This window comes from Monashia sp. HAY1-11D (genome assembly GCF_056868035.1).
Genome location: NZ_CP200320.1, coordinates 2,446,367 through 2,560,611, shown reverse-complemented (window position 1 = coordinate 2,560,611; position 114,245 = coordinate 2,446,367). Strand labels below are relative to the sequence as shown.

The window sequence follows — 114,245 nt, the reverse complement described above, 5'->3', positions numbered from 1 at the left end:
GGCCCTCGTCGGCATGGTGGTCATCAGCGGAGCCGTGTTCGCCGTTCTCGACGCACCGCCCCTGCCCGGCGTCCTGCGCGTCGCCCCGGTCGTCCTCGTCCAGGCGACGGCCCCGTTCGTCGCGACGGGCCCGATCGCGGTCGAGCCGTGGCAGCACACGTGGAGCCTCACGGTGGAGTGGGTCTTCTACCTCGCGTGGCCCGTGCTCCTCCTCGCCGCCCGCCGTCGGGTCGACGAGTCCCGGCTCCGCGCGCTCGTCCTCGTCACGGCCGGGGTCCTGTACCTCGCCTCGCTCGCGCTGTCGCCCCGCACCTTCTACTTCCTCGCCCCGGCCAACTGGTCGGCCATGCTGTTCGGTGCCGGTCTCGCGCTCCACCACGCCGTGCCCGGACGCCGCGAGGACGCGGGCCGTGAGCCGCTCGTCGTCGCCCTCGGTGTCGCACTCCTCGTCGTGGCGACGCTCCTGCCCAGCTCGCTGAACGGGCACGTCGTCTACCGCTACAGCGTGTTCCCGGCCGCGGTCGTCGTCGCGTTCGTCGTCATCGACCACCGACGTGACCGCGCCGGAGTCGCCATCCGCCTCCTGGGCTCCCGCGCGCTGTCCGGCGTCGGCGTCTCCAGCTACAGCCTCTACCTCTGGCACCTGCCGGTCGTGTGGGCGGTTCGGGTGGCGTGGCCCGACGCGCCCCCGCTGCTCGTGTGCGCGACCGCGCTCCTCGTCCTCGTGCCGGTCGTCGCGGCCAGCTACGTGCTGCTCGAACGGCCGTGGCTCGTCGGCTCCGGCACGCGCTACCCTCTGGTCATGCGTTCGACCAACCGCGCGTGGTGGCTGCCCAGCTGAGGCGGCCTGGCGAACCAACCCACCAAGAGCCGCCCACGGGCGGCTCTTGCCATGTGCCAGAAGGCGCACCGCGCCGGAGTGCGGCTCGTGGGCTCCCACCCCAAGGAGCACCGATGTCCACCACCACGACCAGTACCGCCGGAACCACCACGTCCCCGTCGACGCCCGTCAGCTCAGCTGAGGACGCGACGTACACGACCGCCCGCGAGCGCAGCCGCATCCTCGACGCCCTCATCGACGATCACGCGTCGAGCGACCCGACGCGCTTCCGCATGCTGACCGGCGACCGGCCCACGGGCCCCGTTGCACATCGGCCACTACCTTTCGAGCCTGCGCAACCGGGTCCGCCTGCAGGACAAGGGAGTCGAGACATTCGTCGTCATCGCCGACTACCAGGTCATCACGGACCGGGACTCCGTCGGTGCGATCGGCGACAACGTCCACGGCCTGGTCCTCGACTACCTGGCGGCCGGCCTCGACCCCGAGCGGACGACGATCTTCACGCACAGCGCCGTGCCGGCCCTCAACCAGCTGATGCTGCCCTTCCTGTCGCTCGTCACCGACGCCGAGCTGCGGCGCAACCCGACCGTCAAGGACGAGCTGACCCTGTCGGACGGCCGCCCGCTGTCGGGGCTGCTGCTCACCTACCCGGTGCACCAGGCTGCGGACATCCTCTTCTGCCACAGCCGGATCGTGCCGGTCGGCCGCGACCAGCTGCCCCACCTCGAGCAGACCCGCGCCATCGCCCGACGCTTCAACGCCCGGTACGCCGGCGGCCAGCCGGTCTTCGCCGAGCCGGACGCGCTGCTGTCCGACGTGCCGCTGCTGCTCGGCACCGATGGCGCGAAGATGAGCAAGAGCAGGGGCAACGTCGTCAACCTGCGGGACTCGGCCGACGAGACCGCCGCGCGGATCCGGGCGGCCCGCACCGACTCCGAACGCCGGATCACCTACGACCCCGGCCGACGGCCGGCTGTCGCGAACCTGCTGACCATTGCCGGGCTGTTCCTCGGTCAGTCGCCCGAGTCGGTGGCCGAGGGCATCGGTGACGGCGGGGCGGTGCGGCTCAAGGCGGTCGTCACCGACGCCGTCAACGAGTCGCTCGCGCAGCACCGGGCCCGACGCGTCGAGCTCGAACGGGACCCCGGCCACATCGCTGCCGTGCTGCGGGATGGCAACGCCCGCGCCGATGCCGTGGCCGAACGCACCCTGGCCACGGTGCGTGCCGTCATGGGGATGGCCTACTGACGCGCACCAGCCCACCCACCAGCGCGCCACGGCGCACTTCTCGATGCTCGGACCCGCGCAGCCCCCGAGCCAACCGCGCCCTGGCGCAGTTTTCCACGCCCGGGTCGGCTCAACCGGCCAACCGACGCGACAACCGCGCCGTGGCGCACTTTTCGCGTCCAGGCCGGCCCCCCGACGCGACAACCGCGCCCTGGCGCGCTTTTCGGTGCTCCACCGACGGTGTGCTGCCCGGAGACCGACGATGCCGGCGCGCTCGAGACGCCAGTGGTCAGTCGGAGCCGTGCGGCTCCTCGTGCATCGTGTCGATGGCGATCCGGTCGTCGACCGGCGTCGCGCCTTCCGCGCCGGGGTAGAGCCTGAATCCGGGCTTCTCGCGGTGCTCGAACGAGCGGTAGAACGCCTGCGCGTCGTCGGTGACGAGATCCAGGCGTCGGGTGCCCGACGCCGCGAAGACCGCCTCGACGAGCCTGCGCCCCGTGCCACGGCGTCGGTGCGAGGCTGCGACGCCGAGCTGGGCGAGGTAGGACTGCACGACGCCGTCACCGAAGGCCTGTGCGAACCCGACGACCCGCTCCCCGCGCTCAGGCACCCCCTCACCGGCCGGCTCCACCGCGACGAAGGCCACGACCCCGGGCGCGGTGCAGGCACGGACCGCCACGTCCGGGTCGGAGAACGAGGGCCAACCGAGCTCACGGCACAGCCGGGCCACGCCCTCGGCATCGGCCGGTCGGAACGGACGTACGTCGGTCACCGAACCACTCTGCCCCAGCGCGGTCCCACAGGTGTGACCCCGGACGCCACCTCATCCGACGGTGCGACCGCTCGTCGGGCGTCGGCAACCGCTCGCCGTGCTACTCGTCGGTAGCGATGAGACCCCCGTCACCTGGGCCTTGCTGGGCGAACTAGCCTGCGTTTGAGTTGTGCTCGACCGTCGATGTCCGCGCGCCAGCGCCCGCAGGAGTCGTCGCGACCGCACCACCGTCGATGCGAAAGGGTGACACCGTGAGCGACAAGCCGCTCGAGAACCTCGTCCACGAGGGACTGACCTTCCCACCCCCGGCCGAGTTCGCCGCGCAGGCCAACGGCACCGCCGACCTCTACGAGAAGGCGGCCGCCGACCACGAGGGGTTCTGGGCCGAGCAGGCCCGCACGTACCTCACGTGGAGCAAGCCCTTCACGCAGTCCCTCGACTGGAGCAACCCGCCGTTCGCGAAGTGGTTCGCCGACGGCGAGCTCAACGCCTGCGTCAACGCCGTCGACCGTCACGTCGAGGCCGGGCGTGGCGACAGGGTCGCGATCCACTTCGTCGGCGAGCCGGACGGCGACACACGGGACATCACCTACGCCGACCTCCACGCGGAGGTGCAGCGGGCCGCGAACGCGCTCGCCGACCTCGGTGTCGGCAAGGGCGACACGGTCGCGATCTACCTGCCGATGATCCCCGAGGCCGCGGTCGCGATGCTCGCGTGCGCCCGTCTCGGCGCGCCGCACTCGGTCGTCTTCGGCGGCTTCTCCGCGGAGGCGCTGCACTCGCGCATCGACGACGCCAGGGCCAAGGTCGTCATCACCGCCGACGGTGGCTACCGCCGCGGCGCACCGTCGGCCCTCAAGCCGGCCGTCGACGCCGCGCTCGACCACGGCGACACGTCGGTCCAGAAGGTGCTCGTCGTGCGGCGCACCGGCCAGGACACCGCCTGGACCGAGGGCCGCGACCTGTGGTGGCACGAGGCGCTCGAGCAGGCCGCCCCGACCCACGAGGCACAGGCGTTCGAGGCGGAGCACCCGCTCTTCATCCTCTACACGTCGGGCACCACCGGGAAGCCGAAGGGCATCTTCCACACGACCGGCGGCTACCTGACCCAGACGGCGTACACCAACGCCGTCGTCCACGACGTCCACCCCGACACCGACGTCTACTGGTGCACCGCCGACATCGGCTGGGTCACCGGCCACTCCTACATCGTCTACGGGCCGCTGACGAACGGCGCCACGCAGGTCATTTACGAGGGCACGCCCGACACGCCGCACCAGGGCCGCTGGTGGGAGATCATCCAGACCTACAAGGTGACCGTCCTCTACACGGCCCCGACGGCGGTGCGCACCTTCATGAAGTGGGGCACCGACATCCCGGCGAAGTTCGACATGAGCTCCCTGCGCCTGCTCGGCTCGGTCGGCGAGCCGATCAACCCCGAGGCCTGGCTCTGGTACCACAAGCACATCGGCGGGGGCCGCGCCCCCATCGTCGACACATGGTGGCAGACCGAGACGGGCGCGATCATGATCAGCCCGCTGCCCGGTGTCACGACGCTGGAGCCGGGCTCCGCGCAGAAGCCGATCCCGGGCGTCAGCGCCGAGATCCTCGACGACGAGGGCCAGCCGTTCACCACGCCCGAGCAGGTCGGCTACCTCGTGCTCACCAAGCCGTGGCCCTCGATGCTCCGCGGGATCTGGGGTGACCCGGAACGGTACAAGGAGACGTACTGGTCGCGGTTCGGCGAGAAGTACTACTTCGCCGGCGACGGCGCGAAGTACGACGCGGACGGCAACATCTGGCTGCTCGGCCGTGTCGACGACGTCATGAACGTCTCGGGGCACCGCCTGTCCACCGCCGAGATCGAGTCGGCGCTCGTGTCGCACCCCAAGGTCGCCGAGGCGGCCGTCGTCGGGGCCAACGACGACACCACCGGCCAGGCCGTCTGCGCGTTCGTCATCCTGCGCCAGGAGGCCATCGAGGAGGCCGACGAGCCGGGTGAGGGCACCGACCTCGTCAAGGAGTTGCGCAACCACGTGGCCAAGGAGATCGGCCCCATCGCCAAGCCGCGCTCGATCATGATCGTCAGCGAGCTGCCCAAGACGCGGTCCGGCAAGATCATGCGCCGCCTGCTGCGCGACGTCGCCGAGGGACGCGAGGTCGGCGACGTGACGACGCTCGCCGACAGCTCGGTCATGGACCTCATCAAGACGGGGATGTCCGAGGGAGGCTCCTCCGCCTGACCGCTCCCGCCGCGTCCTCGGCGGCCCTTGGCATCGGCTCGACGCCGCGCGTCCCGCGCACCCGTGGGGCGGGCGGCGTCGTCATCCCCCCGCCCCACGGTCGGCGGCGTCGCCGACGAGGCTGTGCATGGCCCCCGGCGGCGCAGCCCGTCCGTGGTTGACTCGGGCCATGAGCAGCGTGGAGCAGGAGCCGCACACCTGGGTCGTCGCGTCGATCGCCGGCGTGCCGACGGCGGACCCGAAGCCCCGGCTGTCCCTCAGCGAGGACGGCCTGCTCACCGGGACCACCGGCGTCAACCGCATCGTGGGCACGTACGTCGCGGAGAACGAGCTCATCAAGGTCGAGGGCACCGGCATGACGCGGAAGGCCGGCCCACCCGAGGCGATGGAGCAGGAGCGCCGTTTCCTGCGCGCCCTCGAGGGCTGGCAGGCCTTCCACATCGGCGGGGGACGCCTCGAGATCGGCCCCGCCGATGGCGGCATCGTCTGCGTCCTCACCGAACCGGGTCCGCCTGCACGGTGACTCGGGCTGCGTTCCCGCCCCCACCTTCGGGCGCGGCGGACGGCCGCCCACCCCATCCAGCCCATGGCGCGGCCCATGGCCCGCATTCACGGACGCCATGCACCTGGAGATGGTGACGGTTGAGGCTGCCCGCGGAGCGAGCGCGATTCGGACCGAGGTCCGGATGCGTGGTATTCGTTGAAGCGTGAAGCAGCTTCGTGTCGTCGTGTCCAGCACCCGTCCCGGCCGCATTGGCCCCGTCGTCGCCGAGTGGGTCGCCGCGCAGGCGCCCGCGGACGAGTGGCAGCCCGAGCTCGTCGACCTGTCGACCCTGCCCTTCTTCGACGAGGAGGACATGCCGAAGAACGGCAACTACGCCAAGCCGCACACCAAGGCCTGGGCCAAGCAGGTCTTCGAGGCCGACGCCGTCCTCATCGTCACTCCGCAGTACAACCGCAGCTTCCCGGCGCCGATCAAGAACGCCGTCGACTACCTGTTCGCCGAGTGGCACGCCAAGCCCGTCGCGCTCGTCGGCTACGGCTGGACCGGTGCGACCGACGCCACCGCCGACCTGACCAAGGTCCTCGGCCACGTCAAGGCCGACGTCGTCGGGTCGACCGGGCTCGTCTTCACCCAGGACGTCTCACCCACGGGCGAGCTCACCGTCACGGACGAGCGCCGCGCCGAGCTCGCCGAGCTCATCGCGACCCTCGCCGCGCGGGTCGATGCCACCACGGACGTGGACGCCTCCCTCAGCGCCTGACGCCGCGGCGTCCCTCACCCGTGGCGAGGCGGCGTGCCGCGCCGCGAGGCCGAGACGCCGCCCCGCGAGGCGGCGTCTCGGCGCAAGCGCGGGATCGCGGCGAGGAGGATGAGCACGCCGCTCGACCACAGCGGCATCGTCACGGCCATCGCGACCGCGAGCCAGGCGGGCCTGGACCGGCGGGCGGCCCACGCCGTGAAGACCACCGCGACGGGCAGCCGCACGAGAAGCGGCGGGTAGAAGGCCTGCGTCGGCGGCGTCGGCGCGTCGGTGAGGAACCGGGCCCATCGCGCCCAGAGGTCGGGGGCGGCCAGGTACGAGGCGAGGACGACCGCCGCGGTCACGCCGACGCTCACGGCGAGCGCGCGCCACTCGCGGCGCACGGCGAACCACACCGGACCCAGGCCCGGCGTCACCTTCGTCAGCAGGGGGAAGGCCCACGCCCACGCGCCCCGACGCCGCAGCCCGAGCACACAGGCCACCGCGAGGAACGCCTCGATGTTGCCGATGACGAGGGCCGGCGGCACGACGTAGAGCAGGGTGAGCCAGCGCCAGCGCCCCGGCAGCGGCCACAGGAGCCACGTCAGCGCCGCGGTGAGCAGACCGGACCAGACGGCGAGGAAGACCGCCCACGGCAGGAGCGTCAGCGGCCAGGCGAGCTGCGCGAAGGCCGGAGAGTAGTTGAACGCGTCCGGCGTGCCCGGCGGGACGCCGTAGGGCGACACCCGCCAGACGACCCAGTAGGCGTGGGCCGAGTCGGTGCCGAAGGTTCCGAGCCGGCTCAGGGCCAGCACCCACAGCGCCGCGGGGAGGCTGACCCACAGGGCCAGCCGGACGACGCGGCCGAGGTCCATCCTTCGCACGTCGGTGCCCGGACCGGTTGCCGGCGCCGTGGACGGGTCGTCCACCGAGTCGGTTCGCTCGGCCGCCGAGCCGGTGCCGGGAGCGGTCATCGTGGCGCCCGCAGGAGCACGTAGCCGTCGGCGCGCGCCGCCTCCGACCAGCCGGCATCGGCGAGGCGTCCGACGACGGGAGCGTCGTCCGCGACCAGCGCTGCGCCGCAGCGCAGCTGGGCCGGGTAGGCGTCCCACCCGTCGGCCGCGGAGACGAAGCGGTGGTAGGCCCGGATGCGCTCGGCGGTGCGCAGCTCGACGCGGGTGTCCATCGTGGGCCGCAGCGTCGGGTGGGCCCACTCGAGCCAGCCACCGAGGGTCTCGTCGCTGCACACGACGGTGCCCGCGGGGAGGGCCGACAGGGGCCTGTCGAGCCCGGGTGCGCCGAGAGCCGGGCGGGCCGCGACGGATGGCGCGAGGACGGCCGTGAGCAGGAGCGCGAGCCCGGGCAGGACCGCCGTCGCGGCGCGCTCGCGCCGGGTCGGCACCGCGTCGGGCAGGGGCAGGAGTGACTGCAGGGCCGCGGCGGCCAGCGGCGCGATGACGACCGCAGCCAGCGCCACGGTGCGCGCGTGCGCGAGGGCAAGGTAGAGGGCCACCGCGACGAGAAGTGCCGCCGTCCAACGCTGCTCGCGCCGACGCAGCATCGTGACGACAACCGGCACCACGAGGGCGATCGTCGCCCAGAGCCCCGGGTCGGCCAGGGACGTCGCCTGCCACTCGCTGACGAACGGAGCCACGTCGGCCACCTGGAACGGTGAGGCGAACAGCCGCGGCCCGACCGGCGTGACGGCCGCCGCGGCCACCGACAGCACGGGCACCAGGAGCAGGCGCGCGACCTCCCGACGGCGAGGATGGAGTCGCCCGTCGAGCAGACCGCCGAGCAGGACGAGCAGCCCGAGGCCCGGACCGACGAACCACATCCCGTGCGAGCACGCCCACAGCCAGGTGACGGGGACGAGCCACCAGCGGGCGCGGCCGTCGACCAGCGTGCGCAGCCACGCGTCCACCGTCAGCGCGGCGAGCCCGAACGTCACCAGCTGCGGACGCGGCGACAGGCTGCCGCTCATCGCGACGAACGCGACGGCGAGGACGAGCGCCGTCACCAACGCCGACGACGCGCGCCGGCAGGCGACCCACAGGCACACCCCGACGAGGACCGTGCCGAGGCAGAGCAGCCACGCGACACCCGGGAGCCCGACGGCCGCGTCGGCGCCGTGCAGGAGCACCTCGGGCAACCACTGGTTGAGGATCCACGGCCGCTCCGCGCCGGCGCCGAACGGATCGTCGAGGACGAACTGCCCTGTCTGCAGGAGGTGCTCACCGGCCCGAAGGTGCCAGAACGTGTCCGGGTCGCGGACCGGCCCGAGCGCCTTGACGGCGAACAGCGCCAGCACCGCGCCGGGAAGCAGCCAACCCAGCCGGGCCACCGGCGACACGCGTCGGCGACCGGAGTCGGTGCTCCGCTCCAGCCGTCGGGCCTCCGGCGAGACGACCACGGTCCCGGTCAGCCGAAGGCGCTGGCCATGCGGATCGCACCGGGGCCGATGATGACGATGAACAATGCCGGCAGGATGCACGTCATGAGGGGGAAGAGGATCTTGATGGTGACCTTCTGGGCCTTCTCCTCGGCCTTCTGCCTGCGGACCAGTCGCATGTTCGCGGTCTGCTCGCGCAGCACCCCGGCGATGGGAAGTCCGAGCCGGTCGGCCTGCACGAGGGCCGTCACGAAGTTCTTCACCTCGGGCAGCGTGACGCGGTCGCCCATGGCCGAGAACGCCTCGCCACGCGACTTGCCGATCTGGATCTCGGAGATGACGCGGGCGAACTCCCCCGAGATCGGGCCCTCGACGTTGCGCGCCACTTGGAGGAGCGCCGCGTCGAAGCCCTGACCGGCCTCCACGCAGACGGTCAGCATGTCGAGCGCGTCGGCCAGGCTCTTGCCGGTCTGCTCCTGGCGGCGCATGCCGGCGTTGTAGAGCAGGAGGTCGGGCACGAAGAAGAACACGGCGCCGAGAAGGAGGCCGTACACGACGCTGGTGAGCTGGAAGTTCCCGTACACGACGCCGAGCACGACACCGAGCAGCAGGCAGACGCCCTTGGCACCCATGATCCGCTCGACGGTCCACGGGGACGGGTTGCCGGCGCGGTCGAGCAGCAACGTGTAGCGGTCCTCGGTTCCCTTGGGCGACAAGGCCACCGCCAAGGCCTTGGTGCGGTCGAACACGGGTGTGACGAGGCGGTCCTTGGCTCCCAGGTCGGCCGTGACGACGGACCGGCTCGTGACGCTGCTCTCGATGAGCATGAGGGACTTGGCCACGCCCCGTGGCTCGCTCGTGCCGAAGGACATCGACAGGACGGCGACCATGAGCCCGATGCCGACGAGGGCTGCCGCGATGTAGATGGGGTCCACGTTCATCTCACACCTCGATGTTGACGACGTTGCGCATCCACACGACGCCGACACCGAGGGCGACGAGCCCACCGACGCTCATGAAGAGCCCGAGGGTCGTGGTCCACAGGAGGCTGACGTACTCGTAGTTGACGTTCATCATGTAGAAGAAGATGAGGATCGGCAGCGCGATGAGGATGTAGGCGGACAGGCGCCCCTCCGCGGAGAGCGTCTTCACCTGGCGGTAGAGGGACTCGCGCTCGCGCAGCGTGTTGGCCGTCGTGCGGAGGGTGTCGGCCAAGTTGCCGCCGACCTCGCGCTGGATGCGGATCGCCATGACGGTCCAGTGCATCGAGTCGCTGTCCATGCGGTTGGCCACGCGCTCCAGCGCGTCGGACAGGTCGGTGCCGATGCGCGTCTCGGCGAGGGCTCGGCTGAACTCCTTGCCGCTCGGCTCGGCGGCGTCGCGAGCGACGGCCTCGAGGGCCTGCGGCAGGCCGAAGCCGCTGCGGAGGCTGGTCGAGACGAGGAGCAGGATCCCGGGCAGCTGCGCCTCGAACTTCGTCGCGCGACGACTGGCCGCGAACCGGAGGAAGGCCGGCATCCCGATGAGGCCGAGGACGGCCCCGAGCAGCAGACCGACGAGCTTGGCCTCGCCGGCGAAGAAAATCCCGACGGCGGCTCCGACGATGACCGCCACGATGCGCAGGATGAGCCACTCCCCCGCGCGGAACGGCAGGTCGGCCTTCTCGATGAGCGCCATGGTCTTGCTCGTCGACTTGCGGTCCTTCATGACGCGGTCGCCGATGTCGAGCAGCTGCGCCGCGATGGTGCTCTGGGTGGCCTTCGTCTCCTGCGGCGACAGCGGCAGTCCGGTGCCCACGACGTAGGTCTCGATCGCTGCGACGCGCCTTTCGCGCTTGGTCTGGAACGTCGGCGTCAGGGCGGCACCGACCCCGACGAGCATGGCCAGGGCGAGAAGGGCCGCGGCGATGAGGGGAGTGCGCTCCGCGGTGTTCGCCGGGACGAGGCCGGCGAGCACCCCCGAGGCCGCGGGCGGCGACGCGCCGGCGGTCGGGGTCGGGGTCGGCGTGGCCGGCGCTGCAGCGCTACCGAAGGTCACCTGCTGGGTGAACGAGAACGGCGTCGTACCGGCAGTGCCCTTGACCGTGTAGGCGTGGCGTCCGGTCATGGCGCTCGGTACCCGGACCGACAGCTGCACCTGGCGGTTGAGCGCCTGGGCCGAGGTCTGGAACGCCGAGGTGACGGCGGCGGCGTTGTCCGCCGCTGCGACCGAGCCACCGTTGGTCGAGGCCAGCCGCTGAAGAGCCGCGCTCGCCGTCGCCTCCTGGGTCTTGAAGCGCACGACGTCGACACGGACGCCGGCCTGCCGCAGCTTCGTGATGGTGTTGGCGAGCGCCCTCGCGGGGTCCTTGGCCATGGTGTCGGCGCCGTCGCTGAGCAGGACGATGCTGCGGTCACCGGTGGTGCCGAGGGCCGTCACGGCGTCCTGCACGCCCTCGTACAGGCTGGTGTCGCCACGGGAGTCCAGCCCGTCGACGACCCGGAGAGCCGCGGCCCGGTCGAGGGTCGGCGGCAGGTCGACGCCCGCGGTGTTCGCGAACGACGCGACCCCCACCTTGACGTCCGCGGGAACCGTGCGCAGGTAGACGGCCGAGGCCTTGCGCACGGTCAGCATGCCGGCCACGCCCATCGAACCGCTCGTGTCGATGACGAGCATCGCCTTACGGTCGCGCTTGGGCGCCTGCTTGACGGTCACGGGGTACTCGGTGCCGTCGATGGTCACCTTGAGGCTGGCCGGGTCGACCTGGACGTCGGACTTGCTCCGGATCGTCAGGACCCCGGTCATGGTGGCGGCGCCGGCGGACGTCGTCCCGGTGACGTTGCTCAGCCCGACGGTGACGGGGTCATCGGCGTGCGCGGTCGTGGGCAGGACGAGCAGCCCGGCCGTCGCGGCGGCCAGGACGAGCGCGAGTCGGCGACGGACGCTGCTCACAGCCCGGTCCGTGCGAACAGGGAAATCGGCAGCTCGACACCGACGTCGGCGAGGTCCTGCGCGAACTTCGGGCGGATGCCGGTGGGCTGGAGCGTGCCGAGGAAGCGGCCGTTCTCGTCGCGACCCGCGCCGTAGTTGAAGGTGAAGATGTCCTGCAGCGTGATGACGTCGGACTCCATGCCGACCACCTCGGAGATCGCGGTGATCTTGCGCGAGCCGTCCTTGAGACGGGACTGCTGGACGATGAGGTCGACGGCGCCGGCGACCTGCTCGCGGATGGCGCGAACCGGCAGCTCGACGCCGGCCATGAGCACCATCGTCTCGAGACGGGCCAGGCTGTCGCGCGGGCTGTTGGCGTGGACGGTCGTGATCGAGCCGTCGTGGCCGGTGTTCATGGCCTGCAGCATGTCGAGCGCGGCGCCGTCACGGATCTCACCGACGATGATGCGGTCGGGGCGCATACGCAGGCAGTTCTTGACGAGCTCGCGGATCGAGATCTGGCCGCGGCCCTCGATGTTGGCCGGGCGAGCCTCGAGACGCAGCACGTGGTCCTGCTGCAGCTGGAGCTCGGCGGCGTCCTCGATGGTGACGATGCGCTCGTCGTGCGGCAGGAACGAGCTGATGACGTTGAGCGTCGTCGTCTTTCCGGAGCCGGTACCACCGCTGATGATGATGTTGCGGCGGCCGCGGACACACGCCTCGAGGAAGTCGCGGACCATCGGCGTGAACGTGCCGAACGAGATGAGGTCGCGGTCGTTGAACGGGTCGGCGGCGAACTTGCGGATCGTCAGCATGGAGCCGTCGAGGGCGATCGGCGGCACGACGGCGTTGACACGCGAGCCGTCGGGCAGACGGGCGTCGACCATCGGGCTCGACTCGTCGACGCGGCGGCCGACGCGTCCGACGATCTTGTCGATGGTGCGGCGCAGGTGACCCTCGTCGGAGAACCGGGCCTCGACGGGGAACAGCTTGCCGTCGCGCTCGATGTAGATGTCGTCGGGGCCGTTGACCATGATCTCGCTGACCTCCGCGTCGCGGAGGTAGGGCTCGAGGGGCCCGTGGCCGAGGATGTCGTCGCTGACGTCCTGCGCGATGCGCGTCCGGTCGGAGTGCGACAGCGGCGTCTGCTCCGAGTCGATGACGTCCTGGAGGGTCTGCCGCACCTGCGCGGCGAGCTCGCTCTCGGCCAGGTGCGGGTCGTACAGGCGCGGGCCGAGCGACTCGACGAGCGCCGCGTGGACACGCTCCTTGACCGTCGCGAAGGGGTCGGCGTTGCGACGCCGGCCCGCGGCGTCGCTGCCGCGGTGCTGGCCGTTGATGCCGGGCTCGGCGACCTGGGTCGCCGCGCGCGCCCGGTCGAGGCGGTCTGCCAGGTTGCTCATCGCTTGCTCCTCAGGAGTCCGAAGCTGCTGCGCTTCGCACCGTTCTGCATGTCCTCGCCGAAGCGGCGTCGGATCTCGTTGTCGGCGAGGTCGCGGATCGCCATGGACACCGGGTTGCGCGGCTCGTCGAGGACGAGCGCGACACCGCGGTTGACCGACGCCGGGACCGTGAGGCTGTTCGGCACGTTGGCCGAGATCGGGGTCTTGAGCGCGACCTCGACGTCGTCGGGCTTGAGCCCCACCTTGGCGTCGGAGCGGTTGAGCACGATCGTCCGGGACTCCTTGGAGGCGCCGAGCGTGTCGAGGGTGTTGATCGCGATGCGCAGGTTCTTCACGGCGGGGATGTCGAGCGTCGCGATGAGGACGGTCAGGTCGCTGACGTCGAAGGCGGCCAGCACGTGCTCGGTGAAGGACGGCGGCGTGTCGACGAGGACGTAGTCGTAGAGGCTGCGGGCGTCGCGGAGCAGCTCGACGATGACGTGCGAGGGCACCCGGTCGGCATCGGCCGGGTCCGCGGGGGCCGCGATGACGTCGAGACCGCTCTCGGGGTGCGTGGTGACGACCGACGCGATGCCGGCCTCGTCGAGGTGGCCGGCCATCGCGACGACGTCGCGGACCGAGCCGCGCGGCTGCAGCTGGAGGCTGATCGCGACGTCGCCGAACATGAGGTCGAGGTCGACGAGCAGCGTCTTGGCTCCCGTGGAGGCCAGGTAGGTGGCCAGGTTGGTCGACATCGTCGTCTTGCCGACACCGCCCTTGGCGGAGAAGACGGTGATGACCTTGCCCTCGCGGCCGCCCCCCATCGCGCTGTGACCGGACAGCTGCTGCGTCAGCGCCGTCGAGCGGCGGACCGCGTCGGCCAGCGCCGTCTGGTCGTCGGCCTGGACGACCTCCCGGACGCCGCTGCGCAGGGCCTGCGCGAGGGCCGTCACGTCGAGGCGGTGGCGGAGCAGGATGACGCCGAGCTCGGGTCGGTCGATGCGCTCGCGCTCGGCCAGCTCGCAGGCGAGGTCGAGGTCGATGTCCGGGCCGATGATGACGAGCGCGTGGTTGCGGTCCTCCTCCAGGGCCCGGCTCACGCGAGGTCCCGACGTGAGCAGGAGCGCGTCGGCTCCGATGGCGAACCGGTACGTGTCGACAGCGTTCGGGTCGAAGTCCCAGAGGATCGTCATTGCGAAGTCACCGCATCTCTCAACTGGAGGTCCGTGACCTCCTGCTTCGGGTCGATCTGGACGTCAGAGCCTCGAAGAGCAGCGTAGAGCGTTCGGTTCTGGATTCCGTGGATGAGCAGTGGGGCGTCCGTCGGCTTGACCGCGACCGTCACGAGGAAGCCGCCGGCAGCCCCCTGAGCCGTCGGTGACTGGCCTTCCGGCACGGGCTGGGCCGCCGCGCCCGCGAGGGGCGCGTCACCCATGGCGATCACCTGCACGTCACCCATGAGGAGGCTGGTGCCCTTGACCTGGTTCTCGTTGAGGATCTTGGCCTCGGGCGTGTCACTGAGGTCCTTGATCTGGTAGCTCTGGTAGATCGCGATGTGCGAGCCGGGTGTGACGAACTTGCCGACGCGTGCCGGGTCGGACAGGGACAGCGACACCGCGAGCATCCCGCTCGGCACCTCGATGGCCTTTGTGCCGGCCGGCTGGGTGCTGAACCGGGCCGCGAGCAGGTACTCGCCGGCCTGGATGTCGTTGACGGCGAGGAGCGCGTTGTTGTCGGCGTTGACCTCCTGGAGGGCGCCGACCGGCACGGCCTTGGCCGGGACGCTCGTCTGGGCGATGAGGCCGGTGCGTTGCGCGTCCTTGAGGGTCGTGCCCGCCGGGATGAGCTTCTGCGCGACCCACACCGGGGCCGGCGCCTGCTCGGCGATGGCACGCTCGTCGGCGCTGCGCGCGTACATGATGACCAGCGCGCCGCCACCCACGGCCAGCACGACGGCCACGAGGATGGCGAGAATGCGACGGTTCATGAAGGGCTCCCCCCGACTAGCTGTGATGCGTTGAGACGTTCGTGGTGCCGTCAGCCCGCGGGCAGGACGACGTAGGCTCCGAAGTTGTTGCCCGACGTGGGCGGCACGATGGTGCCGGCCCGGTCGAGAGTCCCGGTGACGTACCACCCGGACAGGCACCGGTCACCGCCGGTGCACGGGACGGTCCCGCTGAGCAGGCTCGCGGCCTCCTGGGAACCACCGACCTTGTAGCCGGTGAGGTAGAACTTCGACCACCCGACGACGTGGTAGTAGGAGTTCGAGCCGCCACCGCTGGCCCCGGTGCAGTCCGGGTAGCCGGAGATGCCGCCCGTCGGCAGCGACCCCGCCTTGACGAGGCAGTCGAAGATCGGCAGCTCGACGACGGTGCCGCGCAGGGCCGCGACGGCGTCGTAGCAGCCGCTCGGCGGCGAGCTGCCGGCGTCGATCTGGGCCCAGTCGTTGATGCTGACGTTCGCCTGGCAGTTGCCGGCGCTGTCGACGACGTAGCCGAAGCCGCCGGCGGTGTCCTTGCCGTTGATCGCGCAGGGGGCCACCGTCGTGCTCTTGAGCATGATGGTGATCTCGGCGCTGCTGGCCGGCCACGGGGTCTGTCCCGCCGACGAGCCGTACCCGGGCCACGGCGAGCCGGGCGGAGTCTGGTAGACCGTGCCGCTGCTCGTGTTCCGCTTCCACTCGCACTCGGACACGACGATGGGCACCTTGGCGGTGTACTGACCGGGCGATCCCCAGGCCGAGCGCGCACAGGCGTAGACGGTGCTGCCCGAGCTGTTCGTCAGGGCGCGGGCGAAGGGGGTGAGGACCGTGGTGCCGCTCGAGGTCTCGGTCCGCGTCTTGGTCTCGACGTACGGGATGCCGGAGACGAGCCAGCCCGGCTTGGGCGTGCACTTGGTCAGGCTCGTGGCGTCCGGGGTCTCGCAAGCCGTCGTGATGCTCGTGACCGCGGAGGCACACACGCTGGACACCGAGGACAACCCGTCCTTGGCGTTCGCGTTGGCCAGCGGCTTGACCGCGGTGGCGGCGTTGGCGTCGCTGCAGGCCGCGTTGTTCGTCGCGCACATCTGCGCCAGAGCCATGGCGGAGGCGTCCGCGCCGTTCTGCAGCTGGCGTCGCTCCGACATGATGGAGCCGATGTCGACGCTGATGGCCAGCGAGCCCATGATGACGCCGGTGGCGACGAGGATGCTGACGATGACCGCCACGGCACCCGCGTCGTGACGCTGACGAAGACGACGGTTCACCCTCCGCATCGCATGACTCCTGTCGCAGCCACGGGGCCGGACAGGCCCCAGTTCCCCCGACGAGGCGAATCGCCGGACCCATGATGATCCAGTTGAACGTCGCCGTCACCGTCACCGACGCGTTGGCGGTGGAGCCGGCGGAACACGTCACGACGCCCGGGACGGCGAGGCCGGGCACGCCGACCGCCGCAGCGGATGCACGCTGGGTGATGGCCGTCATGTCGGTCGCCGCGGGGTTGGGCAGCACGACCGCTGCGCGCACGCCTTCACGGCTGGCGTTCGTCACCTGGATCTGGGTGAAGAAGTAGCGGCCGAAGTCGACGATCCCGGCGATGACGAGAAACAGCACGGGAAGGACGATCGCGAGCTCCACGGCGGCCGCGCCGCGCTCACCTCTGGCCATGCCAGACCGCCCTCCCCGTGCCGGATTTTGCGCTTTGTGTCGTCCACGGCCCCCCGGCGTGGACGTCGTGCTCAGACTTGCGCCGCGACGTTGTTGAACGTCGTCGACAGGTTGTTGCCCAGCAGCGAGACCGCTGCGATGATCACGACGGCGATCAGGGCAACCATGAGGCCGTACTCGACGGCCGTCGCTCCCCGGTCCCCGTTGAGACGGGCCTGGATCCTGGATGCGAGCTTGGTCATGTAATGCGCTCCTCGAACGTTGCGGATGAGTGCCAGACGTCATGCTGGTGCGTGGCAGCCCGTCTCCCGACGAACGAGCCGTGGTCGGGCGCCGGCCGGGTTCGGTCGGCGCCCATCACCAGGTCAGACCTGGGTCGCGACGTTGTTGAAGGTCGTCGACAGCTTGTTCCCCAGAAGCGACACGGCCGCGATGATCACGACGGCGATGAGGGCGACCATGAGGCCGTACTCGACGGCGGTCGCGCCCTTCTCGCGGTCCATGGCCCGGCTGATACCCGTCTGGAGCTTGGCAGCAAGCTTCGTCATTGTTCATTCCTCCCAGTGGTGCAGGGCCACCCGATGTGCCCCCCGCTGAACAGAGATTAGGTGGGCGTTGACGCCCTGTCCTGAAAATGCTTGAAGTTCCCATCACCAACCCAAAGAGGTGTCAACCGGACGCGCCGGGTGGCAGGGTTTGAGCTGCTGAGCGGGACGCCGGCCGCCAGCGCGCCGTGACGCCGGACGAGGAACGGAGCACCGATGTCGGGGGACACGCCTCCCACGCACGACCGCTCCCGGCTGCGCGTCAGCGGAGCACCTGTGCGGGCCGCGGACCTCGCGTGCGCGGCCGTCTTCGTCCTGCTCGTCGCGGGAGTCGCGGCGGTGGCGACCACCGGCTCCGACGCCTTCTGGCCCGTGGCGCTCGGGGACCGCATCCGTGCGTCGGGATCGGTGCCCGAGGGCGTGCCGTTCGCCGCTGCGCCGACCTCGGGATGGGTGAACACGACGGCCCTCGGCCAGCTCGTTCTCTCGGTCGTCGGTAGCGCAGGAACGCTGGGTCTCCTTGCGGCACAGGTGGTTTCGGTGGCGGTTACTCTCGGCCTGGTGGCTTGGGACGCGCTGCGCCGCGGTGCGCCGGCCGCGCGCACCGCCCTCGTCCTGACCGTGCTGGCCATCGGTGCGGCGACCTCGTTGCTCGTCGCACGCGTCCAACTCCTGTCGCTGGTCCCCTTCGCACTGCTGCTCGTGCTGCTGCGGTCCGAGCACGACCGCCCTTCTCGCCGGCTGTGGTTGGTGGTGCCGCTGCTCGCGCTGTGGGGCAACCTGCACGGAGCCGTCCTCGTCGGTGTCGCGGTCACCGGCTGCCATCTGCTGTTCTCGCGGCTGAGGCGCGACCCTGTCGAGGCGGTGCTCGTGGGAATCGGGTCGCTGGTCGCCGCGTGCGCCAACCCGGGGCTGTGGCGGGCCCCGCAGTACTACCTCGGGGTGCTGGGCGGTGAGGCGACCTCCGACGCGTCGGGCATGTGGGGCCGCCCGGACCCGGCCAACCCCTTCGACCTCGCGATGGTCGTCGCGGCCATCGTGCTCGGCGCCATGGCGTACCGGCGCCGGCGACCGGCGTGGGAGTACGTCGCCGTGGCCGGCCTCGCGGCCGGGACGGTCATCGCCTCGCGCAACGCCGTCTGGCTGCTGCTCTTCCTCGCCGGCTCCGCGGCGGCCTCATCCGCCTCGCGGATCGAGCCGGGCCCTGCGGCCGAGCCCGGGCGGGGGCCGCTCCCCCGGCGGGCCGGCGCGAGCGGCGTCGGCGTCGGCTCGGCCGTCGTGGTACTCGTCGGAGTCCTCGTCGCCTCGGCGATCCTCGCCGTCCGGGCGCCCGGCCTGCACCGGCACGACCTCGACGTCGCCGCGGCCGCACGTGCAGCGGCGGGACGCGTCGTCCTGGCTCCCGAACCGCTGTCCGAGGAGCTGGCGGCCGCCGGCGCGACCGTCTGGGTCAGCAACCCGCTCGATGCCTTCGGCTCAGGAGACCAGGCCGCCTACCTGGCCTTCCTTCGCGCCGACGCCACCGGCGCCACCCGGGCGCTCGAGCAGGCCGACGTCGTCATCGCCTTGGACGGCTCATCCCAAGCCCTGCTCGCGCTGGCACACGGATACCGAGCTACGACGCGCGTCGGCCCCTACGAGGTCCTCGCCCAGCCCTAGACCGGCCTTCAGCTCACGGCTGTCGACGGTGACGTCTCGACGCCGAGGGTGCCCCGCCGCAACCAGGCCCTTCTGATCCAACGCTCCATGGGCGCCTCGATGGTCTCGTGCAGCACCACCGCTGCTGCGACGCTGACCACGATCACGGAAGCGATGGTCAAGCCGGCATCCCAGCCACTCGCCACAAGGAGCGGGTCGCGCAGGATCGACAGCACCGGTCCGTGGACGAGGTACAGCGCGAAGGACCACCGGCCCATGCGGACCCAGGCTCTGGAAGCCAGGGCGACCGGCCTGCCGTCCAGGTCACGAGCAGCGCAGGCACAGATCAAGACAGCGAAGGGTGCCGCCAGGATCGCACTGAAGAGCCATTGCCGATCCGTACCCGTCAACGTCTCGTGCTGCAACCACCAGAGCATGGCGTAGGCGGCGCCGAGCATGCCGACGAGCCCGCCCACGCCCGGGCGGGGTCGCCATCCCTGCCGCATCGCGACGCACGAGAGCATCCCCATGAGGAAGTCGGACAGCCGAACCATGGGCAGGTGGAAGAAGTACGAGCCGACCCCGGTCGTCGACGCCGTGAACGCAGCGACGGCGACCATCGACGACGCCAACACACCCGCCTGCAGCAGTGGGCGGCGCACGGCGGCAACCGCCACGACCGCCAGCGGGAACAGGGCGTAGAAGAAGGCTTCGCAGGACAACGACCACGACGCTCCGACGAGCGAGTAGGCCACGGACTGCTGGGGCCACCAGGCGTGAACCAGAGAGGCGTTTGCCACTGTCGAGGGAATCGAAGGCGCCGCCTGGTCGATGAGGAGCATGACCACGACCATCACGAGATGGAGCGGGTAGACCCTCGCCAGACGCTTCACATAGAACTCGCCCATGGTTTGGGCGCCATTCCACGAGTACGTGAGCACGAAGCCGCTCAAGACGAAGAAGAACGTGACGCCGACATAGCCCAGCTCGGCCGGCCACAGCGACGGTAGGTCAGGCCTGAGCACGGCCACATGGTGCAGCAGCACCAGCAGCGCGGCGACAGATCGAAGCCCGGTCAGGCTCTCGAGGTGCACGTCTCCCCCTCGGCGACGACATTGCGACGGATGTTCACAGGTGGACACGAGGTCACGGCAGACCACTGCCCGGGGCAGCGGCTCGTCTGGACACCCGCGTGGTCTGAAAGCTCCCCTCGGGCTGCGGCGGATGGGTCAGCGCGTCATCAGGGGCCGGGGCGCAGGTCCTCGGTGAAGACGACGAGGATGTTGCCCGCGTACCAGTACTGCCCCACCAGCAGACAGGCGACTGCAACTGCCACCACGATGATCGCGATCTTGGTGGGTCTGCGCGGAGTCCCGAGCAGAAGGACGGGCAGGGTGGGGACGAGCAGCAGGTAGCGGAAGACGGCGGGCAGCAGCGGCGTGAACCAGAACAGGTACAGCGGGTAGGCCAACGACCATGCCCGCAGCTCGGGCCCCCACACCCGACCGCGCGATGTGAACAGGTTCAGGCCGAGGAGCACGACGAAGGCGACGAGCAGCAGCATCCCCGGCAGCCCGAACAGCTGGTGCAGGTCCCGGAACCAGCCTTGGAACGTGCCCCGTTGGTTCAGGCTGCGCTTCGTGCCTGCCTCCCAGCCGATGAACAGGGAAGCCACGAGCATCCAGAGCACTGTCCCGACGGCACTGGCCCCAGCCACGAGAGCGAGCCCGAGAGCGCCGCGCCGGTCGGCCCGCCAGAAGGGGCCGTCGGTGCGCCACCGGGCCCACGCATGCGCGAGCACTACGAGAAGGAGCGGCAGCGTGACGATGCGGGTGAAGGCCAGGAGCACCACGCACAGGGCTGCCCACCAGTAGCGGCGGTCCGCGAGGAGGTTGAGCGTCGCCATGAGCAGGAGCATCGCCAACGACTCGCTGTAGGCCACCTGCAGGAGCGGCGCGCTGACGAAGAAGCTCGACAGGACGACAGTGACCGTTGCAAGGAAGTGCCCGGCGTGACGCCGCACGAGGCGGTACATGAGAACCATGGCTGCAGCGCCTGCAAGAACGCTCACGACCGTCGCAGCCCACGTGAAGGACAGGCCGGTGACGGACATGAGGCCGCGAACGATCGCCGGGTAACCCGGAGGGAACGCCCAAGCCCAGAGCGCGTCACGTTCCCCGGCAGATCCGGGCGCGGGGACCTCGTAGCCGAGCGTGGCGATGCGCCAGTACCACTGCCCGTCCCAGTTGGCCACCACTCCCGCGTAGCCCGGCGCTGCAGGCGTGGGGTCGAAGACGTGGTAGTCCTGACGGGTCAGCGTCAACGCCACCTGTCGGCGCGAGGCCAGGGCGATGAAGACCGTGTCGACGATCCGCGAGGCGGCGAACACCAGGAGCGGCACGAGGTACCACCGGGTCGGTCTGCCCACGGCCGCGTCGGCGGCCGTCGGCGACGTCTTCCTGCTCACCTCTACGGACATCTCTCCCCGTTCGTGTCGTTTGGGCCCCCGAAACAATCGCATCGACTCGGGGCTCCGGGGTGCCGTTTGGCGAAACCGGGGTGATCGTTTCCGGGGACCGGCCGACGCGGCGGCGGGCTAGAGTCGGGGGCCGGTAGCCCGTGTCCGGTCGAAGGGACTCCCACGTGACGGCAACCTCGGTCATCGTCATCGTCTTCGGTGCGGAGCCCGGCCTCGACGAGTGCCTGTCCTCGGTGGTGAGGCAGCTGGGCAGCGGTGACGAGCTCGTCGTCGTCGACAACGGAGCGGAACGACTCGACGAGCGGCTGGCCCCCTACGGGGATGCCGTTCGCCTCGTCCGTCCGGGCGGGAACCTCGGTTTCGCCGGAGGCGCCGACGCCGGTGCTGAGGCAGCACGCAGCTCCGTTCTCGTCTTCGTCAACTCGGACCTGCGTGTGCGCGACGGGGCACTGGATGAGCTGTGTTCCACGGTGGCCTCCGACCCCTCCGTGATGGCCACGGGGTGCCTGCGCCTGGCGTCGGACCCGACACGGATCAACTCTGCGGGCAACCCCGTCCACTTCACCGGCCTGGCTTGGGCCGGTGCCTTCGGTGAGCCCGCCGACGAGCACGCCTCACCGCGGCCCGCTGCGTCGGCGAGCGGTGGGTTCATGGCCGTGCACCGTTCTCGCTGGGATGCCCTCGGCGGCTTCAACGCCGACTACTTCATGTACCACGAAGACGTCGAGCTCAGCCTGCGCCACTGGATGACCGGTGGTCGCATCGTCTTCGTCCCCGCAGCTGTCGCGGACCACGACTACGAGTTCGGTCGGAATGCCCGCAAGATGTTCCACCTCGAGCGAAACCGCCTCATGACCGTTGCCACGGTCTATCCGTCCACCGTCCTGCGGCGGGTCCTGCCGGTCCTCGTGCCCTTCGAGGCGGCGCTCGTGGTCCTCGCAATCACCCAGGGCTGGGGTGCGCAGAAGCTCCAGTCGTACTGGTGGCTCCTGCGCCACGCTGGCAGGGTCCGGCGTCGCCGGCGAGCCGTCCAGCGGACCTTCTCCGAGGGGGAAGAGCGGCTGACGAGCCTGCTCTCCTCGAGCATCGACCCAGCCGGCTTCGGCGCCGTACCGGGGCTGTCGCTCCTCAACACGCTGCTCACGGCGTACTGGCGCCTGGTCCGGTAGGTGGCAGAGCGGGCTGGAGGGCCGGTTGGCAAATTCGCCATTCCCCTGACAGGGCTGCGGCGCTGGGTCAGCATGCTGACTACGGGGCCGATCAGCCCTGATCGTCACGCTGGGGATGGCTCGTGGACTCACGCTTTGACACCGGTACTGCACCGGTCGACCGCAAGGTCCTCGTCGTCATGCCCGCGTACAACGAGGAGCTGTCACTCCCCGCCGTTCTCGCCGACGTTCGTGCCGCCCTTCCCGACGCCGACATCCTCGTCGTGGATGACGGGTCGACCGACAGGACCGCGCGCGTGGCCAGTGACCTCGCCGCCGTGGCTCGGCTGCCGTTCAACGTGGGGGTCGGGGGCGCGATGCGCACCGGCTTCCGCTACGCCGCCGAGCGCGGTTACGACGTCGTCGTGCAGATCGACGCCGATGGCCAGCACGACGCGTTCCAGGCGCCACGGCTCATCGCCGCGCTGACCGCAGCTGACGTCGTCGTCGGCACGCGCTTCGGCAATGGTGACGACGCGGAGTGGGTCGCCGGGCATCGTCGCGTCGCGATGACGATGTTGGCACGGACGGTGTCCGGACTGGTGCGTACGCGCGTCACGGACTCGACGTCCGGGTTCCGGGCCCACTCACGCCGGTCGATCCGCCTGTTCGCCGAGCACTACCCGACCGAGTACCTCGGCGACACCGTCGAGTCGCTGGTCATCGCCCACCGGGCCGGGCTTGCCATCGCCGAGACCCCGGTGCTCATGCGCGCTCGGTCTCACGGCGCCCCGAGCCAGGGCACGGCGTCCTCCATCCGCTACATCGCGAGGGTGCTCGCCTCCACCTACCTCGCGTGCATCAGGACGTGGCCCGTGTCCGGCGAGGTCGCGGCGTGACCGGCGGCTTCTGGCTGGCCGCGGCGGGCGCGGCGGTTCTCGTCGGTGCGATCGTCGAGATGGTCCGGCGCCGCTACATCCGCGGCAAGTTCGCGATCACGTGGCTCGTTGTTGCTGGCCTGACCGTGCTCGTCGCGGTCGCCCCGGGCCTGCTCGACCTGCTCGCCGCCGCGACCGGGGTGACCATTCCCCTCAACCTGTTGTTCTTCGTGGGATTCGTCGGCCTGTCGCTGATCGTCATCCAGCTGACAGCGGAGCACAGCCGCCTCGAGCGACGTGTCTCCACCCTCGCCGAACAGGTCGCCCTCCTGCGGGCGGACCAGGCGAGCGCGCGGCGGTCAACGCCGGCAGACCGACCCTGAGGAACGCCGGACCGCCGCTGGGTCCTGACACCTCGGGGCCGGAGGCCGTCCCGCGGTCGTCCCGCACGTCGAGCCGACGAGTCAAGCCGTGGCGCGAACGCAGAACTCGTTGTAGGTGAACCACGTCCCGAAGCGTCGCGGGAGCGGGAAGCTGAAGTCGCTGACGTCACGCAGACCGACCGTGGCGAGCAGGCGCGACAGTGCCCGGGCGTCGGCGAACCAGACGTGTGTCGGGTCGCTCGCGAAGCCACGCTCCTGCGGACAGACCACGAAGACCTTGCCCCCCGGCTTGAGGTAGGGCAGGTAGGACCTGAGAAGCGCCTCGGCCTCGGTCTCGCTCATGTGCTCGAGAACGTGGGCCACGAGAAGTGAGTCGAACGTCCCCCGCAGGCCGGCAGCGGCCTCTTCGAGCTCGGCCACCGTCCGCGCGTCGAGGCCCTGCGACCGCGCAGTCCGCACTGCCGTCGTGTTGTGGTCCACGCCGACGGACCCCGCCTCGAGATGCTGCAGGTTCCGGCCGATCCCGCAGCCGACGTCGAGCGTCCGCCCGAGCTTCTGCCGCTTGAGGTTGAGGACGTACGGCAGCTGGACCGGCAGGACCCGCTTCCACCATCGACCCTGGGCGCTGACCAGTCGTGCGGCGTACGCCGGGTCACTCGTGTCCACGCGGGGCCGACCTCCTGAACGAGAAGCGGCTGTGGCCCAGCCAGCTGTAGCAGGCGCTCACGACGATGAGACAACCCTGGGACAGCACCACGGGTAGGTGGAGTGTCTCCACGGCGAAGGTCAGCAGGGCCGCGTTCACACCCAGGTTGGTCAGGTGCACGAGCTCAAAGCGCCACAGGTCGTGGAGCACCTGCCCGCGCACCCCGAAGACCAGCCGCCGATGGCTCGCGAAACCGATGAGGACCGTCACCACGTGGGTCGCGACGACCGCCCACAGGTAGTCCCACCGTCCGGTGAACAGGTGCTGGAAGAGGACGAAGACGCCGAACGCCATGAGGGCGTTCGCCCCACCGTTGAGCAGGAACCGGACCCGCTTGTCCTCGAGCAGAGCACGCACCAGTCCGAGTGGGCCACCGATACCCGGGCGCGCGGGTGCGGAGGCGAGCGCGACGTCTGTCTGCGCCATGCGTCTCCCTCCCGAAGCGCGGACCGGCGGTCCTTGTCCGACTACGACAGGATGCAACACCGACGGTCGTTGCCGGAGCGGAACGGTCAAAGCCGACGCGATGGGCTGGGTCCAGAAATGTCGTGGGGGCAGGCGAGGAACAACTACGGTGCTCGTGGACCCACGGTGATCGGAGCAGCGTGACGGCGAAGACGAATGCGCACCAGCGGTCGCGCGGCCGCGCACAGGTTGCCCTGCTACTCGTCGGGTACACCGCCCTTCGAGCGCTCAACCTGGTCGAGATCTGGATCGCCTCGCACAGCCAGGCGGCGAGCGGGCCGCCGACCCCCATGGGCAGTCCGACCCAGTACTTCGTCCACACCGCGACCCCCGCGTCACCCGGGCTCCTCGGCGTCCTGACGAACTGGGACGGGCAGTGGTACGAGCGCATCGCGGTCGACGGCTATCCGTCGGGCGTCGACGTGCGTTCCCCGAACGACGCGTGGGCGTGGGCCTTTCCTCCGGCCTTCCCCATCGCGACACGTGCCGTGATGGCGGCTACCGGCACACACTTCGTGGCGTCTGCGGTGACGCTCAACCTTGTACTCGGCGCGATCGCGACCCTGCTGGTCTTCCACCTCTTCCGAAGGGTGGTTGGTGACTCGACCGCCGTGCTGGCAGCCCTGCTCGTCAACGCCTTCCCGTCGGCGCCCATCTTCATGCTCGCGTTCAGCGAGCCGATGGCGCTGGCCCTTCTCCTCGGCGTCCTGCTGGCCGTCGTGCGCCACCGCCACTGGCTGACGATCCCGTTGGTGGCCGCCCTTGCCCTGACGCGCCCCGTGGCCGCACCCCTCGCGGCCGTCATGGTGCTGCACTGGTGGACGCACCGGCGTTCCACCTACGGACGCGAGGGCACCCGCGCGCGTGTCGCGATCGGGGCCGCCACCGTGCTTTGCGTCGCCTCCCCCTGGCTCTGGGGTTTCCTCTCCTCCGCCCTCGGGGCGCCATCGACGCCGACCTCAGGTGCCGACCGGACGGCATCGATCGTCCGGGCGTTCGACTTCGGGTGGTTCGGCGCCATCGAGCGAGCCGCGGGTCCTGTCGTCCTGGCGCTGTTCGTCGCGCTCGTGACCTCTACCCTCGCGCTCACCGCGATGAGCGCGCGACGGCTCGGCCTGCCCGGCGAGCTCATCGCCTGGGGCGTGTCCTACATCGCCTTCGTCCTGCTCGTGACGCCCCTGCACCCGGCGATGCTGCGCTATCTGCTGCTGGCTGCACCCTTCCTGGTCGCACTGCCGCTGCGCCTGGTCGAGCTCCCGCGCCCTGTCCGGGTCCTGGCCCTGCTTCTCGTTGCCGCGGGATCCCTGTGGCTCCAGTGGTTCTGGATCCGTTACGTCTACATCCTCGACCCGGCACCCGCGCTGCTGCCCTTCGCGGCCTGATCGCCAAGTCGTTGGTTTGGCCGCGGACCGTCGGCGGTCTCGCCCAACGGTGGTCTGCTCGCGCTCGAGCCGTTGGGCTGGTCCGCGGCTGAGATCGTCGCCCACGAAACCGAGACTGTGTCCTGCCACATGGCCGGCATCTGGGACCAAACCTTCACACGCACGACGGGATCTGAGACGGCGTTCGGGTGTTCGAAGAGGGACACGAGGTTGGACGTTGTGTCGAGTAGCGGTGACACGAGCGCTCCAGCGCGAGCCATTCCGGCGGGAAGCCGATAGGTCTCCGTCCGACCTGATGCCAGTTCAACGGTGATGCGCAGCGGCTCCGACTTGTAGACGGTCAGGGCGAGCTGTCCCAAGGCGCTCGGTCGCGCATCTACGCTGAGGAACAGCGGACCAGTGCCCGGGGCCACGACCCACTCCCCCAAACGGGATGGGTACGACGTCGCCGCCGCGAACGTCGATGCAGGCTCGGCGGGAAGGCGACGTCTGAGCCACACCGCCTCGTCGTCTGACCCTGCGACCGCGTACTCGCGCAACAGCGTCGGGTAACTGGGTCCGTCGTCCAGGCCTGGTAGCCGTTCGTCGATGGTGCCCGGACTCCATCGAATGAGCGTGGGCGCATGGGGGCCGGAAAGGTGCAAGACGTTGATGCCTGCCAGCGCGGGACTGTAAGCGGCATAACTCTGGAACACCGGCCGTGGACTCCACTCGAGCCCCGATGCGACGGCAGAAGCCTGGTCCCACGTATATGCGTCGACCGGCCCTCCCGATCCTGGCATCGCCTCCGGGCGCATGGCGGCAAGCGCCGCCGCAAACTGGGCAGGCAGGGCCGGTTTGTGCCCGAAGCTTCTCTCCACCGCGGATGTCCATCCACTGAGAGTCTCGACCTGGTGCGCGGGCAGGCTGAGCGCCCCGGCCGCGACCCCATACACCGCCGCGGTCCCCAGCCAGGTCGCGGAGGCTCCCGCCAGTACCGCTCCCCCTCTGCGACGGTCACCAGACACCCACACGAGCACGAGCAGGACCGCCAGAGCCGCCGGCACCGTGAGGACGTGGACGTCTGCTCGCACGTAGCCGAGCTTGGCGATCAGGATCACCGTGACTACGAGCATCACCAGGAGTGCCCAGCGCGCGGTGCCACTGACGATGGCGCGTGCGATGATCCATGCCGCACCAAGCCCCACAGCAAGGCTGATGACGAACGGCGCGAGATCGTGTTCCAGGGAGCCGGCCTGCATCGCCTCGGTGTAGCCGAGCGAGAACTCCAGAGTGTTCGTCAGGTAGGCACGAAAGAATCGCAGATCCTGCCCGAAGGACAACCACCCGATGACACACGTGACCGCTGTACCCAAGATTGCGATCGCCGCGGCGGCCCACCGGGCCTGTGCCAGCAGTCCCACAGACACCGAGGCGATGGCCACTCCCGCAGGCACCGCCATGGACCCCTTGGCCAGGAGGGGGACCGAAATGGTGAGACCGAACGCGAGAGGGCCCGCGACGCGCGTCCAACCCTGTCGGAACGGCACCAGGACGCCCAAGACACCCAAGGCGGGCGCCACGAGAACGAGTGCCTCTCGCTGACCCACTCCGAGCATCACGACGGCGACGAGCAGGCGCGCCGAGACCGGCCGCACGCCGGCCGCCAGCGCAACCGCGACGCCGGCACCGAGCAGCACACTCCACAGAAGGACGAGGCCGTAGATGCTCGGATGGTACTGGCCCGTCACGACGCTCGCCGCAGGGCCGTAGGTGAAAACGACGTCGCGGCCGAACTGAAGGCCCCGTGACACCGCTTCGTTGATCGACAGCTGCCACACCGGATCGAGCTCTGCCGTCGGCATCGTCGGCGAGAGTGGCACAAAGGCGACCACCACCAGCAGTCCGGCGAGAAGGGTCGCCAAGGGCCTCAGGCGGGAGAACCCGGCATCTCGCAGCCTCGTCATCTCGAAGCGACAGCGAACATCTGCTTGCCGAGCAGCCGCCACACCGGTTTGGCCCGCAGGTAGGCCCTGACGGACCATGCCGTCACCGGAAGTCGGGACCCACGGACGGTATAGGGCAGGTATCGCGGAACCATCCGTTCGACGGTGAACCCACTGAGCGACAGCGCCTCGGCGAGGCTGTGCTGGGTCAGTGCCAGACGGTGGTCCAGATAGTCCCAATAGGCGCCGGGCAGGTTACGGATGTTCGGCATGAGCACGACGATCGTGCCGCCCGGCCGAAGCACTCGATGGGCCTCGGCGAGAGTCGCCAGGAGGGCATCCGTGGTCGGGAGGTGCTCGAAGAAGTTGGATGTGAACACCGTGTCAACCTCCCCATCGCGCAAGGCGGACAAGTCGTCCGACGCGGTCTGGAGGAACTCGACACCTGGGCCTGCGAAGAAGCGCGTGTCCGGGTTCAGATCCACGGCGATCCGGCGTCGTGCCTGGATCGCGTTGCTGAACTCGCAGTAACCCGCGCCGAGGTCCAGCACCGTCCCATCGGTGGGCACGTACTGCTGGAATTCGTTCTCGCAGAGCGCACTCCACAACACGACCTTGTCGCGGAGCTTCCCGCTCCGAGAAGCGGGCCTCATACGTCGCCTTCAAGTAGTCGGCGTCCATGGGTCCTCCCACTCAGAGGATTCCCGACGCTATGGCGTCGCGGATCCACGGAATCGTCTCGTCGAGCATCTCGCTCAATGTCGTGGTGGCCCGGAAACCGAGCACCTGTCGCGCCTTGTCGACGGACGGCACGCGCTTCTGGACGTCATGCTCGAAGGCCTCGTCGTGGACGAGCCTCAGGGGCCGGTCGCCATGAAGCTTGGTCCAGACCGCCTGAGCCAGCTCGGCGACGGTCGTCCCTACGGGCGTCGACAGGTTGAAGTCCTGGTTGACTGCGTCAGGGTGATCGACAGCAGTGACGATCCCTCGAGCAAGGTCGCCGCCGTAGGTGTAGTGACGGACCTGCGAACCGTCACCGAGGACGTGAAGCGGGTCCTGACCCTTGAGCACCTTCTGGACGAGGTCCGGCACGACGTGGCTCATCGCGAGAGGTACGTTGCCGGACAAGACCTCCAGGTCCCCGAGGGCTCGACGCTCTCCTACCCCCACGCAGTTGAACGGTCTCAGAATGGTGAACGGCAGCCCGTACTGATCCCATGCCGCTTGTGCGAAGTACTCCACCGCCAGCTTCTGGAAGCCGTAGCTCGAGCGTGGCGGTGGGACGACCCGCTGGTCTCCCTCCACCGACGGCCAGCGGTCGGTCGACTCGAACACCATCGACGACGACAAGTACGTGACCTTTTGGAGGGGTCCACCATCGCGACGCACGGCGATCGCGGCGTCGCACGTCGACGCCATGATGCGCTCGTTCTGAGCGAGAAGGTCGTACGCGTACTTGTGAAAGTAGGTGATACCTCCGATGAGCGCCGCGCCTGCTACGACGTGGTCGACATCCATCATGAGCTTGTACATCAGGTCGGTGTCCTGCACGTCCCCCTCGACGAACCTGTAGCGGTCATGCCCGTCATAGGAGTGCCGGACGGGCCCGTACTTGGAGTAGTTGTCGATTCCGACGACATCCCATCCCTGCCTGAGAAGCTCCTCCACGAGGTATCCACCGATGAAACCGGCAGATCCCGTCACCAACACCTTCATCGCGTGCCTCTCACCTTGGGACTGACGTGCGAGCCGATACTTCCCGCATCGAGCGCAGGGCCGAAGGCGAAGCGATACCAGTAGAGGTACTTGGGCAGCCACGCGCGAATCTTGAAGTTCGAGGAGCCAGCCTCCCTATCGAGCCAGATGGTCGGCACCTCGGCGACCGGGCGGCGCGCCCGCCGCGCCTTCGAGACCAGCTCGATGCCGATTTCGAAACCGTTGCGGGAGTCGATGCCGACCTCGCGGGCGAATGCGGCGTCGTACGCCTTGAAGGCGTTCGTCACGTCGCGGGTGCCCACTCGCGCGAACAAGTTGAGACTGCGGCCAGCGGTCTCGGACATCAGCCGTTTACCGAGCGGACCACCTCGTTGGGCACCACCGGGCATGTACCGCGAGGCCGCTGCGACCACAAATCCGCGTTCCACGAGTCGCACCAGGTCGTCGATCACCCGCACGTCGTCAGACCCGTCCGCCATGGTCACGACAACGCATGGGGCCGTTGCATGGTCGATCCCGTACCGGATGGCGTTCGCGGGACCGCGTCCGTAGTCCTGAACGACGACCTTGGCGTGTGGCATACCGGCGAGCACTTCACGGGCGGCCTCGATCGTCGTGTCCTCGGCGGAGTCCACCACCACGAGAATCTCGTGCGGGAGCGAGACGGCGTCGTCTATCCGGGTCAACGCCACGGCAATTGACTGATGCTCATTGAAGGCCGGCAGGACGATCGTCGCGCGCGGGGGCTTCATACGAGCGTCCCGTGGCCTTGGAGATCCCAGACGTCCACAACTGGTTTCTCCGTGAACATGGACTTGTACTCCGGATGGGGAGCACCGATGACGAGGAGGTCGGCCTCCTCCAGTACGGTTTCAAGAGGCAGGAGGCATGGGTCACTGGTGACGTAGGGGTCCGTCGTCAGAACCGCCCTCGTGCGGAACCTCAACGTTCGCTTCAGCTTGTACGACAGGCTGGACCGCACGTCGTCCGACCCGGCCTTGAACGACATGCCCAGGATGCCGACCGTCATGTTCTCGAGGTCGTATCGCGCCGCCATGCGGTCGACGACGTACAACGGCATTCCCTCATTCACCAGCATCGCGGAGTGCCCCAGGCCGAACGTGTTCTTCGCGAATGCTGACAGCTGCATCGCGTCCTTGAACAAGCACGGGCCCGCTGCGAAGCCGGGTCCGGGCAGGTCCGCCGCTCGTGGATAGTCGAAAGTGATCGCCTCACGAATGCGCGCGAAGTCGAGACCGGCGTCGTTCGCCATCTCCCAGAACTGGTTCGCCGCGGCGAACTTGATGTAGCGCCAGGTGTTCGTGAAGAGCTTGGCGAGCTCGGCTTCCTCGGGGCTCACAACCATGCATTGCACTCCGAGGCGGTCGAAGACCGCGGTGGCTCGCCCGGCACCGTCATCGGTCGACGCACCGACGATCTGGGGGAGCGTCCGCAGCTCCCGCAGAGCGTGACCCTCAAGGATGCGCTCGGGGCAGAACACCACGGGGGCCCTCACGCCACGTTCCTCGAGCATGCGACCAACCGAGCGTGTGACACCCGGGTAGATGGTGCTGCGCAGCATCACCAGCTGGTCGTCGTGGAGGTGTGGCAGGCACTCCTCGATGGCAGCCACGACTGCGTTTGGGTCAGGGTTGAGGTGGTCATCAACCGGTGTGCCGATGACGACGACGACGACGTCGACATCGGCGATGGCGCGGCTGTTCGTCGTGGCGGAGAACGCGCCGGCCGCACGGACGCGAGTCAGAGTGTCGGCTGCGCCTTCCTCGTAGAAGGGCATGACGCCGGCGTTGACCGTGGCGACCGCATCGGCGTCCACGTCAAGGGCGACCACGTGGCAGCCGGCATCGGCCAGAACCAGACCGAGCGGCAGGCCGACGTGGCCGCACCCTCCGACAATACAGATACGCATTCCGCCCCCTCATGGACAAGGGGCGGCCCCCGGGTCGCCCTAGCGCTGGAGTATTGACCAGTGCGCGGCACTACGTACGGAAAATGGCGAAATGTTGCTCTTTCCGGCTGGTGTCAGTGCGACGGCGCAGCTCCGCGCCGGAACCAGCGCGCGCGCCGATGACGGTGCGGCTGCGCGGCCCGGTCGGCCTCGGCGTCGCGGACCTGCTGGAGCATCGTGCGCGGTGTCGGCGGCGGCCAGTCGCGGGCGCGCGGGTCGTTCGTGTCCATGACGAACTCGGTCCAGCCGTATTCGTCGCGGTAACGGAGCTGTCCGTCGCCGATGTAGTACCAGCCTGCAGGCTTCTCACTCATGTGCTCCCCCAAGCCCATGCCGATGTGGTCGTTTGCCCCCTGGAGCAGACGATAGCGCCCAGTTGGCGCGGAAACGTCGGTTGCCCGATTAGTCCGATTTGCCGCGCGCCCAAAGGATTTCGCCCACTCGACGGTGGAGGCGGGCCCACTACGGGGGATGCCGGCGTCCGGCTCGGCGGAGCCTCTGCGGCGTCGGTAGACTCTGTCCCGGTCGTGCGCGCAGGAGCGCGCGGTCACGGTGTGCCGGGAAGTCTGGTCGGCGTCCCTCGTCGTCGACCCCGGAGGCAGCCGTGACGCACGACCGACACACGCCGCAGGACGCACCCGCGCGCACCGCGAGGAGGCGCATCCTCGGACGCGGCACGTGGCGCGATGCCCGCTACGTGGCGGAGGTGCTTCGCCAGGAGACCGTCGGCGGGGCGATCCTGCTGGCGGCGGCCGTGGCGGCGCTGGTCTGGGCGAACAGCCCGTGGCGTGACGGGTACGCGAGCCTGCGCGACACGGTCGTCGGGTGGGGAGGGGTCCACCTGGACCTCAGCCTCGGCACCTGGGCGGCCGACGGCCTGCTCGCCCTGTTCTTCCTCGTCGCCGGCATCGAGCTGAAACGAGAGTTCGTCGCCGGCGACCTGTCGGACCGGCGCAAGGCGGCCCTGCCCATCGCCGCCGCGGCGTGCGGTGTCGCGCTCCCTGCCCTGCTCTATGCAGGGACGGTTCTCCTGATGCTGCGCGGGTCTGACCCAGCGAGCCTCTCGTCGACGCTGCGCGGCTGGGCCATACCGACCGCGACCGACATCGCCTTCGCCCTGGCGGTCCTCGCCGTCATCGGCACCCACCTGCCGAGCGCCCTGCGCTCGTTCCTCCTCACGCTGGCGGTCGTCGACGACCTCATCGCCATCACGATCATCGCCGTCTTCTACACGGAGTCCCTGCAGCCGCTGTGGCTGCTCGCGGCCGTCGTGCCGCTCTCCGTCTGGCGAGTCCTCCTGCAGCGCAAGCTGACCAACCCCGTCGTCCTCGCGGCGCCGGCCCTGTTGGCCTGGGGGTTCGTCCACGCCAGCGGCATCCACGCGACGGTCGCCGGCGTCCTCCTCGGGCTCCTCGTTCCGGTCAACCGCGAGCGGGAGGAGGACCCTGACGTGCAGACCCTCGCCGAGCGGATGGAGCAGAAGCTGCGGCCGTTCTCCACAGGCTTCGCGGTACCGGTCTTCGCCTTCTTCGCTGCCGGCGTCACCGTCGTCGGTGGGGGCCTCACCGCCGCCCTCACCGACGCGGCTGCTGTCGGCGTCGTCGTCGGGCTCGTCGCCGGCAAGGCCGCGGGGGTGCTCGGGGGGACCTGGGCGGTGGCGCGCTTTACCCGCGCCGAGCTGGACCCCGACCTCTCGTGGACGGATGTCCTCGGCCTGTCCGTCCTCGCGGGTGTGGGGTTCACCGTGAGCCTCCTTGTCGGTGAGCTCGCCTTCGGCACCGGATCTGCCCGGGACGAGCACGTCAAGCTCGCCGTTCTCACTGGGAGCCTCATCGCCGCCCTCCTCGCCACGGTGATCCTCCGCTTGCGCAACCGGCACTACCGGATGGTGGCTTTCCGCGAGACCGAGGACCGTGACCGCGACGGCGTGCCGGACGTCTACGCCGAGGACGAGGCTGGCTGAGGCGGCACCTGCGAGGTGGGGTATGGGACCGGGCAGTAGGGTGACAACCGGTAGGGACGCGTCCCGCGTGCACCCCGAGCGAGAGCGAGGAAGAGAGCCGATGAGTATGGACCCCCGGCAGGAGCGGACCCTCGGCCAGCTGGTCGCGTCCGCGACCCAGGACATCTCGAGCCTCATCCGCAGCGAGATCGCTCTGGCCAAGGCGGAGCTGTCGGGTCAGTTCAAGAAGGCCGGCAAGGGTGGCGGGCTGCTCGCGGCCGCCGGTGTCGTCCTCTTCTACTCGGTCTACTTCATCTTCACGACGATCGCCGAGGGCATCCAGGCCCTCGGCCTGCCGCGCTGGCTCAGCTTCCTCATCGTCACGGTCTTCATGCTCATCGTCGCCGGCATCCTCGCGATGCTCGGCATGCGCAGCATGAAGACCGTCAAGCCGACCCCTGCGAAGACCATCGCCAACGCGCAGCTGACGGTTGCGGGGGTCAAGGCCGCGGTCGAGCACCCCGGCACCGTCGTGCCCGCGCCGCGCCCCGAGTGGGACCGCCACGACCTTCCCGCGGCGTCCAGCACCACGTCCACTGCTGCCGTCGACGCCTCGCGCGACGCCTGACCCCAGCCCGAACGGTTCCATGCCAGTCGACGCTGCGTTCGTCAATGTCGATGGACCGTGGGAGCACCGGTACGTCTCGGCGAACGGAGCCCGGTTCCACGTGGCCGAGATCGGCGACGGGCCGCTCGTCCTCCTCCTGCACGGTTTCCCGCAGTTCTGGTACACGTGGCGCCATCAGATGGTGGCCCTCGCCGATGCCGGCTACCGGGCCGCCGCCATGGACCTGCGGGGGTACGGCGGGAGCGACAAGCCCCCGCGCGGCTACGACACGTACATGTCGACTCTCGACGCCGCGAGCGTCGTCCGCGCCCTCGGCGAGAAGCAGGCCGTCGTCGTCGGCCAGGGCCTCGGCGGCTGGATCGCGTGGTCCATGCCGACGTTCCGCCGTGACGTCACCCGTGCCGTCGCGTCGCTGTCGATGCCGCACCCGCGGATCATGCGCCACGCGACGTGGACCGACCGCCGACAACGGCGCGCGTCGGCCTGGATCGCCGGGCTGCAGCGCCCCTTCGTGCCCGAGCGCGAGATGGCCGAGTCGCACGAGTACGTGGGCAACCTGATGCGTGCGTGGGCCTCGCCGTTCGGCGACTTCCCCACGGACGAGGACGTGCGTCGCTACGGCGACGCGATGATGATCCCCTTCGTGGCCCACTCCGCCGCCGAGCACTACCGGTGGCTGGGGCGTTCGTCGGTCCGACCCGACGGGCCGCTGTTCATGCGTCGCGTCCGCCACGCCGTCCGCGTCCCGGTCCTGCAGCTGCAGGGCACCGAGGACGGTTGCGTGCTGCCGGGTCCGACGTACGGCTCCGGTGCGTTCGTCCCCGGCGACTACCGATGCCTCAAGATCGAGGGGGCCGGCCACTTCCTCACCGAGGAGGCGCCGGAGAAGGTCAACGAGGCGCTCCTCTCGTGGCTGGGGTCGCTGGACTGATGGACCTCGAGCTTCCCGACGCCGGCGGGGTCACGTGGTCGGTGTGCCTGCGCGACGCCGACGGCACCCCGCTCGCGGCCGACAACGCGGACTCACCCCTGCGCACGGCGTCGGTGGGCAAGGTGCTGCTCCTCCTCGAGGCCGCTCGCGGCATCGCCGACGGCGACCTGTCCCCCGACGAGCCGCTGACCCGCTCGGTCGACCTCTGGGTCGGCGACTCCGGGCTCTGGCACACCCTCTCCGTCGAGACGCTCCCCCTCGTCGACGTCGCGGCGCTGGTCGGGGCCGTGTCCGACAACCTGGCGACGAACGTCCTGCTCCGACGCGTGGGCCTGGCCGAGGTCGCAGCCCGCGCCACCGCGCTGGGCATGCGGTCGACGGCGCTGCACGACCGCGTCCGCGACGTCCGCTCCGACGAGCACCCGGCCACCCTCTCGACGGGCAGCGCTGCAGAGCTCAGCGACCTCATGACGCGCCTGGCGTCCGGCACCGCGATCGGTCCGGAGCCGGACCGCCTCGTGCGACAGTGGCTCTCGGCCAACGTCGACCAGACGATGGTCGGCTCCGCCCTCGTCGACCAGGCCGGGCTCGATCCCATCGCGCACCACGTGTCCCTGGGCGAGGAGCGCGTCGTCTGGAACAAGACCGGCACCGACGCCGGCGTGCGGGCCGACGTCGGCGGCGTCACCGTCGAGGGTCGCACCGTCACGTGGGCGGCCGTGGCGAACTGGGACCCAGCGGTCGGCACCTCCCTCGACCACCTCACCGTCTGGGCCGTGCTGCGCGGCATGCGCCACGTCGGCGAGCTCGTCCTCGACGCCGTGACCTGAGCTTTTTTACCGTTTTCTGACCCAAGGTGCTCAATCCGCATACCCGCGGCGAACCCCGAACCTAGACTCCGGTCCATGGACCACGAGGGGGGGTCCGGTCGGCGAGGACCGGTCCGTGCGCTGCGCGCGTCGGTGGCACCCACCCTGGCCGGGTGGGCCATCGGCCTCCTCGTCACGGGCGCCATCCTCGGCACGCCGTACCTCCTGTTCGCCTACCACAGCCCGGAGCTGCACCTCGTCCTGGACTGCATCGACAGCGGGATCGCCCTGCTCGTCGCCTACCTCGTCTTCGGACGCTACAGCCGGTCCGGGCGGCTGCAGGACCTCCTGCTCGCCGACGGCCTCTTCCTGCTGGGTATCGCCGGGGTCGGCTTGACCCTCGCGCTGCACCTGCTCGGCGTCGACGACGAACGGATCGGCGTGTGGCTGCCCGTGGCGTTGCGCCTCCTCGGCGCGGTCCTGGTCGTCATCGCGTCGCTGGTTGGTGGGCGCCTGGCCCGCGTCGGTCACGGCCTGGGCTGGATCGCGCCCTGGGTGGCCGTCGTCGCCGCGTCCGCGCTGGCCTGGGCCTGGCGGGGCGTGCTGCCCGCGGCCCTGTCGGAGACCCCGCCTGCATCTGCCCAGCACCCCGTCATCACCGGACACCCGGCGCTGCTCTGGGCCCACGGGCTGACCGCCCTGTGCTTCGCCGTCGCCTCGGTCCTCTTCGCCCGACGCGGACGGCAGGAGCGGGAGGCCGCCGACGAGCTGATCTGGGTGCTCGGCCCGGCCTTCGCGCTGGCCGCGTTCGCACGGCTCAACTACCTCCTCTTCCCCTCCCTCTACAGCGACTGGCTCTACACGGGGGACCTGCTGCGCACGGCCTGTTACGTCGTGCTGCTCCTCGGTGCCGCCCGGGAGATCAGCCACTACTGGACGGCGCAGGCACGGGCAGCGGTCCTCGACGACCGTCGTCGGCTGGCCCGCGAGCTGCACGACGGCGTCATCCAGGAGCTGTCGTACATCCGTCTGGAGAGCTTCCTCGTCGACTCCGACCCCACCGCCCGCGGGCGCATCGTCGACGCGTGCGACCGCGCGCTCGACGAGGCGCGCGCAGCCGTCGACGCCCTGGGCCGCAGCTCCGACGAGCCGCTCGGCTTCGTCCTGCACCGCGCGGCCCGGCAGGTCGCCGAGCGGTACCACGCGACGCTCGAGGTCGAGCTCGACGACTCGGTGCGCGCCGACGCGGACGAGCGCCATGCGCTCGTGCGGATCACCCGCGAGGCCGTGTCGAACGCCATCAGGCACGGTCGGGCCCAGCGCATCCACCTGTGCCTGGCGCGCGACGAGCAGTTTCGTCGGCTGCTCGTCGAGGACGACGGCGCCGGCTTCGACCCGGTGGCCGCCAGGATGCAGTCCACGGGGTACGGCCTGACGAGCATGGAGGAGCGGGCCCGGGGCCTGCACGCGTCGTTCGTCATCGACTCCGCTCCCGGTCGCGGTACGACCGTGGCGGTGACGTGGTGACGCTGCGCGTCGTCATCGCCGACGACCACGCGCGCATGCGCGGACGCGTCCGGGCCGCCCTCGAGGGCGGCGGGTGCGAGGTCGTCGGCGAGGGAGCGACGGCCGAGGACGCGGTGCGCCTGGTGGCCGAGTACCGGCCCGACGTCGCGCTGCTCGACATCCACATGCCCGGCAGCGGGATCCAGGCCGCGCGTGACATCGTGCGGTCCTCGCCCGAGGTGGCGGTCGTCATGCTCACCCAGTCGGCGGAGGACGAGGACCTCTTCGACTCCCTGCGCGCCGGCGCGTCCGGGTACCTGCTCAAGGACACGGACCCCGGCAAGCTGGCCGACCTGCTGCGCGGGGTGCTCACCGGGGAGGCGGCCATGCCGGCCCGGTTGGTGGCCCGGATCATGGACGAGTTCCGGACGCCGTCGAAGCGTCGGTTCGGACGCCCCAGCGTCGCCGCCGCCAAGCTCAGCGCACGCGAGTGGGAGGTCATGCAGCTGCTCAGCGAGGGCCTCAGCACCGAGGACGTCGCCGGGCGCCTCTTCCTGTCGGCGACGACCGTCCGCGTGCACGTCTCGTCCGTGCTGAAGAAGCTGCGGGTCAAGGACCGCGAGAGCGCCTTCAGGCTCCTTCGCGGCGAGTGACGCCCATCCCCTCGTCGACGAGCTGGGTCAGCGCGTCGATGAGCGCGTCGGCCTCGTGCAGCGTGTACTCGTCCGGGCCCACCACGACGTAGGGGCCGTCGGCCTGCTGCGTCGCCGGGTCGATGGTCGTGCACAGGCGCAGCGACGTCCCGCGCACGAGCAGCTCGACGCTCACGTGGATCTGGTCGTCCTCGCCCTGCCGCGTGCCGTGCCGCTGCACGCACCAGGCCGGGCAGTCGGCCGGCCGCGCGGCCTCCGCCGTCGTCGCGGTGGTCATGACATCCCTCTCTCCCAGAGATGCTCGGGTTTGCGGGAAGGGTCCCGCGTCGTGGCGACGCGGGACCCTCCCCGTTGGCTCAGCCCTTGCGGGCTCGAGCGGTGACTCAGCGAAGGCCGATGTTGACGTAGTACGTCTGGCCGTCGTCGAGCGTGACGCCGATCCGCCAGTAGTTGCCGCTGGTCGTGCCGGTCTTCCAGTTGTAGATGTACTGCTGCGCGGTGGCGTCGTAGCGGTAGGCGCTGCCGCTGTCCGCCGATGCCGTGTACACCGACTCGTCGACGGGAGCGCTCATCGCGCTGCCCTTGACCGGCGTGAGCCACGCAGCCGACCCGGCAGCCTGGACCAGCGTCCCGTCCGCCCTCTTCAGCTGGAACTTCACCGGGACGGTGCTACCGGCCTTGAACACGCTGGTCGACGTGCCGACCTGGTGCGCGGTGTCGTTGACCGGCTGCAGGAAGCCGTCCCACCGGTAGACCACCTTGTAGGTGCCGGTGATGGTGCTGGTGTTGCCGGCCTTGTCGGTCGCCGTGGCGGTGTACGTGAAGCCGCCCACTCCGTTGGCGTTGCCGCCAGTCACGGTGACCTTGCAGGAGTCGAGACCCGAGAAGCTGTCCGTGGCCGTGCACGTGGCAGTCGGCACGGAGCCGACCGTGTAGGTGCCGCCCTGGACGTTGACGTCCGCAGTGGTCAGCGTCGGCTTCTCCTGGTCGATGTTGATCCCGCTCACCGTTGCGGTGGCCGTGTTGCCGGCCTTGTCCGTGACGGTGCCGCTGGCGGTGTTCGCGCCGTTGGCGAACAGCACGACCGGGTCAGGGCAGGTGGCCACCCCGGAGAGGGCGTCACCGCAGGTGAAGGTGACCGTCACCGGACCCGTGTACCAGCCGTTGTTGCCCTTCGTACCGCTCGTGACCGCACCCGTGATCGTCGGCTGGGTCTTGTCGAGCTTGACCGTCACCGAGTCGGTGCCGACGTTGCCGGCCGTGTCCTTGGCCGTGCCCGTGACGAGCTGACCGGCCGTCTCGGTGCTGACGGTGACCGGGGCAGACACGGACGCGACGCCCGAGCCCTTGTCGTCGTCCTTGGCCGAGAAGGTGACCGTGACGTCGGCCTTGTTCCAGTCGTCGGCGTTGGGCGACGGGGACAGCGAGTGGGTGACCGTGGGAGCGATGTTGTCCCACTTCAACGCCACCGAGTTCGCCGCCTCGACGTTGCCGGCGTTGTCGACAGCCCAGTACTTGACCGTGCCGGCACCGCTGCCCGAGAGGGGCACGCTGACCGTCTTGGAGGCGCCGGGGGCGACCTGCTCGGTGCCACCGTCGACCACGTAGTGGATCTCCTTGACGCCGGAGAGCCCGGCCTGGTCGGTGGCCGTCAGGAGGACGTCGGCCGTCGAGCCCGTGCAGTAGCCGTTGGTGGCCGTGCACTGGTTGTTGCTCGTCGACGTCGGCGCAGTGCCGTCGATGTTGATGCCACCGACCGCCTTGCCGGCCGCGACGTTGCCCGCCACGTCAGTGGCCGGGTCGCTCGTCACCGACTGGTTGGCGCCGTCACCCTTGACCAGCTTGCTGGTCGGGCAGGACGCCACTCCCGAGAGGTTGTCAGTGCACGTGAAGTCCACCGTGACGGAGTCCTTGTACCAACCCGCCGCGTTGGGCTGCGTCTGTGCGCCGCCGCTGACCACCGGAGCGGTGCGGTCGATCTTGATGCCGCTCACGGACGCCGGGTCACTGGTGTTCCCCGCCTTGTCCTTGATGGTCACCGGACCGGCGCCCAGGTTCGAGCCCTCACCCGTGACGGTGCTGTCCGCCGGCTGCGTGGCGGGGTCGATGCCCGACAGCGCGTCGTCGCCGACCCACTTCACCGTGACATCGCCCTTGTACCAGCCGGCCCCGTTCGGGTCCGACGGCACACCGACCAGCGTCGGCTTGGTCGCGTCGAGGTTGACCGGGCCGAAGTCGGTGCCCGACTTGTTGCCTGCGACGTCGACTGCGTCACCGTGAACGGTCTGTCCGGCGCCGTCGTTGCTCAGCGTCGTGTCACCGGCACAGCCAGCCACCCCGTTGATGCCGGAGTCGGCGTCCGTGCACGTGAACTTCACGTCCACAGGGCTGTTGAACCAGCCGGCGCCGTTGGCGGCCCGGTGCGTCCCGTCGGCGTTGACCGTGTCACCCGTGATGACCGGGGCGACGGTGTCGACGCTCACGTCGAACCCCCGCACCGACTCTGCGTTGCCGGCCAGGTCGACGCTCCAGTAGGTGATGTGGTGCTTGCCGGTCGAGAGGTCGGCAGTGAACGGCTGCCCGTACGTCTGCGCCGATCCGGCGTCGACGGTGTAGTACGTGGCCGCGACTCCCGAGCCTCCGTCGGTGGCGTCGAAGGCGAACGGGACACCGTTCGTCACGAACCAGCCGCTGACAGGCGAGATCGGGTTGATGACCGTGGTGGTTGGCGCGGTCTTGTCGATCTTGAGCGTGATCGGTGCGCCGGCCACTTCGGTGTTGCCCGCGTTGTCCCTGCTCCAGAACGTGATCTGGTGGGAGCCCTCGGTGCCGAAGGAGAAGGCGCCGTTGTAGGTCTGGGCGGTGCCCGCGTCGACGCTGTAGTAGGTCGCGTCGACGTCGGACAGGTTGTCGTGGCCGGTGAGGGTCACCTGGACCGCGTCGCCGTACCAGCCACTCGCCGGGACCTGCGGCACGCTGGCCGTCGTGGTCGGAGGCGTGACGTCGATGTTGATGCCGTCGACCTTGGCCTTGGTGACGTTGCCGGCGAGGTCGCTGACCGAGGCGTTGGCGCCGAGGTTCTCGCCCTCACCGGTGACAGTGCTGTCAGCCGGGCACGTCCCGTCGATGCCGGATCCGGCGTCGGAGCAGGTCCAGCCAACGGTGACGTCACCGCTGTACCAGCCCTTGGCGTTCGGCAGGGTCGTGGCCTTGCCGGTGAGAACAGGCGCGTCCTTGTCGAGCTTGAGCGTGATGCTGTTGCCCGCCTTGTCCTCGGCGTTGCCGGCGTTGTCGGTGCTCCAGTAGGTCACCGTGTGGGTGCCGTTCGTACCGATGGTGACCGCGCCGCTGTAGGGCTGCGCCGTGCCGCCGTCGACCGAGTAGAACGTGTCGGCCACACCCGAGAGGTTGTCGCTGCCCTTCAGCGTGAAGCTGACGTCGGCGTTGTACCAGCCGTTGGACAGGGCGCCCGACACCGACGCGGCGGTGCTCGGAGCGCTCCGGTCGATCTGGATACCCGTGACCGTCTTCGTGGTGGTGTTGCCGGCCTTGTCGGTGCACGTGGCGGAGGCGGACAGGTTGGCGCCCTCACCGGTCACCGTGGAGGCAGCCGGCTGACCAGCCGGGCCGGACAGCGTGTCGGAGCAGGTCCAGCTCACCGTCACGTCGCCGGTGTGCCAGCCGCTCGAGAACGAGCCGCTCAGCACGGGGGCGGTCTTGTCGATGTTGATCCCGGAGACCGTGGCGCTGGCGGAGTTGCCCGCGACGTCCGTCGCCGTGCCGGTCACGGACTGGTTCGCGCCCTCGACCAGGGTCTTGTCAGCCGTCTTCGAAGCCACGCCGGAGAGCCCGTCGTTGGCGTCGAAGTTGACCGTGACGTCGTCGTTGTACCAACCGTTGCCGTTGGCGGCGCGGTCCTTGGAGCCGGAGATGGTCGGAGCCGTCTTGTCGATGCTGACCAGCGCCTTGTCGGTGGCCGTGTTGCCGGCGCCGTCCGTGGCCGTGCCCGTGACCTGCTGGTTCGCACCCTCGGTGCTCACCGTGGCGTCACCCGTGCAGCTGGCGACGCCCGAGCCGCCCTGGTCGGCACAGCTGAACGCCACGGCGACGTTGCCGTTGCTCCACGCGCCGTCGACGTACGACAGCGGGGTGAAGGCGTGGCCGATCGTCGGCGCCGTCTTGTCGATCTTGACGTGCACCGTGGTAGCGGGCTCGGTGTTGCCCGCGTTGTCGGTGCTGAAGAACGTCACGGTGTGGTCGCCCTCGCTCGACAGCGAGAAGCTCGTGCCGGTCTGGGTGGTGCCACCGTCGAGCGAGTACTTCGTCGAGGCGACACCGGACAGGTTGTCCGTCGGGCTCAGCGTGACGGCCACCTGGCCGTTGACCCAGCTGTTCGACGTGCCGCTGATCCCGGTGGTCGGGGCGGTGCGGTCGATCTGGATTCCACTGACCGTCTTGGTCGTGCTGTTGCCGGCGTTGTCCGTGCAGGTGGCAGTCGAGGAGAGGTTCGAGCCCTCACCCTTGACCACGTCGTTGGCAGGTGCGCTCGCGACCTGCGAGAGCGCGTCGGTGCAGGTCCAGGTGACGGTGACGTCGCCCTTCTGCCAACCGCTTGGGAACGTGCCGGTCAGGACCGGAGCGGTCTTGTCGACGTTGATCCCGGTCACGCCGGCGCTCGCGGAGTTGCCCGCAGCATCCGTGACGGTCGCGCTGGCGCTCTGGTTGGCACCCTCGGTGAGGACCTTCGAGGCCGGGACGCCGCTGATGCCGGACAGGGCGTCGCTTGCGGTGTAGCTGACCGTGACGTCGTCCTTGTACCAGCCGGCGGCGTTCTTGGTGCCGTTGGCGGTCGCCGTGATGGACGGGGCCGTCTTGTCGAGCTTGACCGTCACCGAGTCGGTGGACTTGTTGCCGGCCTTGTCGGTGGCCGTGCCGCTCACGAGCGTGCCGTTGGTCTCGGCACTGATCGTCCTCGATGCCGTCGTGGTGCCGTCGGCGACGCAGGAAGCGAGACCGGACCCACCGGTCTCGTCCGCACAGCTGAAGGTGACGGTCGTGTCGGCCTTGTTCCAGCCGGCGGCGTTCGGAGCCGGAGAGACGGAGTGGGTGATCGTCGGTGCCGTCTTGTCGGTCGGCGCCGCCGTGGTGGTGACCGAAACAGTCGCGGTGTTGCCGGCGACGTCGGTGGCCGTGCCGGTGACGGTCTGCCCGCCCGCAACGGTCTTCGAGCTCGAAGCGGGGCTCGTTCCGTCGGCAACACAGCTCGCGACACCGGAGGCGTCGCCGTTGCCGCCGCCGCCGCCGTTGCCGCTGTCGGTGCAGGCGAAGGTGACCGTGACCGTACCGTCACCGTTGTCAAGCTGCGTCCCGCTGATGCTCGGCTTCGCCTTGTCCAGGCGAACGGTGACGGAGCCGGCAGCGCCGGTGTTGCCCAGCCGGTCGGACTGCGCGGGCGCCGTCTTGGTGACGATGCCGTTCTGCGTGATGGCCGAGTCAGTCTGGAACGGCTGAGCGGCGGTCACGCCCGAGCCTGCGTCGGTCGCGGTCCACTTGACGGTGACGTCGCTGTTGTTCCACCCGGCGGCGTTGGCGGCCGGGGTCAGGGCCGCGGTCACGACCGGTCCGGTGTTGTCCAAGGTGTAGGAGGCCTGGGTCGAGGTCGACTGTCCCGTGCAGTTGTTCGTGTTGAAGTTCGGGGACGCTGCGACTGTGAAGGCCTGCGCGCCATCCCCGGCCGGTGCCGTGGTCGTGAACGTCCAGGTTGACTTGGGCGTGGATGACGTCTGGCGGGGCAGCGTCGCCGCGCCAGTCACCGTCACGCACTCGGTGTCGGAGCTCGTGACCACTGCGAGCGTCAAGGGGGCTCCCGACTTCGCGTAGAGCGTCCCACCGACGCTGACGGTCCCCGCTCCGCCACTGAAGACGGCGCTGCTGACCGACGAGGCGAGCGTCGGGGTCACGTTGATGCCGCCGATCACCACACCGGAGACCGCGGCCCCCGCCAGAAGTCGCCGCGCGACTCCCCCTCCGCCACGTCCGCGACGTGGCTGCGCACCGTGCGGCGCGCGCTTCTGGACATCCATCCCGGTTCCCCTCACCTAAACAACAGAGCAGTGACGTGCTCGCCCCCTGCGGCACATTGAAAAGGTAAGAGGCGTTTCCCGAGCACCTGAGAGGTTTGGCGCTCAACGCAGCAAACGCCAGGCGCTCCACGCTCGGACGCCGTGTTCAATTGTCTAAACGCCCACGCTGCCTGAACCCACAAGCGCGAGAGACGAGCTCGATTCTGTCCGTTTTGCGCGATATTTGCCTATAGGCCCTTTTGGGCGTTAGATCCGCTTTATTCCAGCAAATACGATGAATGTGGTTCATTCTCGCAACGGGTCCATAAATCACTCCCTAGTCTGACCAAGCGCCGGCACTGCGGGGGCACTGGTCGGCATGCCATCAAGGGGAGGAGTAGGGGTCCATGCGATTCCGAACACTCGGCGCTGCCATTGCAGCGGCCACCACACTCGTCGCTGCCGCCGGAGGAGTTGCTCTCGCGGACGACATCGTCAACCAGCTCGACACCTCGATCGACGCCACCGCCGAGATCATGAGCCTCAACGTCGGGGGCGCGCCGAAGAGCACGACCCTGGTCGTGAGCCCCACGAACGACGACGACGGCAAGAACGGCTGCAACCTCACCGGCCAGACGGTTCTTCAGGTCTCGGTCATGTCCGACGCGCCCACCGTGGCCACCGTCTCGCCCAGCTCCCTCACGTTCGAGAGCTGTGGCGACACCAAGACCATCACGGTCACTCCGCTGACCGCCGGAGACGCCACGATCTCGCTCCAGGAGGTGCTCAACGACTCGCAGGGCACGTTCGACCTGGCCCCGGCCACCTTCGTCGCGCGCGTTGCCGGCTCGGGCAACACAGCGCCGTCCGTCGCCGTCACCGGCGTGAGCACGGGGGCGTCCTACGAGTACGGCTCGGTGCCGGCGGCCGGCTGCTCGGCCACCGACGAGGAGGACGGCCCGTCGTCACCCACACCGAGCGTCGTCGCGGACGCCGACGTCGTCGACGGCATCGGCCACTACACGGCCACCTGCTCGTACACGGACAGCGGTGGTCTGGAGGCGGTCAGCTCGGCCACCTACCTGGTGGTCAAGGCCACGTCGACCACCACGCTGACCTGCCCGGCCAGCGTGACGTACGACGGATCGGCGCAGACCCCCTGCACGGCCAGCGTCTCCGGCGTCGAGCCGACAGGTGCAGCGAGCATCATCTACAGCCCCAACGTCGACGCGGGCACCGTCACCGTCACGGCCACGTACCCGGGTGACGCCCACAACAAGGCGAGCGAGGATCACGGCTCGTTCACCATCGACAAGGCGACGAGCAGCGTGACGGTCACCTGCCCGGCGGGGCCCTACTACTTCACGGGAAGCCCTGTCACGCCGGCGTGCACGGCGCGGGCAACCGGCGTGGGCGGCCTCGACACGAGCGTCACCCCGGTCACGTTCACGAACAACACCCTCGTGGGCACCGCCACCGCGTGGGCCTCGTGGCCTGGAGACGCCAACCACCTCGGCAACTCGGGCTCGACGACGTTCGGGATTCTCGCCTGGACGCTCAAGGGCTTCTACCAGCCGGTCGATATGAACGGCGTCCTCAACACGGTCAAGGCCGGCTCGACGGTCCCGTTCAAGTTCGAGGTCTTCGCCGGCAGCACCGAGCTGACGAGCACCTCCTCGGTGAAGTCCTTCACCACGAAGACGATCAGCTGCGGCGACGTCACGACGTCGCTGACCGACGACATCGAGCTGACGACGACCGGTGGTACGAGCCTGCGGTACGACTCGACGGCCGGCCAGTTCGTCCAGAACTGGCAGACCCCGAAGTCTGCCGGCACGTGCTACCAGGTGACGATGACGACGCAGGACGGCAGCAGCCTGAGCGCCCTCTTCAAGCTCAAGTGAGCACGACACTCCGCTGAGGGGCGGGAGACGGACGCGGGTGGCCCGGTGGGGCCACCCGCGTTCGCCGTGTTCAGTGCGTGGGGCGCCTTACGCCTCAGTCGTCCTCGGGCCCCGCTGCCAGGGGCAGGACGACCCGGAAGGTCGCGCCCCCACCCGGCGTCTCGACGACCTCGAGCGACCCGCCGTGCGAGCGGACGATCTGGGTCACGAGGGCCAGGCCCAGCCCGAACCGGCGGCCCGCGCCGTCCTCGGCCGCAGCGCGGGCGAAGCGGCGCGTCAGCACCTGCAGGTCGTCGGGGTCCACGCCCGGCCCGTGGTCCACGACGTCGAGCCGGACGCGCGACCCCTCGTCCGTCGCGACCTGCACCTCGACGGCGGCACCGCCGGTCGAGTGCGCCACGGCGTTGTCGACCAGCGCCAGGACGGCCCGGCGCAGGCTCGAGGTCACGCCGTCGACGACGACCGGTCGCCGCGTCGCCGAGTCGGGCCAGGACAGCGTCACCCCGGCCGCGGCCGCGTACGGCTCCAGGGAACGCCCGACCTGCTCGGCCACGTGCACGACGTTGACCGGTTCGCGGCTCGCGTCACCCGCGTCGAGCTGGGCCGACAGCAGGAGGTCGGACACGACGTCGCTCATGACCTTCGTGTCCTCGACGAGCTGGTCGACCTCGGTCCTGAGGTCGTCGCGTCCCTGCGCCCGCAGGTGGCGACGCAACAGCTGCGCGCGGATGCTGATGACGCTCAGTGGGGTCCGCAGCTCGTGGCTCGCGTCGGCGACGAACTGGCGCTGCAGCTCGAGCGCGTCGGCCAGGGGCCGCACGGCCCTGCGGCCTGCCAGCCACCCGGTCAGCGCGGAGAGCCCGACCCCGAGCAGCCCGGCGACGCCCATCGCGACGAGGAGGCTGCGTTCCTGCGACGCATGGACGCGGATGTCGTACACCGCTGCGTACGTGTGGTTCTCGCGCTGCACGGCGGCTGCGGGCCAGTCGCGACCGTCGGCCTCGACGGGGACCGAGAACGGCCGTTGCGGGCCCGTCACCTGCGCTCTCAGCCCGGCAGAGCGCAACGCCGCGGCTGCCGCCTGCTCCACGGCCGGCGGCATTCCCGTCGTCGACCTCGTCCCCTGGGAGGTCAGCTCGACGAGCCAGATGCCCGGTGGGGAGTCGACGACGTCGTCGACCGTCGCGGCCGATGCGTCGACCTGGCGACGGATCTCGGTGGCCTGCTGCCGGTCGAAGAGGAGCCCGGCGCCGAGGATGGCCAGCAGCACGACGAGCGCCGTCGCGGACCCGACCCGGACCGCGATCGACCGCGCGGCCCGCCCGACCGGATCCGGCTGGGCGCGGGGCGGTCGCGCCGGCCGCTCCTCGGCGCCCCGGCTCACGAGCGCCCCAGCCGGTAGCCGACACCGTGGACGGTCTCGACGACCCGCTTGCCGAGCTTGCGACGCAGGTAGTGGACGTAGGTGTCGACGGCGCCGAGGGTGTCGGCGCGGTCGAAGGCCCGGTCGAGCAGCTCCTCCCGGGTGAAGACGCGGGTCGGCCGGCGAGCGAGCACCTCGAGCAGCGCCGCCTCGCGCCGCGACAGCATGACGTCGTCCCGGTCGCCGACGACCCGCTGCTCGCCGACGACCAGACGCCGCGACCCCACCGCCAGCTCCGCGGCCCCGCCGCCGGGCGGGCGCAGCAGCGCCCGGAGCCGGGCGAGGAGCTCCTCGACGTCGAACGGCTTGACGACATAGTCCTGCGCGCCGGCGTCCAGGCCCTCGACCCGGTCGGCCACGGTGCCGCGGGCCGTGAGGAAGAGGACCGGTACGGCCAGGCCCTTCGTCCGCAGGCGCGAGACGAGGTCGACCCCCTCGATGCCGGGCAGGCCGCGGTCGACGACGAGGACGTCCCACTCCCTCACCAGGCCCTGGTGCAGCCCCGCCTGCCCGTCGCGGACGGGCGTGACCGCGTACCCCTCCTCGGTCAGCAGCTGCTCGAGCATCGTCGACAGGTCGGCATCGTCCTCGACGAGCAACAGCCGCGGCCGGCGGTCCGGGGGCTTCGGCGCACGCCCGGTGGACGCGCCCCCCGTCAGGTCGTCGGACATGCGCCCCACCATCGCCTCCCCGTCTCATAACTTTCTGAGATCCGCTGCCGACGATCGACGTCGTGAGCACCACGATGACACCCCGCCGCCCGGTCCACCGGCGTCCCGACCACGGAGTCCGCAGTGCCCTGCGCAGCGGCGTCGAGTTCCGACGCTGGCGACACCGTGTCGCCGACCTGCTCGAAGCCCTGGCCGTGGGCACGCTCATGCTCGTCGTCGCGCAGTTCCTCGCCGGCGGCGGCAGCCACGACCTGCTGACCGGCGACGCCGGCTCCCGCCTCACGGCGGTCGGGCGCCTCACCGGCCTCGTCGCGATGGACCTGCTGCTCGTCCAGCTCGTCCTCGCCGCCCGCGTGCCGTGGGTCGACCGCGTCTACGGGATGGACCGCGCGCTCAAGGCGCACCGCATCCTCGGCCGGGTCACCGTCCCGCTCGTGCTCGTCCACGTGGGCACGATCGTCGTCGGCTCGGCCCTCGGTGACGCACGCACCGGCGTCGTCGGCTGGACGCGCGAGCTGCTCTCCCTCGTCCTCGGTGACGGCGACCTGCTCCTCGCCGCGCTCGCCACCGTCGCCCTCGTCGCGATCGCCGTGACCTCGGTCCAGATCGCCCGTCGGCGCATCGGCTACGAGGCGTGGCACGTCGTGCACCTCACGGCCTACGCCGCGGTGGTCCTCTCGGTCCCGCACGAGCTGTCGCTCGGGTCCGACCTCACCGCGTCGGCGTGGAGCCGCGCCTACTGGTGGACGCTGTGGGTCGTCGTCGCGGCGAGCGTCCTCTGGTGGCGGCTCCTGCTCCCCGTCGCGCGCAGCGCCCGCCACGGCCTGCGGGTCGTCGAGGTCGTCGAGGAGTCCGACGGCGTGTGGTCGGTCGTCATGCGCGGCCGCCACCTCGACCGGCTCCAGGTGCGCGCCGGGCAGTTCTTCAACTGGCGGTTCGTGACACCACGGCTGCTCCTGGCCGCGCATCCCTGGTCGCTGTCGTCAGCGCCCGACGGCCGCAGCCTGCGCATCACCGTGCGCGGACTCGGCGACCACTCGGCGGCGATCGCCGACCTCGAGCCCGGCACGTTCGTCCTCGTCGAGGGCCCCTACGGCGCGTTCACGACGCAGGCCCGCGTGCGGCGCAAGGTCCTCCTCCTCGCGGCGGGCATCGGCGTCACGCCGGTACGCGCCCTCCTCGAGGAGCTCGTGACGCAACGCCAGGCCCTGCCTGGTGACGTCACCGTCGTCTATCGCGCGAACGACGCGAGCCAGCTTCCCCTGCACGCCGAGCTCGAGGCGCTCGTCGAGCTCGCCGACCACCACCTCGAGACGCTCGTCGGTCCCCCGGTTGCCGGGTCCGCGCTCCCCGAGGGTGTCGGCGGCGCAGGCTCGGACGCCGAGCGCCTGGCTCGCCTCGTCCCCGACCTCGCCCGGCACGAGGTGTACCTCTGTGGGCCGCCGCAGTGGATGTTGCTCGCGCACCAGGCGATCCGCCGCGCCGGCGTCCCCGGCCCCCACGTCCACGACGAGAGGTTCGGCTGGTGAGGAAGACGACATCGCTCATCGTCGGCGTCGCGAGCGCCACGGCCATCGGAGCGTCCTGGGCCGCCGGCCTGGCGCCGAAGCACGACGCCGTGGGAGGCGTCACGCTGTCCGCGCCACCCGCGCCACCCGCGTCGACGAGCCGCTCGACGGGTGACGCGTCCGGCGGCTCGGGTGCCGTCCGAACGTCCGGGGCGCCGCGGGCCAACACGAGGAGCGCACCGAAGGGCGCGTCGAAGAGCGTCGGCACGAGCACGTCGAAGCCGTCCGCCCCGCGTCCACGCACCGTCGACGGCGGGGTCGCGAGCACCCAGTACGGCAACGTGCAGGTCGCCATCACCGTCACCGGCTCACGGATCACCGACGTCACGGCGCTGCACCTCACCGACAGCTCGGGACACTCGGCGCGGATCAGTGCCTACGCGGCCCCGATCCTGCGCCGGGAGGCCCTCGCCGCCCAGTCCGCCCAGATCGACATGGTCAGCGGGGCGACCTACACGAGCGAGGCCTACCGGCAGAGCCTGCAGTCGGCCATCGACGCCGCGCACCTCTGAGAGTCCGTCGCACGTTCCTGCAACGTCCGGCCCGAACCGCCCCTGTCTGTCCGCGCGATCTGCCATGATGCGCGCGCACTCACAACCCACAGGGGCTCCACATGTTTCGTCGTCGTCCTCTCGCGACGGCCCTGACGCTGGCGCTCGTCGCGCCCGTCTCGGCCCTCACGGCGTCCGCCGCCACCGCGGCACCCACCCGCTCGACGACACCCTCGCCGAGCGCCTCGGTGACCGCCTCGGTGACCACCTCGGTGACCGGGCCCGCCGCTGCACCCACCGCGTCGTCGATCCGGGCCAAGCGGCTCCCACGCCCGGCGACCGCCAAGGGACCGCACCGCGCGCACGACGCGCACACCGTGCTGGTCCGGTTCAAGAACACGGCCTCGACGGCCTCACGCCAGCGGGCGGTCCAGCGCCGCGGCGGAAGCCTCGGACGCGCCCTGCCGGGCACCGGCTTCGTCACCGTGCACGCCGCGGGCGCCGCCGACGAGTTGGCCAGCCGGCTGACCACCGACCCGTCGGTGGCGGAGGTGACCCTCGACTACGTCCGCGAGGCATCGGCCACGCCCAACGACCCGGGCTACACGTACGGCGACCAGGAGTACCTCAAGACCGTGCGGATGCCCGGTGCGTGGGACCGCTCGAAGGGCTCGCTCAACACGCTGGTCGCGGTCGTCGACACCGGCGTCAACGGCAGGCACCCGGACCTCACCGGCCGCACCGTCGCCGGCTACAACGCCATCACGAACGTCGGCATCGCAGCCGGTGCGGCGAGCGACGACAAGGGCCACGGCACCATGGTCGCGGGCATCATCGCCGCGGAGACGAACAACGGCGAGGGCATCGCCGGCGTCGCCTGGAACGCCCGCGTCATGCCCGTCAAGGTGCTGAACTCCCTCGGCCAGGGCACCGACTCCGACATCGTCGAGGGCATCGGCTGGGCCGTCGCCCACGGCGCCCGCATCATCAACCTGTCGCTCGGCGGGGACGAGGACAGCCCGGTCCTGCACGACGCCGTCCGCAGCGCCGTCGCCAAGGGCGCGGTCGTCGTGGCGGCCGCCGGCAACTACGGCGACGGCGTGCCGCAGTACCCGGCCGCCTACCCCGAGGTCGTGGCCGTCGCGGCCACGGACGGCGCCGGCGCGCTCACCGACTTCAGCACGTACGGCTCGTGGGTCGACGTCGCGGCCCCCGGGTGGGGCATCGTCTCGACCGGCCGGCCCGACTCCGCCGGCAACCTCTACTACATCGGTGACGGCACGTCGTTCTCGGCGCCGATCGTCTCCGGTGTCGTCGCGCTGCTCCGGACGAAGACGCCGTCCATGACGCCGGCACAGGTGCTGGCGCGGCTCAGGGCGACCGCCCGCGACGCCGGCCCCCGCGGCATCGACCCGTACTACGGGGCGGGCATCCTCGATGCCACCAACGCCCTCGGCGGCGGGTACGCCGCCGACCTCGCCCTCCCGGCGGCGGGGGCCAACGAGCCGAACGACGTGCCGTCGCGGGCGACGCCGGTGCCGCTCGGTGATACCTGGACGCCGAGCGCCACCGCGACCATCGGGATCGAAGGCGACGTCGACTGGTACCGGTTCGACTCGCCGAGCCCGCAGTCGATGAGCGTCACCGTGACGCCCGCCGCCTACGACGGCACCTACCCCCAGAACCTCGATGCGACGATCCGCGTGCTCGATCCCCAGCTGCGCCTCATCGGGGACGTCGACAACCAGCCGCCGGGCGGCTCGGAGTCCGTCTCCCTCGAGACGGGCTCGGGCACGTACTACGTTGCGGTCAGCAACCTCAACGGTGCCCGTGACGCGCGCCCGTACACCATGACGGTGGAGAACACCGGCCGTGGCGTCTTCGACCCGCCCGCCACCAAGAACCTGGACAGCTGGCAGTCCGTGAAGAACACGGCGGTCGCCGACGTCACCGGCGACGGCCGAGCCGACATCGTCGCGACGATCGGCGACACCGGCTACGAGCGAGCCGGTGACCTCTACGTCATCCCCGTCGACACCGCGGGCTCGCCCGGCACACCCGTGCCGTACCTGACGAGCCAGCGGTCGATCCCGCGCGGCCTCGCCGTCGGGGACGTCGACCAGGACGGCGACACCGACGTCGTCGTCGCCACCGACCTCGGCGTGCAGCTCCTGCGCCAGGACGCCGGCGTGTTGACCCCCGCCCAGCTCATCCCCGGCACGGAGGGCAGCTCCCTCGTGGCAGCGACCGATCTCGACGCTGACGGCCGGCTCGACATCGTGGTGGCCATCGCCTCCCCCGCAGGGGACACGCGAACGGTCCAGGTCCGGGCTCTGCTCCAGCTGCCGGACAGCAGCTGGGCGGCCACCGACATCGCGGGGCCGCAGGAGTGGCGCGCGACCTTCGACCTCGCGGTGGGCAACGTCGACGCCGACCCCCGGCCGGACGTCGTGACGCTCCACGGCGGCACGGTCACCGTCAACCACAACGGTGGTGCGTCCTGGTCGGCGACGAGCACGGTGCTCGACAACCTGGACACCGGCCAGGGCCTGGAGCTGCTCGACGCGACGCGCGACGGACGGCTGGACATCGAGGTGAGCTCGACGCACATGACGCCTCGGGTCGACGTGCTGGTCCAAGCCCCCGACGGCACACTGGGCGCGCCGGTCGCCGTGCCGACGGGCAGCAACCCGAACGACCTGACCTCCGGGGACATCGACGGTGACGGCGTGAAGGACCTCGTCGTCCTCCATGACGGCACGCCCTCCGTGTCGGTCCTGCCGCAGTCGGGATCCGGCTTCGCCCGGCCCATCGTCACGACGACCCCGTACATCTACGACCGGGGGGTCGGCGAGCTGTCCACCGGCGACCTCGACGGTGACGGCAAGGTCGACGTGGTCCTGCCCTCCGACTACGGCATCACCCTGCTCCGCAACGCCTACGGCATCACACCGGGCCACGAGCAGGACTGGGTGCGCAGTGCCTGGCCGGCCGACTTCGGCAGCGGGCTGCCGGTCACGACGGCGCCGACGGTGACGTTCTCGCGTGATGTCGTGACCTCGACGGTCACTGCCTCGACCGTTCGGCTCGTCAACGGCCGCACCGGCGCGGCCGTCCCCGCGACGGTCACGTACGACGCGGTCAGGCGCACCGCCACGGTCAAGCCGTCGACGAGGCTCTACGACTGGGCGCCCTACCGGCTCCTGGGCTCCGGCGTGAAGGACACGTCGGGCGCGTCGATGACCACGGCGTACACGAGCACCTTCCGAACCACGGACCTCGCGCCACCGGCCGTCGGCTCGTTCAGGGCGACCGGTGCACTGCGCGCGGCGACCCTGACGTGGACCGCCCCGTACGCGAACGACCTCGACCGGTACGTCGTGCGGATGGCCACCGGCTCCACGCCGCCGTCCAGCGTCGCGGCCGGGACGAGCGCCTACTCCGGCACGGGCACGAAGGCCACGGTCCCGCTCGCCCAGGGCACGACGTACAGCTTCCGCATCTGGGCCAAGGACCGCACCGGTCACTACAGCCCGTCCTCGTGGGGACGGCTCGTCGGCACCGCGGAGTCGATCACCTCGAACGTCACCTCGGTCACCCGGGGGTACCCGGTCACCGTGAGCGGCAGGCTCGTCCGCAAGGACACCGGCGGTCCTGTCGCCGGCGCGACGCTCCAGCTGTACTGGCGCCGGGTGGGCACCTCGACGTGGACCCTTACGGCGACGCGCACGTCCAGCTCCACCGGCACGTTCGCCTACGCGCACAAGCCGAGCGCGTCGGTGGACTACATGTGGGTCTACCGCGGGTCCACGGCCCTCGTCGGCTCGAGCAGCGCGCTGCGCCGGGTCACCGTGCGCTGACGCCCGGGCCGCCCGGCGTCGTCACCGCAGGTCTCTCAGGCCCAGCGGTAGCGTCGCTCGGGGCGGCCCGTGGCGCCGTAGCGCAGCGACACCTCGGCCTTCCCGCTCGAGGCGAAGTACTCGAGGTAGCGACGTGCGCTGACGCGGGAGATCCCCACGGCCTCAGCGCATTCCGTGGCCGACAACGTGTCGCCTGCCTCTCGCAGAGCGGCCGCCACCGCGTCGGCGGTCTCGGCGCTGAGGCCCTTGGGCAGGGGTGCCGCCGGACGCGTCCCGCCCGGTCCCGACACGAACGCCGCGTCGATCTGCGCCTGGGTCAGCTCGTCGTCGGCGAGGCGGCGCTCCCGCTCCGCCGCGTACGCCTGGAGCCGCTGCTCGAGGTCGGGGAACGCGAACGGCTTGAGCAGGTACCCCACGACGCCCTCGCGCACGGCCCGGCGCACCGCGTCGGCCTCCTTGGCAGCGGTGATGACGAGGACGTCGCAGGTGGCGCCGGCGGTGCGCATCCTCGTCACGAGGTCGAGGCCGAACGCGTCGGGCAGGTAGAGGTCGAGCAGCACGAGGTCGGGCGCGAGCTCGAGGACGAGGTCGAGGGCCTCGTCACCCGAGCGCGCCGTGCCGACGACCTCGAACCCCTCGACCCGCTCGACGAAGCCGCGGTGGATGCGCGCCACCATGAAGTCGTCGTCGACGACGAGCACGCTGATCATCGCTTCTCCTCGCCCTGCACGGCCCCGGCCTCGACGGTGAGGCGGGCCACGAACCGGGCCCCGTCGGGCGTGTTCTCGACGTCGACCTCGCCGCCCCGACGCTGGCAGATCAGACGCGTCAGCGCCAGACCGATGCCGCGCTCGCCGGCCTGCGCGGCCTTCGTCGTGAACCCGTGCGTGAACACCTCGGTGACCACCTCGGGTGCGACGCCGGGCCCCGAGTCGACGACGCTGACCTCGACGGCCGACGCGTCCTGGCGGATCGTCAGCTCGACCCAGCGGTCCGGCCCGGCGGCGGTGGCGGCGGCGTCGATGGCGTTGTCGACGAGGTTGCCGACGACGGCGGACACGTCGGCCGAGTCGCGCTGCGCGAGCCGGCCCAGCGAGGTCTCCTCGGACACCCGCAGCTCGACGCGGCGCTCGGTGGCCTGGGCCGCCTTGGCCATGAGCAGCGCCGCGATGGCGGTGTCCCGCACACGCCGCGACACGGCGACGTCGAGCTCGGCCCGGTGCTCGCTCACGGAGTCGACGAAGCCGACGACCTCCTCGTACTCGCCGAGCTGGATGAGCCCGGAGATGGTGTGCAGCTGGTTGGCGAACTCGTGCGCCTGTGCCCGCAGCAGCTCGGTGGTGCTGCGGAACGACCCGAGCTCGCGCTCGAGGTCGGCCAGCTCCGTGCGGTCGCGCAGCGTCGTCACCGACCCGAGCGGCCGCCCGTCCTTGCTCACCTCCATGCGGTTCATGACGAGGACGCGCCCGCGCCGCAGCACCACCTGGTCGCGCGGGGCGACGGCGTCGGTTCCACCCTCGGTGTGCGTGCCGGTGCCGGACGCATCCGCGTCGGGGACGCCCCGCAGCACGTCCCGCAGGCGGGGTCCGATCGGCAGGTCGTCGAGGCGCATCCCGACGACGTGCTCCGGCAGGTCGAGCAGACGCTGGGCGACGTTGTTCACCAACGTGATCCGTTCGTTCGTGTCGAGCGCGACGACACCCTCGGCGAGGCCGAACAGCATCGCCTCGCGGCTCTCGGCCAGGCCGGTGATCTCGGCCGGCTCGAGCCCGAGCGTCTGCCTCTTGATACGGCGCGCCAACAGCCACGAGCCGAGACCGCCGACGACCAGCGCGATCCCGAGGTAGGTGGGCAGGTAGGCCGACGCCCCCTGCAGCCGGTCGAGCGCCGACGGCATGTGCTCCGCGATCATGACCGTCCCCAGCTGCGTGCCGACCGGCAGCTGCGGCCCCTTGACCGACGGGTCGGGCACCGACAGCAACGGGCTCTGGGCCACGAGCATCCGTTCGCCGCCGAGCTCCATGACCCCGGTCCAGCTCGCACCGTCCGCCACCGCCGGCGAGCCGACCGGGAGGGGGGCCCGCTCGAGCGTCGGGTCCGAGGACACCCGCACCATCTCGTCGGCGTCGGCGACGCTCATCGACGTGACGTTGTACTGCGTCACGATGGACTGCACCAGGGTGGGCAGCACGGTGAGCACTCCGTGCGGAGCCATCTCCGTCCGCACGATCGGCGTGCTCGCCAGCTGCTCGGCGATGGCCGACACCCGGCGACCCTCGGTGCGGGTGAACGTCGCCTCCGACTGCGACAGCGAGACGAGACCGACCGCCACGAGCACGCCAACCAGGATGAGCATCTGGACAGCGAGCAGCTGCCCCGTGAGGGTCAGCCGACCGAACCACCGGCCCGTGCTCTGCTTGACCACAACGAACTCAACCTTCATTGGTGACACAACGGCGACACCCGTCCGGGACGCGGGCACGATCATGCCGTTCCAGCCCAAGATCGCGAAAGAGATCTCAACGATGAGCACTCACCACACTGCCCGTCCCGGCATCGCCGGCACCCGCAGCACCAGCAGCACCCGCAGCACCCGCCGCCGCGTCGGCGCCCTCGTCGCCCTCACCGCCGCCGGTGCCCTCGCCCTCTCGGCGTGCGGTGCCACCGCCAAGAAGGACAGCTCGTCCACCGGCGCCGCCGCCGGTCCCGCCTCGAGCCTGCAGATCATGGTCCCCAACAGCCCCGGCGGCGGCTACGACACGACCGCCCGCACCGTGGCCAAGGTCATGGAGAACGAGAAGATCACCAACTCGATCCAGGTCTTCAACCTGCCCGGCGCCGGCGGCACCGTCGGCCTCCAGCGCATCGTCAACGAGAAGGGCAACGGCAAGCTCGCCATGCAGATGGGCCTCGGCGTCGTCGGCGCGGCCTACACGCAGAAGTCGAAGGCGACCCTCGCCGACACCACGCCGATCGCCAAGCTCATCGAGGAGGCCGGCGCCATCGTCGTCTCCAAGGACTCGCCGTACAAGGACCTCAAGAGCCTGGTCGACGCGTGGAAGAAGGACCCGTCGAAGGTCAACGTCGGTGGCGGCTCCAGCCCGGGTGGCCCCGACCACCTGCTGCCGATGCAGTTGGCCAAGGCCGCCGGCATCGACCCGACCAAGGTGTCCTACATCTCCTACGACGGCGGTGGCGAGCTGCTTCCCGCGGTCCTCGGCAACAAGATCGCCTTCGGCGCCAGCGGCTTCGGCGAGTTCCTCGAGCAGGTCAAGTCCGGCTCCATCCGGGTCCTCGCGGTGACCAGCGACAAGCGCATCGACGCCCTCCCCGACGTGCCGACCGTCAAGGAGTCGGGCATCGACTTCACCTTCACCAACTGGCGTGGCATCGTCGCGCCGCCGGAGATCTCGGCCGCCGACAAGCAGGTCTGGGTCGACGCCCTGACGAAGATGCACGGCACCGACGCCTGGAAGAGCGAGCTCGAGAAGCGCGGCTGGACCGACGCGTTCGAGACCGGTGACCAGTTCGGCACCTTCCTCAAGGCGCAGGACAAGGACGTCGCCGACATCCTCACGGGCCTCGGGCTGACGAGCTGACGATGTCCGACACGACTTCCGACCGCACGGCCGCTCGGACCGGCGCGCAGGACGTCGAGAAGCAGGGCGGGGACCGCGCACAGTACGGAATGTGCGCGGCCCTCGCCGGCCTCGGCATCCTCCTGCTGGTCAACGCGGCCCAGCTCGCCCCGGTGGCGAGTACCAACGACTCGCTCGGCCCCAAGGTGGTCCCGACCGTCCTCGGTGTCCTCCTGCTCATCGTCTCCGCCGCGTACGCCGTCGACATCCACCGTGGTGGCGTCGGGGCGGCCGACGAGGGCGAGGACGTCGACCTCGGCGCCAAGGCCGACTGGAAGACCGTCGGCCTGCTCGTCGTCGTCTTCGGCGTGAGCGCCGCGCTCATGGACTCGCTCGGCTGGGTCATCGCCGGCACGCTCCTGTTCGCGGGGTCCGCCTTCGCGCTCGGCAACCGGCACCACGTCCGCGGTGTCCTCGTCGCGCTCGCGATCTCGCTCGCCACCTTCTACGCGTTTGCCATCGGGCTCGGGGTCAACCTGCCCGCAGGCATCCTCCAAGGAATCCTCTGATGGACAACCTCAACCACCTCATCGACGGCTTCGTCCACGTCCTGACGCCGCTGAACCTGCTGTTCGCGTTCATCGGCGTCGTCGTCGGCACCGCGGTCGGCGTGCTGCCCGGCATCGGCCCGGCCATGACGGTCGCCTTGCTGCTGCCGATCACCTTCACGCTCGACACGACGCAGGCCCTCATCATGTTCGCCGGCATCTTCTACGGCGGCATGTACGGCGGGTCGACGACCTCGATCCTGCTCAACACCCCGGGCGAGTCGTCCTCCGTGGTCACCGCCCTCGAGGGCAACAAGATGGCCAAGGTCGGACGGGCCGCCCAGGCGCTGGCGACGGCCGCCATCGGCTCCTTCGTCGCGGGCACCATCGCCACGGCCCTGCTCGTCCTCGTCATGCCGCAGGTCGTGGCCTTCGCGATCCAGCTCGGCTCGCCCGAGTACTTCGCCATCATCATGCTGGCGTTCGTCGGCGCCAGCATGGTGCTCGGCTCGTCCCGGCTCCGCGGCTTCGCGGCGCTGCTCGTCGGCCTGTCCATCGGCATCGTCGGCATCGACAAGGTGACCGGCCAGCAGCGGATGACCTTCGGCATCCCGCAGCTGGCCGACGGCATCGACATCGTCGTGGTCGCCGTCGGGCTCTTCGCCGTCGGCGAGGCGCTCTGGGTCGCCGCGCACCTGCGCCGCAAGGCCGGCGGCGTCATCCCCGTGGGCCAGCCGTGGATGGGTCGCGACGACTGGCGACGCTCGTGGAAGCCGTGGCTGCGCGGCACCGCCCTCGGCTTCCCCTTCGGCGCCATCCCCGCCGGTGGCGCCGAGGTCCCGACGTTCCTGTCCTACGTCGCCGAGCGCAAGCTGACCAAGCACCCCGAGGAGTTCGGCCACGGCGCCATCGAGGGCGTCGCCGGACCGGAGGCCGCCAACAACGCGTCCGCCGCCGGGACCCTGGTGCCGCTGCTCGCCATCGGCCTGCCGACCAACGCGACCGCCGCGATCATCCTCACCTTCCTGCAGGGCCGCGGTCTCGAGCCGGGCCCCCTGCTCATCGAGAAGCAGCCGGTCCTCGTCTGGACGCTCGTGGCGAGCCTCTTCGTCGGCAACACCCTGCTGCTGGCCCTCAACCTGCCCCTGGCGCCGCTGTGGGCCAAGCTGCTCCAGATCCCGAGGCCCTACCTCTACGCGGGCATCCTCTTCTTCGCGACGATGGGCGCGTGGGCGGTCAACGGCCAGGCCTTCGACCTCTACCTGCTCCTCGGCATCGGTCTGGTCGGCTTCGCGATCCGCCGCTTCGGCCTGCCGGTGCTGCCGCTCATCATCGGCGTCATCCTCGCCCCGATCGCCGAGCTGCACCTGCGACGCTCCCTGCAGCTGTCGCACGGCGCCGTCAGCGGCCTCCTCGGTGGCCCCGTCGCCTGGGTCTGCTACGGCATCATCGTGCTGGCCATCCTGTGGCCGCTCGTCGCGAAGGCCATCCGCGCCGCCCGTGGCGGCAAGGGCGGTCCGGGATCGGGCCTGCTGGCCGAGCTCCGTGAGGAGGCAGCGGTATGACCATCCTCGTCGGCTACATCCCGACCCCGCAGGGCGAGGCCGCGCTCGCGGCCGCCACCGCCGAGGCCCGCGCCCACGGTGACCGCGTCCTCGTCGTCAACATGTCCCGCGACGACAAGCTCGTCGACGCCCACCGCGCCGACGGCCGCGACCTCACCCGCCTCGACGCCGACCTCGCCGAGTCCGGTGTCGAGCACGAGGTGCGGCGCGTCGAGCACGGCACCGATCCCGCCGACGCGATCCTCGAGATCATCGACGAGGAGGCACCCCGGATGCTCGTCATCGGCATCCGGCACCGCTCGCCCGTCGGCAAGCTCCTGCTCGGCTCGACCGCCCAGCGGCTGCTGCTCGACGCGGCGTGCCCGGTGCTCGCCGTCAAGGCCGGCTGAGCCAGCCACGCCCGATGCCCACCCGACCGACGTCGGGTGGGCATCGGCGTTCCCACGGGTCGGTCGACCCGTGCCGCCCGGTCGTGCTTCACCACCAGCCCTGGCGGCGGGCCCAGCGCAGCAGCCACAGGCTGATCCCGACCATGACGGCGAGGACGAGGACGAGCTGCGGCACGTGCGTCTGGTCGTTGACGATGAGGTTCATGCCGTAGACGCTCGCGATCGCGGTGATCGGCAGCGTGATGGCGGCGATGACCGCCAGCCGCTCCATGGCGACGGTCATCTTCGTCGTGACGCGGGTCTGGTAGAGGTCGATGACGCCGACGAGGAAGCCCAGCTCGCCGTCGCCGAGGTTGCGGACGCGCTCGAACTGGTCGGCGAGGTCGCGGGCATGCCGCCGCGCGTCGGCCGGCACGAACCGGTCGAGCGACTGGATGCGGGCCTGGATGTCATGGCCCTGCGCGGCCATGGTGCGGGCCGTGCTCAGCTCGTGGCGCAGCAGGAAGAGCTGTTCGAGCAGGTCCTCGGGGCGACGGAAGTCCGGCGACATGACCTCCGCCTCCAGGGCCGGCAGCCGGGCCGCGACCTCGCGCACCGCTGCGCTCTGCCGCCGGGCGACGGCCGAGTTGATGACGTAGGCCAGCTCGAACGGGTTGTCGGGCGCGAGCCGCCCCGCCTCGATGCGGGCCCGGACCGACCGCGTCTCGACCGTGGCGTCCTCGGCGCTCAGGACGGGGTTGCGCGGTCCGTGCACGGTCACGAGGTACCGGTCGGCGATGAGCTCGTCGAGCTCGAGCACGTGGACGTGACCGCCCTGGCCCGTCAGCGGCGCGTGGAGGATGACGAAGAGCTGGTGCTCGTACGAGTGGACCGTCGGCACGAAGTTCCGTTCGGCACAGGCCTGCCGGACGAGGGCGTGGGCGCGCAGCGGTCCGGCCAGGAGGGCGTCGGCCTCCGGGTCGTAGTCGGGCACGTCGACCCAGACGAAACCGTCGGCCCGGGCGAGCAGCGACTCGAGCTCGCCCGGTGGGTGGTCGGTGATCCCGTCGGCACTGACGAACGACACCTGCATGGCCCCACTGTGGCACCGCCGGGCCGATGGCGCAGTCGATGGCGCAGTCGATCGCGCCGGCGGGTCAGCCGCCGACGCAGGCGCCGGTCGCGACCTCGCGCTGGGCCGTGGACGCCGCGTCGAGGACCGGCTTGGCCTCGGCGAGGGTCAACGCGTAACCGGTCGAGTCGTCCTCGAGCGACTTGGCGAAGATGACGCCGACGACCCGGCCCCGGGTGTCGAGCAGCGGGCCGCCGGAGTTGCCCGGCTGCACGCTCGTGGCCAGCGAGTAGATCTCGCGGACGACGCGGTCCTGGGAGTAGATGTCGAACCCTCGCGCGTCGAGGACACCACGTACCCGGGCGGAGACGACGCGGTACGGCCCGTCGAGCGGGAAGCCCGGGACGGCGCCCGAGTCACCCCGGGCGATGTCGGTGCCGAGCTGGAGCGCCGGCAGGTCGAGGCCCTCCACCTCGAGAACCGCGAGGTCGCGCTCGGGGTCGAAGACGACGACGTGGGCCGTCAGCGTCCGCCCGTCGACCTCGACGCGCACCTCGGACGCCCCGGCGACGACGTGCGCGTTCGTGACCACCCGGTTCCCCTGCAGCACCCAGCCGGTGCCCTCCTGCCCGCGCTGGCACCGGTCGGACTGCGTCAGCACCTTGACGACGGAGCGCCCCGCGGCGCGGATCGCCTCCGACCGGGCGACCGACGCGTCGGGAGCCGGGACCGGCGTGATCGGCTCCGGCGCAAGGGAACCGAAGACCTGCGGGAAGCCCTGGCTCGACAGGAACCCGCGGAAGCCGCTGAAGACGCGTCCGGCGTCCTCGGGCACGATCGTGTTGACGACGCGCAGCACCCTCGACTCGGCCATGGCCCGCGCGAGCGCCGGGTTGCCCGCGGTGCGCATCGTGCCGCCGATGAACCACACGATGAGGCTCGCGGCGAGGAGCACGACGACGGCGCCGAGCGCCGAGTCGACGCGGCGGAACGGCGTCCGGCCGACCCGTTGGCGGATGCGGTTGCCAAGGAGGCTGCCGAGGAACTGCCCGAGCCAGCCGAACCCGACCACCCCCACGACGAGGGCGATGACGCGGCTGCGGGTGTTGCCGGCGACGGCGTCCCAGTGCGCGAGCAGGCCGGGCAGCTGCCACACGGCGACCGCCGCGAAGAGGAAGAACCCCACGAGCGAGGTGACGCTCTGGATGAGGCCCTGCCGGTAGCCGGAGACGGCGTAGGCCAGCAGGAGCACGCCGAGCGCGATGTCGAGCACGACGCTGCCGGTCATCCGCGGCCCCGCCCGACGTAGCGTTCCGGGAGGGGCCGGTGCACCGACGCGTCCCAGGGCTGCTCGAGGCCCGCGAGGTCGAGGACGCGGCCGAGCAGGCCGGCGGTGAAGCCCCAGAGGAGCAGCTCGTCGAGGCCGAAACCGGGTCCCACGTAGCCGGACGGGTGCGTCACCGAGAAGCGGGTGGCCGGCGCGACCAGGTGGGAGACCGCCACCGAGAGCACGTCGTGGACCTCGTTCGGGTCGCGGACCGACAGCGCGGACGGGCGGGCCCACCAGCCGAGGACCGGCGTGACGACGAAGCCCGAGAACGGGATGAACAGGGACGGCAGGGTGGCCACGACGTCGACGCCCGAGGGGTCGAGGCCGGTCTCCTCCTGCGCCTCGCGCAGTGCGGTGGCGACGTCGTCGGCGTCCTCGGGGTCGCGGGCGCCACCCGGGAAGGCGATCTGCGCGGGGTGCGAGCGCATGTCGTGGGACCGCTCGACGAGGACGACGTGCGCCTCCTCGTCGGAGGCTCCCCCGTCCGGGTCCGACGGGTCCGACGGGTCCGACGGACCGGGCGCGCTCGAGGCGAGCGCCGCCGGCGGCGGGCCGAAGAGGATGAGGACGGCAGACTCGCGGCCGCCCTCGTCGGGTGGCACGAAGAGCGAGAAGTCCTCGGCGCGCGCGGTGCCGAGGCGGTCGGCCAGCCGGTCGAGCCACGACGGACGCGGCATCCCGCCCGGGGGCACCGGCGCCGGCTCGATCGTCCCGGTGCGGCCGGCGTACGCGATACCGCTCGCGACGTGCGTCACGCGTTCCCCTGCCCCGCCGCGGCCCGGACGTCCGGCCCGGCACCGTCCTGCTCGGCGGCCTGTGCGGCAGCGGCGGCGCGGGCCGCCTCCTCGAGGGCCTGCGGGGCGAGCTCGTACTTGAGCAGCTTCGCGGCCTTGTCGGGGTCGGTCTCGCCGACGCCGTAGCTGGGGCACCAGCGCGCCACCGGGCAGGCGCCGCAGGCGGGACGCTTGGCGTGGCAGGTGCGCCGGCCGTGGAAGATGACGACGTGGCTGAGCATCGTCCAGTCCTTGCGCATGAAGAGGCGCCCGATCTCGTGCTCGACCTTGACCGGGTCCTCCTCCTCGGTCCAGCCGAAGCGACGCACGAGCCGGCCGAAGTGCGTGTCGACGGTGATGCCCGGCACGTCGAACGCGTTGCCGAGCACGACGTTCGCCGTCTTGCGGCCGACGCCGGGCAACGTCACGAGGTCCTTGAGCCGGCCCGGGACCTCGCCGTCGAAGTTCTCGACGAGGGCGATGCCGAGCTTGATGAGGGCGTCGGCCTTGTTCCGGTAGAAGCCGGTGGGCTGGATGATCGTCTCGAGCTCGGTGCGGTCCGCGGCCGCGTAGTCGGCGGCGGTCCGGTACCTGTCGAAGACGATGGGGGTGACCTTGTTCACGCCGACGTCGGTGGTCTGCGCCGAGAGGATGGTCGCGACGAGCAGCTCGAGCGGCGTCGTGAAGTCGAGCTCGCAGTGCGCGTACGGATAGCGCTCGTGCAGCGCGCGGTACATCTTGCGGGCGCGGCGCGTGCGGGCGACGGGCGTCTCGTCGGAGGTCACGACGGCTCGGGGGGACACGGAGCACACTGTATGCCGCGGGACTGGGTCACGCCGCCCGCGTAGGGCGAGCGTCCGACCGCCGGACGGAGGACCTCCCCGGCCCGTCGACGCGCCGGTTCGACGCGCCTGTTCACCGCGCCGTCGACCGCGCGGCGGGGGCGAGGGCGACGTGGCACACTGACCCCGTGGATCTCGACGTGGTGAAGCGCGCGCCCCTGTTCAAGGCCCTCGACGACGAGGCGTCATCGGCCCTGCAGTCGCAGATGAGCCGGACGCACATGGAGCGCGGCGACGTGCTGTTCCACGAGGGCGACCGTGGCGACACGCTGTACGTCATCGCCGAGGGCAAGATCAAGCTCGGCCGCACGAGTCCCGACGGCCGCGAGAACCTCGTCGCGATCCTCGGACCGGGCGAGATGTTCGGCGAGCTCAGCCTCTTCGACCCCGGCCCGCGCACCATGACGGCCACCGCCGTCGCCGAGACGCAGCTGCTCGGCCTCGGCAACGACTCGCTCACCGGCCTGCTGTCCGGCCGACCCGAGGTGTCCAAGGCCCTGCTGGCCGCGCTCGCCCAGCGGCTGCGCCGCACCAACGCGCACCTCGCCGACCTCGTCTTCACCGATGTTCCCGGACGCGTCGCCAAGGCCCTGCTCGACCTCTCCGAGCGCTTCGGCCGGCCCGTCGAGGGCGGTGTCATGGTCAGCCACGACCTCACCCAGGAGGAGCTGGCCCAGCTCGTCGGCGCGTCCCGCGAGACCGTGAACAAGGCCCTCGCCGACTTCGCGACGCGCGGCTGGCTGCGCCTGGAGGCTCGCGCCGTCCTGCTGCAGGACGTGGAGCGCCTCAAGCGCCGCGCGCGCTGACCCTCGCTGACCCTTCCGCCGCCGCCCGCTCGCGTTTCGCGGCAAGGACCGAGAGCGGAGCCGAGTTGCCCTCTCCCACTCAGCATTGCTCCGCCTGAGGAGCCACCTTGCCAAGCCGGTCCGCGCCGTGCGTCCTGCTCTCCCTCAGCGTTGCTCCTCGTGACGAGCCACCCCTGCCACGCCAGTCCGAGCGGCTCTGCCCTGCCTCTCTCAGCCAGTCCGAGCGGGCCTTCCCTGTCGCTCCCTCAGCACTGCTCCGCCTGACGAGCCGGAGCTTGGCCGCCGAGGAAGTTTCGCGAGGCAGGGGCCAATGCAGCGGGGTCAGCCGCCTCACACGGACCTGGCCCGTCACGCGGAGCAATGCTGAGCGACGGCGCCTGCCTACCCGCCGCGGCGAGCTGCAGGCGGTCGGCGGCGCGATCAGGACGCGAAGCGCCAGCCGTCCGGGCCGTTGACGACGGTCCGGTCCGCAGCAGAGGCCGACGCGATGACGAGCAGGGCGTTCGCCTCGTCGGTGCGCTCGACCCACAGCTTCGCAGCCTCGGCCTCCTTGCCGAAGGTGACGTGCCGTGACACCAGCCGCGCGCGTCGCACGTCGTCGTCGCCGGTGACGAACCAGACGGCGTCCGTGGCGGCGCGGGCCGCCTGCCACCGGGGCTCCGGCAGCAGCAGGTAGTTGCCCTCGGTGACGACGAGGCGCGCTGCCGGCGGCACGACCATCGCTGCCGCGACGGGCTGTTCGAGCGTGCGCTCGAAACCCGGGGCGTACACCCACGAGTCCGGTTCGGCGACGACCCGACGGAGCAGGTGCGCGTACCCGTCGGCATCGAACGTGTCGGGAGCACCCTTGCGCGACAGGGCTCCCAGCCGCTCCAGCTGGACATCGGCGAGGTGGAAGCCGTCCATCGGCACGTGGGCGACGTAGTCGGGCCCCTTCGTCCGTCCCACCTCGGTGACGAGAGCCTCGGCGAGCGTCGACTTGCCGGCTCCCGGCGCCCCGGCGATGCCGAGCACGGCACGGCGTCGGTCGCCGACGAGCTGGACCGCCGCCAGCGCGAGGTCCTCCACGCCACCTCCGCCCGGTGTCACGGGTGTTCGCGCAGGTACTCGAGCTGGGCCTGAACCGACAGCTCGGCCGCGGGCCAGAGGCTGCGCGGCACGTCGGCGTAGACCGTCTCCACGACCTCGCGAGCCGTCGAGGCGCCGGCCGCGACCGCGGACCGGACCTGCTCGAGCCGCTCGGCGCGGTGCTGGAGGTAGAAGGTCACGGTCGCCGCCGCGTCCGGGACGAACGGCCCGTGCCCCGGCAGCAGGCTCGTCACCGCGCCGGACGCCGTGAGCCGCTGGAGGCGGTCGAGGGACTCGAGGTAGGACTCGAGGCTCCCGTCGGGCCACGCGACGACCGTCGTGCCGCGGCCGAGCACCGTGTCGCCGGTCAGCAGGGCGGCATCGGCCGGCAGGACGAAGGAGAAGGAGTCGCGGGTGTGGCCGGGCGTCTCGACGGCGAGCACCTCGAGCCCGCCGACGCGGATCGTCTCACCGGGGCGGATGTCGTCGTGTCCACGGCCGAAGGCCCGGACCGGCGCACCGGTGAGGGCGTGGAAGCGGTCGGCGCTCTCGGCGTGGTCGTCGTGGCCGTGGGTCAGCAGCGTCAGGGCGACGCGTCGGCCGGAGTCGGCGACGTGCCGAAGGACGTTCTGCAGGTGGTCCTCGTCCAGCGGGCCGGGGTCGACGACGACGACCTCGTCGCCGTCCGGCTCGGCGAGGAGCCACGTGTTGGTGCCGTCGAGCGTCATCGGCGACGGGTTGGGGCACAGCACGCACTCGGCGCGCTCGCCGAACCGGCCGCCGACCCACGTCGGGTCGGCCTGGGAACCCTGCACGTCGGCCTCCTGCGTCTCGGGTGTCAGGTCTCGGGAGCCGTCACGCGCCGCCCGGCCGCGCCCCCTCCCGGCACGGCAGCCGGATCGGCTTGCGGCTCAGACGCGCTCGACGACCTCCATCGCCGCGCCCCCGGGGGCGTCGACGACCTCCGGCATGACGAGCGGCGTCAGGTCGGCGTGCGCGACGAATTCGGCGGCCGACACGGCGTCGCGCACCTGCTCGAGGCACACGACGGTGGGCGGCAGCATGAGGGCGGTGCCGGCCTCGTACTGGCGCAGCAGGTCGGCGGGGCGCACCCACTCGGCGAGGTCGGCCTCGGTGGTGTCGCCGTCGGCGACCTGCGACGGCGGCATCAGCGCGGCGAAGAACCACGTGTCGTACCGTCGCGGCTCGAACTCCGGCGTCAGCCAGTGCGCCTTCGCCACGACGAGGTCCGAGCGCAGCACGAGCCCGTGCTCGACGAGGACCTCGCGCAGCGACACGGCACGGGACACGAGGTCGGCGCGGACGCCGCGCCACGCGGCGTCCGCGACCGGGGCGAGCGGCCCGCTCGCAGAGGGGGAGGCGAGCAGCACGCCGCACTCCTCGAAGAGCTCGCGCACCGCTGCGGCGACGTAGAGCTGGGCCTCGACCGGGCTGCAGCCGAGCCGCTCGCCCCACTCGAGCGGCGACGGACCGCTCCAGGGCAGGTCGCCCTCGCCGTCGCGGGGATCGACGCCGCCGCCGGGGAAGACGTGCATGCTCGGCGCGAACTCCATGGCCGGGACCCGCCGCAGCATGAACACCTCGGCCCCCGAGGCGCCCGCGCCGCCGGCGGCGCCCCCGCCCCGACCGGCACCAGCGGTGACGTCGGCGTCACGCACGAGCATGACGGTGCTGGCTCGTCGCGGCTCGGCGACCTCCCACCGGTCACCGGACAGCCACCTCGTCGCGGCGTCGGAGATGCCGGGTGTGCTCGTGAGCGGGAAGAGACGACCGCTCACCGGTTCACGCCTCGACGGAGACGACGACCTCGACCTCGACCGGGGCGTCGAGCGGAAGCGCCGCGACGCCGACGGCGGACCGGGCGTGGACTCCCTTGTCGCCGAAGGCCTTGACGAGCAGCTCGCTCGCCCCGTTCACGACGCCCGGCTGGCCGGTGAAGATCGGGTCGGAGGCGACGAAGCCGACCACCTTGACGACGCGGGCGACCTTGTCGAGGTCCCCGATCTCGGACTTGATGGCCGCGATGGCGTTGAGGGCGCACGTCGCGGCGAGCTCCTTGGCCGTCGCCTCGTCGACCTCGGCGCCGACCTTGCCGGTGGCCGGGAGCCGGCCCTCGACCATCGGCAGCTGGCCGGAGGTGAAGACGAGGTTGCCGTCGCGGACCACGGGGACGTAGGCGGCGACGGGCGGGACGACCTCGGGCACCGTGAGGCCGAGCTCGGACAGACGGTCTTCGACGGCGCTCATGTCAGTTCCCCCCGGTCTTGGGACGCTTGAAGTAGGCGACGAGGCTGGTGCCGTCGGGCCCGTTGACGATCTGGACGAGCTCCCAGCCATCGGCACCGAAGTTGTCGAGGATCTGCTTGGTGTTGTGGATCAGGAGCGGTGCAGTGAGGTATTCCCACGTGGTCATGGCGATCACCCTACTCATCGGGGCACCGACGCTCGGCGCGTGCTCCGGTGCGCCCGGCGGCCCCTTCGGTGACCCCGGCACGGTGCCGGGTGGTCCCTCCGGCCGGGCGTCGGCGGGTGCCACGATGTCCGGCATGAGCACGCCGGCCGACCGCCGCCCCGACGACGTCCTGACCCGCCCCTCCGCACCCGCGCCGACGACCCGGTCGTACGGACCGGACCGCGCCCAGGTCTACGACGTCGTCCCTCCGGCCGCCGGTGTCCCGCCCCGTGGCGTCACCCTGCTCGTCGTCCACGGCGGGTTCTGGCGCGCCGAGTACGACCGAGCACACGCCCTGCCCGAGGCGAACGCGTTCGCGGCGGCCGGGTACGCCGTCGCCCTCGCCGAGTACCGGCGGACCGGGATGCCGGGCGGTGGCGTGCCCGGCACGCTCGACGACGTCCGCTCGGTCACCGAGGCGGTGGCGCGGGACCCGTCGCTGCCGCACCGCGTCGTCCTCGTCGGCCACTCGGCCGGCGGCCAGCTCGTCACCTGGGCGGCCGGGCAGCCGTGGGTCGGGGGGCTCGGCGTCGTCGGCGTCGTGTCCCTGGCTGGGGTCGTCGACCTCGACGCCGCGGACCGCCTGCACCTCGGGTCCGACGCCGCGCGTGCGTTCGTGGGCACGGGTCCGGGCACGCCCGCGTGGCGCTCGGCCGACCCGATGGACGCCCTTCCGCCCCGGGTGCCGGTGCGCCTCCTGTCCGGCACCGAGGACGACGACGTGCCGACCGAGGTGGGCGACGCGTACCTCGACTCGGCGCGGCGGGCGGGTGGCGACGTCGAGCGGACCGTCGTGCCCGACGCCGCCCACTACGCGTTCATCGACCCCGACGAGCCGGCGTTCGACCGGGTCCTGGCCACGGTCGCCGCCCTCACCGGATGAGGGCTTCCCGGCGTGACGTGCGTCCCGAACGCGGCGGCTGCCCGAGCCTCTCGCGCCCGCCCGCCTAGGCTGGGCCCCGTGACGACGGACTGGGGCCAGGCGCGGCTGCACGTCGTCACGGGCAAGGGCGGCACCGGCAAGACCACGGTCGCCTCGGCGCTGGCGCTCGCGCTCGCCTCGACGCCCGGACGCGTCCTGCTCACCGAGGTCGAGGGACGCCAGGGCATCAGCCAGACCTTCGACGTGCCGCCCCTCGGCACGCAGGAGACCCGCGTCGTGCGCCTGCCGGGCGGTGGCGAGGTCGACGGGCTGTCGGTCGAGCCCAAGGCCGCCCTGCTCGAGTACCTCCAGCTCTTCTACAAGCTCGGCCGCGCCGGCCGGCTCCTCGAGAAGTTCGGCGCCATCGACTTCGCGACGACCATCGCGCCGGGTGTGCGGGACGTCCTGCTCATCGGCAAGGTCTACGAGGCCAACCGCCGCCGACGCGACGGCCGCCACCGCGGCGACGCCCCACCCGCGTACGACGGGCTCGTGCTCGACGCGCCGCCCACGGGGCGCATCGGGCGGTTCCTCTCCGTCAACTCCGAGGTGGCCCACCTCGCCCGCGTCGGGCCGATCCACTCGCAAGCCGAGTCGATCACCCGCCTCCTGCAGTCCGAGCAGACCGTCGTCCACCTCGTCACCCTGCTCGAGGAGATGCCCGTGCAGGAGACCCTCGAGGCCGTCGAGGAGCTGCGCGCCAAGGGTTTCCGGCCAGGTGCCATCGTCGTCAACATGGTGCGCCGCCCGCTCCTCGACGACGCCGCGCTCGACCAGGCCCGGGCCGAGCGCCTCCACAAACCCTCGATCCGCGCCCAGCTCGTCGACGCCGGCGTCATCGTCACGCCCGAGCTCGTCGACGGCCTTCTCGCCGAGGCGCACGACCACGCCCAACGCGTCGACCTCGAGCGCGAGCAGCGGACGCTGCTCGAGGAGACCGGGCTGCCGATCATCGAGCTGCCCGCGCTGCCCGAGGGCGTCGACAGCGGCTCGGTCCGCGAGCTGGCCGACCTGCTCGTGCCCTGCTTCGCCCACGAGCAGGTGCCCTCGTGACGACATCGGCACGCCAGCCCACCGTCGCCCGGCCGGCGCCCGCCTTCGACGTCGACGCGCTCATCGCCGACGCGTCGATCGGCATCGTCGTGTGCTGCGGGTCCGGCGGCGTGGGCAAGACGACGACCGCCGCGGCGCTCGGCCTGCGGGCCGCCGAGGCGGGGCGGCGCGTCGTCGTGCTCACCATCGACCCGGCGCGGCGGCTCGCACAGTCGCTCGGCCTCACCGAGCTCGACAACACCCCGCGCCCGGTCGCCGGCATCGACACCTCGGCGGGCGGCAGCCTCCACGCGATGATGCTCGACATGAAGCGGACCTTCGACGAGGTCGTCATCGCGCACGCCGATCCGGACAAGGCGCAGCAGATCCTGGCCAACCCGTTCTACCAGGCCGTCTCCAGCTCGTTCGCGGGCACCCAGGAGTACATGGCGATGGAGAAGCTCGGGCAGCTCAAGGCCTCCGCGGGTGGGCCCGACGCCCCGTGGGACCTCATCGTCGTCGACACCCCGCCGTCGCGCTCGGCCCTGGACTTCCTCGACGCCCCGAACCGGCTCGGCAGCTTCCTCGACGGACGGTTCATCCGGCTGCTCACCGCGCCGGCCAAGGCCGGCGGCCGGGCGGGTCTCAAGGTCTTCGGCGTCGGAGTGCAGCTCGTCACGTCGACGATGACGAGGATCCTCGGCGGGCAGATGCTCACCGATGTCCAGACGTTCGTCAACGCCCTCGACACGATGTTCGGCGGGTTCCGCGAGCGTGCCGACGAGACCTACCGGCTGCTGTCCGAGGACGGCACGGCGTTCCTCGTCGTCGCCGCCCCCGAACGCGACGCGCTGCGCGAGGCGTCCTACTTCGTCGACCGGCTCGAGGCGGACGGGATGCCGCTCGCCGGCCTCGTCGTCAACCGCATCGGTCGCGTCGAGGCCACCGGGCTGACGCCGTCGAAGGCCGTCGCGGTGGCCGAGGCGCTCGAGGACGGCAACGGGCCGAAGTCGGCGACCACGGCTGCCGGTCTCCTGCGCCTGCACGCCGACCTCGTGCGGACCGCCCAGCGGCAGCACGAGCTGGCCGACCGGTTCTCCCGGTCGCACCCGGGCATCCCCGTCGTCCACGTGCCGGCGCTCGGCCGCGATGTGCACGACCTGGCCGGGCTGCGTCAGATCGGCGAGTCGCTCACCGGGTCGTGACCCGATGACACACGCAGGCGCCGGACGCGTCCGAGGATACGGACGCGTCGCGGCGCGGGCGTGACCGGACTCTCAGGCCTGACGCGTCTGCGCGGCCATGCCGGCCCGCAGAGCGCTCTTCCAGGAGGCGATGTCCGGACGCTTGCGCAGCAGTGCGCGGCGCTCACGCTCCGTCATCCCGCCCCAGACACCGAACTCGGTCCGGTTGTCGAGGGCCTCGGCCAGGCACTGGGCCAGGACCGGGCATCCCTTGCAGACGGCCTTTGCGTCGTGCTGGGCCTTTCCACGGACGAACAGGGCGTCCGGGTCCTGGCTCGAGCAGCGAGCCTGACTGGCCCAGTCGTCGACCCACAGGTCGACAATCGCGACAGCACTCATGATGATTTCCCCTCCCCGCTCGGCACCTCCCAGTCACCGAGCCGGCCTCCGGACCGTCCCACCGGTCCTGTGTGTTGGGCCCCCCTTTGGCCCAAACGAGACATTAGGGCCCGGATGTCAAGCAGCGACATAGGCTGCACGGACCATTTCTCGGCGGGAGTGACTAGTCACTCCGGACCATGCCGGACGCCGGCGGCCCCCGGTCGCCACGCCGGGCTCACGCGTGAAAACCCCGCCTGACGTGCGGAGATCCGGTGGCCATAGGGGCACCGGTTACCCTTGGGCCCATGTCCTCACGCACTACCTCGATCGGTGGCGTCGTCAGTCTGCTCGGGGCGTTCCTCGCGTCCGCCCTCGTGCTCGGGCTGCTCGCCGCCGGCCTGCTGATGCCGGCCGTCGGGGCCACCGGGGCACTCGCGCGTAGCGGCGTGGACGTCTTCAACGAGCTGCCGAGCGAGTTCACGACCAACCCGCTCGCCCAGTCGTCGCGGATCCTCGCGGCCGACGGCACCGTCATCGCGACGCCGCAGGAGCAGAACCGCACGGTCGTGCCGCTGAACCAGGTCGCCCCCATCATGCGTGAGGCGCAGGTCGCGATCGAGGACCACCGTTTCTACGAGCACGGCGGCATCGACATCCAGGGCACGCTGCGCGCGGTCATCTCCAACCTGCGCAACGGCAGCTCGGTCGGTGCCTCGTCGCTGACCCAGCAGTACGTCAAGATCTCGCTGCAGTACAACGCGCTCGCCGAGGGCAACACCGCTGCCGCGCAGGCCGCCGTCCGCAAGGACTACATGCGCAAGCTCAAGGAGCTCAAGTACGCGATCACCGTCGAGAAGCAGCTGACGAAGGACCAGATCCTCGAGCGCTACCTCAACCTCGTGTACTACGGCGACCGCGCCTACGGCGTCGAGGCCGCCTCGATGCACTACTTCAGCGTCCACGCGAGCAAGCTCAGCCTCTCGCAGGCGGCGCTCCTCGCCGGCCTGACGCAGAACCCGGGCACGACCGACCCGGTCAACAACCCGGAGCGCGCGGTCGCGCGGCGCAACGTCGTGCTCGACCGCATGCACGAGCTGAAGATCATCGACGACAAGCAGTGGCAGGCCGCCAAGAAGCGGACGCTCAAGCAGGACATGCGGGTGTCGAACCCCAAGAGCACCTGCCTCGCCTCGCCGTACCCCTACTGGTGCGACTTCATCATCAACTACGCGCTGACGATGCCGCAGCTCGGCAAGACCGTCGAGGAGCGCAAGCGCACGCTCTACCGCGGCGGCATCACCCTCACGACGACGCTCGACCCGCGCATCCAGAAGATCGCCCAGCGTGAGGTGACCAAGAAGGTCCCCATCGGCAACGACGAGCGCATCGGCGCCGCGGCCTACGTCGCCGACCCGAACACCGGTGAGGTCAAGGCCTTCGCGCAGAACACCGAGTACACCGTCGACAAGGAGTCGCGCGGCAAGACCGGCATCAACTGGGCCCTGGACAAGAAGTACGGCGGGTCCGGCGGCTTCCAGTTCGGCTCGACGGCCAAGGCCTTCGCGCTCGTCACCGCCATGGAGTCCGGCATGACGACGAGCGCCTCGGTCAACGCCAAGGCCGCCGGCGGCAACTCGCAGGCCGTCTACACGCCCAAGGAGTGGCCGGGCGGCATCGCCAACTGCGGCCCCGGCGGCACGTGGAAGGTCTTCAACGACTCGCCGTTCCGCGGCGGCCGCATCAGCCTCATGGAGGCCACCGCCAAGTCGACGAACACCGCGTTCATCGCCCTGGCCGAGGAGCTCGGCGGCTGCAAGGTGCGCGACACCATGTTGCGCCTCGGCCTGCACCAGGCCGACGGCGAGCCGGTCGGCCGGTACGCCCCGCAGTACATCCTCGGCGCCTCCGACGTGTCGCCGCAGGGTGTCGCCCACGCCTACGGCGTCCTCGCCGCCGACGGCAAGAAGTGCCCGGTGGTCGCCGTGACCAAGCTCGTCATGGGCGGCAAGAACGTCGCCCTGCCGAAGACCGCGTGCCAGCAGGTCGTCGAGCCCGACGTCGTGCGCGCCACGGACAAGTTCCTCGAGTTCAACATGACCCACGGCTCCGGCATCCGCAACCAGCTCGACGACGGCAAGCGCGAGTCCGCCGGCAAGACCGGTACCGCCAACGGCAACAACGAGTCCTGGTTCGTCGGCTACACGCCGCAGCTGGTCACGGCGGTCTGGGTCGGCACGCCGTACGACCCGATCACCCGCGTCATGAAGAACATCACCGTCGGCGGGCAGTTCTACCCCGTCATGCACGGTGCCGCGATCGCCGCGCCGATCTGGAAGCAGATCATGAACAAGGCGCTCGAGGGCCAGCCGGAGGTGAAGTTCGGCGAGCCGACCGACAAGTTCACCAAGGGCGACCTCAAGGACGTCCCCGGCGTCACGGGCATGAGCGTCGACCAGGCCATCGCGACGCTTCAGGCGGCCGGCTTCTCGGCCGGTGTCGGCGGCACGATGAGCTCCGGCGTCCCGCAGGGCCTGGTCGCCGGCACGTCGCCGTACGGGCAGGCCCCGAGCGGCAGCTACATCACCATCTACACCTCACGCGGCGCGCAGCGCCAGGCGCTCCCGCAGCAGCCCCAGCCGACGGTCGTCGTCCCGCCGGGCGGCGGAGGCGGTGGTGGCGGCGGTGGCAACGGCCACAAGCCGCCCAAGCCGCACGGCTGACGGCACACCGGGCAAGGGGCCGACGCACGAGGCGTCGGCCCCTTTCGTCGTGCCTCAGCCGGCGAGGACGCGTCGGACGACGGCGGCGACGCGGCCACCCTCCGCGCGTCCGGCGACGGCCGCGTTGGCGGCCTTCATCGCCTGACCCATCTGCTGCATCCCCGTGGCGCCCGACGCCGAGACGGCCTCGCGGACGATCCCCTCGAGCTCGTCGTCGCCGAGCTGCCGGGGCAGGTAGGTCTCGAGGACGGCGAGCTCGGCCTCCTCCTTCGCGGCCAGCTCGCTGCGGCCGGCGCCGGAGTACGCCTCGGCGGCCTCGCGACGCTTCTTGGCCTCCTTGGTCAGGACCTTGAGCACGTCGTCGTCGGTCAGCTCACGGTGCTCCTTGCCGGCGACCTCCTCGGTCGTCACGGCGGTGAGGGCCATCCGGATCGAGCCGGCCCGGACCTGGTCCCGCGCGCGCATCGCGGCGGTGAGGTCGGCCTGCAGCTGCTCCTTGAGGGTGCTCATGGCGTCAGTCTGTCAGGTCGGCACGACGGCTCTCGCCGGGTTTCCGGCCGGTTCGGGGCGGGGTGCGAGGATGTGGCACATGCGTGCCGTGACGAAGACCGTGCTGGGCCTCGGTGCCGCGGGAGCAGCCGTGCTCGGGTGGTCCTCGCTCGTCGAACGGAACGCCTTCGTGCTCAGGCGGTTCGAGGTCCCGGTGCTGCCCGAGGGGGCCCCGCCGCTGCGGGTGCTGCACGTCTCCGACATCCACCTCGTGCCGCGCCAGCGGGCCCGCGCGACGTGGGTGCGCAGCCTCGCCTCGCTCGACCCCGACCTCGTCGTCGACACCGGCGACAACATCGCCGCCCACGACGCCGTGCCGGCGCTCCTCGACGCGTTCGAGCTGCTCCTCGACGTGCCCGGCGCGTACGTCCTCGGCTCGAACGACTACTTCGCCCCCAAGATCAAGAACCCGCTGCGGTACCTGACCCGCCACCACGCCAAGGGGGTCGGCTCGACCCCGCGCCTGCCCACCGCCGACCTGCGCCGTGGCCTCGACCGCAGCTGGGTCGACCTGACCAACCGTCGCCGGACGCTCGAGGTGCGGGGCCTGCGGCTCGAGCTCGTCGGCGTCGACGACCCGCACCTCGGCTACGACCGGCTCGACCTCGTCCGCGGTCCGGCCGACGCGTCGGCCGACCTGACCATCGGCATCACCCATGCGCCGTACCAGCGCGTCCTCGACGCGTTCACGACCGACGGTGCACGCCTGGTCCTCGCCGGCCACACCCACGGCGGGCAGGTCTGCGTGCCCGGCTACGGCGCGCTCGTGACCAACTGCGACCTCGACACCTCGCGGGTCAAGGGCCTCTCGCGGTGGTGGCCGGGCGCCGGCGGGGCGCCCTCCTCGCAGGCGCCGGAGGACGCCGCGTGGCTCGAGGTGTCCGCGGGCCTCGGCACCGCGCCGACCGCGCCCGTGCGCCTCGCCTGTCGGCCCGAGGCCACGCTGCTGACCCTCGTCCCCCGCTCGCACGCCTGAGTAAGGGCCGGGCCGACGGGCGCGAGTGGCCGCTGTGCTCGTGACTCCTACGTCACTGCTCAGCCAGAGTGAGCAGTGACGTAGGAGTCACGGGGAGGTCGGGACCACGCGGTCCGGGACCCGATTCGGAGATGGGCGCGGGCCTGCGCTAGAGTCTCTCCTTGCTGCCCCGGGTACGCCCGAACGGCAGCCACCGGGGTGTGGCGCAGCTTGGTAGCGCGCTTCGTTCGGGACGAAGAGGTCGCAGGTTCAAATCCTGTCACCCCGACCGGTGTGATGTCTCAGGACATCGGCGACAGTGGCCCTACGGAAACGTAGGGCCACTGTTGTTTTGTCTGGGGTGTTGTGGCTGGTAGTCGCGGGTGGGGTCGAGGGTGAGCTCGCGCAGGATCTCGCCGGTGGCGGTGTTGACGATGGTGATGTCGAGGTCTTGGACCAAGAGCCGGACGTAGGTTCCGGCGTGGGTCCTGCCGTGCCGATGTGGTGCAGGCGGCCGTGGTGGCGCAGGGTGAGGTTGCCGGTCTTGGAGACCCTGTCGGTGCGGACGCGGTCGTGGGTGTCGCTGCTGCGGTTCCCGGGCATGGCTTTGGGTCGTGCCGTGTAGGCGGCGGCCGGGGTGGCGCGGTGTGGCAGCGACCGGTGGGGCCGGTGGTGGTTGTACTGCTCGGTGAAGGTGTCCAGCAGGGTTTGCAGCTGGGCGATGGTGGTGGGCTGGGCGGGTTGGGCGCGGAGCCAGTTCTTGAGGGTCTGCTGGAAGCGTTCGACCTTGCCGCAGGTGGTGGGGTGGTTCGGGCGGGAGTTCTTCTGGGTGATCCCGAGCCGGCGCAGCTCGGCCTCGAGGCGGGTCCGCCCGCCGCGGCCGCCGGCGAACCGGACGGTGTAGACCATGCCGTTGTCGGTCAGGGTGGAGGCCGGGTAGCCGTGCTGGGCTGCGGCGTGGGTGAAGGTGTCCAGCACGATCCGGCGGTGGGCGCTGACGTGCAGCGCCATCCGGGAGTGGTCATCGAGCCAGGTGATGATCTCGACGTCCACTGCGGTGCGGAGGCGGTAGTGGGTGAAGTCGGACTGCCAGGTCTCGTTGGGCTGGTCGGCCTCGAAGCGGATGTAGGAGGACTTGGGTCGCTTGCTCGGATCCGGGGTGACCGTGGCGTGGCGCACCAGGATCCGGTGGGCCGTGGCACGGGAGATGACGACCTGGTGGTGGCGGCGCAGGTGCCAGCACAGTGTGTCGGCGCCGGCGTCGAGACCGGCGTCGGCCAGTTCCTTGCGTAACCGCAGCACGAGCTCGACGGTCGCGCCGTCGATGGCGTTGGGGCTGGTCAGGGGGCGACGCGACCTGGGCTCGAACGCGGCCTCGCCCTCGGCGTCGTAGCGGGCCTTGAGGCGGTACACCCAGGAACGGTGCACGCCGTATCGAGCGGCCACCTCGGACACCGTCTGACCCTCGGTGAGCAGGGCCGTGATCACCAGTCGCGCCTTTGACATGGCTGAGCATCAGCAACCGCCCGTGGTGTCGCTGATCACCTGAGACAGGGTGTCGCCGATGTCTCGAGACATGTGTCGCGGATGTCCTGAGCCAGCACACTGTCACCCCGACCGGTGAAATCGCAGGTCACGAGGCTCTTGCTCATCCGAGCGAGGGCCTCTCTGCTTGCCGTGCAGCAGCGACGTACAGCAGTAGCGCTCATTCGAGGCAGCACGCTGCGGGTCGCGCAGCACACTGGAGGGACGAACCGGCGCACGAAGGAGTGTCGACGATGACGAACGGTTCCGACCTCCTCCGCGCCATGAACCGCATCCGGCACGCCTACGTCGACCTCGTCCCCGGGCTGGACCGCTACCTCACCACCTCGACGCACGACGACGCGGCCGGGCTCATGCACACCTACGCCCTCGGCCGGCCCCGACTCACCGCGCTGCACATCATCGGCAGCACCGGGTTCTTCCTCATGGTCGTCAACGCCCTCGTGGCCGGCACCCTCGGGGCGCTGGTCACCGACGCCGCCGGCGGAGGCACGTCGCTCACGGCCGTCATCGGGTCGCTGGGCGCGGTCGCGTACACCGCCGCGCACATGGAGGTGTCACGCCGGCTCTTCACGAGCACCCTCGACACCCGCTTCCCCAGCGACGGCGTGCGGGCGGACCCGACCGTCACGCGTCGACGTGGCCGGCGGTGACGCGGACCGACTCGGCCACGACGTCGATGAGCTGACCGGTGCGCTCCAGCATGGCCCGCTGGCGCACGGCGCCGTTGCCCTCGGTCCGCAGCCGCTCGAGCCCCTCCAGGACGGTGGACAGATCACCGGCCTCCTCGAGCGCCGACCCGACGTGGGCGAGGAGCGAGCCGATGACGTCCCAGCACGGCCTCGGCCGGCCGCTGCGCCAGTCGACGAGCCGCCCCTCGATCCCCTCACGACCCGCCTGCCACGACGCGAGCCGCAGCAGCTGCGTCGGCACCTCCGGCGGCGGCAGCCCACGCTGCCACTCGCGCGCCGCCGTCTCGACGAGCGCCCGGCACAGCGCCCCGATGACGACCGCCTCCTCGACGGTGAAGCACACGTCGGCGGCCCGCACCTCCACCGTCGGGTAGTGCTCGGACAGCCGGGCGTCGAAGTACACCATCCCCTCGTCGAGGATCACCGAGCTGAGCACCATCTCGCGGACGCGGCGGTGGTAGGCGGCGGCCGAGCCGAAGACCTCGGGCGGTCCCCACGAGGGCCACCGGGCGAGCATCTGTGAGCGGTAGCTGGCGTACCCGGTGTCCTCGCCGCGCCAAAAGGGCGAGTTGGCGCTGATGGCCAGCAGCGTGGGCAGCCAGACGCGGATCCGGTCGATGACCCCCACGCCCTCCTCGTCGCCGTCGACGCACACGTGCACGTGGCAGCCGCAGATGAGGTGCTCGCGGGCCGTGAGCCCGTACCGGTCCGCCATCCACGCATACCTCGTCGACCGGGCCGGCAGCGGCTGCACGGGCAGCGGCGACGTCGCGAGCGCCGCGACGCTCGACCCGGTGCTGCGGGCGGCGCGCACCGCCTCCTTGCGCCATCGCTGGACCTCCCCGCGCAGCGCGGACAGCTCGGTGGCCGGGGCCGTGTGCGTCTCGATCTGCTGCTGCTGGAACTCCCCCTCGACCGCGCCGTGGACGCCCACGCCGGCGACCTCCGGAGGGCGGTGGGCGGCGCGGATGAGCAGCTGTCCGGACACGGAGCGAGGCCGGCCGTTGCGGATGTCGACGAGAAGCATCTCCTCCTCGACGCCGAGAGTGCGGACCATCGGGTTCCTTCCGCGTCCCCGAGTGGCCCGGGACGACGGCGCGTGAGACCTGTCGACCAGCACGTACCCGCTCGGCCGCGTCCCCGAGCCACGGGCGCCCGGGAATGCCAGGCGCCGCCGGCCGCTTGTCCTCCAGTGTCGCCACGAGACCCGAGGAGCGCCATGACGAAGCACAGAACGGGCACGAGTACCGCACGAGGTGACGCCGGCGGCAGGGCCACGGCGAGCGGTGGAGGCGGCGGCGTCGGGTTCCGCTCGGAGCGCGGTCCGATCCTCGTCGCGCTGATGCTCTCGACCGCGCTCATCGCCCTCGACTCGACGATCATCGCCACCGCGGTGCCCTCCATCGTCGACGACCTCGGCGGGCTCTCGCAGTTCCCGTGGCTCTTCTCCGTCTACCTGCTGGCGCAGGCGGTGTCGGTCCCCGTGTACGCCAAGCTCGCCGACACCCTCGGCCGCAAGCCGGTCATCCTCGTCGGCATCGGCCTGTTCCTCCTCGGCTCGGTCATGTGCGGCCTCGCGTGGGACATGGGTTCGCTCATCGTCATGCGCGCCGTGCAGGGGCTGGGTGCCGGCGCCGTGCTCCCGCTCACCATCACGATCGCCGGCGACATCTACACCGTCGCCGAGCGGGCCAAGGTCCAGGGCTACATCGCCTCGGTCTGGGCCATGTCCTCGGTCGTCGGGCCGACGCTCGGCGGCGTCTTCGCCCAGTTCGCCTCCTGGCGCTGGATCTTCCTCGTGAACATCCCCTTCTGCCTCCTCGCCGCGTGGATGCTGTGGCGCACCTACGGCGAGTCGCTCGAACGGCGCCGCCATCGCATCGACTACGCGGGCGCGAGCGTGCTGACCGTCGCGCTGACCCTCCTCATCCTCGCCGCCCTCGAAGGCGGACAGGCATGGGCGTGGTCCGCCTGGCAGAGCGTCGGCTCGTTCGTCGTCGGCGGTGTCCTGCTCGCGGCGTTCGTCGCGATCGAGCATCGAGCCGCCGAGCCGGTGCTTCCGCTGCAGCTCTTCGGCCGCCGGCTCATCGTCGCCACGTCCCTCATCTCGGTCGGCGTCGGCACCGTCCTCATCGGCCTCACGTCCTACGTGCCCACCTTCCTCGAGCGGACGACGGGCGCGACGCCGCTCGTCGCCGGGCTCGCGGTGGCCGCCCTGACGCTCGGCTGGCCGGTGTCCGCATCCCAGTCGGGGCGCCTCTACCTGCGCATCGGGTTCCGGCCCACGGCCCTGATCGGCCTCCTGCTCGCCGGGGTCGGGTCGCTCGTGCTGTGGCTGGTCAGCACCGACCCGAACGTGTGGACGACCGCGCTGTCGTGCTTCGTCGTGGGACTCGGTCTCGGCCTCGTCGCCACCCCGACGCTCATCGCGGCCCAGGCGTCGGTGCCCTGGCACGAGCGCGGCGTCGTCACCGGTTCCACCATGTTCATGCGCTCGGTCGGCAGCGCCGTCGGCGTCGCGGTGTTCGGCGCCATCGCCAACGCCGTCATCGCCCGGTCGGGCGGGGACGCGTCGGCCGACGCCGTCGGTGCGGGGTCGAGCGCGGTGTTCCTCGCCGTCGTCGTCGCGGCGGGCATCAGCATCGTGGCCGGGCTGCTCATGCCACCGACGCGAGCCGACGACCTGGACGCCGCGGCGGCGCCCGAGCCGGAGCAGGCCGCCGCCTGAGGCGCGCGCACGGATGCCCACCCGACCCGGGTCGAGTGGGTGGCTCCTCGGACGCGTGACGGCAGGCCGGCGTGCGGCGGCGCGGGCGTCGCGCGGGCGACGCGGGCGTGCCCGTCAGTGGTTGCGCAGCGCCGAGACGAGCTCGGACTTCGACATCGACGAGCGGCCGGAGATGCCGATCTCGCGGGCGCGCTTCATCAGCTGGTCCTTGGTCATGTCGTCGTAGCTGCCGGCCTTGCCGCCCTTGCGGCCGACCGACGATCGCGACGAGCCGGCGGCGGCGTTCGCGATGCGGGCCGCCTTCTCCTTGCTCGCTCCCTCGTCACGAAGTGCCTCGTAGGTCTCCGGGTCCTTGACCGAGGGTCCGGGGCTCTTTCGCTTCGGCATGGGGATCTCCTCTCGTCGTGGCTGGTCCGTCGTCGCCCGGTTCAGGCCGACGACCGGTTCGTACCCGACGGCGGCCGCTTCTACTCGGCGCCGCGGACGAGGCGGATCACCGCCCGTTCGAGCGCGTCGCGGTCGCGGACGCGGACGAGCTCGCCGTTGGCCAGGCGGGCCCGGTCGGCCTTGGTGAGCCGGCTCAGGCCCCGCGCGACGGTGCGCCCCACGGCGTACTCGTCCAGGACCCGCGGGTCGACGTAGGAGCGTCGCGCGACCGCCGGCGTGTTGCCGAGGTGCTCCGAGACCACCTTCATCGCGTCCTTCTCGGCGCGCTTCTGCTCTCGCTCGGTGGCGGCGGGGCCGGTCTGGGCCAGGGCGACCGCGGCGGTGACCGTCGCCGCCCACGTGCGCAGGTCCTTGACGGTGAACTCGTCGCCGACGAGCTCCTTGAAGGCGAGGTTGAGGTCGGCGGAGTGCAGCTCGTGCCACCCGGTCGCGTCACGGAAGGCGAGCAGCCGCTCGCCGGGGTAGCCGCTGCGCTTGAGCGACAGGACGAGCCGCGCGAGCAGCTGGTCGGTCATGACGGCCTCGCGCAGCACCCCTGACTTGGCGGGGAACTCGAAGGTGATGTCCTCACCGCTGACCCTGACGTGCTGGTGCAGGAGCGTCGCGACGCCGTACGAGCCGTTCTGCGCCTCGTAGGCCTCACCGCCGGTGCGGAAGAGGCCGGCGTCCAGCATGTGCAGCGCCGCTGCGGTGACGCGGCGGCGGCCGAGACCGTCGGTGCGCAGGTCCGTGGCCAGCTGCTTGCGCGCCTGCGGCAGCCGCCTGGCCAGGGCTAGGACGCGGTCGTGCTTCTCCCGGTCACGGGCCTCGTGCCACTTCTCGTGGTAGAGGTACTGGCGGCGTCCGGCGTCGTCCGTGCCGACGGCCTGGATGTGCCCGTTGGGGTACGGGCTGATCCACACGTCCTTCCACGCCGGCGGTATGACGAGTGCCTTGACACGCTCGCGGGTCTCGGCGTCGACGGCCCTCCCGTCCGCGTCGACGTAGCCGAAGCCGGAACCGCGGCGCACCCGGCGGATGCCGGGGCCGTCGATCATGCTGCGCCGCAGTCTCATGCGCCACACGTACCCCGACGCGCGACCGCGAACTCACCGACCCGGCCGCCCGCGTGGCGGACCGACCTGACCGGGTCGTCAGCACCTCAGGACGTCGGGCCCTCGCTCTCCGGGGAGGGCAGGCCGTCCGCGTCCGCCGCGGCCTCGACCGCGTCCGGACCGACAGGAGCACCCGGACTGTCGGAACGATCCGAGCCGTCCTGACCGTCGGGGGCACGCACCGGAAGGATGTCGGGGACCGAGATGTCCTCCTGGCCGGGTGGCACGGGTGGGTCGGGGGTCACCGGGGGGAAAACGGTTCCGTCGCTGTTGAGGTGGGATTCGTGAGGGGTCACGTGCATCGCCTTCGTCCCCGAGATCGCGGTGGCTGCTTACCGTTCGACCATACCCACGTCACCGGGCCCGTCCACGAGCCGAGTCCACCGCCGTCAGGCGAGGAGCGCGGCGGCCAGCGCGTCCCGCAGGAACGCCTCGTACCGGGCGACCGACCAACCTCGCTCGACGACGAGCCGGTTGTAGAGCATCGGGTCCATGTAGAGCCAGCAGACGTCGGCGGCCGCGGCCCGCGAGAGGCCCGGTCGCAACCCACCGATGCGCGCGAGGTGGCGGACGAGCTGCTGGGCGCCGAAGAGCCGGTTGGCGTCCGCGGTCGCCTTGAGGGCCGCGGCCTCGCTGTCGGTGTCGGACGCGAGGACGAGCACGGTGCCGATGGGCGCGACGCGACGAACGACGTCGCGGACGATGCGGACCCACTGGTCCAGCGCCTCGGCAGGGTCGGTCGTCTCCTGCAGCGCGCGGACGGCCGGCCGTTCGGCGAAGGAGACCGGCTCATCGTCGCCGACGACGGCCCAGTCGTAGGCGTCCTTGAGCAGGGCGACCTTGCCGCCGACGGCGTCGAAGACCGTCTTGCGGCTGACCCCGGCAGCGGAGGCCACCGCGTCGATGGTCGTGGCGGCATAGCCCCGCTCCACGAAGAGCGCACTGGCGGCCTCGACGACGGCGCGACGCGTGCGGCGCGCCTGTGCCTCACGCAAACCGGACACGTAGGCCCGTTTCGGACGGGAGCTCATCGGACTTCCCGCAAACCGCTTGACGCCATCACCGGGTGCTTTCACTCTGGGTTAAGTCAATACACCGACGGTAACACCAATGGGGGTGAAGGTCGTGCAGGTGGCAGTCATCGGGGCCGGACCGGCCGGCCTGGTCAGTGGCATCGGTCTCGCGCGCCGCGGGCACTCGGTGGTCGTCGTCGACCGCGACGCCGGACCGCCCGCCACCGGGCACTGGGACCGACGCGGTGTCATGCAGTTCCACCACGCCCACGCCTTCCGGCCCCAGGTCGGTCGGGTCCTCCAGGAGGTCGCACCGGACGCCTGGGACGCCTGGCTCGCGGCAGGCGCCGAACCGGTGCCGATCCCCCTGCCCGACGGCACGAAGATCCTCGGTGGCGTCCGCTCGCGGCGCGAGACGTTCGAGCGGGCGGTGCGGGCGGCGGCCGGGGCCCAGCCCGGGCTGACCCTGGAGGTGGGACACGTCGACGGGCTCACGACGCGCTGCGGTCGGGTCGGCGGCCTCAGCGTCGACGGCCGTGACGTGCCCGCCGACCTCGTCATCGACGCGTCGGGCCGGTCAGGGCGCGTCAACCGGCACCTGCGGGCCCCGGGGATCGGCGGCGAGTGCGGCATCGCCTACGTCGACCGGCTCTACCAGCTGCGCGCCGGAGCCGACCCGCCACTGACGAATCCCATTGCCTGGCAAGGAAACTACGACGGCTTCGAGGTCCTCGTCTTCCCTCACGAGAAGGGCGTCTTCTCCGCCCTCATCATCCGCAACACCTCGGACCGCTCGCTCGTGGACCTGCGCCACACCGCGGCGTTCGAGGCCGCTGCTGCCGCCGTGCCCGGCCTCGCGGCGTGGACCGACCCGTCCGTGGCCACCCCGCTCACCGACGCGCTGCCCGGCGGTCCGCTGCTCAACGTCTACCGCGGGCAGCACGGGCCGGACGGCCGTCCGGCGCTGCCGGGGCTCGTCTTCGTGGGTGACTCGGTGTGCACCACGACGCCGAACTTCGGCCGCGGCGTCACGACCTCCCTGCTCCAGGTGGCCGAGCTGCTCCGGCTCCTCGACGAGCACGGCACCGACCTCGAGGCGCTCTCGCTCGGGCTCGACGCCTTCGGCGAGGCGAGCATGCGGCCCTGGGTCGAGGACCACGTGCACATGGACTCGGCGCAGGCCCGACGCTGGTCGGGTGAGGACATCGACCTCTCCCGCCCGCTGCCCTCCGACATCATCATGATGGCCGCGGAGCGGGACCCCTCGATCGGCGAGCTCATCGGTCCGTACGCCGCGATGACCGCGCTGCCCGCGAGCCTGCGGGCCGCCGAGGACCGGGCCCGTGCCGTCTACGCGACCGGCTGGCGGCGACCCTTCGACCCCGGCCCGACGCGCGGGGAGCTCGCCGAGGTCGTGGCCCGGTCGGTGCCCGCGGTGGCCCACTGACGCCGTCACGCGACGACGCGGCCCAGCTCACCGGGCGGGGCAGCGAGCGTCAGCGGCCGGTGCCGCCGTAGACGATGGCGTCCTCGGCCGAGTCGAGACCGAAGGCGGTGTGCACGGCACGGACGGCGTCGTCGAGCTGCTCGGCGCGCGTCACCGCCGAGACACGGATCTCGGAGGTCGAGATCATCTCGATGTTGATCCCGGCCTCGGCCAGGGCCCCGAAGAACTTCGCCGAGACGCCTGGGTGGCTCTTCATGCCGGCGCCGACGAGGGCGATCTTGCCGATCTTGTCATCGAGCCGCAGGTCCTCGTACTCGACCTCGGCCCTGATGCCCTGCAGCACCTGCATGCCGCGGGCGCCGTCGGCCTGCGGCAGCGTGAAGGAGATGTCGGTCTTGGCCGTCTGGGCCGCCGACACGTTCTGGACGATCATGTCGATGTTGATGCCGGCCTCGGCGATGGCGCCGAAGATCTTCGCGGCGATCCCGACCCGGTCGGGCACCCCGACGATGGTGATCTTGGCCTCGCTGCGGTCGTGGGCGATGCCGGCGATGATCGGAGCTTCCACAGCGCCTTCTCCTTCGTAGGGGTTGTCCTTGACCCAGGTGCCCGGCTTCTGCGACCACGAGGACCGGACGTGGATCGGGATGCCGTAGCGGCGGGCGTACTCGACGCAGCGCAGGTGCAGGATCTTCGACCCGTTGGCCGCGAGGTCGAGCATCTCCTCCATCGACAGGACGTCGAGCTTGCGCGCGCTCGGCAGGATGCGCGGGTCGGCGGTGAAGACGCCGTCGACGTCGGTGTAGATCTCGCAGACGTCGGCCCCGAGGGCGGCGGCGAGGGCGACGGCGGTGGTGTCCGAGCCGCCGCGGCCGAGGGTGGTGATGTCCTTCGTCGTCTGGCTCACGCCCTGGAAGCCGGCGACGATGGCGATGTGACCGGCGTCGAGGGCGCTCTGGATGCGCCCCGGCGTCACGTCGATGATGCGCGCGGCACCGTGCGCGTCGTCGGTGATGACGCCGGCCTGGCTGCCCGTGAACGAGCGGGCCTCGGCGCCGAGCTGGGCGATCGCCATGGCGACGAGGGCCATCGAGATGCGCTCGCCCGAGGTCAGCAGCATGTCGAGCTCGCGGGCCGGCGGTGCCGGCGTCACCTGCTCGGCGAGGTCGAGCAGCTCGTCGGTGGTGTCGCCCATGGCCGAGACGACGACGCAGACCGCGTTGCCGGCCTTGTGCGTCTCGACGATGCGGCGGGCCACCCGCTTGATGGCCTCGGCGTCGGAGACGGACGACCCGCCGTACTTCTGGACGACGATGCTCACTCGGGGCTCCGGATCTGCTCGGTGGTCTGCGGTGCAGCCGAGTCTAGGCTCGGGCTCGCGGCGCCCACCGCCGCGTCGCGATGGTGAGATGTGCGCGGATTCGTCACCGGCGCCGCACGTTCTTGCGCGGGTCAGGGGTGCAGCGCGTCGAACTCCGCCTCGCCGACGGTCTCCTCGTCGACGTCGAGCCGCAGGTGCGACAGGATCGACTGGAGCGCGCGCAGCGCCGTCATCGCGCGGTCGCCCCACTCGGACAGGTAGCTGAACTGCCACCACCACAGGGCCTCGACGCGGCGGCCCGCACCGTAGTGCTTGAGGCCGTGCGTCAGGGCGACGGCGATGTCCACGAGGTCGTTGGTGATCGACCCGTCGGCCCGTTCGGAGGAGGTGACCGGGTCGATGACGTAGACGTAGTCGTCGATGCCGGCGAAGACGTTGGCCAGACCGGTGCGCAGCGGGTCGGCGTCGTCGTCGGTCGCGTCCGGCTCGAAGCGCTCGACCGGCACGACGTCCTGGATCGCCCCGAGCCGGGCGCCGGCGACGAGCACCTGAGACAGGGCGAGCGTCAGGACGGGCAGGGCGGTGTCGGGCGAGCTGCCCGAGGCGACCTCGGTCACCGACGTGAGGAACGCACTGGCCTCGGCCGCGGTGAGGTCGGCCAGGCCCGAGAGGTCGTCGATCTCGCGGTCGGCGGCGTCAGGGGTCCCCTGCTCGGTGCTCATGTGACCAGCATGCCCCATCGCGGCTGGGACGCGGCCCCCGGGGAGCGCGTCACGCGTCGACGCGTCGACGCCCCTCGAAGGCTCGCCCGAGCGTCACCTCGTCGGCGTACTCGAGGTCGCCGCCGACGGGCAGGCCGGAGGCGAGGCGGGTGACCGTGACGCCGACGTCGCGCAGCAGCCGGGACAGGTAGGTGGCCGTCGCCTCGCCCTCGAGGTTGGGGTCGGTGGCGATGATGACCTCCTGCACCTCCCCCGACGCGAGCCGCGTCATGAGCTCGCGGACCCGCAGGTCGTCGGGTCCGATGCCGTCGATCGGGCTGATGGCGCCGCCGAGCACGTGGTAGGTGCCGCGGAACTCGCGGGTGCGCTCGATCGCGACGACGTCCTTCGGCTCCTCGACGACGCAGATGGAGGTCTGGTCGCGACGCGGGTCGGCGCAGATGCGGCACCGCTCGGCCTGCGCGACGTTGCCGCACACCTCGCAGAACCGGACCCGGGCCTTGACCTCGGTCAGGGCCGTGACGAGACGCGTGACGTCCTCGGCGTCGGCCTGCAGGAGGTGGAAGGCGATGCGCTGGGCGCTCTTGGGACCGACGCCGGGCAAGCGTCCGAGCTCGTCGATGAGGTCCTGCACTGCGCCTTCGTACACACCGCAACCCTAAGCCCGCGCGCGGTCCGTGCCGCCCACCCGGGCCGAACCGCGCCACGGTGGACTTTGGGGGCGGGCGACGCGTGACGCCGGTCAGTCGGCGAGCGTGGCCTCCCACCGCTCCTCGATGCGGCCGTACCGCCACACGAGCACGGCGACGAGCCACGTGACGACGAAGAGGCCGACGATCCAGAACCCGACGTCGCCGAGGTCGATGGCGGCCACCCAGGCGAGCGGACCGCCGGTGACGCCGAGCTTGTCCGCGAGCAGACCGACGAGCTCGATGACGCCGATGACGAGGGCGACCGCGACCGACAGCGCCGTGACGGTGATGTTGTAGTAGATCTTGCGGACCGGGCGGCTGAAGGCCCAGCCGTAGGCGACGTTCATGAACGAGCCGTCGATCGAGTCGAGCAGCGACATGCCGGCCGCGAAGAGCACCGGCAGCACGAGCACGGCGTACCACGGCAGGGCCGCCGCCGCCGCTCCGCCGGCGATGACGAGCAGGCCCACCTCGGTGACGGTGTCGAAGCCCAGCCCGAAGAGGAGGCCGACCGGGTACATGTGCCACGGCTTGGTCACCGCGCGGGTCACGCGACCGAGGACGCGGTTGAGCAGACCGCGCCGGTCCAGCTGCCGCTCGAGCTCCGCCTCGTCGTACTGCCCGGCCCGCATCCGGCGGAAGACCTTGAGGATCCCGACGAGCGCGGCGAGGTTGACGAGGCCGATGAGGACGAGGAAGGTCCCCGACACGGTGGTGCCCCAGACGCCGGTCACCTGCTGGAGCGTCGAACCGTCGTCGGTCAGGGCGCCGGCCAGGGCCCGGATGCCGGCGGCGAGGAGCATGACCATGACGAAGACGACCGAGGAGTGCCCGAGGCTGAACCAGAAGCCGACGCTCATCGGGCGCTGTCCCTCGGCCAGGAGCTTGCGGGTCGTGTTGTCGATGGCGGCGATGTGGTCGACGTCGAAGGCGTGCCGCATGCCGAGGGTGTACGCCGTGACGCCGAGGCCGATGCCGAACAGCTGGCCCGCGACGCGGTACTCGGCCGGGGCGACGACGAGGACGAGCAGCCCCCAGCCGACGACGTGCAGCAGGGCCACCACCGCGGCCATCCCGGAGAGGCTCCGGCGCTCCTGCGGGCCCAAGTGCGCCGCGAGGCGGGCGCGCAGTGGGCGGGCGGTCGAGGTCGGCGTCGGCTCCGGCGTCGAGGTCGGCGTCGAGGTAGGCGTCGAGGTCGGCGTCGGGGTCCGTGCGGTCACGGGGCCACGCTAGATGCGACTGCGTCGCATCTGCAACGGGCACCTGCTGTAGCGCGACTACAGCACCTGCATGACGATCAGACCGCGGGCGCGCCGCCCGGGACCTCGTTGTAGGCGTCGACCCGCTCCTGACCGGAGAGCGCCGCGATGGCCTCCATGACGCGGTCGGTCAGCAGGCGCCGGGCCTTCCCGGCGGGCATGCCCTGGTACTCCTCGACGCCGATCGGCTCGCCGAAGCGCACCGTGACCTTGGCCAGGCGCGGGAAGCTCGCCCCGACCGGTTGGATGTTCTCGGTGCCGATGAGCCCGACGGGGACGACCGGCACCTGGGCGGTCAGCGCGAGCCAGGCGACGCCGGTGCGGCCGCGGTAGAGCCGGCCGTCGCGGGAGCGGGTGCCCTCGGGGTAGATGCCGAACGCGTCCCCGTTCTTGAGCACCTCGAGCGCGGCGTCGAGGCTCTCCTGGGCGGCGGTCGGTGAGTGGCGGTTGACCGGCACCATGCCGACGGCGCTGAAGAAGCCCTTGCGCAGCAGCCCCCCGACACCGGGCCCGGTCCAGTACTCCTCCTTGGCCAGGAACCGCACCTGCCGCGGCGCCGCGAGGGGGATCGCGAACGAGTCGATGAACGACAGGTGGTTGCTCGCGACGATGACACCGCCCTCGCGCGGGATGTTCTCCTTGCCCTCGATCGTCGGGCGGTACAGCGCGTGGGACAGCGGGTAGAGCACGGACCGCCCGAGGCTGTAGAACATGGCGCCAACTGTAGGGCTACCCGCCGGTCGCGACCGCTCGTGCCCGGTCCGCGGCCAACCCCGGCACCACCGGGGGTCAGGCTCGGGCGCGCACGGCCCACGCGGTCGCGAGCACGTGGAACGGGGCGTCGGGAGCGAGCTCGCGGCAGTGTTCGCGGAGCGCGGCGCGCCGGTCCGGGGCCAGCGACTCGACGTAGTCGCCAGCAGGGCCGACGCCCAGCGTGTACGGCTCCCACCACTCCTCGAACGTCTCGTGCCGCACCGCGACCATGAACGAGGTGTCCTCGATGCCGGTCAGACCGGCGGCGTCGAAGAGCAGCGCGAGGCTGCCCTCCGAGGCGCCCGGCTGGTCACCCTCGCCGGGGGCGTCGGGGTCGAGGTCGGCGGCGGCCCGCCAGAAGAGGGCGAGCGGACCGGCTCCCCCGGCGTGGTCCCAGACGCACGCGGCCACGGTGCCACCGGGTCGCGTCACCCGGGCCATCTCGCGCAGGCCCCCGACCGGGTCGGCCATGAACGGTACGACGAGCTGGGCCAGGGCGAGGTCGAACAGGTCGTCGCGGTACGGCAGCTGCTCGGCGCCCCCCACCTGGACGTCGAGGGTGGGGAACTCCTGGCGCAGCACGGCGACGAACGCCTGTGTCGGGTCGACGGCGGACACCCCGTCGACGCCGAGGCGCTCGACGAGGACGCGCGTGAGAGCGCCGGTGCCGCAGCCGACGTCGATGGCGTGGCCGGGGCCGGCGTCGACCCCGGACCAGTCCGCGAACCGCCCGGCGAGCGGCCCCGAGTACCGCCCCATGAACAGGTCGTAGGCGTCCGCCGGAACCTCGAAGGTCACGCCCCGACGCTACGCCGTGCTGGGTTCCTCCACCGCCGAATGCCGCTCGTCCGCGCGGCGGGCCGGGGCCGGGCCGGTCCGCTGCGTCTGCCCCACGAGCGGAAGCCACGTCATGGCGGGCACCCCGGTGCCGGGCGTTCGGGCGAGGCGGCGCCGCCCGCGGCCGCGCAGACCGGCGACGAGGGCCACGACCGCCGTGACGAGACCGGCCGCGCAGAGGGTGGGGCGCACACCGAGCTCGTCGATGACCGCGCCGCCGACGAGCATCCCGACCGACCCCGTGACGTCGACGAGGTTGGACTGCCCGGCGAGGGCCGCCCGTCGAGCGGGACCGGACGTCTGCCCGAGGAGGACCTGCGTCATGGCCCGGATGCCGACGACCGTCACGGCGCCCGCAAGGGCCGACCAGACGGCGACCGGCGCGGGTGTGATCCACAGGGCCATGGCGACGAACGCAAGCCCCTGCCCGACCCACGCGACGGTCGCCACGCGCACCGGGTTCGAGGACGGCGGACGCGCGGCCACCACGAGCGTCATCGCGAGCGCACCGACCCCGTAGGCGGCCAGTGCCGTCGCGTAGAGCGTGCCGGACTGCCCGGTCCGTTCCCCCTGCACCGCGAGGCCGAGCGCGAAGGCGAACCACAGCATGCAGCTCGTCCCACGCATGACCCAGCCCCGGAGGATGTCCGGGTGGTGCCGCACGGACGCGAGGATCCCGGGCGCCGGGCCGGCACCTGCGGCGTCGGGGTGAGCATCGACCGCGCTCGCCTCCGGCCCCAGGACGACCCGACGCACGAGGAGGGACGACCCGACGAGGGCGAGCCCTTCGACCCACAGCAGGACGTGGGTCCACCCGAGCTGCACACCGACTCCCGCGAGACCGGGGCCCACCACCATCGCAGCCCGGCGCACGGCGTCGTCCCACGTGACGACCCGCGTGGCCATCCCGTCCCCCAGGCGGTCCCCGAGGTCGCCGAGCAGGGCCGTGCGACCGGGCGACGCCAACGCGTTCGACACCCCGACCGCGAGCCCGGCCACGGCGAGGACGACCGGGTGCATCAGCCCGAGGACCAGCGCCACCGGGACGACGAGGACCGCGGCGGCCTGCCAGAGCGAGACGAGGGCGAGACCGCGCCCGTCCGAGAGGCGTTGCCGCAGGCGACGAGCCCACCAGGGCGAGGTGACGACCGGTAGACCGGCGAGGCCGCCGACGAGACCCGCCATCGCGGCCGAGTCGAAGTGCCTCAGGACGACGAGTGGGAGGACGACCTGGGTGAAGCGGAACGCCAGGTACTCGATGGCGTTGGAGGTCAGCACGGTGCGGACGGCGCGGCTCGGGGTCACGTGCTCCAGCGTCGCGCCCCGACCGCCGTACCGGTAGACAGGACGATCTCGGTACGGGTCATAAGATGGCCTTATGGATCCATTGCACCAGGTGCCGGACGTGGACGACCTCAAGCTGGTGCTGACGCTGCACCGCACACAGTCCCTCGGGTCGGCGGCGCGCGAGCTCCTGGTGAGCCAGCCAGCGGCCTCGCAACGACTGGCTCGCCTCGAACGGCGCTGTGGCACAGTGCTCTTCACCCGGAGCCCGATGGGGACGACCGCGACGCCGGCCGGTCTGGAGATGGTCCGTCAGGCGGACCACATCCTCAGCCACCTCGGCGGTGTCTACGCTGCCGTCCGATCCTCGGCCTCCGCGCGAACGCTTCGGGTGGGCACCTTCGCCGGGCTCTCGGGCTACGTCTTCCCGGCACTCGACGAGCTCGTCGGGGACGAGGTCCGGCTGGTGACCTCCGTCTACCACGGCAGCGAGATGCTCGAGCTGGTCGCCGAGGGATCCATGGACGCGGCGGTCATCGGCATCGCCGAGCAGGTCCAGCTGCCGCCGCACGTCGTCGCGCACCGGCTCGGCACCGACGAGCTCGTGGCCTTCGTCGCGGCCGGCGTCGAGCCGCCGCGGCGGGGTGCGCGGCCCTTCCTCGACCGGGTCGTCACCTACGCGCCCTACGACAACTCCGGCCCGCTCATCGCCGAGCGCGTCGCCGCCCTGGGGGGCACGGTGCGACACGCCGCGACGGCACCGGTCGCCCTCGAGATCGCCCGACGCCGGGAGGGGATCGCCATCGTGCCCTCGAGTGCCGCCCGGATGTCCGGCCGACCCGGTGACCGCGTCATGACCTCTCGGGTCGACCTTCCCGTCCGGCTGTCGGTCATCGCCCGCGGTGAGCTCGACCCGGTGCTGGCCGCTGCCCTACCGGCCCTCGCCCGCGCGCTCGGACTGCGCCGCCGCAGCAGCTGACCACGTGACGAACGGCCGTGCGACGGACGGTCAGTCCTCGAGCTCCTGGACCACACGGCCGCCGAGGACCTTCTCGATGACGGCACGGCCGACGTCCCCGGACTGCTCGATGTCCTCGTCGTCGTCGCTGACGGCGGAGTCGTCGGTCAGGGGCGGGCGGGGCGGGTCGTCGTCGTTGGAGCGGGGCACGGACGCCCGGGCCCTCGCCTGGGCGAAGGACTCGCGGACCGCGCTGGCGCCGCGCACCGCCGAGACCGTCGGGGCACCCTGGTCACCGCTCCCACCTGAGGGGATCCGGTCGCCTCCGGCCGAGGGCGTGGCCGTGACCGTGGCCGAGGACGGGTGGGTGGAGGTGGCCGGCGTCCCGGCCGCGGGGGCGGACGCGGGACCCGTGGCCCAGTCCGGTGGCGGGCCGGCGGCGCTGCCCCAGCCCGCGTTTTCCTCGAGCGAGCGGCCGGACACCGGGCTCAGGCCGGAGTCGGCGAGCCGCGCCGCCCCGCCCGGCGCGGCACCCGGACCAGCGTCCGGAGCTGCGTTCGGGCCACCGGCGTCGTGACCCGCCCCGGCGTCACCCCAAGAGCCCCGGGCCGCGGCACCGGGGAGGTCAGCCGCGGAAGGAGGCCCGCCTGGTCCGCCCTGTCCCGCCTGTCCTGGCTGTCGTGCCTCTCGGCCCTGCGCGCCCGTCGGACCGCCCGGATCACCGGGCCCAGGGTCGCCGGGACCACCCCGGCCCGTGGGATCGCCGCCGCCTTCGGGACCGCCGTCGCGTTCAGGACCGTCGTCGTCGGGGGCAGGGGGCATCGCACCGACCGGCGGGGCGACCGGCGCCTGTTGCGACACCTCGGCCACGTGCACGCCGTCGACGAGGGCGTCGACGCCGAGCTCGTCGATGAGGGCCTGCCGCACCACCTCGGCGTGGTTGCCGGCACGGAACGTCGTGGTGAGGCCCGCGGTGGCGATCCCCAGGGTCAGCGTGCGTCCGTCGAAAGCCGTCACCTGGGCGTTCTGGGAGACGAACGTCCACGTGATGCGGCGCATCGTGAAGATCCGTCCGAGGACGTTGGGCCACGCGCGGCGGATGGCGTCGGTGTCCATGCCGCCGGACGGCGGGGTCCCGCCGGGCCCGGTGGCCGCCCCGGCCGCCCCGGCCGCGCCGGCCGGCTCGTCCTCCTCGCCGCCGTGGGCGTGGAGGACGCCGCGACCCGGGTCGTGGACGACGTCGTGCGACGACCCGGCACGAGCCGAGCCCCCGGACGCGGCCGCTGCCCCGGAGGCACCCGTCGCTGCGTCGCCCGCCGTCGCCGCGTGGCCCAGGCCCTCGCGCGGCTCGTCGACGGCGGAGGGACCGCCCACGGACTCCCGCGGCACCGCGACCGGAGGGGCTCCGGCCTCGGCGCGTGCGGCGTCGGTGCGTCCGGCGTCGCCGGGACCGGCGGGCACCGGGGCGCCCGTCGGCCCGGCGCCCGGGGCCGCCACGGCCGGCGTCGCCACCGCGGCGGCCGCGGGCGGCGTGTAGTCGGACACCGTGCGCGGCGGCGCGGTCACCCCGCCTGCGGACGCGGAGGGGACGGGCCCAGCGTGTGCCGCTGCGCCCGCGGGCCGTGCGGCCGACGGCACGCCGCCGACCTCGAGGCGCCGCTCGAGCCGGTCGAGGCGAGCGGCGTAGCCCTGCTCGCCGGAGGACGCCGGGAGCAGGATGCGCGCGCAGATGAGCTCCAGCTGCAGCCGGGGTGCGGTGGCGCCGGTCATCTCGGTGAGGCCGGTGTTGACGATGTCGGCCGCCCTCGACAGGGCGCCGGGACCGAACGCGGCCTGCTGGACGCGCATCCGTTCGAGCTGGTCCTCGGGGATGCCGCGCAGGACCTGACCCGCCCCCTCCTGGACCGCGGCCACGACGATGAGGTCGCGCAGCCGCTCGAGGAGGTCCTCGACGAAGCGCCGGGGGTCGTGGCCCGACTCGATGACGCGGTCGACCTGGCGGAACGTCGCCGCGCCGTCGCCGGCCGCGAGGGCGTCGACCGTGGCGTCGAGCAGCTCGCCGTCGGTGAACCCGAGCAGCGACACCGCACCGTCGTAGGTGAGCCCTTCGGGGCCCGACCCCGCGATGAGCTGGTCGAGCACCGACAGCGAGTCGCGCACCGACCCACCGCCGGCCCGCGTCACGAACGACAGGACGCCGGGCTGCACGGCCACCTGTTCCTGCTCGAGGAGCCGCTCCATGTACGCGGTGAGCTTGGCCGGGGGAACGAGACGGAACGGGTAGTGGTGCGTGCGCGAGCGGATCGTGCCGATGACCTTCTCGGGCTCGGTGGTGGCGAAGACGAACTTCACGTGCTCGGGCGGCTCCTCGACGATCTTGAGCAGGGCGTTGAAGCCCTGCGGCGTCACCATGTGCGCCTCGTCGATGATGTAGATCTTGAAACGGCTCTGCGCCGGGCCGTACGAGGCGCGTTCCCGGAGGTCACGCGCGTCGTCGACGCCGCCGTGGCTCGCGGCGTCGATCTCGATGACGTCGACGCTGCCCGGCCCCCCGCGCGCCAGCGCGACGCACGACTGGCACGTGCCGCAGGGTGTCGGCGTCGGACCCTGCTCGCAGTTGAGGCAGCGGGCCAGGATGCGCGCGCTCGTCGTCTTGCCACAGCCGCGGGGGCCGCTGAAGAGGTAGGCGTGGTTGACCCTGCCCGTGCGCAGCGCCTGCATGAGCGGCTCGGTGACGTGCTCCTGGCCGATCACGTCGGCGAAGCTCTCGGGCCGGTAGCGGCGGTACAGGGCGGTGGCCATGCCGGAAACCCTAACCGTCCGGACCGACGCCGGTCTGCCCGGTGAACAGGTGCTGACGAGTCGCGGCCGGCCCCCGGACGGGTGGTGGCTGTCGGCGGCCCGACCTAGGGTCGAGGGCACTCAGGTCCAGGTGCAACGAGCGCCGTCAGCGGCCGATGGAGGAGGTCACGATGCCCGATCCGACCCCGCACGCGACATCCGCGCGGGAGTGGGACGCCGAGGCGCTCGTCGCCCGCTACGGCGAGGTGCGCGCCCACACCGAGGCGCTCGCCGCGCCCCTGTCCCCCGAGGACCAGACCGTCCAGTCGATGCCGGACGTCTCGCCGACGAAGTGGCACCGCGCGCACGTCACGTGGTTCTTCGAGACGTTCGTCCTCGCCGACCACGAGCCGTCGTTCACGCCGTACCAGGACCGCTACTGGTTCCTGTTCAACAGCTACTACGAGGGCGTCGGTCCCCGGTACGCCCGGCCGAACCGCGGCCTCATCAGCCGGCCCGGCGCCCACGACGTCGGTCTCTACCGCGACAACGTCGACGCCCGCATGCGCGACCTCGTGCAGGGCCTCGACGGTGGCGCGCTCGAGAAGCTCATCTCGACCATCGAGCTCGGCTTCCACCACGAGCAGCAGCACCAGGAGCTGCTGCTCATGGACATCAAGCACGTCCTGTCCCTCAACCCGCTCCAGCCGGCCTACGCCGGCACCCCGAGCCCCCCGAGCGAGCCCGACGCGCTCGGCTGGGTCGACGTCGAGGGCGGGCTCGTCGAGATCGGGCACCGCGGCGGCGGGTTCTCCTTCGACAACGAGCTGCCGCTGCACCAGGCCTGGCTCGAGCCGTACCGGCTCGCCGACCGCCTCGTCACCAACGGCGAGTGGCTCCAGTTCATGGCCGACGGAGGGTACGACCGGCACGAGCTGTGGCTCTCCGACGGCTGGGGCCGGGTGCGCGGCGAGGGCTGGCGCGCCCCGTTCTACTGGACCCAGGTCGACGGCATCTGGTTCGAGCACACCCTGAGCGGCACCTGGCCGGTCAACCCCGGCCTCCCGGTCAGCCACGTCAGCCACTACGAGGCCGACGCCTACGCGACGTGGGCCGGCAAGCGGCTGCCCACCGAGGCCGAGTGGGAGCACGCGGTCGTCGCCGACGGCCAGGCCGACGCCTCGGCGGGCGGTGACGGGCACGCGGCGTCGGCCACCGCCGAGGGCAACCTCGCCGACACGCTGACCTTCCACCCGCGGGCGGCCCCGCCCGCGAACGGGCACCTGCGTCAGGTGTACGGCGACTGCTGGGAGTGGACCTCCTCGGCCTACCTCGCCTACCCGGGGTACCACCCGCCGGCCGGCGCGATCGGCGAGTACAACGGCAAGTTCATGTCGGGCCAGATGGTGCTGCGTGGCGGTTGCGCCCTGACGCCGCCGGACCATGCCCGCGCCACGTACCGCAACTTCTTCCCGCCGGGGGCCCGGTGGGCCCTGTCCGGGGTGCGGCTCGCCGACGGGGGTGCCCGGTGACGACGCCGGCCGGCCGCGAGCCGGTCGTCACCGTCGCCCTCGACCCCGACTGGGCCTCCGGCTCGCTCGTGTCCGACGTGCGTCGGGGGCTGGGGGCACAACCGCGGACCCTGCCGCCGAAGTGGCTCTACGACGACGCCGGCTCGTCCCTGTTCGACGAGATCACCCGCCTGCCCGAGTACTACCCGACCGAGCGCGAGCGCGAGATCCTGCGCGACCACGCGGCCGACATCGTGCGCGCCTCGGGGGCCACGACGCTCGTCGAGCTCGGCAGCGGCACGAGCGACAAGACCCGGACCCTGCTCGACGCGTTCACCACCGCCGGCCATCTCGAGCGCTTCGTGCCCGTCGACGTGTCCGAGCAGACGCTGCGCGACGCCGCGGCGATGCTGAGCGCGCGCTACCCGTCGCTGCTGGTGGAGGCGCTGGTCGGCGACTTCACCCTGCACCTGGGTCACCTGCCGCGCGGGGGCCGGCGCCTCGTCGCCTTCCTCGGGGGCACGATCGGCAACTTCTACGTCGAGGAGCGCGCCGCGTTCCTCGGGGCCCTGGCCGACAGCCTCGAGCCCGGCGACTGGTTCCTGCTCGGCACCGACCTCGTCAAGAGCAGCGACCGGCTGATCGCCGCCTACGACGACCCGGGAGGCGTCACGGCGGCCTTCGTCACCAACTGCCTCCACGTGCTCAACCGCGAGCTCGGCGCCGACTTCGACGTCGACGCCTTCTCCTACGTCCCGTTCTGGGACCCACGCGAGGAGCGCATGGACCTCCGCCTGCGCGCCGACATGCCGCAGCGGGTCACGGTTCCCGGGGCCGACCTCGTCTTCGACCTGGCCCACGGCGAGGAGATCCGCGTCGAGATCTCGACGAAGTTCCGGCCCGAACGGCTCGGCGCCGAGCTCGGCGCCGCCGGGTTCACCGTCGAGCACCGGTGGACCGACGACGACGGCGACTTCGCGCTCACCCTGGCCCGCCGCGACACGTGAGGCCGCACGGTCCCGTCGGGCGGAGCCGGGGACGGTCGCGGTGACCGCGTGGTCCCGCCTGGTCGGGCGTTTGGCACACTGGGCGCTCGAGTACGACACGACGTAGGAGACGCCAGATGACCCCTCGTACCCTCTACCGACGCCTCGCAGCAGCGGAGGTGGTCACGTGGGCGTTGCTGCTGCTCGGCATGGTCCTCAAGTACGTCACCCGGACGACCGACCTCGGAGTCAGGGTCTTCGGGCTCGCCCACGGCGTCGTCTTCATCGCCTTCTGCATCGCCACCCTGCTGCTCTGGGTCGACGAGCGCTGGACCGTGCGGGAGGTCCTCCTCGGCCTGCTGAGCGCGGTGCCCCCGTTCCTGACCATCTGGTGGGAGCGGCGCCTCGAGCGGCGCGGCCGGCTGGGCGGTGTCTGGCGGCTCGGGCCTGGCGGTGATGCCGCGAGGACGCCTGCGGAGCGACTCGTCGCGACCCTGCTCGCCCGGCCGCTCGTCGGTGCCGGCATCGGCGCCCTCGCCGTGCTCGGCCTCACCGGCATCGCCCTGCTCGTCGGGCCGCCCGTCGGCACCCAGGGCTGACCCCGCTGGCCGGCAGACCCCTGCCGCCGGCTGCCGGCTGCCGGCTGCCGGCCAGGGCTGGCACCCGTGTCCCAGCCGCACGGCATACGGTGTCGTCAGCCGGCCGGGAGTCGGGCCGGAGACCCGAGGAGGGCGAGAGATGGCTGCGGTGGCGGTGCTGACCGGCGAGGTGCGCGCGGAGGGCGTCAGCAAGACGATCGACGAGACGACCCTGCTGCGGCCCACCGACGTGCGGGCCGACCCGGGCGAGTGCATCGTCCTGCGCGGCCCCAACGGCTCCGGCAAGACGACGCTGCTGCGCATCATCGGTGGTCTCCTCGTGCCGAGCACGGGCACCGCGACGATCGGTGGTCGCGAGGCCGACGAGCGCGACCGGGCGGTACGGGCCGCCGTCGCGGCCCTGCTCGGCGCCCCGACGACCTACCGCGACCTGACCCTCGTCGACCACCTCGTCCTCATCGACTCGACGTGGGGCGGCGACCCGGCCAGGTCCGACGACCGCAGCCTCGCGCTGCTCGAGCGCCTCGGCATCGCCCACCTCGACGACCGGTTCCCCCACGAGCTGTCCTCGGGGCAGGAGCAGCTGTTCCGCCTCGCCCTGACGTTCTCGCGGCCGGCGAACGTCGTGCTCCTCGACGAGCCGGAGCAGCGCCTCGACACCGCCAAGCGCCAGGTGGTCGCCGACCTCATCCGCGAGCGCATCGACTCGGGTGTCACCGTGGTCATGGCCTGTCACGACCCCGAGCTGACGGCCTCCCTCGCGACCCGCGTCGTCGACGTCGTGCCGGCGCGCTGACGGTCCGGCGATGAGCAGGCGCAAGCGAAAGCGTCAGGCCGCGCGTGCGGCGGCGGGCGCGACGCCGCCCGGCCCCGGCAGGCCGGCACCGGCTGCCGAGGGCTCTGCATCCCGGTCGAGCACGGAGGCGCCGACGCCGCCGGAGCCGAGGGCCCGTCCGATGCCCCGGGCGACGGTGGACGTCCCGATGCCCTCCGGCCCACCGGCGGCCGCCGAGGTCGTGTACGACGACCACGACCTCCTCGGCCAGGCCGACTGGGTCATCGGTGGCGAGGCGGCCCGCAAGGCGCGGCGGCAGGGCCTGTACGCGGGCTACGTCCTCTTCCTCGGTGCCCTCGTCTACGGGTTCCCCATCGTGCAGGCGGTCTTCCGCACCTCCGACGCCAGGTCCCTCGGCGAGCAGCTGCGCTCCCCTGTCGCGGTCGTCCTGCTCGTCGCGTCGGTCGTGGCGCTGCTCGGGGCCGTCGTCTTCGCCGGCCGGTTCCGGGGTCCGGTCGTGCCGCCGATGCCGTGGATCGACCTCGTCCTGCCGGCACCCCTCGACCGCGCGCTCGCCCTGCGGCGGTGGTGGCGCTACGCCTCGGTCGGCGGCCTGTTCGTCGGTGCGCTGAGCGGCCTGACCCTGGGCGCCGGCCTGGCCTTCGCCCACCTCGCCGGGGTCGCGACTGTTGCCGTGACGACCCTGGCCGGAACCGCCCTCGGCGTGCTCGCGACCCGGCTGTGGCTGTGGTCTCAGGTGCGCTCGTGGCCCGGCCCCGACCGTGGCCTCGGCCTGCTGTGGCGGGTGACCGACGCCCTGCGCGAGCTGCACGCCGAGTCGCTGCGCACCCACTCGGCGAACACCTCGACGATGGCCGGCTCGGCCCTGACCGGGAACCTGCGCACCGCGCGGCTTGCGCTGACGCGGCCCGTGCGGCACGGCCGGTCGGCACGGCTGCGACCCGGTGGACCGTTCACCGTCCTCGTACGTCGCGACCTGCTGGGGCTGCGCCGGACGCCCGGCGCCTTCCTGTCCGGCCTGGGCCTCAGCCTCCTCGGCGGCGCGATCGTCACGTGGGCCTTCACCCAGCCGGCGGCGCCGAGCATCGCGGCGACGATCGGCCTCCTGCCGCTCTACCTCGGCTTCGGTGCGTGGGCGGAGGGCCTGCGGCTGCAGGCCGACAACGTCGGGACGCCCTCGCTCCTCGGCACGGGCGAGCTCACCGAGGTGGGCGCGCACGTCGTGCTGCCGACCGTGCTCACGGTCCTCGTCCTCGGTGGCTGGGCCGGGGTGGCCGCCGCGCTCGGCTCGCTCCCGGCGAGCGCGGTGCTGTCGCTGTGGCTCGTCCTCGTGCTCGTCACGGCCGGCAACGTGCTGGCCGCCTTCCGCGGCTCTCCGACCTTCATGCTGCGGCCACAGACGGTCATCGCCTGGTACGCGATGCCCGCGCTCGTCGTCGTCGTGCTGGGATCCCTCGTCGCCGTGCTCACGAAGGCCGGTCGCTACACCTGGCTCTCGGTCGTCAGCTGGCTCGTCTACGTCGTGCTGGCGTGGGCCGTCGCGAAGGTGCGCCGCCTCACCTACCTGCATCGCTCCTGACATCGACAGGGTCGCCCGCGACCCGGACCACTCGTTAGGTTCGGGCCCATGACGGACCTGCGGACCCGCGACGCGACGCACGACGACCTGCCGGCCATCCTGCGCATCCGGAGCCGGTCGTTCGGTCCGCTCGGCGCCGAGGGCGCCGGCTGGTGGGAGCGCGTCGCGGCCGAGACCCTGGGCGGGCGCATGGTCGTCGTGACCGACGACACGGGTACCGTCGTGGGCTCCGGTCGGATCCGCCCGTTCCACCAGGCCTGGGGCGGCCGGCACCTGCCGATGGGCGGCGTCGCCGGCGTCTACGTCGAACCGAGCGCCCGCGGCCGCGGCGTCGCCACGACCCTGACGCGCGCGCTCGTGGCGCGGATGGGCGAGCTCGGCGATGTCGTGTCCTGCCTCTTTCCCACCGCACCGGCGCTGTACCGGCGCTCGGGCTACGAGGTCGGCGGCGTGCAGTCGCGCACGACGCTGGCCTCGCACCTCGTCCGCGCCCTCGGTTCGGCCGGCCACAGCCGACGCGTCCGGTCCGCCACGCCCGAGGACGCCCGCGCCCTCGAGGCCCTGACCCGCACGGCCCAGGCCCGGCACGGGCAGAGCGGACCGATGGCGCCGAGCGCCGGGACGTTCCGACGGATGATCGAGCAGGACGAGCTGGTCACGTACGTCGTGGGGCACGACGTCGGCGGCGCGGAACCCACGGGGTTCGTCGCCTACGACCTGTCGGCCGAAGTCGCGACCGTCGAGCACCTCGTCGCCGCGGACGCCCCGACGGCTGCGGCGCTGTGGGGCATCGTCGGGTCGGGGTCGTCGGCCGTGCCGACGGTGCACACCCACCTCGACCCCCGCGACCCCGTGCTCCTCGCCCTCACCGGGCTGCCGGAGACACAGGTGCACCAGGTGCCTTGGATGGCCCGCGTCATCGACCTCGCCGGTGCGTTCGCGGCACGTGGGTTCCCGCCGCTCACGACCGCGGCGGTCGACCTCGCCGTGTCCGACGCCGACGCGCCCGCCAACGCCGGCGTGTGGCGTCTCGCCGTGGACGGGGGTGCCGGAACCGCGACCCGCCTCGCCGACGGGCCCGGCGAGCCGGAGATGTCGGCCGACCTGGAGTCGTCGGTGCCCCGCGTGGACCCCCGGGGTCTCGCCGCCCTGTGGTGCGGCTGGTCGACGTCGCGGCTGCGCCTCGCCGGGCTGCTCGAGGGTGGCTCACCCGCCGACGACGCCGCCCTCGACGCGGTCTTCGCCGCGGCGCCCTACATCACCGAGTACTTCTGACCCCCGGCGCCGCCCATCACCGAGCACTTCCCAGCCGCGGCGCCGCCCATCACCGGGTCGAGCGGCCGGAGCGAGCGCGGCTCGTCGCCGCTGAAGCGGCGTTTCGGGCGTTCGTTCCGGCCGCTCGGCCCGGAAGACCGAGGGATGTCGACGGGTGGTGGCGCGTCAGGTCCGCGGGCCGGCGCCGGGCTCCCGAACGGCGGGCAACGCGAGGAGCGCGACGCCGCACAGGACCCCGACGACGAGCAGGGAGTGCAGCACGCCGACGTGGTCGCCGAGGAAGCCGAGCAGCGGCGGGCCGGCGAGGAACGCGGTGTAGCCGATCGTCGAGACGACGCTCATGCGCGCGGCCGCACGGCGCGGGTCGTCCGCGGCGGCGCTCATGCCGACCGGGAAGCCGAGGCTCGCGCCGACGCCCCAGACAGCGGCGCCGACGAAGGCAAGCACGGGGCCACCGAGGACGACGAGCGCGCAGCCGACGACGGCCGAGACGAAGAGGACACGCAGCACGGGCAGACGACCCCGGTCGTCGAGGAAGCGGGTGCCGAGGACCCGTCCGGCGGTCATCGCGCTGAGGAAGACGGCGAAACCGATGACGCCGACCCACCGGGGCAGGCCGTAGCCCTCCGAGAGCGCGACGCCGACCCAGTCGTTGGCCGTGCCCTCGGTGAAGGCGGCGGCGAGGACGACGACCCCGATGAGCAGGGTGCGCGGCTCGCGCCAGGCCGCGGCGATCCCGGCCTTCTCCTTGACCTCCTCGCCGTGCTCGTCGACCTCCACCGACCGCGGCAGGAAGGCGCGGAGGAACCAGGGCGTCACGACGACGAGGAGCACGACGACACCGACCAGGTGGACGAGGATCGACACGTGCAGTGCCGAGAGGCCGGCACCGACGAGGGCGCTGACGACGGTGCCGCCGCTGAACGCAGCGTGGAAGTGCGGCATGATCGCCCGGCCGAGGAGACGCTCGACGGAGGCCCCCTCGAGGTTCATGCTGACGTCGAAGACGCCGGTGCCGATGCCGACGAGGAAGAGCCCGGCCATGACGAGGGCGCGCTCGTGGGCGGCGGTCACGCCGAGGCCGACGCCGAGCAGCCCGACGCCCTGCACGAGGGCCGCGCCGAACAGCGTCCGGGCGGCGCCCAGGTGGTGCACGATCCAGCCGGACAGCGGCAGGCCGAGCACGGAGCCCAGCGAGGCCGCGAGCAGGGTCAGTCCGAGCTGCCCGGCGGACAGGTCCAGCTCGTGCTTGAGGTCCGGGACGCGTGAGGCGAAGGCGGCGAACGCCGCGCCGTTGAGCGCGAACGCGGTGAACACCGCCGTGCGCGCGGTGCGCACGACGCTCAGCTCGGAGCTTCCGACGCCGGTCATCGACCCAGCCTCTCATCCCTGTCGACAGCATGGTCGAATCGATTCGACTCGAATCGTTTCGATAGCATGCCGCCCATGGCACCCGTCGGTCAAGCCCGCCCCACGCTCCGCGATGTCGCCGAGCGCGCCGGCGTCTCGGTGTCGACGGCCTCCCTGGTGTTCAGCGGCAAGGGCCCGGTGGCCGAGGCGACGGCGCGGAGGGTCCGGGAGGCGGCGGCACGGCTGGGCTTCACCGGCCCGAACCCGCTCGCGTCCTCGCTGCGCCAGGGGCGCGCCGGCGCGGTCGGCGTCCTCGTCGAGGGCCGCCTGCGCACCGCCTTCCGCGACCCGTTCGGGATCGCCGTCCTCGACGGCCTCGCCGAGGTGCTGGAGTCGGTGCCGACCGGCATGCTCCTGCTCGGCCAGCCGTCCGACGACCTCGACGCGGTCGTGCAGCAGCTGTCCGGGCTCGCGCTCGACGCCGTCGTCTTCTCACTCTGCGGCCCCGGCGAGCACCCGGCCGTCGCGCACCTCGCCTCGCGGGGCATCCCGATGTTCAGCACCGGCGTGCCGAGCGACCGCCGCATCACCCAGGTCCGCGTCGACGAGCGCGCCGCCGGCGCCGAGGTGGCCCGGCACGTCCGCGATCTCGGGCACCGACGCGTGGCCCACGTGGCCATGCCGTTGACCCCCGGCAGTCACGCCGGGCCCGTGCCGGACTCGGAGGTGTCGACGCGCCACGTGGCGATCGCGTCGACGGGCCGGCTGCTCGGGTTCCGTGACGTCTTCGGTCCGGACGCGGAGGCGCTCCAGACCGGTGACGGCTCCTCCGTCGAGGGTGGGATCGTCGCCGGGGGCGCCCTGCTCGACCGGCCGGCGCGCCGGCGGCCGACCGCGGTCGTGTGCCAGTCGGACGTCATCGCGGCCGGCGTCGTCATCGCCGCGGAGGAGCTGGGCCTGGCGGTACCGGACGACCTGTCGGTCACCGGGTTCGACGGCGTCGACCTGCCGTGGCTGCCGCACCGCCTCACGACGATGGACCAGCAGGGCCGCGAGAAGGGCAAGGTCCTCGGTGACCTCGTGCGGCGTCGCCTCGAGGGCCGACGGGTGCGCAGCGTGACCCAGCCGGTGACCCTCCGCGTCGGCACGACGACTGCTCCGCCGCGCTGACCCCCCTCGCCAGGGTCGGCAGCCGGACAGAGGGACACCCCGCGTACCTGGAAGAGCCCTCCTACCCTTGCTGCATTCCTGCCCTGGGGGAGTTCGGAGAGGTACCACCACGCGGGGTGCCGGCGGCCAGTGTATGCCGCGCCGTCGGTCAGCCGGAAATCCGGTCGGGCGACGTGCCGGTGGAGGTCGTGGCGGCCACGAGCGGCCCGGCGGCGGTGGGCGACGAGGCGCGACCGCCGATTTCATCCGCACCGGCCTCCTCCGGTAGCCTCCCCCACGGAGGATTCGCATAGTGGCCTAGTGCGCACGATTGGAAATCGTGTTGGGATAAAACCCTCGGGGGTTCAAATCCCCCATCCTCCGCCAACACGAACGGCCCCCGCCGCGCTCTGCGCGGTGGGGGCCGTTCGTGTATGCGGAGTCCCGCGGGATGTGGGAGCAGCCAGAGCGACGCGGAGGCGACGGCTCCCCCATCCTCCGCCACGCGACCACATGGCGCGTTGTCGTGGCCGTGCAGCGACCCCGACCGCGACTCGCGACCACATGGCGCGTTGTCGTGGCCGTGCAGCGACCCCGACCGCGCCACGCGACCACATGGCGCGTTGTCGTGGCCGACGACTGGCCCAAACCGAGATGACCGCCACGACGGACGCCACCAGAATCAGCCGCATGCCCGAACCACTCCTCCTCGACACGACCCACCGCTGGATCCACGGGTCGCGCTTGCGCCGGCACCGCACCGACCCCGACCACCAGGTCGAGCAGCTCACGGCCGGGACGGTGCTGGTGCGCCAGTCGAAGGACCGGACCTACGAGGCGCCGTTCCTGCTGCTGCTCCTGGGCCGGGAACGGGCGTTGCTCATCGACACCGGCGCAGTGCCGGGGAAGGTCTGCGCGCGGTCGTCGACGCCGAGATGGACGCGTGGGCGCGCGAGCATGGATTGGGCGACCTCGACCTCGTCGTGGCGCACAGCCACGCCCACGGTGACCACGTCGCCGGTGACGCCGCCTTCGCCGACCGGCCGCGCACGACGGTCGTCGGGCACGACACGGCGGCCGTCCACGCCTTCTTCGCTCTCGCGGCCGAAGAGCCCGACGCGGCGGTGCCGTTCGACCTCGGCGGGCGCCTCGTTGACGTGCTGCCGATTCCCGGCCACCACGCGTCCTCGGTCGCCTTCCACGACCGGGCGACGGGGCTGCTGCACACCGGTGATACCGTCTACCCGGGCCGGCTCTACGTCGACGACCCGGCGGCGATGGCGGCCTCGCTCGACCGGCTCGTCACGTTCGCCGAGCGCGAGGGGGTGCGCCACGTGCTCGGCTGCCACGTCGAGATGATGCGTCGGCGCGGGCGCGACTACCCGCTCGGCTGCCGGTACCAGCCGGAGGAGCCGTCGCCGTTCCTGACCGTGGAGCAGCTCGAACGGATCCGTGACGGCTGGGCGAGGTCCGGCGGACGCCCGGGCACCCACCGCCTCGACGACGTCGTCCTCTGCATCGGCAGCGGCCGGAGGGTCACCGGGCCGCTGCTCGCCCGCGCGTACCTCGAGCGCGTCCGGGACGCCGCGCGTCAGCTGACCTGAGACCCCTTTGCCGCGTCCGGCCCGGTGCTGGAAGCATCGGCCCATGACGCTCGCCGCCCTGTACGGACGCTCCCTCCTCAAGGAGACCGACCTGACGCCCGAGGAGTTCCGGGCGCTGCTCGACCTCGCCGCGAACCTCAAGGCGGCCAAGCGTGAGCGACGCGAGCCGCGCCACCTGACCGGCCTCAACATCGCGCTGCTCTTCGAGAAGACCTCGACGCGCACCCGGTGCGCGTTCGAGGTGGCCGCGGCGGACCAGGGCGCGAGCACGACCTACCTCGACCCGAGCGGCTCGCAGATGGGCCACAAGGAGTCGGCCAAGGACACCGCACGCGTCCTCGGCCGCTTCTACGACGGCATCGAGTACCGCGGCGCGGGCCAGGACGTCATCGAGACCCTGTCGGCGCACGCCGGTGTGCCGGTGTGGAACGGGCTCACCGACGACTGGCACCCGACGCAGTCGCTGTGCGACGCCCTGACGATGCGCGAGCACGCCGGCAAGCCCGAGTCCGAGACCGCGTACGCGTTCGTCGGCGACGCGAGGTTCAACATGGGCAACTCGCTGCTCGTCACCGGCGCGATGCTCGGCATGGACGTGCGCATCGTGGCGCCGCGGTCGCTGTGGCCCTCGGACGCCGTCGTGGCCATCGCGCGGAGGTACGCCGCGGACACCGGCGCACGCGTCACCCTGACCGAGGACGTCGCCGAGGGTGTGCGCGGCGTGGACTTCCTCCACACCGACGTGTGGGTGTCGATGGGCGAGCCCGCCGAGGTGTGGGCGCAGCGGATCCAGCTGCTCGCGCCGTACCAGGTCAACGCCGAGATGCTCGCCCTCACCGGCAACCCGTCCGTACGGTTCATGCACTGCCTGCCGGCCTTCCACGACCTCGACACGAAGGTGGGCCAGGACGTCCACGAGCGCTTCGGGCTCAAGGAGCTCGAGGTGACCGACGACGTGTTCGAGTCCACGGCGTCGGTCGTCTTCGACCAGGCCGAGAACCGGATGCACACGATCAAGGCGCTCATGGTGGCCACGCTGGCCCGTCTCGACGCCTGACGTTCACGCGGCGGCGGTGGTGCCGTTCCCGGGCGGTGCGGGAGAACGACAGGCATGCACCTCTCACGCACCCCTGTCGTGGCGGCCGTCGCCGCCGCCCTCCTCACGATCCCCGCGGTGGCCTCTGCCGCGACCACGACGACCGACGTCCCGTCCGGGCAGCACAAGGAGGGCCACCTCTCCTTCGCCGTCATCGGCGACGTGCCGTACGGCGCTGCGCAGGTCGCGGCCTTCCCGCGCTGGGTGGACCAGATCAACGCGACGCCCGGGCTGTCCTTCACGGTCCACGTCGGGGACATCAAGAACGGCTCCTCCGCGTGCACCGACGAGTACTTCGGCATGATCCGCACCCAGTTCGACCGGTTCACGATGCCGCTGCTCTACACCCCGGGCGACAACGAGTGGACCGACTGCCACCGCACCACCAACGGCACGTACAACCCGCTCGAGCGTCTCTCCGCGATCCGCAGGACCTTCTTCCCGGTGCCCGGACGCACCCTCGGCGCCGACCCGATGACCGTCGACTCGCAGGTCGCACAAGGGATTCCCGAGAACGTGTCGCTGCGCCGCCAGGGCGTCGAGCTGGCAACACTGCACGTCGTCGGCAGCAACGACGGCCTCCTGCCCTGGCCCGAGCTCGGGTTCACGAGCCCGACGGCCGCGCAGGTGGCCGAGGAGGGCGCCCGCATGGACGCCGCCGTGGCCCAGGTGCGCGAGGCGTTCGCGTCGGCCCGCCGGCGCCACGACCGCGCCGTGGCGCTCTTCACCCAGGCCGACATGTTCGACCCGACCTACGACGTCACGTGGGGCGACGACTCGGCCTTCCAGCCGCTCGTGCGCGAGCTCGTCGCCCAGTCGCACGACTTCGACGGCGAGGTCTACCTCTTCAACGGCGACAGCCACGTGTACAACGCCGACCACCCGCTCGCGGCCGGGTCCCCGTGGCTCGACTTCTACGGGGTCGACGGGTCGGCGCCGAACCTGACCCGCATCACCGTCGACGGGTCGAGCAACAACAAGGACTTCCTCGTGGTGACCGTCGCCCGCCCGGGTGCCGAGCACGTCCTGACCTGGCGGCGCATCCCCTACACGTCCTGAGCCGAGGGCCGCGGCCCGACCGTCAGCCTCAGCCGTCGGTGACGGTGACGGTCGGGCAGGGCGGCAGCGTCGACGTGGGCGTCGGGGCGGCAGGCGTCGGACCGAAGGCCTGCCACGCGTCGCCCACGACAAGGTCGACGGTGTCGCCCTTGCGCTTGTCGTTCAGGTACGTCGCCTTGGGCACGTACTGCTTGAGCAGCCGCGCCGAGTCGGCCCCCTCGGGCCCGAAGCGGATCTGGGCGACGCCCTTGACCGTGGCGTTCTTCGGGTCGTTGGCGACGGCCTTGACCGAGAACCCACGCTTGTCGGCGCCCTTGGCGACCGCCGCGGCGAGGCCGCGGCGGCTCGTCGCGTTGTAGACGTTGAGGCTCACGTCGCGCGGCTGGAGCAGGTCGGTGGCCGGCTCGGTGCTGCACGGCCCGGCCTTGGGCTCGGAGGCGCGCCAGTAGCTCGACGCGTAGTAGAACGCGCCGGCGAGCGCCAGCAGGACGACCGCGATGACGACGGTCGACCGACGCCGGCGCCGCACCCGGTAGGTGCCGCCGCCCCCGTCGTCTGCGACGTCCGACATCCGGTCTCCTTGTCCTCGGCGAGGTCCTCGGCACGCGCACCCGGTGGTGCGCGTGTGTCAGGAGAGTACGAGGACTCGGGCGTGAAGGACAGGTCTCTGCTGGAGTGCCGCGCGAAGAGCCCGGTGCAGGCCGTCCTCGAGGTACAGCTCGCCGTTCCACTCGACGCAGTGCGGGAACAGGTCCCCGTAGAAGGTCGAGTCGTCGGCGAGCAGCCCGCGCAGGTCGAGGGTGCTCTTGGTGGTGATGAGCTCGCCGAGCTGGACGACGCGCGGCGGGACGTTCGACCAGTCCTTCGTCGTCTCGAGTCCGTGGTCCGGGTACGGGCGGGAGTCGCCGACGGCCTTGAAAATCACCGGGCCAGCATAGACAGCGAACTCGTGGGCGCGCCGACTAGAGTTCCCGTCGTGAGCGGGTCACCGAACGAGGCCACGACCGGCACCGACCGGACCGACCAGACCGACCGGACCGACCGGAACGCCCAGACCGACCAGATCGACGAGATCCGGGCGGGCTACGCGTTCGAGGGCAGCGTGCTCCGGCTCGGTGCCGCCGTCGTCGACGGTACGGCCCATGCCGACGCCCCGGTGCAGGTGCCGCTCAGCGTGCTCAACCGGCACGGCCTCGTCGCGGGCGCCACCGGCACCGGCAAGACCAAGACGCTCCAGCTCATGGCCGAGCAGCTGTCCGACGCCGGCGTTCCGGTCTTCCTCGCCGACATGAAGGGTGACCTGTCCGGCATCGCCACCCCGGGCGAGGGCGGCGACAAGATCACGGCGCGCGCCGCCGACGTCGGCATGCAGTGGGAGCCGAAGGGCTACCCGAGCGAGTTCTACACCCTCGGCGGCAAGGGCACCGGCATACCGGTCCGGGCCACGATCACGGGGTTCGGCCCGACGCTGCTGTCCAAGGTCCTCGGCCTCAACGACACCCAGGAGAGCAGCCTCGGGCTGGTCTTCCACTACGCCGACAAGAACGGTCTGGCGCTGCTCGACCTCAAGGACCTGCGGGCCGTCATCACGCACCTCACCTCCGACGACGGCAAGGCCGACCTCAAGGAGCTCGGCGGCCTGTCCAGCGCCACGGCGGGCGTCATCCTGCGCGACCTCATCGCCTTCGAGGACCAGGGCGCCGGGGACTTCTTCGGCGAGCCGGAGTTCGACACCGCGGACCTGCTGCGCGTCGGCGCCGACGGCCGCGGCATCGTCTCCTGCCTCGAGCTGCCGCAGGTGCAGGACCGGCCGCAGCTGTTCTCGACGTTCCTCATGTGGCTGCTCGCCGACCTCTTCCACGAGCTGCCCGAGGAGGGCGACGTCGACAAGCCGAAGCTCGTCTTCTTCTTCGACGAGGCCCACCTGCTGTTCCAGGACGCGAGCAAGGCGTTCCTCCAGGCCATCGAGCAGACGGTCCGGCTCATCCGGTCCAAGGGCGTCGGAGTCTTCTTCGTGACGCAGTCGCCCAAGGACGTGCCGGCCGGCGTCCTCGCCCAGCTCGGCAACCGCGTCCAGCACGCGCTGCGCGCCTTCACCCCCGACGACGCCAAGGCCCTCAAGCAGGCCATCGCCACGTACCCACACACGGCGTACGACATGGAGACGCTGCTGACGAGCCTCGGCATCGGGGAGGCCGTGGTCACGGTGCTGTCCGACCGGGGTGTGCCGACGCCGGTGGCGTGGACGCGGATGAAGGCACCGAACTCGCTCATGGACCCCTCGCCGCAGGCCACGCTCGACGCCGTCGTGACTGCCTCGCCGTTGCGGGCCAAGTACGCGGACGTCCTCGACCGCGAGTCCGCCTACGAGATGCTCGCGCGGCGGCTGCAGGCCGCGCCGCCGGCCGCCCCCGCCGAGTCGCCGGCCCCCACGCCCCCGCCCCCGGCGTCGACATCGACCCCGAGGCGTGAGCCGAAGGAGGACCCCGGCCTCGTCGAGCAGGTCGTGCAGTCCACGGCCTTCCGCTCGATGCTGCGTTCTGCCGGCACCGTCATCGGCCGCGAGATCACCCGCAGCATCTTCGGCACCCGACGCCGACGGTAGCGGCCACCGCCACCCGAGCCACCGTCCCGGGGCGCCTCGTCCGTTCGTGGGACGGGGCGCCTCCCCGCGCGAGCCCCGGTCAGGCCGGGCCGGACGGGCGTCAGGCGTCGAGGTCCGCGGCGTCGAGGTCCTCGTCGGCGTCGACGAAGTAGCTGATGACGCGGATGTCGGGGTCGTCGAGCGCCTGGAGCACGAGCTGCCGGAGCCGGACGACGCGCCCGTCCTCGAGACGGATCCGCTTGGTACGGCCGCGGGTGGGGTCGCTGTCGTGGCGCTCCCACCACTCGACGGTGTCCGGGTTGCCGCGGAACACCTCGTCGAGGACGCGCTGGAAGCCCGGGTCGTCGGGGTGGCGGGCGTAGGCCTCGCGGAAGAGGGCCAGCTGGTCCGCCGCCTCCTGCACCCAGTCGACGAAGAGCGACCGCGCCGCGGGGTCGCAGCAGTAGAACCACAGGAGGTTGCGCTCGCGCTTGGTCCGCCGGCCCTCCCAGTCGGTGAACAGGCGGCACGCCGCACGGTTGGCGCCGATGACGTCCCAGCGCGCGCCGACGACGTAGGCGGGGTTGGGCAGCACCGCCTCGAGCAGCTCGGCGAGCTCGTCGGCGAGCTCCTCCGGCTCGGCGTGCCGCCGCCGCGGGCCCCCGGTGGCGAGCCCGTGCAGGTGGGTGCGGCCGTCGGCGTCGAGGCGCAGGGCCCTGGCGAGGCCGTCGAGGACGGACGCGCTCGGGCGCAGGTCGCGGCCCCGCTCGATGAGGTCGTAGTAGGCCACGGAGATCTCGGCGAGCTCGGCGACCTCGGTGCGGCTCAGACCGACGCGGTGACGGCCCTTGGTCCGCCTGATGCCGACGTCCTCGGGGGCGAGCGCGCGACGGCGCGCGCGGAGGAACTCACCGAGCGGGGACGGGGTGCGCACGCTGAGGGGGACGTCCGGGCTCATGGGGCCATCCTGCCAGCGGACGCGCGTCGGGACGTCGGCCGATGAGGGCGCAGACGAGCGGGCGCGGACCGGCGCCGCTCAGGGAGTGGGGGGCGGTCCCGTGGACTTGGTCTTCGTCGGACGGTTCGTCGCACCGGGGACCGTCTGCGCCTGGGTCGGGCGCGTGGCCGTCGACGGCGTGCCCGGCGGCGTCGTCGGGACGGCCGTGGGCCGGCCGGTGGACGTCGTGGCGGGAGCCGGTGCGGTCGTCGCCGGCGCGAGCGACCCCACGCGGCTCGTGGCGCTCGGGGAACCGGGCGTCGGCGTGCCGGTGGAGGACACCGCGGCGCCACCCGACGTCGTCGAGGGTGTCCACGTCCGCGCGCCCGTCCCCGTGGCGGGGTCCGGCTGGACGGTCACGGTGGTCCGCGGCAGCGCGGGCATCGCGCTGTTGCGCGGCGACTGCTGGGACGCCGGCGACACGACGAGGGCCACCACACCGAGGACGGCGGCGGCCGCGGCCGCCGTGGCGAGCGACCCCCGGGCACCACCGACGCGGCCCCACCAGGCCCGGGCCCGTTCCGAGTCGCGGCGTGCGCGCAGCCGTGGCGGGAGGTCGGCGCGGAAGGCGGCGAGCGTGTTGGCCGGTGCGGCGAGCCAGCCGACGACGGGGACGACGAGCAGCGCGGCCAGCCCCAGCGCGACGAGCCCCGGTCGGACGAGGACGGCGGACAGCACGGCGACCCCGGCCACGAGCGCCGACGCGAGCTCGGCACGGTTGGAGCGCACCGCGTCCGACAGCCGCACCTCCCCCTTGACCTTGGGGGTCCGGAGGAAGACGCCGGCGGGCTCGGTCAGGCCACGCACGACGGCCAGCGACACGACCCAGCCGAGCGAGAGCCACATGACGAAGGCCCCGACGGCATCGCGCCAGGTCGCCCGCTGGGCCACGAGCTTGACGACGGCGACCGCCCGGAGCAGGCCGAAGAGGAGCAGGGCCGGGACGGCGACGAGCATGAGGCCGCTCAGGCGCTGGACGACGAGGCCGCCACCGAGCGCGACGTCGACGAGGCTGACGACGACGACCGCACCGAAGACGAGCGAGAGCAGGTCACCGGTCCACTGGAGGCCGCCGACGAGGTAGGCGAGGCGCTGGCTGCGCGACATCGGCGTCGACCGGTTCCACGGCATGAGGACCCGCCAGTGCCGCCGCAGGATCTGCATCCCGCCGAAGCACCAGCGGAAGCGCTGGCCCTTGAGCGCCTCGAACGTCAGCGGCATGATCCCGCGGCCGAAGGGCCGGTCGACGTGGTGGCCGCTCCAGCCCGCGGCGAGCAGGCGCAGGGACAGCTCAGCGTCCTCGGTGACGCACCACTCGTCCCAGCCGCCGACGTCGCGCAGCGCCTGGAGGCGCACGAGCCCCATGGTGCCGCCGAAGATCGCGGCGTCCCGCTCGTCACGGGAGGGCTGCGAGACCGAGAAGAAGTAGTCGTAGCTGAAGTAGAGGCGGCGCAGGTAGCCCGAACCCTCCCAGTCCCGGTAGTCCTGCGGGGACTGCACGAAGGCCACCTTCGGGTCGTCGAAGGCACCGACCGTCTGGCGCAGCCAGTCCGCGTCGACCTGGTAGTCCGCGTCGACG

General features: G+C 71.7%; 100 protein-coding genes, 2 tRNA genes, 1 other RNA gene and 3 pseudogenes (2 of these 106 running past the window's edge). 48 read left to right on the top strand and 58 right to left on the bottom strand.

Annotated features, from left to right (window positions below; genetic code table 11):
• Window positions 1-841: the 3' portion of an acyltransferase family protein gene (locus AC1VM9_RS11815; protein WP_483122777.1), read on the top strand. It extends 272 nt beyond the left edge of the window; only the last 841 of its 1,113 coding nucleotides appear in the window; its start codon lies off the left edge, out of view; it ends in the stop codon at window positions 839-841.
• Window positions 842-954: 113 nt separating this feature from the next.
• Window positions 955-2,089 (top strand): annotated as a pseudogene (trpS, locus tag AC1VM9_RS11810) (tryptophan--tRNA ligase).
• 268 nt (window positions 2,090-2,357) lie between these two features.
• On the opposite strand, the gene AC1VM9_RS11805 reads toward trpS, so the two are convergent.
• A complete protein-coding gene (locus AC1VM9_RS11805; RefSeq protein WP_481342361.1) occupies window positions 2,358-2,840 on the bottom strand; it encodes an N-acetyltransferase family protein in 483 nt (160 codons plus the stop codon).
• Between the two features lie 233 nt (window positions 2,841-3,073).
• Here AC1VM9_RS11805 and acs point away from each other — a divergent pair, with 233 nt between their 5' ends.
• The 3 genes from acs to AC1VM9_RS11790 all read left to right on the top strand — a co-directional run bounded on the left by acs (window position 3,074) and on the right by AC1VM9_RS11790 (window position 6,348).
• Window positions 3,074-5,083, top strand: a complete 2,010-nt coding sequence (gene acs / locus AC1VM9_RS11800) for an acetate--CoA ligase (protein WP_483122776.1) — start codon at window positions 3,074-3,076, stop codon at window positions 5,081-5,083.
• Window positions 5,084-5,252: 169 nt separating this feature from the next.
• Complete coding sequence (locus AC1VM9_RS11795; protein ID WP_483122774.1) at window positions 5,253-5,606, top strand: META domain-containing protein; 354 nt, start codon at window positions 5,253-5,255, stop codon at window positions 5,604-5,606.
• A gap of 184 nt (window positions 5,607-5,790) precedes the next feature.
• Window positions 5,791-6,348, top strand: a complete 558-nt coding sequence (locus AC1VM9_RS11790) for an NADPH-dependent FMN reductase (RefSeq protein ID WP_481345130.1) — start codon at window positions 5,791-5,793, stop codon at window positions 6,346-6,348.
• Between the two features lie 14 nt (window positions 6,349-6,362).
• Here the strand turns inward: AC1VM9_RS11790 and AC1VM9_RS11785 are convergent, their stop codons facing one another.
• The 8 genes from AC1VM9_RS11785 to AC1VM9_RS11750 all read right to left on the bottom strand — a co-directional run bounded on the left by AC1VM9_RS11785 (window position 6,363) and on the right by AC1VM9_RS11750 (window position 16,257).
• Window positions 6,363-7,202 (bottom strand): glycosyltransferase family 87 protein, encoded by an 840-nt coding sequence (locus AC1VM9_RS11785; protein ID WP_483122773.1) that lies wholly within the window; start codon window positions 7,200-7,202, stop codon window positions 6,363-6,365.
• 95 nt (window positions 7,203-7,297) lie between these two features.
• The gene (locus AC1VM9_RS11780) at window positions 7,298-8,740 is read right to left on the bottom strand and encodes a hypothetical protein (protein WP_483122772.1); all 1,443 of its coding nucleotides are present in this window, start codon (window positions 8,738-8,740) and stop codon (window positions 7,298-7,300) included.
• An 8-nt stretch (window positions 8,741-8,748) separates the two neighbouring features.
• Entirely contained in the window at window positions 8,749-9,660 is a 912-nt protein-coding gene (locus tag AC1VM9_RS11775) for a type II secretion system F family protein (RefSeq protein WP_481342355.1), read from the bottom strand.
• A 1-nt stretch (window position 9,661) separates the two neighbouring features.
• Window positions 9,662-11,650: a type II secretion system F family protein gene (locus AC1VM9_RS11770; RefSeq protein WP_481345127.1), complete on the bottom strand. Its 1,989-nt coding sequence runs from the start codon at window positions 11,648-11,650 to the stop codon at window positions 9,662-9,664.
• Complete coding sequence (locus AC1VM9_RS11765; protein WP_481345126.1) at window positions 11,647-13,032, bottom strand: TadA family conjugal transfer-associated ATPase; 1,386 nt, start codon at window positions 13,030-13,032, stop codon at window positions 11,647-11,649. Before AC1VM9_RS11765 ends, AC1VM9_RS11770 begins: the two co-directional genes overlap by 4 nt.
• Window positions 13,029-14,204 carry a CpaE/TadZ family protein gene (locus AC1VM9_RS11760; protein WP_481342053.1) on the bottom strand — a complete coding sequence of 392 codons (1,176 nt, stop codon included), beginning with the start codon at window positions 14,202-14,204 and terminating at the stop codon, window positions 13,029-13,031. Before AC1VM9_RS11760 ends, AC1VM9_RS11765 begins: the two co-directional genes overlap by 4 nt.
• Window positions 14,201-14,998, bottom strand: coding sequence for a Flp pilus assembly protein CpaB (gene cpaB, locus AC1VM9_RS11755; protein ID WP_481342054.1), 798 nt, complete (start codon window positions 14,996-14,998; stop codon window positions 14,201-14,203). Before cpaB ends, AC1VM9_RS11760 begins: the two co-directional genes overlap by 4 nt.
• Before the next feature lie 50 nt (window positions 14,999-15,048).
• The gene (locus AC1VM9_RS11750; RefSeq protein ID WP_481345125.1) at window positions 15,049-16,257 is read right to left on the bottom strand and encodes a pilus assembly protein TadG-related protein; all 1,209 of its coding nucleotides are present in this window, start codon (window positions 16,255-16,257) and stop codon (window positions 15,049-15,051) included.
• A gap of 92 nt (window positions 16,258-16,349) precedes the next feature.
• Here AC1VM9_RS11750 and AC1VM9_RS11745 point away from each other — a divergent pair, with 92 nt between their 5' ends.
• On the top strand, window positions 16,350-16,565 hold the full coding sequence (locus AC1VM9_RS11745) for a hypothetical protein (RefSeq protein WP_483122770.1): 216 nt from the start codon (window positions 16,350-16,352) through the stop codon (window positions 16,563-16,565).
• Window positions 16,566-16,573: 8 nt separating this feature from the next.
• Here AC1VM9_RS11745 and AC1VM9_RS11740 read toward each other — a convergent pair.
• From AC1VM9_RS11740 to AC1VM9_RS11730, 3 genes and pseudogenes are all read right to left on the bottom strand, one after another.
• A pseudogene (locus tag AC1VM9_RS11740) lies at window positions 16,574-16,660 on the bottom strand (TadE/TadG family type IV pilus assembly protein); the annotation flags it as partial.
• A 71-nt stretch (window positions 16,661-16,731) separates the two neighbouring features.
• Window positions 16,732-16,902 carry a Flp family type IVb pilin gene (locus AC1VM9_RS11735; RefSeq protein ID WP_481342057.1) on the bottom strand — a complete coding sequence of 57 codons (171 nt, stop codon included), beginning with the start codon at window positions 16,900-16,902 and terminating at the stop codon, window positions 16,732-16,734.
• Between the two features lie 123 nt (window positions 16,903-17,025).
• The gene (locus AC1VM9_RS11730; RefSeq protein ID WP_481342058.1) at window positions 17,026-17,208 is read right to left on the bottom strand and encodes a Flp family type IVb pilin; all 183 of its coding nucleotides are present in this window, start codon (window positions 17,206-17,208) and stop codon (window positions 17,026-17,028) included.
• Window positions 17,209-17,421: 213 nt separating this feature from the next.
• Between AC1VM9_RS11730 and AC1VM9_RS11725 the strand changes: the two genes are divergently transcribed.
• Window positions 17,422-18,864 (top strand): hypothetical protein, encoded by a 1,443-nt coding sequence (locus AC1VM9_RS11725; protein ID WP_483122768.1) that lies wholly within the window; start codon window positions 17,422-17,424, stop codon window positions 18,862-18,864.
• A gap of 8 nt (window positions 18,865-18,872) precedes the next feature.
• Here AC1VM9_RS11725 and AC1VM9_RS11720 read toward each other — a convergent pair whose 3' ends face one another.
• Window positions 18,873-19,937 carry an acyltransferase family protein gene (locus AC1VM9_RS11720; protein ID WP_481342060.1) on the bottom strand — a complete coding sequence of 355 codons (1,065 nt, stop codon included), beginning with the start codon at window positions 19,935-19,937 and terminating at the stop codon, window positions 18,873-18,875.
• Window positions 19,938-20,083: 146 nt separating this feature from the next.
• Window positions 20,084-21,310: a hypothetical protein gene (locus tag AC1VM9_RS11715; RefSeq protein ID WP_483122767.1), complete on the bottom strand. Its 1,227-nt coding sequence runs from the start codon at window positions 21,308-21,310 to the stop codon at window positions 20,084-20,086.
• 176 nt (window positions 21,311-21,486) lie between these two features.
• On the opposite strand from AC1VM9_RS11715, the gene AC1VM9_RS11710 reads away from it, so the two are divergent.
• From AC1VM9_RS11710 to AC1VM9_RS11700, 3 genes are all read left to right on the top strand, one after another.
• A complete protein-coding gene (locus AC1VM9_RS11710; protein WP_483122766.1) occupies window positions 21,487-22,491 on the top strand; it encodes a glycosyltransferase in 1,005 nt (334 codons plus the stop codon).
• A gap of 122 nt (window positions 22,492-22,613) precedes the next feature.
• Window positions 22,614-23,369: a glycosyltransferase family 2 protein gene (locus AC1VM9_RS11705; protein WP_483122764.1), complete on the top strand. Its 756-nt coding sequence runs from the start codon at window positions 22,614-22,616 to the stop codon at window positions 23,367-23,369.
• Complete coding sequence (locus tag AC1VM9_RS11700; RefSeq protein WP_481342064.1) at window positions 23,366-23,731, top strand: DUF2304 domain-containing protein; 366 nt, start codon at window positions 23,366-23,368, stop codon at window positions 23,729-23,731. Before AC1VM9_RS11705 ends, AC1VM9_RS11700 begins: the two co-directional genes overlap by 4 nt.
• 81 nt (window positions 23,732-23,812) lie before the next feature.
• Here AC1VM9_RS11700 and AC1VM9_RS11695 read toward each other — a convergent pair whose 3' ends face one another.
• Complete coding sequence (locus tag AC1VM9_RS11695; protein ID WP_483122763.1) at window positions 23,813-24,397, bottom strand: class I SAM-dependent methyltransferase; 585 nt, start codon at window positions 24,395-24,397, stop codon at window positions 23,813-23,815.
• Window positions 24,384-24,863 (bottom strand): GtrA family protein, encoded by a 480-nt coding sequence (locus AC1VM9_RS11690; protein ID WP_483122762.1) that lies wholly within the window; start codon window positions 24,861-24,863, stop codon window positions 24,384-24,386. Before AC1VM9_RS11690 ends, AC1VM9_RS11695 begins: the two co-directional genes overlap by 14 nt.
• Window positions 24,864-25,042: 179 nt before the next feature.
• Here AC1VM9_RS11690 and AC1VM9_RS11685 point away from each other — a divergent pair, with 179 nt between their 5' ends.
• Window positions 25,043-26,284, top strand: a complete 1,242-nt coding sequence (locus AC1VM9_RS11685; protein WP_483122761.1) for a hypothetical protein — start codon at window positions 25,043-25,045, stop codon at window positions 26,282-26,284.
• Here the strand turns inward: AC1VM9_RS11685 and AC1VM9_RS11680 are convergent.
• The 6 genes from AC1VM9_RS11680 to AC1VM9_RS11655 form a co-directional block, all read right to left on the bottom strand.
• Entirely contained in the window at window positions 26,239-28,188 is a 1,950-nt protein-coding gene (locus AC1VM9_RS11680) for a hypothetical protein (protein ID WP_483122759.1), read from the bottom strand. The two genes, AC1VM9_RS11685 and AC1VM9_RS11680, sit on opposite strands and share 46 nt — an antisense overlap.
• A 38-nt stretch (window positions 28,189-28,226) precedes the next feature.
• On the bottom strand, window positions 28,227-28,820 hold the full coding sequence (locus AC1VM9_RS11675) for a class I SAM-dependent methyltransferase (protein WP_483122758.1): 594 nt from the start codon (window positions 28,818-28,820) through the stop codon (window positions 28,227-28,229).
• A gap of 82 nt (window positions 28,821-28,902) precedes the next feature.
• On the bottom strand, window positions 28,903-29,925 hold the full coding sequence (locus AC1VM9_RS11670) for an NAD-dependent epimerase/dehydratase family protein (protein WP_483122757.1): 1,023 nt from the start codon (window positions 29,923-29,925) through the stop codon (window positions 28,903-28,905).
• Window positions 29,922-30,677 carry a glycosyltransferase gene (locus tag AC1VM9_RS11665; protein WP_483122756.1) on the bottom strand — a complete coding sequence of 252 codons (756 nt, stop codon included), beginning with the start codon at window positions 30,675-30,677 and terminating at the stop codon, window positions 29,922-29,924. The genes AC1VM9_RS11670 and AC1VM9_RS11665 overlap by 4 nt, the downstream gene beginning before the upstream one ends.
• On the bottom strand, window positions 30,674-31,855 hold the full coding sequence (locus AC1VM9_RS11660) for a nucleotide sugar dehydrogenase (RefSeq protein ID WP_483122754.1): 1,182 nt from the start codon (window positions 31,853-31,855) through the stop codon (window positions 30,674-30,676). Before AC1VM9_RS11660 ends, AC1VM9_RS11665 begins: the two co-directional genes overlap by 4 nt.
• Before the next feature lie 113 nt (window positions 31,856-31,968).
• Window positions 31,969-32,208, bottom strand: coding sequence for a hypothetical protein (locus AC1VM9_RS11655; protein ID WP_483122753.1), 240 nt, complete (start codon window positions 32,206-32,208; stop codon window positions 31,969-31,971).
• 290 nt (window positions 32,209-32,498) lie between these two features.
• Here AC1VM9_RS11655 and nhaA point away from each other — a divergent pair, with 290 nt between their 5' ends.
• From nhaA to AC1VM9_RS11625, 6 genes are all read left to right on the top strand, one after another.
• Window positions 32,499-33,857 (top strand): Na+/H+ antiporter NhaA, encoded by a 1,359-nt coding sequence (nhaA, locus tag AC1VM9_RS11650; protein WP_483122752.1) that lies wholly within the window; start codon window positions 32,499-32,501, stop codon window positions 33,855-33,857.
• Window positions 33,858-33,957: 100 nt separating this feature from the next.
• Window positions 33,958-34,464, top strand: coding sequence for a phage holin family protein (locus AC1VM9_RS11645; RefSeq protein ID WP_483122750.1), 507 nt, complete (start codon window positions 33,958-33,960; stop codon window positions 34,462-34,464).
• A 19-nt stretch (window positions 34,465-34,483) separates the two neighbouring features.
• Entirely contained in the window at window positions 34,484-35,395 is a 912-nt protein-coding gene (locus AC1VM9_RS11640; RefSeq protein WP_483122749.1) for an alpha/beta fold hydrolase, read from the top strand.
• Entirely contained in the window at window positions 35,374-36,225 is an 852-nt protein-coding gene (locus AC1VM9_RS11635; RefSeq protein WP_481345100.1) for a serine hydrolase, read from the top strand. The genes AC1VM9_RS11640 and AC1VM9_RS11635 overlap by 22 nt, the downstream gene beginning before the upstream one ends.
• 75 nt (window positions 36,226-36,300) lie before the next feature.
• On the top strand, window positions 36,301-37,731 hold the full coding sequence (locus AC1VM9_RS11630; protein ID WP_481345101.1) for a sensor histidine kinase: 1,431 nt from the start codon (window positions 36,301-36,303) through the stop codon (window positions 37,729-37,731).
• On the top strand, window positions 37,728-38,363 hold the full coding sequence (locus tag AC1VM9_RS11625; protein ID WP_481345102.1) for a response regulator: 636 nt from the start codon (window positions 37,728-37,730) through the stop codon (window positions 38,361-38,363). The genes AC1VM9_RS11630 and AC1VM9_RS11625 overlap by 4 nt, the downstream gene beginning before the upstream one ends.
• Here AC1VM9_RS11625 and AC1VM9_RS11620 read toward each other — a convergent pair.
• Both AC1VM9_RS11620 and AC1VM9_RS11615 read right to left on the bottom strand, forming a co-directional pair.
• Entirely contained in the window at window positions 38,341-38,640 is a 300-nt protein-coding gene (locus AC1VM9_RS11620) for a DUF6907 domain-containing protein (protein ID WP_483122748.1), read from the bottom strand. The two genes, AC1VM9_RS11625 and AC1VM9_RS11620, sit on opposite strands and share 23 nt — an antisense overlap.
• A 106-nt stretch (window positions 38,641-38,746) precedes the next feature.
• Window positions 38,747-44,344 (bottom strand): OmpL47-type beta-barrel domain-containing protein, encoded by a 5,598-nt coding sequence (locus AC1VM9_RS11615; protein ID WP_483122746.1) that lies wholly within the window; start codon window positions 44,342-44,344, stop codon window positions 38,747-38,749.
• A gap of 488 nt (window positions 44,345-44,832) precedes the next feature.
• Here AC1VM9_RS11615 and AC1VM9_RS11610 point away from each other — a divergent pair, with 488 nt between their 5' ends.
• Window positions 44,833-46,329, top strand: coding sequence for a PxKF domain-containing protein (locus AC1VM9_RS11610; RefSeq protein ID WP_483122745.1), 1,497 nt, complete (start codon window positions 44,833-44,835; stop codon window positions 46,327-46,329).
• 94 nt (window positions 46,330-46,423) lie between these two features.
• Here the strand turns inward: AC1VM9_RS11610 and AC1VM9_RS11605 are convergent, their stop codons facing one another.
• Both AC1VM9_RS11605 and AC1VM9_RS11600 read right to left on the bottom strand, forming a co-directional pair.
• Complete coding sequence (locus AC1VM9_RS11605; RefSeq protein WP_483122744.1) at window positions 46,424-47,713, bottom strand: sensor histidine kinase; 1,290 nt, start codon at window positions 47,711-47,713, stop codon at window positions 46,424-46,426.
• Window positions 47,710-48,423: a response regulator transcription factor gene (locus AC1VM9_RS11600; RefSeq protein ID WP_483122743.1), complete on the bottom strand. Its 714-nt coding sequence runs from the start codon at window positions 48,421-48,423 to the stop codon at window positions 47,710-47,712. Before AC1VM9_RS11600 ends, AC1VM9_RS11605 begins: the two co-directional genes overlap by 4 nt.
• Window positions 48,424-48,485: 62 nt before the next feature.
• Between AC1VM9_RS11600 and AC1VM9_RS11595 the strand changes: the two genes are divergently transcribed.
• The 3 genes from AC1VM9_RS11595 (at window position 48,486) to AC1VM9_RS11585 (ending at window position 54,342) form a co-directional block, all read left to right on the top strand.
• Window positions 48,486-49,952, top strand: a complete 1,467-nt coding sequence (locus AC1VM9_RS11595) for a ferredoxin reductase family protein (protein WP_483122742.1) — start codon at window positions 48,486-48,488, stop codon at window positions 49,950-49,952.
• Window positions 49,949-50,503, top strand: coding sequence for an FMN-binding protein (locus tag AC1VM9_RS11590; protein WP_481345111.1), 555 nt, complete (start codon window positions 49,949-49,951; stop codon window positions 50,501-50,503). The genes AC1VM9_RS11595 and AC1VM9_RS11590 overlap by 4 nt, the downstream gene beginning before the upstream one ends.
• A gap of 101 nt (window positions 50,504-50,604) precedes the next feature.
• On the top strand, window positions 50,605-54,342 hold the full coding sequence (locus AC1VM9_RS11585) for a S8 family serine peptidase (RefSeq protein ID WP_481345112.1): 3,738 nt from the start codon (window positions 50,605-50,607) through the stop codon (window positions 54,340-54,342).
• Window positions 54,343-54,377: 35 nt separating this feature from the next.
• On the opposite strand, the gene AC1VM9_RS11580 is transcribed toward AC1VM9_RS11585, so the two are convergent.
• Window positions 54,378-55,052 carry a response regulator gene (locus tag AC1VM9_RS11580; protein ID WP_481345113.1) on the bottom strand — a complete coding sequence of 225 codons (675 nt, stop codon included), beginning with the start codon at window positions 55,050-55,052 and terminating at the stop codon, window positions 54,378-54,380.
• Window positions 55,049-56,767: a sensor histidine kinase gene (locus AC1VM9_RS11575; RefSeq protein ID WP_483122740.1), complete on the bottom strand. Its 1,719-nt coding sequence runs from the start codon at window positions 56,765-56,767 to the stop codon at window positions 55,049-55,051. The genes AC1VM9_RS11580 and AC1VM9_RS11575 overlap by 4 nt, the downstream gene beginning before the upstream one ends.
• Window positions 56,768-56,867: 100 nt before the next feature.
• On the opposite strand from AC1VM9_RS11575, the gene AC1VM9_RS11570 reads away from it, so the two are divergent.
• Genes AC1VM9_RS11570 through AC1VM9_RS11555 form a run of 4 tightly spaced genes read left to right on the top strand, consistent with a single transcriptional unit; the run spans window position 56,868 to window position 60,422 of the window.
• Window positions 56,868-57,941, top strand: a complete 1,074-nt coding sequence (locus tag AC1VM9_RS11570) for a Bug family tripartite tricarboxylate transporter substrate binding protein (RefSeq protein WP_483122739.1) — start codon at window positions 56,868-56,870, stop codon at window positions 57,939-57,941.
• A gap of 2 nt (window positions 57,942-57,943) precedes the next feature.
• Complete coding sequence (locus AC1VM9_RS11565) at window positions 57,944-58,489, top strand: tripartite tricarboxylate transporter TctB family protein (protein WP_481342341.1); 546 nt, start codon at window positions 57,944-57,946, stop codon at window positions 58,487-58,489.
• Window positions 58,489-60,033, top strand: a complete 1,545-nt coding sequence (locus AC1VM9_RS11560) for a tripartite tricarboxylate transporter permease (RefSeq protein WP_481342342.1) — start codon at window positions 58,489-58,491, stop codon at window positions 60,031-60,033. Before AC1VM9_RS11565 ends, AC1VM9_RS11560 begins: the two co-directional genes overlap by 1 nt.
• Window positions 60,030-60,422, top strand: coding sequence for a universal stress protein (locus AC1VM9_RS11555; protein WP_481342343.1), 393 nt, complete (start codon window positions 60,030-60,032; stop codon window positions 60,420-60,422). The genes AC1VM9_RS11560 and AC1VM9_RS11555 overlap by 4 nt, the downstream gene beginning before the upstream one ends.
• A gap of 88 nt (window positions 60,423-60,510) precedes the next feature.
• On the opposite strand, the gene AC1VM9_RS11550 is transcribed toward AC1VM9_RS11555, so the two are convergent.
• From AC1VM9_RS11550 to nth, 4 genes are all read right to left on the bottom strand, one after another.
• Window positions 60,511-61,494, bottom strand: coding sequence for a CorA family divalent cation transporter (locus AC1VM9_RS11550; protein ID WP_483122737.1), 984 nt, complete (start codon window positions 61,492-61,494; stop codon window positions 60,511-60,513).
• A gap of 64 nt (window positions 61,495-61,558) precedes the next feature.
• Window positions 61,559-62,761 carry a MarP family serine protease gene (locus AC1VM9_RS11545; RefSeq protein WP_483122736.1) on the bottom strand — a complete coding sequence of 401 codons (1,203 nt, stop codon included), beginning with the start codon at window positions 62,759-62,761 and terminating at the stop codon, window positions 61,559-61,561.
• Window positions 62,758-63,558, bottom strand: coding sequence for an NUDIX hydrolase (locus tag AC1VM9_RS11540; protein ID WP_483122735.1), 801 nt, complete (start codon window positions 63,556-63,558; stop codon window positions 62,758-62,760). Before AC1VM9_RS11540 ends, AC1VM9_RS11545 begins: the two co-directional genes overlap by 4 nt.
• Window positions 63,555-64,313, bottom strand: coding sequence for an endonuclease III (gene nth, locus AC1VM9_RS11535; protein WP_483124005.1), 759 nt, complete (start codon window positions 64,311-64,313; stop codon window positions 63,555-63,557). The genes AC1VM9_RS11540 and nth overlap by 4 nt, the downstream gene beginning before the upstream one ends.
• A 233-nt stretch (window positions 64,314-64,546) precedes the next feature.
• Between nth and AC1VM9_RS11530 the strand changes: the two genes are divergently transcribed.
• The gene (locus AC1VM9_RS11530; RefSeq protein ID WP_481342348.1) at window positions 64,547-65,224 is read left to right on the top strand and encodes a Crp/Fnr family transcriptional regulator; all 678 of its coding nucleotides are present in this window, start codon (window positions 64,547-64,549) and stop codon (window positions 65,222-65,224) included.
• A 420-nt stretch (window positions 65,225-65,644) separates the two neighbouring features.
• Here the strand turns inward: AC1VM9_RS11530 and AC1VM9_RS11525 are convergent, their stop codons facing one another.
• The 5 genes from AC1VM9_RS11525 to sp36 all read right to left on the bottom strand — a co-directional run bounded on the left by AC1VM9_RS11525 (window position 65,645) and on the right by sp36 (window position 68,726).
• The gene (locus AC1VM9_RS11525; RefSeq protein WP_483122733.1) at window positions 65,645-66,292 is read right to left on the bottom strand and encodes a nucleoside/nucleotide kinase family protein; all 648 of its coding nucleotides are present in this window, start codon (window positions 66,290-66,292) and stop codon (window positions 65,645-65,647) included.
• 17 nt (window positions 66,293-66,309) lie between these two features.
• The gene (locus AC1VM9_RS11520) at window positions 66,310-67,107 is read right to left on the bottom strand and encodes an MBL fold metallo-hydrolase (protein ID WP_483122732.1); all 798 of its coding nucleotides are present in this window, start codon (window positions 67,105-67,107) and stop codon (window positions 66,310-66,312) included.
• Between the two features lie 96 nt (window positions 67,108-67,203).
• Window positions 67,204-68,091, bottom strand: a complete 888-nt coding sequence (locus AC1VM9_RS11515; RefSeq protein ID WP_483122731.1) for an NUDIX hydrolase — start codon at window positions 68,089-68,091, stop codon at window positions 67,204-67,206.
• 4 nt (window positions 68,092-68,095) lie between these two features.
• Entirely contained in the window at window positions 68,096-68,560 is a 465-nt protein-coding gene (locus AC1VM9_RS11510; protein ID WP_481342973.1) for a RidA family protein, read from the bottom strand.
• A 1-nt stretch (window position 68,561) separates the two neighbouring features.
• Entirely contained in the window at window positions 68,562-68,726 is a 165-nt protein-coding gene (gene sp36, locus AC1VM9_RS11505) for a Sp36 family protein (protein ID WP_481342974.1), read from the bottom strand.
• On the opposite strand from sp36, the gene AC1VM9_RS11500 reads away from it, so the two are divergent.
• Genes AC1VM9_RS11500 through bagB form a run of 3 tightly spaced genes read left to right on the top strand, consistent with a single transcriptional unit; the run spans window position 68,725 to window position 71,924 of the window.
• Window positions 68,725-69,648 carry an alpha/beta hydrolase gene (locus tag AC1VM9_RS11500; protein ID WP_483122730.1) on the top strand — a complete coding sequence of 308 codons (924 nt, stop codon included), beginning with the start codon at window positions 68,725-68,727 and terminating at the stop codon, window positions 69,646-69,648. The two genes, sp36 and AC1VM9_RS11500, sit on opposite strands and share 2 nt — an antisense overlap.
• A 12-nt stretch (window positions 69,649-69,660) precedes the next feature.
• Window positions 69,661-70,740, top strand: a complete 1,080-nt coding sequence (bagA, locus tag AC1VM9_RS11495; RefSeq protein WP_483122728.1) for an ATPase BagA — start codon at window positions 69,661-69,663, stop codon at window positions 70,738-70,740.
• Complete coding sequence (bagB, locus tag AC1VM9_RS11490) at window positions 70,737-71,924, top strand: ATPase BagB (protein WP_483122727.1); 1,188 nt, start codon at window positions 70,737-70,739, stop codon at window positions 71,922-71,924. The genes bagA and bagB overlap by 4 nt, the downstream gene beginning before the upstream one ends.
• Before the next feature lie 72 nt (window positions 71,925-71,996).
• Here bagB and AC1VM9_RS11485 read toward each other — a convergent pair whose 3' ends face one another.
• The gene (locus AC1VM9_RS11485) at window positions 71,997-72,302 is read right to left on the bottom strand and encodes a WhiB family transcriptional regulator (RefSeq protein WP_481342978.1); all 306 of its coding nucleotides are present in this window, start codon (window positions 72,300-72,302) and stop codon (window positions 71,997-71,999) included.
• 287 nt (window positions 72,303-72,589) lie between these two features.
• Here AC1VM9_RS11485 and AC1VM9_RS11480 point away from each other — a divergent pair, with 287 nt between their 5' ends.
• Window positions 72,590-75,004: a penicillin-binding protein gene (locus tag AC1VM9_RS11480; protein ID WP_483122725.1), complete on the top strand. Its 2,415-nt coding sequence runs from the start codon at window positions 72,590-72,592 to the stop codon at window positions 75,002-75,004.
• 54 nt (window positions 75,005-75,058) lie between these two features.
• On the opposite strand, the gene AC1VM9_RS11475 is transcribed toward AC1VM9_RS11480, so the two are convergent.
• The gene (locus tag AC1VM9_RS11475) at window positions 75,059-75,514 is read right to left on the bottom strand and encodes a GatB/YqeY domain-containing protein (protein WP_481342980.1); all 456 of its coding nucleotides are present in this window, start codon (window positions 75,512-75,514) and stop codon (window positions 75,059-75,061) included.
• Window positions 75,515-75,593: 79 nt separating this feature from the next.
• Between AC1VM9_RS11475 and AC1VM9_RS11470 the strand changes: the two genes are divergently transcribed.
• The gene (locus tag AC1VM9_RS11470) at window positions 75,594-76,529 is read left to right on the top strand and encodes a metallophosphoesterase (RefSeq protein ID WP_483122724.1); all 936 of its coding nucleotides are present in this window, start codon (window positions 75,594-75,596) and stop codon (window positions 76,527-76,529) included.
• A gap of 194 nt (window positions 76,530-76,723) precedes the next feature.
• A tRNA-Pro gene (locus AC1VM9_RS11465) sits at window positions 76,724-76,797 on the top strand.
• Window positions 76,798-76,833: 36 nt separating this feature from the next.
• On the opposite strand, the pseudogene AC1VM9_RS11460 reads toward AC1VM9_RS11465, so the two are convergent.
• Window positions 76,834-78,014 (bottom strand): annotated as a pseudogene (locus tag AC1VM9_RS11460) (IS481 family transposase).
• Window positions 78,015-78,286: 272 nt separating this feature from the next.
• On the opposite strand from AC1VM9_RS11460, the gene AC1VM9_RS11455 reads away from it, so the two are divergent.
• Window positions 78,287-78,706 (top strand): hypothetical protein, encoded by a 420-nt coding sequence (locus AC1VM9_RS11455; RefSeq protein ID WP_483122722.1) that lies wholly within the window; start codon window positions 78,287-78,289, stop codon window positions 78,704-78,706.
• Here the strand turns inward: AC1VM9_RS11455 and AC1VM9_RS11450 are convergent.
• Window positions 78,681-79,802: a carboxylate-amine ligase gene (locus AC1VM9_RS11450; RefSeq protein ID WP_483122721.1), complete on the bottom strand. Its 1,122-nt coding sequence runs from the start codon at window positions 79,800-79,802 to the stop codon at window positions 78,681-78,683. The genes AC1VM9_RS11455 and AC1VM9_RS11450 overlap by 26 nt on opposite strands.
• A 285-nt stretch (window positions 79,803-80,087) precedes the next feature.
• On the opposite strand from AC1VM9_RS11450, the gene AC1VM9_RS11445 reads away from it, so the two are divergent.
• Complete coding sequence (locus tag AC1VM9_RS11445) at window positions 80,088-81,473, top strand: MFS transporter (RefSeq protein WP_483124004.1); 1,386 nt, start codon at window positions 80,088-80,090, stop codon at window positions 81,471-81,473.
• Window positions 81,474-81,587: 114 nt separating this feature from the next.
• Here AC1VM9_RS11445 and AC1VM9_RS11440 read toward each other — a convergent pair whose 3' ends face one another.
• The 3 genes from AC1VM9_RS11440 to AC1VM9_RS11430 all read right to left on the bottom strand — a co-directional run bounded on the left by AC1VM9_RS11440 (window position 81,588) and on the right by AC1VM9_RS11430 (window position 84,045).
• Window positions 81,588-81,860: a DUF7218 family protein gene (locus AC1VM9_RS11440; RefSeq protein WP_481342984.1), complete on the bottom strand. Its 273-nt coding sequence runs from the start codon at window positions 81,858-81,860 to the stop codon at window positions 81,588-81,590.
• Between the two features lie 80 nt (window positions 81,861-81,940).
• Window positions 81,941-82,975, bottom strand: coding sequence for a DNA topoisomerase IB (locus AC1VM9_RS11435; RefSeq protein ID WP_483122720.1), 1,035 nt, complete (start codon window positions 82,973-82,975; stop codon window positions 81,941-81,943).
• Window positions 82,976-83,403: 428 nt separating this feature from the next.
• Complete coding sequence (locus AC1VM9_RS11430; RefSeq protein ID WP_483122718.1) at window positions 83,404-84,045, bottom strand: TetR/AcrR family transcriptional regulator; 642 nt, start codon at window positions 84,043-84,045, stop codon at window positions 83,404-83,406.
• A gap of 100 nt (window positions 84,046-84,145) precedes the next feature.
• Between AC1VM9_RS11430 and AC1VM9_RS11425 the strand changes: the two genes are divergently transcribed.
• A complete protein-coding gene (locus tag AC1VM9_RS11425) occupies window positions 84,146-85,474 on the top strand; it encodes an FAD-dependent oxidoreductase (RefSeq protein WP_483122717.1) in 1,329 nt (442 codons plus the stop codon).
• 49 nt (window positions 85,475-85,523) lie between these two features.
• Here AC1VM9_RS11425 and AC1VM9_RS11420 read toward each other — a convergent pair whose 3' ends face one another.
• The 7 genes from AC1VM9_RS11420 to AC1VM9_RS11390 form a co-directional block, all read right to left on the bottom strand.
• A complete protein-coding gene (locus AC1VM9_RS11420) occupies window positions 85,524-86,795 on the bottom strand; it encodes an aspartate kinase (RefSeq protein WP_481347498.1) in 1,272 nt (423 codons plus the stop codon).
• Between the two features lie 131 nt (window positions 86,796-86,926).
• Entirely contained in the window at window positions 86,927-87,517 is a 591-nt protein-coding gene (locus AC1VM9_RS11415; protein ID WP_481341907.1) for a DUF5063 domain-containing protein, read from the bottom strand.
• Between the two features lie 49 nt (window positions 87,518-87,566).
• Entirely contained in the window at window positions 87,567-88,166 is a 600-nt protein-coding gene (recR, locus tag AC1VM9_RS11410; RefSeq protein ID WP_481341908.1) for a recombination mediator RecR, read from the bottom strand.
• 93 nt (window positions 88,167-88,259) lie between these two features.
• Complete coding sequence (gene nicT, locus AC1VM9_RS11405; protein ID WP_481347571.1) at window positions 88,260-89,429, bottom strand: Nickel transporter NicT; 1,170 nt, start codon at window positions 89,427-89,429, stop codon at window positions 88,260-88,262.
• Window positions 89,430-89,506: 77 nt separating this feature from the next.
• Window positions 89,507-90,181: a lysophospholipid acyltransferase family protein gene (locus AC1VM9_RS11400; RefSeq protein WP_481341910.1), complete on the bottom strand. Its 675-nt coding sequence runs from the start codon at window positions 90,179-90,181 to the stop codon at window positions 89,507-89,509.
• A gap of 76 nt (window positions 90,182-90,257) precedes the next feature.
• On the bottom strand, window positions 90,258-91,019 hold the full coding sequence (locus AC1VM9_RS11395) for a class I SAM-dependent methyltransferase (RefSeq protein ID WP_481347586.1): 762 nt from the start codon (window positions 91,017-91,019) through the stop codon (window positions 90,258-90,260).
• Window positions 91,020-91,028: 9 nt separating this feature from the next.
• The gene (locus AC1VM9_RS11390; RefSeq protein ID WP_481346326.1) at window positions 91,029-92,363 is read right to left on the bottom strand and encodes an MFS transporter; all 1,335 of its coding nucleotides are present in this window, start codon (window positions 92,361-92,363) and stop codon (window positions 91,029-91,031) included.
• A gap of 100 nt (window positions 92,364-92,463) precedes the next feature.
• Between AC1VM9_RS11390 and AC1VM9_RS11385 the strand changes: the two genes are divergently transcribed.
• Entirely contained in the window at window positions 92,464-93,321 is an 858-nt protein-coding gene (locus AC1VM9_RS11385) for a LysR family transcriptional regulator (RefSeq protein WP_481341913.1), read from the top strand.
• Between the two features lie 30 nt (window positions 93,322-93,351).
• Here AC1VM9_RS11385 and AC1VM9_RS11380 read toward each other — a convergent pair whose 3' ends face one another.
• Window positions 93,352-96,102, bottom strand: a complete 2,751-nt coding sequence (locus tag AC1VM9_RS11380; protein ID WP_483122715.1) for a DNA polymerase III subunit gamma and tau — start codon at window positions 96,100-96,102, stop codon at window positions 93,352-93,354.
• A 170-nt stretch (window positions 96,103-96,272) separates the two neighbouring features.
• Between AC1VM9_RS11380 and egtB the strand changes: the two genes are divergently transcribed.
• The 6 genes from egtB to AC1VM9_RS11350 all read left to right on the top strand — a co-directional run bounded on the left by egtB (window position 96,273) and on the right by AC1VM9_RS11350 (window position 102,827).
• Entirely contained in the window at window positions 96,273-97,613 is a 1,341-nt protein-coding gene (egtB, locus tag AC1VM9_RS11375; protein ID WP_483122713.1) for an ergothioneine biosynthesis protein EgtB, read from the top strand.
• The gene (egtD, locus tag AC1VM9_RS11370; RefSeq protein ID WP_483122712.1) at window positions 97,610-98,599 is read left to right on the top strand and encodes an L-histidine N(alpha)-methyltransferase; all 990 of its coding nucleotides are present in this window, start codon (window positions 97,610-97,612) and stop codon (window positions 98,597-98,599) included. The genes egtB and egtD overlap by 4 nt, the downstream gene beginning before the upstream one ends.
• 116 nt (window positions 98,600-98,715) lie before the next feature.
• Window positions 98,716-99,177 (top strand): DUF3817 domain-containing protein, encoded by a 462-nt coding sequence (locus AC1VM9_RS11365; protein WP_483122711.1) that lies wholly within the window; start codon window positions 98,716-98,718, stop codon window positions 99,175-99,177.
• Window positions 99,178-99,316: 139 nt separating this feature from the next.
• A complete protein-coding gene (locus AC1VM9_RS11360; RefSeq protein ID WP_483122709.1) occupies window positions 99,317-99,973 on the top strand; it encodes an ABC transporter ATP-binding protein in 657 nt (218 codons plus the stop codon).
• 187 nt (window positions 99,974-100,160) lie between these two features.
• A complete protein-coding gene (locus AC1VM9_RS11355; RefSeq protein ID WP_483122708.1) occupies window positions 100,161-101,552 on the top strand; it encodes a hypothetical protein in 1,392 nt (463 codons plus the stop codon).
• Between the two features lie 48 nt (window positions 101,553-101,600).
• Window positions 101,601-102,827 carry a GNAT family N-acetyltransferase gene (locus AC1VM9_RS11350; protein ID WP_483122707.1) on the top strand — a complete coding sequence of 409 codons (1,227 nt, stop codon included), beginning with the start codon at window positions 101,601-101,603 and terminating at the stop codon, window positions 102,825-102,827.
• Window positions 102,828-102,992: 165 nt separating this feature from the next.
• Here the strand turns inward: AC1VM9_RS11350 and AC1VM9_RS11345 are convergent, their stop codons facing one another.
• The gene (locus tag AC1VM9_RS11345) at window positions 102,993-104,198 is read right to left on the bottom strand and encodes an MFS transporter (protein ID WP_483122705.1); all 1,206 of its coding nucleotides are present in this window, start codon (window positions 104,196-104,198) and stop codon (window positions 102,993-102,995) included.
• 75 nt (window positions 104,199-104,273) lie between these two features.
• Between AC1VM9_RS11345 and AC1VM9_RS11340 the strand changes: the two genes are divergently transcribed.
• Window positions 104,274-105,347, top strand: a complete 1,074-nt coding sequence (locus tag AC1VM9_RS11340) for a LacI family DNA-binding transcriptional regulator (protein WP_481341922.1) — start codon at window positions 104,274-104,276, stop codon at window positions 105,345-105,347.
• Between the two features lie 25 nt (window positions 105,348-105,372).
• Here AC1VM9_RS11340 and ffs read toward each other — a convergent pair.
• Window positions 105,373-105,471: signal recognition particle sRNA small type (gene ffs, locus AC1VM9_RS11335), an RNA gene on the bottom strand.
• A 154-nt stretch (window positions 105,472-105,625) separates the two neighbouring features.
• On the opposite strand from ffs, the gene AC1VM9_RS11330 reads away from it, so the two are divergent.
• From AC1VM9_RS11330 to AC1VM9_RS11315, 4 genes are all read left to right on the top strand, one after another.
• A tRNA-Ser gene (locus tag AC1VM9_RS11330) sits at window positions 105,626-105,713 on the top strand.
• A 548-nt stretch (window positions 105,714-106,261) separates the two neighbouring features.
• Window positions 106,262-106,930, top strand: a complete 669-nt coding sequence (locus AC1VM9_RS11325; protein ID WP_483122704.1) for an MBL fold metallo-hydrolase — start codon at window positions 106,262-106,264, stop codon at window positions 106,928-106,930.
• A 43-nt stretch (window positions 106,931-106,973) separates the two neighbouring features.
• Complete coding sequence (argF, locus tag AC1VM9_RS11320; RefSeq protein WP_483122703.1) at window positions 106,974-107,987, top strand: ornithine carbamoyltransferase; 1,014 nt, start codon at window positions 106,974-106,976, stop codon at window positions 107,985-107,987.
• Window positions 107,988-108,041: 54 nt separating this feature from the next.
• Window positions 108,042-109,085: a hypothetical protein gene (locus tag AC1VM9_RS11315; protein ID WP_483122701.1), complete on the top strand. Its 1,044-nt coding sequence runs from the start codon at window positions 108,042-108,044 to the stop codon at window positions 109,083-109,085.
• 28 nt (window positions 109,086-109,113) lie between these two features.
• Here AC1VM9_RS11315 and AC1VM9_RS11310 read toward each other — a convergent pair whose 3' ends face one another.
• Entirely contained in the window at window positions 109,114-109,656 is a 543-nt protein-coding gene (locus AC1VM9_RS11310) for a LytR C-terminal domain-containing protein (protein ID WP_483122700.1), read from the bottom strand.
• A 57-nt stretch (window positions 109,657-109,713) separates the two neighbouring features.
• Entirely contained in the window at window positions 109,714-110,010 is a 297-nt protein-coding gene (locus tag AC1VM9_RS11305) for a type II toxin-antitoxin system VapB family antitoxin (RefSeq protein ID WP_481341927.1), read from the bottom strand.
• Between the two features lie 138 nt (window positions 110,011-110,148).
• Here AC1VM9_RS11305 and AC1VM9_RS11300 point away from each other — a divergent pair, with 138 nt between their 5' ends.
• Window positions 110,149-111,690 carry a helicase HerA-like domain-containing protein gene (locus AC1VM9_RS11300; RefSeq protein WP_483124003.1) on the top strand — a complete coding sequence of 514 codons (1,542 nt, stop codon included), beginning with the start codon at window positions 110,149-110,151 and terminating at the stop codon, window positions 111,688-111,690.
• A gap of 100 nt (window positions 111,691-111,790) precedes the next feature.
• Here AC1VM9_RS11300 and AC1VM9_RS11295 read toward each other — a convergent pair whose 3' ends face one another.
• Window positions 111,791-112,627, bottom strand: coding sequence for a helix-turn-helix domain-containing protein (locus AC1VM9_RS11295; RefSeq protein WP_483122699.1), 837 nt, complete (start codon window positions 112,625-112,627; stop codon window positions 111,791-111,793).
• Between the two features lie 78 nt (window positions 112,628-112,705).
• On the bottom strand, window positions 112,706-114,245 hold the 3' portion of the coding sequence (locus AC1VM9_RS11290; RefSeq protein ID WP_483122698.1) for a glycosyltransferase family 2 protein. Its footprint extends 800 nt past the window's final position; the window shows 1,540 of its 2,340 coding nt (coding positions 801-2,340); its start codon lies off the right edge, out of view; the stop codon is at window positions 112,706-112,708.

Bases quoted from the DNA above. Each gene is read 5' to 3' on its own strand.
- acs (WP_483122776.1), top strand. From the start codon at position 3,074: ATGCGAAAGGGTGACACCGTGAGCGACAAGCCGCTCGAGAACCTCGTC.
- AC1VM9_RS11795 (WP_483122774.1), top strand. From the start codon at position 5,253: ATGAGCAGCGTGGAGCAGGAGCCGCACACCTGGGTCGTCGCGTCGATC.
- AC1VM9_RS11785 (WP_483122773.1), bottom strand. From the start codon at position 7,202: ATGGACCTCGGCCGCGTCGTCCGGCTGGCCCTGTGGGTCAGCCTCCCC.
- AC1VM9_RS11775 (WP_481342355.1), bottom strand. From the start codon at position 9,660: ATGAACGTGGACCCCATCTACATCGCGGCAGCCCTCGTCGGCATCGGG.
- AC1VM9_RS11765 (WP_481345126.1), bottom strand. From the start codon at position 13,032: ATGAGCAACCTGGCAGACCGCCTCGACCGGGCGCGCGCGGCGACCCAG.
- AC1VM9_RS11760 (WP_481342053.1), bottom strand. From the start codon at position 14,204: ATGACGATCCTCTGGGACTTCGACCCGAACGCTGTCGACACGTACCGG.
- cpaB (WP_481342054.1), bottom strand. From the start codon at position 14,998: ATGAACCGTCGCATTCTCGCCATCCTCGTGGCCGTCGTGCTGGCCGTG.
- AC1VM9_RS11735 (WP_481342057.1), bottom strand. From the start codon at position 16,902: ATGACCAAGCTCGCATCCAGGATCCAGGCCCGTCTCAACGGGGACCGG.
- AC1VM9_RS11730 (WP_481342058.1), bottom strand. From the start codon at position 17,208: ATGACGAAGCTTGCTGCCAAGCTCCAGACGGGTATCAGCCGGGCCATG.
- AC1VM9_RS11725 (WP_483122768.1), top strand. From the start codon at position 17,422: ATGTCGGGGGACACGCCTCCCACGCACGACCGCTCCCGGCTGCGCGTC.
- AC1VM9_RS11690 (WP_483122762.1), bottom strand. From the start codon at position 24,863: ATGGCGCAGACAGACGTCGCGCTCGCCTCCGCACCCGCGCGCCCGGGT.
- AC1VM9_RS11670 (WP_483122757.1), bottom strand. From the start codon at position 29,925: ATGAAGGTGTTGGTGACGGGATCTGCCGGTTTCATCGGTGGATACCTC.
- AC1VM9_RS11665 (WP_483122756.1), bottom strand. From the start codon at position 30,677: ATGAAGCCCCCGCGCGCGACGATCGTCCTGCCGGCCTTCAATGAGCAT.
- AC1VM9_RS11660 (WP_483122754.1), bottom strand. From the start codon at position 31,855: ATGCGTATCTGTATTGTCGGAGGGTGCGGCCACGTCGGCCTGCCGCTC.
- AC1VM9_RS11655 (WP_483122753.1), bottom strand. From the start codon at position 32,208: ATGAGTGAGAAGCCTGCAGGCTGGTACTACATCGGCGACGGACAGCTC.
- AC1VM9_RS11645 (WP_483122750.1), top strand. From the start codon at position 33,958: ATGAGTATGGACCCCCGGCAGGAGCGGACCCTCGGCCAGCTGGTCGCG.
- AC1VM9_RS11640 (WP_483122749.1), top strand. From the start codon at position 34,484: ATGCCAGTCGACGCTGCGTTCGTCAATGTCGATGGACCGTGGGAGCAC.
- AC1VM9_RS11630 (WP_481345101.1), top strand. From the start codon at position 36,301: ATGGACCACGAGGGGGGGTCCGGTCGGCGAGGACCGGTCCGTGCGCTG.
- AC1VM9_RS11620 (WP_483122748.1), bottom strand. From the start codon at position 38,640: ATGACCACCGCGACGACGGCGGAGGCCGCGCGGCCGGCCGACTGCCCG.
- AC1VM9_RS11610 (WP_483122745.1), top strand. From the start codon at position 44,833: ATGCGATTCCGAACACTCGGCGCTGCCATTGCAGCGGCCACCACACTC.
- AC1VM9_RS11600 (WP_483122743.1), bottom strand. From the start codon at position 48,423: ATGTCCGACGACCTGACGGGGGGCGCGTCCACCGGGCGTGCGCCGAAG.
- AC1VM9_RS11585 (WP_481345112.1), top strand. From the start codon at position 50,605: ATGTTTCGTCGTCGTCCTCTCGCGACGGCCCTGACGCTGGCGCTCGTC.
- AC1VM9_RS11580 (WP_481345113.1), bottom strand. From the start codon at position 55,052: ATGATCAGCGTGCTCGTCGTCGACGACGACTTCATGGTGGCGCGCATC.
- AC1VM9_RS11570 (WP_483122739.1), top strand. From the start codon at position 56,868: ATGAGCACTCACCACACTGCCCGTCCCGGCATCGCCGGCACCCGCAGC.
- AC1VM9_RS11565 (WP_481342341.1), top strand. From the start codon at position 57,944: ATGTCCGACACGACTTCCGACCGCACGGCCGCTCGGACCGGCGCGCAG.
- AC1VM9_RS11560 (WP_481342342.1), top strand. From the start codon at position 58,489: ATGGACAACCTCAACCACCTCATCGACGGCTTCGTCCACGTCCTGACG.
- AC1VM9_RS11555 (WP_481342343.1), top strand. From the start codon at position 60,030: ATGACCATCCTCGTCGGCTACATCCCGACCCCGCAGGGCGAGGCCGCG.
- AC1VM9_RS11550 (WP_483122737.1), bottom strand. From the start codon at position 61,494: ATGCAGGTGTCGTTCGTCAGTGCCGACGGGATCACCGACCACCCACCG.
- AC1VM9_RS11545 (WP_483122736.1), bottom strand. From the start codon at position 62,761: ATGACCGGCAGCGTCGTGCTCGACATCGCGCTCGGCGTGCTCCTGCTG.
- nth (WP_483124005.1), bottom strand. From the start codon at position 64,313: ATGTACCGCGCGCTGCACGAGCGCTATCCGTACGCGCACTGCGAGCTC.
- AC1VM9_RS11510 (WP_481342973.1), bottom strand. From the start codon at position 68,560: ATGAGCGCCGTCGAAGACCGTCTGTCCGAGCTCGGCCTCACGGTGCCC.
- AC1VM9_RS11500 (WP_483122730.1), top strand. From the start codon at position 68,725: ATGGCGATCACCCTACTCATCGGGGCACCGACGCTCGGCGCGTGCTCC.
- sp36 (WP_481342974.1), bottom strand. From the start codon at position 68,726: ATGACCACGTGGGAATACCTCACTGCACCGCTCCTGATCCACAACACC.
- AC1VM9_RS11485 (WP_481342978.1), bottom strand. From the start codon at position 72,302: ATGAGTGCTGTCGCGATTGTCGACCTGTGGGTCGACGACTGGGCCAGT.
- AC1VM9_RS11480 (WP_483122725.1), top strand. From the start codon at position 72,590: ATGTCCTCACGCACTACCTCGATCGGTGGCGTCGTCAGTCTGCTCGGG.
- AC1VM9_RS11475 (WP_481342980.1), bottom strand. From the start codon at position 75,514: ATGAGCACCCTCAAGGAGCAGCTGCAGGCCGACCTCACCGCCGCGATG.
- AC1VM9_RS11470 (WP_483122724.1), top strand. From the start codon at position 75,594: ATGCGTGCCGTGACGAAGACCGTGCTGGGCCTCGGTGCCGCGGGAGCA.
- AC1VM9_RS11455 (WP_483122722.1), top strand. From the start codon at position 78,287: ATGACGAACGGTTCCGACCTCCTCCGCGCCATGAACCGCATCCGGCAC.
- AC1VM9_RS11450 (WP_483122721.1), bottom strand. From the start codon at position 79,802: ATGGTCCGCACTCTCGGCGTCGAGGAGGAGATGCTTCTCGTCGACATC.
- AC1VM9_RS11445 (WP_483124004.1), top strand. From the start codon at position 80,088: ATGCTCTCGACCGCGCTCATCGCCCTCGACTCGACGATCATCGCCACC.
- AC1VM9_RS11440 (WP_481342984.1), bottom strand. From the start codon at position 81,860: ATGCCGAAGCGAAAGAGCCCCGGACCCTCGGTCAAGGACCCGGAGACC.
- AC1VM9_RS11435 (WP_483122720.1), bottom strand. From the start codon at position 82,975: ATGAGACTGCGGCGCAGCATGATCGACGGCCCCGGCATCCGCCGGGTG.
- AC1VM9_RS11430 (WP_483122718.1), bottom strand. From the start codon at position 84,045: ATGAGCTCCCGTCCGAAACGGGCCTACGTGTCCGGTTTGCGTGAGGCA.
- AC1VM9_RS11415 (WP_481341907.1), bottom strand. From the start codon at position 87,517: ATGAGCACCGAGCAGGGGACCCCTGACGCCGCCGACCGCGAGATCGAC.
- AC1VM9_RS11400 (WP_481341910.1), bottom strand. From the start codon at position 90,181: ATGTTCTACAGCCTCGGGCGGTCCGTGCTCTACCCGCTGTCCCACGCG.
- AC1VM9_RS11380 (WP_483122715.1), bottom strand. From the start codon at position 96,102: ATGGCCACCGCCCTGTACCGCCGCTACCGGCCCGAGAGCTTCGCCGAC.
- egtB (WP_483122713.1), top strand. From the start codon at position 96,273: ATGCCCGATCCGACCCCGCACGCGACATCCGCGCGGGAGTGGGACGCC.
- AC1VM9_RS11365 (WP_483122711.1), top strand. From the start codon at position 98,716: ATGACCCCTCGTACCCTCTACCGACGCCTCGCAGCAGCGGAGGTGGTC.
- AC1VM9_RS11360 (WP_483122709.1), top strand. From the start codon at position 99,317: ATGGCTGCGGTGGCGGTGCTGACCGGCGAGGTGCGCGCGGAGGGCGTC.
- AC1VM9_RS11355 (WP_483122708.1), top strand. From the start codon at position 100,161: ATGCCCTCCGGCCCACCGGCGGCCGCCGAGGTCGTGTACGACGACCAC.
- AC1VM9_RS11350 (WP_483122707.1), top strand. From the start codon at position 101,601: ATGACGGACCTGCGGACCCGCGACGCGACGCACGACGACCTGCCGGCC.
- AC1VM9_RS11345 (WP_483122705.1), bottom strand. From the start codon at position 104,198: ATGACCGGCGTCGGAAGCTCCGAGCTGAGCGTCGTGCGCACCGCGCGC.
- AC1VM9_RS11340 (WP_481341922.1), top strand. From the start codon at position 104,274: ATGGCACCCGTCGGTCAAGCCCGCCCCACGCTCCGCGATGTCGCCGAG.
- AC1VM9_RS11325 (WP_483122704.1), top strand. From the start codon at position 106,262: ATGGACGCGTGGGCGCGCGAGCATGGATTGGGCGACCTCGACCTCGTC.
- argF (WP_483122703.1), top strand. From the start codon at position 106,974: ATGACGCTCGCCGCCCTGTACGGACGCTCCCTCCTCAAGGAGACCGAC.
- AC1VM9_RS11315 (WP_483122701.1), top strand. From the start codon at position 108,042: ATGCACCTCTCACGCACCCCTGTCGTGGCGGCCGTCGCCGCCGCCCTC.
- AC1VM9_RS11310 (WP_483122700.1), bottom strand. From the start codon at position 109,656: ATGTCGGACGTCGCAGACGACGGGGGCGGCGGCACCTACCGGGTGCGG.
- AC1VM9_RS11295 (WP_483122699.1), bottom strand. From the start codon at position 112,627: ATGAGCCCGGACGTCCCCCTCAGCGTGCGCACCCCGTCCCCGCTCGGT.